Source organism: Dyadobacter sp. CY345 (assembly GCF_021502725.1).
Lineage (GTDB): Bacteria > Bacteroidota > Bacteroidia > Cytophagales > Spirosomataceae > Dyadobacter.
Window position 1 is genome coordinate 1,268,775 of record NZ_JAKFFS010000001.1, and the last position, 115,343, is coordinate 1,384,117.

At 41.2% G+C, this 115,343-nt stretch carries 100 protein-coding genes and 1 riboswitch (2 of these 101 cut by a window edge); of the genes, 64 read left to right on the top strand and 36 right to left on the bottom strand.

The annotated features are described in order from the left end of the window. The 7 genes from L0657_RS05310 to L0657_RS27860 form a co-directional block, all read left to right on the top strand. On the top strand, positions 1-490 hold the 3' portion of the coding sequence (locus L0657_RS05310; protein WP_235149374.1) for an MBL fold metallo-hydrolase. It extends 347 nt beyond the left edge of the window; 490 of the gene's 837 nt are visible here — the last part of the coding sequence; its start codon lies beyond the left edge, outside the window; the stop codon is at positions 488-490. Between the two features lie 437 nt (positions 491-927). Further along, positions 928-1,134 carry a hypothetical protein gene (locus L0657_RS05315; RefSeq protein WP_235149375.1) on the top strand — a complete coding sequence of 69 codons (207 nt, stop codon included), beginning with the start codon at positions 928-930 and terminating at the stop codon, positions 1,132-1,134. Positions 1,135-1,326: 192 nt separating this feature from the next. Then, on the top strand, positions 1,327-2,676 hold the full coding sequence (locus L0657_RS05320) for a vanadium-dependent haloperoxidase (protein ID WP_235149376.1): 1,350 nt from the start codon (positions 1,327-1,329) through the stop codon (positions 2,674-2,676). A 64-nt stretch (positions 2,677-2,740) separates the two neighbouring features. Continuing rightward, positions 2,741-3,025, top strand: a complete 285-nt coding sequence (locus L0657_RS05325) for an RNA polymerase sigma factor (RefSeq protein ID WP_235149377.1) — start codon at positions 2,741-2,743, stop codon at positions 3,023-3,025. A 27-nt stretch (positions 3,026-3,052) separates the two neighbouring features. Then, entirely contained in the window at positions 3,053-3,280 is a 228-nt protein-coding gene (locus L0657_RS27850; protein ID WP_255717744.1) for a DUF417 family protein, read from the top strand. A 143-nt stretch (positions 3,281-3,423) separates the two neighbouring features. Beyond that, positions 3,424-3,534, top strand: a complete 111-nt coding sequence (locus tag L0657_RS27855; RefSeq protein WP_255717794.1) for a DUF417 family protein — start codon at positions 3,424-3,426, stop codon at positions 3,532-3,534. Positions 3,535-3,539: 5 nt separating this feature from the next. Beyond that, a complete protein-coding gene (locus tag L0657_RS27860; protein WP_255717745.1) occupies positions 3,540-3,644 on the top strand; it encodes a hypothetical protein in 105 nt (34 codons plus the stop codon). Between the two features lie 531 nt (positions 3,645-4,175). Here the strand turns inward: L0657_RS27860 and L0657_RS05330 are convergent. Then, complete coding sequence (locus L0657_RS05330) at positions 4,176-5,213, bottom strand: hypothetical protein (RefSeq protein ID WP_235149378.1); 1,038 nt, start codon at positions 5,211-5,213, stop codon at positions 4,176-4,178. Between the two features lie 99 nt (positions 5,214-5,312). After that, complete coding sequence (locus L0657_RS05335) at positions 5,313-5,675, bottom strand: YtxH domain-containing protein (protein WP_235149379.1); 363 nt, start codon at positions 5,673-5,675, stop codon at positions 5,313-5,315. A gap of 1,018 nt (positions 5,676-6,693) precedes the next feature. Between L0657_RS05335 and L0657_RS05340 the strand changes: the two genes are divergently transcribed. The 4 genes from L0657_RS05340 to L0657_RS05350 all read left to right on the top strand — a co-directional run bounded on the left by L0657_RS05340 (position 6,694) and on the right by L0657_RS05350 (position 9,414). After that, a complete protein-coding gene (locus L0657_RS05340; protein ID WP_235149380.1) occupies positions 6,694-7,275 on the top strand; it encodes a Crp/Fnr family transcriptional regulator in 582 nt (193 codons plus the stop codon). Positions 7,276-7,408: 133 nt separating this feature from the next. Then, positions 7,409-7,810, top strand: coding sequence for an ester cyclase (locus tag L0657_RS05345; RefSeq protein WP_235149381.1), 402 nt, complete (start codon positions 7,409-7,411; stop codon positions 7,808-7,810). A gap of 128 nt (positions 7,811-7,938) precedes the next feature. Further along, positions 7,939-8,061 carry a hypothetical protein gene (locus L0657_RS27865; protein WP_255717746.1) on the top strand — a complete coding sequence of 41 codons (123 nt, stop codon included), beginning with the start codon at positions 7,939-7,941 and terminating at the stop codon, positions 8,059-8,061. Positions 8,062-8,802: 741 nt separating this feature from the next. Continuing rightward, positions 8,803-9,414: a recombinase family protein gene (locus L0657_RS05350; protein WP_235149382.1), complete on the top strand. Its 612-nt coding sequence runs from the start codon at positions 8,803-8,805 to the stop codon at positions 9,412-9,414. A gap of 168 nt (positions 9,415-9,582) precedes the next feature. On the opposite strand, the gene L0657_RS05355 is transcribed toward L0657_RS05350, so the two are convergent. From L0657_RS05355 to L0657_RS28140, 10 genes are all read right to left on the bottom strand, one after another. Then, entirely contained in the window at positions 9,583-9,879 is a 297-nt protein-coding gene (locus L0657_RS05355; RefSeq protein ID WP_235149383.1) for a T9SS type A sorting domain-containing protein, read from the bottom strand. Positions 9,880-10,183: 304 nt separating this feature from the next. Beyond that, complete coding sequence (locus tag L0657_RS28135) at positions 10,184-10,603, bottom strand: hypothetical protein (RefSeq protein WP_409015025.1); 420 nt, start codon at positions 10,601-10,603, stop codon at positions 10,184-10,186. Positions 10,604-10,726: 123 nt separating this feature from the next. Continuing rightward, positions 10,727-11,089 (bottom strand): MmcQ/YjbR family DNA-binding protein, encoded by a 363-nt coding sequence (locus L0657_RS05370; RefSeq protein WP_235149386.1) that lies wholly within the window; start codon positions 11,087-11,089, stop codon positions 10,727-10,729. A 138-nt stretch (positions 11,090-11,227) separates the two neighbouring features. Continuing rightward, positions 11,228-12,307, bottom strand: a complete 1,080-nt coding sequence (locus L0657_RS05375) for an alkene reductase (RefSeq protein WP_235149387.1) — start codon at positions 12,305-12,307, stop codon at positions 11,228-11,230. Between the two features lie 64 nt (positions 12,308-12,371). Then, positions 12,372-13,289, bottom strand: a complete 918-nt coding sequence (locus L0657_RS05380; protein WP_235149388.1) for an NAD(P)H-binding protein — start codon at positions 13,287-13,289, stop codon at positions 12,372-12,374. A gap of 28 nt (positions 13,290-13,317) precedes the next feature. Beyond that, a complete protein-coding gene (locus tag L0657_RS05385; protein WP_235149389.1) occupies positions 13,318-14,241 on the bottom strand; it encodes an NADP-dependent oxidoreductase in 924 nt (307 codons plus the stop codon). Continuing rightward, positions 14,241-15,314 (bottom strand): alkene reductase, encoded by a 1,074-nt coding sequence (locus L0657_RS05390; RefSeq protein WP_235149390.1) that lies wholly within the window; start codon positions 15,312-15,314, stop codon positions 14,241-14,243. The genes L0657_RS05385 and L0657_RS05390 overlap by 1 nt, the downstream gene beginning before the upstream one ends. A 118-nt stretch (positions 15,315-15,432) precedes the next feature. Next, on the bottom strand, positions 15,433-16,416 hold the full coding sequence (locus L0657_RS05395; RefSeq protein ID WP_235149391.1) for an AraC family transcriptional regulator: 984 nt from the start codon (positions 16,414-16,416) through the stop codon (positions 15,433-15,435). Between the two features lie 255 nt (positions 16,417-16,671). Beyond that, entirely contained in the window at positions 16,672-17,232 is a 561-nt protein-coding gene (locus L0657_RS05400) for a recombinase family protein (RefSeq protein WP_235149392.1), read from the bottom strand. A 315-nt stretch (positions 17,233-17,547) separates the two neighbouring features. Beyond that, positions 17,548-17,793 carry an integrase core domain-containing protein gene (locus L0657_RS28140; RefSeq protein ID WP_409014997.1) on the bottom strand — a complete coding sequence of 82 codons (246 nt, stop codon included), beginning with the start codon at positions 17,791-17,793 and terminating at the stop codon, positions 17,548-17,550. On the opposite strand from L0657_RS28140, the gene L0657_RS05405 reads away from it, so the two are divergent. Continuing rightward, complete coding sequence (locus tag L0657_RS05405) at positions 17,702-17,893, top strand: hypothetical protein (protein WP_235149393.1); 192 nt, start codon at positions 17,702-17,704, stop codon at positions 17,891-17,893. The genes L0657_RS28140 and L0657_RS05405 overlap by 92 nt on opposite strands. A 557-nt stretch (positions 17,894-18,450) precedes the next feature. Here the strand turns inward: L0657_RS05405 and L0657_RS05410 are convergent. Together L0657_RS05410 and L0657_RS05415 are read right to left on the bottom strand one after the other, a co-directional pair. Beyond that, on the bottom strand, positions 18,451-18,828 hold the full coding sequence (locus tag L0657_RS05410) for a transposase (RefSeq protein ID WP_235149394.1): 378 nt from the start codon (positions 18,826-18,828) through the stop codon (positions 18,451-18,453). Between the two features lie 192 nt (positions 18,829-19,020). After that, the gene (locus tag L0657_RS05415; protein WP_235149395.1) at positions 19,021-22,674 is read right to left on the bottom strand and encodes a BspA family leucine-rich repeat surface protein; all 3,654 of its coding nucleotides are present in this window, start codon (positions 22,672-22,674) and stop codon (positions 19,021-19,023) included. A 1,164-nt stretch (positions 22,675-23,838) separates the two neighbouring features. Beyond that, positions 23,839-24,026, top strand: a riboswitch (cobalamin riboswitch). A gap of 284 nt (positions 24,027-24,310) precedes the next feature. Between L0657_RS05415 and L0657_RS05420 the strand changes: the two genes are divergently transcribed. Beyond that, positions 24,311-25,090, top strand: coding sequence for a TonB-dependent receptor (locus L0657_RS05420; protein ID WP_235149396.1), 780 nt, complete (start codon positions 24,311-24,313; stop codon positions 25,088-25,090). Positions 25,091-25,292: 202 nt separating this feature from the next. Here L0657_RS05420 and L0657_RS28030 read toward each other — a convergent pair whose 3' ends face one another. Together L0657_RS28030 and L0657_RS05430 are read right to left on the bottom strand one after the other, a co-directional pair. Further along, complete coding sequence (locus tag L0657_RS28030; RefSeq protein ID WP_235149397.1) at positions 25,293-26,111, bottom strand: carboxypeptidase-like regulatory domain-containing protein; 819 nt, start codon at positions 26,109-26,111, stop codon at positions 25,293-25,295. A gap of 29 nt (positions 26,112-26,140) precedes the next feature. Then, on the bottom strand, positions 26,141-26,626 hold the full coding sequence (locus L0657_RS05430; protein WP_235149398.1) for a hypothetical protein: 486 nt from the start codon (positions 26,624-26,626) through the stop codon (positions 26,141-26,143). A gap of 466 nt (positions 26,627-27,092) precedes the next feature. Here L0657_RS05430 and L0657_RS05435 point away from each other — a divergent pair, with 466 nt between their 5' ends. The 5 genes from L0657_RS05435 (at position 27,093) to L0657_RS05455 (ending at position 35,807) form a co-directional block, all read left to right on the top strand. Further along, on the top strand, positions 27,093-27,254 hold the full coding sequence (locus L0657_RS05435; protein ID WP_235149399.1) for a hypothetical protein: 162 nt from the start codon (positions 27,093-27,095) through the stop codon (positions 27,252-27,254). Between the two features lie 905 nt (positions 27,255-28,159). Next, positions 28,160-28,537, top strand: coding sequence for a response regulator (locus tag L0657_RS05440; RefSeq protein WP_255717747.1), 378 nt, complete (start codon positions 28,160-28,162; stop codon positions 28,535-28,537). A 553-nt stretch (positions 28,538-29,090) separates the two neighbouring features. Beyond that, positions 29,091-34,721 carry a PAS domain S-box protein gene (locus tag L0657_RS05445; RefSeq protein ID WP_235149401.1) on the top strand — a complete coding sequence of 1,877 codons (5,631 nt, stop codon included), beginning with the start codon at positions 29,091-29,093 and terminating at the stop codon, positions 34,719-34,721. 566 nt (positions 34,722-35,287) lie between these two features. After that, complete coding sequence (locus tag L0657_RS05450) at positions 35,288-35,470, top strand: hypothetical protein (protein ID WP_235149402.1); 183 nt, start codon at positions 35,288-35,290, stop codon at positions 35,468-35,470. Positions 35,471-35,537: 67 nt separating this feature from the next. Next, positions 35,538-35,807 (top strand): hypothetical protein, encoded by a 270-nt coding sequence (locus L0657_RS05455; RefSeq protein WP_235149403.1) that lies wholly within the window; start codon positions 35,538-35,540, stop codon positions 35,805-35,807. Positions 35,808-36,191: 384 nt separating this feature from the next. Here the strand turns inward: L0657_RS05455 and L0657_RS05460 are convergent, their stop codons facing one another. Continuing rightward, positions 36,192-36,461: a hypothetical protein gene (locus L0657_RS05460; protein WP_235149404.1), complete on the bottom strand. Its 270-nt coding sequence runs from the start codon at positions 36,459-36,461 to the stop codon at positions 36,192-36,194. Between the two features lie 549 nt (positions 36,462-37,010). On the opposite strand from L0657_RS05460, the gene L0657_RS05465 reads away from it, so the two are divergent. From L0657_RS05465 to L0657_RS05475, 3 genes are all read left to right on the top strand, one after another. Further along, on the top strand, positions 37,011-37,406 hold the full coding sequence (locus L0657_RS05465; RefSeq protein ID WP_235149405.1) for a hypothetical protein: 396 nt from the start codon (positions 37,011-37,013) through the stop codon (positions 37,404-37,406). A gap of 46 nt (positions 37,407-37,452) precedes the next feature. After that, on the top strand, positions 37,453-37,743 hold the full coding sequence (locus L0657_RS05470; protein ID WP_235149406.1) for a hypothetical protein: 291 nt from the start codon (positions 37,453-37,455) through the stop codon (positions 37,741-37,743). 62 nt (positions 37,744-37,805) lie between these two features. Continuing rightward, positions 37,806-38,228, top strand: a complete 423-nt coding sequence (locus tag L0657_RS05475; RefSeq protein ID WP_235149407.1) for a response regulator — start codon at positions 37,806-37,808, stop codon at positions 38,226-38,228. 1,341 nt (positions 38,229-39,569) lie between these two features. Here the strand turns inward: L0657_RS05475 and L0657_RS05480 are convergent. Both L0657_RS05480 and L0657_RS05485 read right to left on the bottom strand, forming a co-directional pair. After that, complete coding sequence (locus L0657_RS05480) at positions 39,570-40,478, bottom strand: AraC family transcriptional regulator (protein WP_235149408.1); 909 nt, start codon at positions 40,476-40,478, stop codon at positions 39,570-39,572. A gap of 4 nt (positions 40,479-40,482) precedes the next feature. Continuing rightward, on the bottom strand, positions 40,483-41,448 hold the full coding sequence (locus L0657_RS05485; RefSeq protein WP_235149409.1) for an NADP-dependent oxidoreductase: 966 nt from the start codon (positions 41,446-41,448) through the stop codon (positions 40,483-40,485). Between the two features lie 524 nt (positions 41,449-41,972). On the opposite strand from L0657_RS05485, the gene L0657_RS05490 reads away from it, so the two are divergent. From L0657_RS05490 to L0657_RS05525, 8 genes are all read left to right on the top strand, one after another. Beyond that, complete coding sequence (locus L0657_RS05490; RefSeq protein WP_235149410.1) at positions 41,973-42,542, top strand: Crp/Fnr family transcriptional regulator; 570 nt, start codon at positions 41,973-41,975, stop codon at positions 42,540-42,542. Between the two features lie 79 nt (positions 42,543-42,621). Then, on the top strand, positions 42,622-43,485 hold the full coding sequence (locus L0657_RS05495; RefSeq protein ID WP_235149411.1) for an SDR family oxidoreductase: 864 nt from the start codon (positions 42,622-42,624) through the stop codon (positions 43,483-43,485). Between the two features lie 628 nt (positions 43,486-44,113). Continuing rightward, complete coding sequence (locus tag L0657_RS05500) at positions 44,114-46,873, top strand: DUF1553 domain-containing protein (RefSeq protein WP_235149412.1); 2,760 nt, start codon at positions 44,114-44,116, stop codon at positions 46,871-46,873. 28 nt (positions 46,874-46,901) lie between these two features. Further along, complete coding sequence (locus tag L0657_RS05505) at positions 46,902-48,377, top strand: DUF1501 domain-containing protein (RefSeq protein WP_235149413.1); 1,476 nt, start codon at positions 46,902-46,904, stop codon at positions 48,375-48,377. 50 nt (positions 48,378-48,427) lie between these two features. Beyond that, on the top strand, positions 48,428-49,915 hold the full coding sequence (locus L0657_RS05510) for a c-type cytochrome domain-containing protein (RefSeq protein WP_235149414.1): 1,488 nt from the start codon (positions 48,428-48,430) through the stop codon (positions 49,913-49,915). Between the two features lie 523 nt (positions 49,916-50,438). After that, a complete protein-coding gene (locus L0657_RS05515; RefSeq protein ID WP_235149415.1) occupies positions 50,439-53,504 on the top strand; it encodes a TonB-dependent receptor in 3,066 nt (1,021 codons plus the stop codon). A 44-nt stretch (positions 53,505-53,548) separates the two neighbouring features. Next, the gene (locus L0657_RS05520; RefSeq protein WP_235149416.1) at positions 53,549-55,126 is read left to right on the top strand and encodes a RagB/SusD family nutrient uptake outer membrane protein; all 1,578 of its coding nucleotides are present in this window, start codon (positions 53,549-53,551) and stop codon (positions 55,124-55,126) included. A 76-nt stretch (positions 55,127-55,202) separates the two neighbouring features. Then, positions 55,203-58,496, top strand: a complete 3,294-nt coding sequence (locus tag L0657_RS05525) for a VCBS repeat-containing protein (protein ID WP_235149417.1) — start codon at positions 55,203-55,205, stop codon at positions 58,494-58,496. Between the two features lie 24 nt (positions 58,497-58,520). Here the strand turns inward: L0657_RS05525 and L0657_RS05530 are convergent, their stop codons facing one another. After that, positions 58,521-59,558 (bottom strand): aldose epimerase family protein, encoded by a 1,038-nt coding sequence (locus tag L0657_RS05530; protein ID WP_235149418.1) that lies wholly within the window; start codon positions 59,556-59,558, stop codon positions 58,521-58,523. Positions 59,559-59,707: 149 nt separating this feature from the next. Between L0657_RS05530 and L0657_RS05535 the strand changes: the two genes are divergently transcribed. From L0657_RS05535 to L0657_RS05545, 3 genes are all read left to right on the top strand, one after another. Then, positions 59,708-60,634 (top strand): AraC family transcriptional regulator, encoded by a 927-nt coding sequence (locus tag L0657_RS05535; protein ID WP_235149419.1) that lies wholly within the window; start codon positions 59,708-59,710, stop codon positions 60,632-60,634. Between the two features lie 423 nt (positions 60,635-61,057). Continuing rightward, complete coding sequence (locus L0657_RS05540) at positions 61,058-62,419, top strand: sugar porter family MFS transporter (RefSeq protein ID WP_235149420.1); 1,362 nt, start codon at positions 61,058-61,060, stop codon at positions 62,417-62,419. 13 nt (positions 62,420-62,432) lie between these two features. Continuing rightward, positions 62,433-65,756: a DUF5107 domain-containing protein gene (locus L0657_RS05545; RefSeq protein ID WP_235149421.1), complete on the top strand. Its 3,324-nt coding sequence runs from the start codon at positions 62,433-62,435 to the stop codon at positions 65,754-65,756. 137 nt (positions 65,757-65,893) lie between these two features. Here L0657_RS05545 and L0657_RS05550 read toward each other — a convergent pair whose 3' ends face one another. The 4 genes from L0657_RS05550 to L0657_RS05565 all read right to left on the bottom strand — a co-directional run bounded on the left by L0657_RS05550 (position 65,894) and on the right by L0657_RS05565 (position 71,790). Next, complete coding sequence (locus tag L0657_RS05550; RefSeq protein ID WP_235149422.1) at positions 65,894-67,237, bottom strand: hypothetical protein; 1,344 nt, start codon at positions 67,235-67,237, stop codon at positions 65,894-65,896. Beyond that, a complete protein-coding gene (locus L0657_RS05555; protein ID WP_235149423.1) occupies positions 67,221-67,808 on the bottom strand; it encodes an RNA polymerase sigma factor in 588 nt (195 codons plus the stop codon). The genes L0657_RS05550 and L0657_RS05555 overlap by 17 nt, the downstream gene beginning before the upstream one ends. A gap of 46 nt (positions 67,809-67,854) precedes the next feature. Continuing rightward, positions 67,855-68,793, bottom strand: a complete 939-nt coding sequence (locus tag L0657_RS05560; protein WP_235149424.1) for a hypothetical protein — start codon at positions 68,791-68,793, stop codon at positions 67,855-67,857. Positions 68,794-69,039: 246 nt separating this feature from the next. After that, positions 69,040-71,790: a sugar-binding domain-containing protein gene (locus tag L0657_RS05565; protein WP_235149425.1), complete on the bottom strand. Its 2,751-nt coding sequence runs from the start codon at positions 71,788-71,790 to the stop codon at positions 69,040-69,042. A gap of 319 nt (positions 71,791-72,109) precedes the next feature. Here L0657_RS05565 and L0657_RS05570 point away from each other — a divergent pair, with 319 nt between their 5' ends. The 13 genes from L0657_RS05570 to L0657_RS05630 all read left to right on the top strand — a co-directional run bounded on the left by L0657_RS05570 (position 72,110) and on the right by L0657_RS05630 (position 87,609). Continuing rightward, positions 72,110-74,128: a TonB-dependent siderophore receptor gene (locus L0657_RS05570; protein WP_235149426.1), complete on the top strand. Its 2,019-nt coding sequence runs from the start codon at positions 72,110-72,112 to the stop codon at positions 74,126-74,128. 32 nt (positions 74,129-74,160) lie between these two features. After that, entirely contained in the window at positions 74,161-76,647 is a 2,487-nt protein-coding gene (locus tag L0657_RS05575) for a bifunctional YncE family protein/alkaline phosphatase family protein (RefSeq protein ID WP_235150429.1), read from the top strand. Positions 76,648-76,662: 15 nt separating this feature from the next. Continuing rightward, positions 76,663-79,431: an alkaline phosphatase family protein gene (locus tag L0657_RS05580; protein WP_235149427.1), complete on the top strand. Its 2,769-nt coding sequence runs from the start codon at positions 76,663-76,665 to the stop codon at positions 79,429-79,431. A 438-nt stretch (positions 79,432-79,869) separates the two neighbouring features. Next, positions 79,870-80,316 (top strand): hypothetical protein, encoded by a 447-nt coding sequence (locus L0657_RS05585; protein WP_235149428.1) that lies wholly within the window; start codon positions 79,870-79,872, stop codon positions 80,314-80,316. Positions 80,317-80,514: 198 nt separating this feature from the next. After that, the gene (locus L0657_RS05590; protein WP_235149429.1) at positions 80,515-81,201 is read left to right on the top strand and encodes a DUF3575 domain-containing protein; all 687 of its coding nucleotides are present in this window, start codon (positions 80,515-80,517) and stop codon (positions 81,199-81,201) included. A gap of 100 nt (positions 81,202-81,301) precedes the next feature. Beyond that, entirely contained in the window at positions 81,302-81,688 is a 387-nt protein-coding gene (locus L0657_RS05595) for a hypothetical protein (protein ID WP_235149430.1), read from the top strand. Between the two features lie 73 nt (positions 81,689-81,761). Next, complete coding sequence (locus L0657_RS05600; protein ID WP_235149431.1) at positions 81,762-82,343, top strand: hypothetical protein; 582 nt, start codon at positions 81,762-81,764, stop codon at positions 82,341-82,343. Further along, a complete protein-coding gene (locus L0657_RS05605; RefSeq protein WP_235149432.1) occupies positions 82,340-82,777 on the top strand; it encodes a hypothetical protein in 438 nt (145 codons plus the stop codon). Before L0657_RS05600 ends, L0657_RS05605 begins: the two co-directional genes overlap by 4 nt. A 398-nt stretch (positions 82,778-83,175) precedes the next feature. Continuing rightward, positions 83,176-83,913 carry an AraC family transcriptional regulator gene (locus tag L0657_RS05610; RefSeq protein WP_235149433.1) on the top strand — a complete coding sequence of 246 codons (738 nt, stop codon included), beginning with the start codon at positions 83,176-83,178 and terminating at the stop codon, positions 83,911-83,913. Positions 83,914-84,176: 263 nt separating this feature from the next. Next, a complete protein-coding gene (locus L0657_RS05615) occupies positions 84,177-85,121 on the top strand; it encodes an NADP-dependent oxidoreductase (RefSeq protein ID WP_235149434.1) in 945 nt (314 codons plus the stop codon). A gap of 74 nt (positions 85,122-85,195) precedes the next feature. Next, the gene (locus L0657_RS05620) at positions 85,196-85,471 is read left to right on the top strand and encodes a hypothetical protein (RefSeq protein ID WP_235149435.1); all 276 of its coding nucleotides are present in this window, start codon (positions 85,196-85,198) and stop codon (positions 85,469-85,471) included. Positions 85,472-85,608: 137 nt separating this feature from the next. After that, the gene (locus tag L0657_RS05625; RefSeq protein ID WP_235149436.1) at positions 85,609-86,502 is read left to right on the top strand and encodes an NAD(P)H-binding protein; all 894 of its coding nucleotides are present in this window, start codon (positions 85,609-85,611) and stop codon (positions 86,500-86,502) included. Positions 86,503-86,526: 24 nt separating this feature from the next. Continuing rightward, complete coding sequence (locus L0657_RS05630; protein WP_235149437.1) at positions 86,527-87,609, top strand: alkene reductase; 1,083 nt, start codon at positions 86,527-86,529, stop codon at positions 87,607-87,609. Positions 87,610-88,519: 910 nt separating this feature from the next. Here the strand turns inward: L0657_RS05630 and L0657_RS05635 are convergent. Further along, positions 88,520-88,873 (bottom strand): helix-turn-helix domain-containing protein, encoded by a 354-nt coding sequence (locus L0657_RS05635; RefSeq protein WP_235149438.1) that lies wholly within the window; start codon positions 88,871-88,873, stop codon positions 88,520-88,522. 120 nt (positions 88,874-88,993) lie between these two features. Here L0657_RS05635 and L0657_RS05640 point away from each other — a divergent pair, with 120 nt between their 5' ends. The 6 genes from L0657_RS05640 to L0657_RS05665 all read left to right on the top strand — a co-directional run bounded on the left by L0657_RS05640 (position 88,994) and on the right by L0657_RS05665 (position 93,819). Further along, a complete protein-coding gene (locus tag L0657_RS05640) occupies positions 88,994-89,746 on the top strand; it encodes an SDR family NAD(P)-dependent oxidoreductase (RefSeq protein ID WP_235149439.1) in 753 nt (250 codons plus the stop codon). 355 nt (positions 89,747-90,101) lie between these two features. Further along, on the top strand, positions 90,102-90,902 hold the full coding sequence (locus tag L0657_RS05645; protein ID WP_235149440.1) for an SDR family oxidoreductase: 801 nt from the start codon (positions 90,102-90,104) through the stop codon (positions 90,900-90,902). A 59-nt stretch (positions 90,903-90,961) separates the two neighbouring features. Next, positions 90,962-91,879, top strand: a complete 918-nt coding sequence (locus L0657_RS05650; RefSeq protein ID WP_235149441.1) for an AraC family transcriptional regulator — start codon at positions 90,962-90,964, stop codon at positions 91,877-91,879. Between the two features lie 462 nt (positions 91,880-92,341). Then, on the top strand, positions 92,342-92,914 hold the full coding sequence (locus tag L0657_RS05655; protein ID WP_235149442.1) for a dihydrofolate reductase family protein: 573 nt from the start codon (positions 92,342-92,344) through the stop codon (positions 92,912-92,914). 45 nt (positions 92,915-92,959) lie between these two features. Further along, positions 92,960-93,394, top strand: a complete 435-nt coding sequence (locus L0657_RS05660; protein WP_235149443.1) for a VOC family protein — start codon at positions 92,960-92,962, stop codon at positions 93,392-93,394. Continuing rightward, positions 93,391-93,819 (top strand): hypothetical protein, encoded by a 429-nt coding sequence (locus L0657_RS05665; RefSeq protein ID WP_235149444.1) that lies wholly within the window; start codon positions 93,391-93,393, stop codon positions 93,817-93,819. Before L0657_RS05660 ends, L0657_RS05665 begins: the two co-directional genes overlap by 4 nt. A gap of 193 nt (positions 93,820-94,012) precedes the next feature. Here the strand turns inward: L0657_RS05665 and L0657_RS05670 are convergent, their stop codons facing one another. Next, complete coding sequence (locus tag L0657_RS05670) at positions 94,013-94,846, bottom strand: alpha/beta fold hydrolase (protein WP_235149445.1); 834 nt, start codon at positions 94,844-94,846, stop codon at positions 94,013-94,015. A 408-nt stretch (positions 94,847-95,254) separates the two neighbouring features. On the opposite strand from L0657_RS05670, the gene L0657_RS05675 reads away from it, so the two are divergent. Then, a complete protein-coding gene (locus L0657_RS05675; RefSeq protein ID WP_235149446.1) occupies positions 95,255-95,680 on the top strand; it encodes a VOC family protein in 426 nt (141 codons plus the stop codon). 403 nt (positions 95,681-96,083) lie between these two features. Further along, positions 96,084-97,640, top strand: coding sequence for a carbon-nitrogen hydrolase family protein (locus L0657_RS05680; protein ID WP_235149447.1), 1,557 nt, complete (start codon positions 96,084-96,086; stop codon positions 97,638-97,640). 125 nt (positions 97,641-97,765) lie between these two features. Here the strand turns inward: L0657_RS05680 and L0657_RS05685 are convergent, their stop codons facing one another. From L0657_RS05685 to L0657_RS05705, 5 genes are all read right to left on the bottom strand, one after another. Then, positions 97,766-98,170: a response regulator gene (locus L0657_RS05685; protein WP_235149448.1), complete on the bottom strand. Its 405-nt coding sequence runs from the start codon at positions 98,168-98,170 to the stop codon at positions 97,766-97,768. Positions 98,171-98,217: 47 nt separating this feature from the next. Next, positions 98,218-99,345: a PAS domain-containing sensor histidine kinase gene (locus tag L0657_RS05690; RefSeq protein WP_235149449.1), complete on the bottom strand. Its 1,128-nt coding sequence runs from the start codon at positions 99,343-99,345 to the stop codon at positions 98,218-98,220. Between the two features lie 363 nt (positions 99,346-99,708). Next, positions 99,709-100,605 (bottom strand): NmrA family NAD(P)-binding protein, encoded by an 897-nt coding sequence (locus L0657_RS05695; RefSeq protein WP_235149450.1) that lies wholly within the window; start codon positions 100,603-100,605, stop codon positions 99,709-99,711. Positions 100,606-100,631: 26 nt separating this feature from the next. After that, entirely contained in the window at positions 100,632-101,570 is a 939-nt protein-coding gene (locus L0657_RS05700; RefSeq protein WP_235149451.1) for an alpha/beta fold hydrolase, read from the bottom strand. Between the two features lie 73 nt (positions 101,571-101,643). Continuing rightward, positions 101,644-102,207, bottom strand: coding sequence for a Crp/Fnr family transcriptional regulator (locus L0657_RS05705; protein WP_235149452.1), 564 nt, complete (start codon positions 102,205-102,207; stop codon positions 101,644-101,646). Positions 102,208-102,545: 338 nt separating this feature from the next. On the opposite strand from L0657_RS05705, the gene L0657_RS05710 reads away from it, so the two are divergent. After that, positions 102,546-102,935 carry a YidH family protein gene (locus L0657_RS05710; RefSeq protein WP_235149453.1) on the top strand — a complete coding sequence of 130 codons (390 nt, stop codon included), beginning with the start codon at positions 102,546-102,548 and terminating at the stop codon, positions 102,933-102,935. Positions 102,936-102,952: 17 nt separating this feature from the next. Here the strand turns inward: L0657_RS05710 and L0657_RS05715 are convergent, their stop codons facing one another. Beyond that, positions 102,953-103,597 carry a Crp/Fnr family transcriptional regulator gene (locus L0657_RS05715; RefSeq protein WP_235149454.1) on the bottom strand — a complete coding sequence of 215 codons (645 nt, stop codon included), beginning with the start codon at positions 103,595-103,597 and terminating at the stop codon, positions 102,953-102,955. A gap of 141 nt (positions 103,598-103,738) precedes the next feature. Between L0657_RS05715 and L0657_RS05720 the strand changes: the two genes are divergently transcribed. The 5 genes from L0657_RS05720 (at position 103,739) to L0657_RS05740 (ending at position 107,560) form a co-directional block, all read left to right on the top strand. Then, complete coding sequence (locus tag L0657_RS05720; protein WP_235149455.1) at positions 103,739-104,536, top strand: sulfite exporter TauE/SafE family protein; 798 nt, start codon at positions 103,739-103,741, stop codon at positions 104,534-104,536. 165 nt (positions 104,537-104,701) lie between these two features. Further along, complete coding sequence (locus L0657_RS05725; RefSeq protein WP_235149456.1) at positions 104,702-106,123, top strand: rhodanese-like domain-containing protein; 1,422 nt, start codon at positions 104,702-104,704, stop codon at positions 106,121-106,123. Between the two features lie 10 nt (positions 106,124-106,133). After that, entirely contained in the window at positions 106,134-106,442 is a 309-nt protein-coding gene (locus L0657_RS05730; protein ID WP_235149457.1) for a rhodanese-like domain-containing protein, read from the top strand. 12 nt (positions 106,443-106,454) lie between these two features. After that, on the top strand, positions 106,455-107,018 hold the full coding sequence (locus L0657_RS05735; protein ID WP_235149458.1) for a YeeE/YedE family protein: 564 nt from the start codon (positions 106,455-106,457) through the stop codon (positions 107,016-107,018). A gap of 32 nt (positions 107,019-107,050) precedes the next feature. Next, positions 107,051-107,560: a DUF6691 family protein gene (locus L0657_RS05740; RefSeq protein ID WP_235149459.1), complete on the top strand. Its 510-nt coding sequence runs from the start codon at positions 107,051-107,053 to the stop codon at positions 107,558-107,560. A 61-nt stretch (positions 107,561-107,621) separates the two neighbouring features. On the opposite strand, the gene L0657_RS05745 is transcribed toward L0657_RS05740, so the two are convergent. Continuing rightward, on the bottom strand, positions 107,622-108,152 hold the full coding sequence (locus L0657_RS05745) for an NAD(P)H-dependent oxidoreductase (protein WP_235149460.1): 531 nt from the start codon (positions 108,150-108,152) through the stop codon (positions 107,622-107,624). A 94-nt stretch (positions 108,153-108,246) separates the two neighbouring features. Between L0657_RS05745 and L0657_RS05750 the strand changes: the two genes are divergently transcribed. Continuing rightward, positions 108,247-108,612 carry a helix-turn-helix domain-containing protein gene (locus L0657_RS05750; RefSeq protein WP_235149461.1) on the top strand — a complete coding sequence of 122 codons (366 nt, stop codon included), beginning with the start codon at positions 108,247-108,249 and terminating at the stop codon, positions 108,610-108,612. 61 nt (positions 108,613-108,673) lie between these two features. Then, the gene (locus tag L0657_RS05755; protein WP_235149462.1) at positions 108,674-109,048 is read left to right on the top strand and encodes a hypothetical protein; all 375 of its coding nucleotides are present in this window, start codon (positions 108,674-108,676) and stop codon (positions 109,046-109,048) included. A 15-nt stretch (positions 109,049-109,063) separates the two neighbouring features. Here L0657_RS05755 and L0657_RS05760 read toward each other — a convergent pair whose 3' ends face one another. Continuing rightward, the gene (locus tag L0657_RS05760; protein ID WP_235149463.1) at positions 109,064-109,630 is read right to left on the bottom strand and encodes a dihydrofolate reductase family protein; all 567 of its coding nucleotides are present in this window, start codon (positions 109,628-109,630) and stop codon (positions 109,064-109,066) included. A 257-nt stretch (positions 109,631-109,887) separates the two neighbouring features. Between L0657_RS05760 and L0657_RS05765 the strand changes: the two genes are divergently transcribed. From L0657_RS05765 to L0657_RS05775, 3 genes are all read left to right on the top strand, one after another. Next, the gene (locus tag L0657_RS05765; RefSeq protein ID WP_235149464.1) at positions 109,888-112,287 is read left to right on the top strand and encodes a TonB-dependent receptor domain-containing protein; all 2,400 of its coding nucleotides are present in this window, start codon (positions 109,888-109,890) and stop codon (positions 112,285-112,287) included. Positions 112,288-112,474: 187 nt separating this feature from the next. Continuing rightward, complete coding sequence (locus L0657_RS05770) at positions 112,475-113,488, top strand: FAD:protein FMN transferase (RefSeq protein WP_235149465.1); 1,014 nt, start codon at positions 112,475-112,477, stop codon at positions 113,486-113,488. Between the two features lie 125 nt (positions 113,489-113,613). After that, a complete protein-coding gene (locus L0657_RS05775) occupies positions 113,614-113,985 on the top strand; it encodes a hypothetical protein (protein WP_235149466.1) in 372 nt (123 codons plus the stop codon). A gap of 155 nt (positions 113,986-114,140) precedes the next feature. Here the strand turns inward: L0657_RS05775 and L0657_RS05780 are convergent, their stop codons facing one another. Together L0657_RS05780 and L0657_RS05785 are read right to left on the bottom strand one after the other, a co-directional pair. Next, the gene (locus L0657_RS05780; RefSeq protein WP_235149467.1) at positions 114,141-115,055 is read right to left on the bottom strand and encodes an AraC family transcriptional regulator; all 915 of its coding nucleotides are present in this window, start codon (positions 115,053-115,055) and stop codon (positions 114,141-114,143) included. A gap of 18 nt (positions 115,056-115,073) precedes the next feature. Further along, on the bottom strand, positions 115,074-115,343 hold the end of the coding sequence (locus L0657_RS05785) for an NAD(P)H-binding protein (protein WP_235149468.1). The gene runs 621 nt beyond the window's last position; 270 of the gene's 891 nt are visible here — the last part of the coding sequence; the start codon falls outside the window, past its right edge; it ends in the stop codon at positions 115,074-115,076.

Here is a 115,343-nt window from a genome sequence, read left to right on the forward strand (position 1 = left end):
GGAATTTTTCACTAAGGAAGGATTCACAAAGGCCGCTATTTTAGACAGTAAGATGGATTGGAATGGTATCAGCATCCAAAGAGTAGATGCACAGCATGGCAGTGGTAAGGTTCTTGAGATGATGGGCAAAACTTCAGGTTTTCTGCTAATGGCTAAAAATCAGCCTACCATTTACATAGTCGGCGATGGGATCTTAACGGAAGATATCAATAAGAATATCAAAAGATTCAAACCTGATTATATTGTTGTCAACTCCGGCGGGGCGTTTATTCCTGGATTTGAAACAAGCCCGATACTTATGGATGAAGTACAGACCATGGCACTAATCCGGGAAAGTGGCAAAGCCAAAGTTATTGCCGTACATATGGATGCACTGGACCACTGCCGTACGACCCGGGCTAAGCTCAGTCAAATGGCAAACGAAATGAATATTGCAAAAACAAAATTGATCATTCCTCAGGATGGAGAGATTCTTAATCTTACCCTATGAGCATGTAGATTTAATCAGAGGATAAAAAGCTAAGTGAGATCATTAAGTTAGATTATTTTGAATCAAAAATGAGTCGTCTGAATCGCCAGACGGCTTCTTTTTATAAACAATGCATTTTTTATTATATATATATTCCTGATGATTTCCACAAAATATTGCATTGAAATAATTTCTTACCTAAAGGTGTGTACCCTACCTTATGGTAAGTACTTGTTTACAGGTTGGTAATATTCTAATTTTGTTTATAAATAAGTATAGATAAAAAGTATCAGATTTGGTTGTATCAAATAAAATTAAAAAATGGTATTCAACCGGCGTTTCCCCAATTTCTTTCTCTATATACTATTTGAATTGTCACAATTAGATACCAAGAGAATTTAAAAAACAAAATGGTTTTCGGTAAGAATCTCAAAAATGAAATTGTAAGCGTTACAACAATGAAATCGATACAGGTATATAAACGTATTGAGATTGAAGGGGTTCGCCTAGGAGACTTCATTATAAATTTAGGAAAGGTTTTAGAAATAGACGAATCATCAGATCTGTTTTCGATTGTTGTTTTCCGACGAAATAAAAAAGAGGTTTATGAATTCGAGAAAGATGCCATCTTACTGATTGACTGGTCAGTAGATGGAGATCAATAAATTAAAGTATACAAAGTCAGTCATTATCATTGGGTAGGCAAAGACAGTAAATTACTTCACACTTACCCTCACTGCTCTGGGCGAACGGCAAATGACAAACGACCTACTTGTTTCCGCTGTGGGCCAGCAGTCAAAATTTAAATTATTCTTATGCGTATTCATTATATACTGTGTTTCCTTGATGTCTTTAAAATGAAATTACCTTTACCTTGCCTCATGATTATGTTGTTTGTTGTCGGATGCACGAAAAGTGCCCCACCAGATGAATACAATGCCAAAGCAGCCGATCCACAAATTTTCCATGAAACGGCCACGCATCTGACAGACGTAATAATTCACGATATTTTTAAAGCACCTGTTGCCAGCCGGATTTATAGTTACTGCTTCCTGTCAGCCTATGAAGCGCTCGTACCTGGATATATCGATTATCAATCCCTTGGAGGGCAATTGGTCAAGTTTACTGCCCCGCCCAAACCTGATTCCGCACTGGCTTATTGCTATCCGCTGGCAAGTATTAAAGCTTTTACCAGTGTAGGGCGCTCACTTACTTTCTCGGGTAATATGTGGGATGAATATGAAAAAGGACTATTTGAAAAATACCGCAAAATGGGCATACCAGATGATGTTTTTGAACGCTCTACTGCCTATGGGGATTCTGTTGCTAAACATGTGCTCGCATATTCTGGAAAGGATCATTATAAAGAGATTCGAGGGTATCGCTATACCGTCACCAATGCGCCAGGAACATGGGTGCCTACGCCGCCTGCTTACGCAGACGCATGCGAGCCGATGTGGAATACCGTACGGACTTTTGCGCTGGATTCAGTCACGCAGTTCCGCTGTCCACCACCTGCAAAATACGATCTGGCTAAGCAAAGCAAGTTTATGGACCTTACCATGGAAGTTTATAATATGGGAAATACACTGACCGCTGATCAAAAAGCAACCGCTTACTTTTGGGACGATAATGCATTTGTAACTAATGTAGTGGGTCACGCCATGTTTGCCAATAAGAAAATGTCCCCAGCCGGGCATTGGCTGGCTATCATCAGAACCGTTTCGACCGATAAAAAACTCGACTTGATGCATGCATCAGAAGCCTACACCCTGGGAGCTTTGTCACTGTTTGATGCATTTTCGGCTTGCTGGGATGAGAAATACAGGACCGTAAGGGTAAGACCCGAAACGGTAATCAACAATACATTAAACCCTGATTGGCGGCCACTTCTGGAAACACCTGCTTTCCCTGAATATGTAAGTGGGCACAGCGTTATTTCAGCTGCCTGCGGAACTGTTCTCACGCATTTGCTCGGTGATAACGTAGCCTTTACTGATACTACCGAAAAGAAATATGGGCAGGGGATTAAGTCATTCAAATCATTCAGGGAAGCCTATTGGGATGCGTCTATCAGCCGCATTTATGGAGGGATACATTATCGCGACGGCGTAGAACAAGGCACTTACCTAGGTGAGAAAGTAGGCCACAATGTCTGGAAACGTGCAGTTACCAAAATAGACCGCCATGCAATCGCTTCAAAATAACTCAGTTAAATTCTAGAAAGATCACACCAATAGCCAAAGTTTGAGAGTCAATACATTCCCTGACATGAGTAAAAGTAACAAAGACCGTTATTTATTCTCTTTAATCCGGCAAGGGGATAAGGACGCATTGGCAATCCTTTTTGAAAAATATTACCGGCATCTTAACCGTATGGCTTTTTGCCTTACAAAAAACAGGAAGATGGCGGATGACATTGTTATCGATGTTTTCGCCATGCTCTGGAAAAACCGGGAAACATTAGACTGCAAGGAGTCCGTGTCGTATCATTTGTTCGTCCTGACCCATAGGAAAGGGGTTACACATATGGAAGGTAACTGTTTGCCTTCTTGATTTTACCGGCATAAAATTTCAGAAGTAATGCAAAAGGTGGTTTCATTTTTAGCAAGTAGTCAATCATATTTTATAAATCTTTCCCGTATCGCCATTTTTATTGTAATGTCATGGATTGGTGGGCTAAAAGCATTTCAATACGAGGCAGACGGCATTGTCCCCTTTGTTGCAAACAGTCCTTTAATGTCCTTTTTTTACACGAAGAATGCTCCCGAATACAAGAATTATAAGAATCCAGAAGGGAAGACAGTTTAGAAAAATATTAATTAGAATAATGAAATTGGCACCTACATTTTTGCATACGGATTGGGAACGGTGATTCTGATTATTGGAACGATGGCATTACTTGGAATCTGGTTTCAAAAATCGGCATTATAGGAGGGCTCATGACATTTGGAATGTCACTGGTGACTTTAAGCTTTTTAATAAACACACCGGAAGAGTATGTGCCCGATTTGAGCGGCGACTTTACTACACCTCAGCATGGTTTGCTTATCTGTCCGAAGTAGGGCGGTTGGTAATCAAAGATATCATTATGATGGCCGCTGGACTTATTTATGCTTCTGATATTGCAAAGTACCTTTATAAAAGTGACTATTTGAGAAAATACAAAGTATGAGCATTAACAAGGTTAAAATAAAGAAATAAGAAAAAACGTCAAAACCTGTGCAAAATTAAAAATTAAAAAAAACAGTAGGTCCGCTTCAACTTTGGTAAGCGAATGGGAGCCAATGGTATCGTGTGTTAACGGGATCGTTTGTCAAAAGATCGTGGAAAGATGACCAGTGTTTCCATTCTTATTTTATCCGAATCGGTTAATTCCAAAGATGTCGATGCTGCTTATGTGTCACTTGTCCAGGGCTTTATGTAAAAGCCCGAAACTGTCAGTGTTAACAGACCAACTCAGGGTGATACTTTAATACTGGGTTCAGGCCACTTTTTCAACAGAAAAGTCTTAGACGTCAAATAGCCATTTCGCAATTAAAAAGCGACCCGGGCACCATTACTGATAGCCCGGGTCTGCACCGCTAAGTAGAGAAATTTGATAAATCTTGCTTATTGCAAGCAATCACATTTGCTGTAAAATTGAGATAGGTCCGGTATTTATTGTATATGCTGCGTCAATATCTTGGCGCTGATCCAGTACATTTTATACAGTGCCTACCGGCTGGTCAAGGCGGTTATAGTTATCTTTTGATTCGGTACCCATTTTTGCGCCAAAACCAGCTGCAACCACGCCGATCAATAATCCGAAGAAACCAAATATGGCTGCTTTGGAAGCTGCCGATGCAGCGTCATCTGCCATTTGTCTGGCTTTAATTTCTGCCTCCTTTTTAGTTTGTTCCAATTTTGCCTGCGCTTGTTTGAAAGTGTTAATCCAGTTATCAACGATCTGCTGTGATTCTTGCTGGCTTTTCCCAGTCCTTTTCATAACCACATTTACCGCATCCTGGCGATCCACTTGCGATACGGTTGTCTGGCCTTCTTTAAATAAATTTTTGAACATACTACCAGCGATATCATCTGCATTGCCTGGATTAGCAGCAGCACTCTCCGCTGCATTTCCAGCCTGATCTGCTGCATGATCTGCTTTTTGTTCAAGTTTGTCCGGATTCAATGCCGGGTTACCGGTTTGGCGCAGCAGCTTGTTGGCTTCGTTTTTTAAATCGGGCAAATCAATATTGCCCATGTCGACACCATTTGCTTTTAACTGATCCTGAACGGCATTACCGATTCCAGGAGCTGCTGCGGCAACACCTGCACCAGCAGTTTTAACTAATCCACCTACCAGACGACCCGTTCCGCCGATAATGCTGCCTATTGTTGTTGTCAAAAAATATATCGTCAAAAGTGTCACTAGGCACCAGGTCAATACTCCGTGCAAGATCCCATCGAATAAACGCGGGGCGCTTGCCAACCGTCCGGCAACCCAGCTTCCTGAGAATAAAGAGATCAGACTGGTAAGAATGTACCAGACCGCACTGCCTATTCCCAATCCTGCCGTCGGATTTTTTTCTTCCACTGCGTCAATGGTACCAAGGCCAATACCAACTCCTAAAAGAGAAAGTAGCATTTGAACGATAATGGCCACAAGTATGCCCGCAAAAATTGCACTCCACGAAATTCGCTTCTGATTAATAAGCCCGCTGTTATATGCTGGCTGCGCGTAAAGTTTACTTTGTTCCATAAGTTAAAAGCTTATTGATTTTATATTTCGATAAATTAAATGATGAAAGACGGATATCAGTATTGCGGATTATCCGTCTTCAAAAGAATGTAGGTTGCCTCAGTATCTTTTCTGAAATTTGTCGATAACCGTTTCTACGCCGTCGGTAACTTCATTTTCAGCTTTATCTGCAAATTGGTTAAGTTTGGATTCTGCCTTGGTGCTTGCCGATTCCACAGCATCCTTCGCATTACTTGCTGCGTCAGCTGCCTTGTCCTTTGCATTCTCCCATTGGTTATCAAGATCGGAAGCTTTTTTACCTACTGCGTCTTTAATTTTTTCACGGATAGCCTTACCAGATTTGGGGGCGAACAAGATTGCTCCGCATGCGCCAATAGCAAGGCCTAGTAGCAAACCTGTAATTAATCCATCGGTGTGCTCGCTGCGATTTGTAAAGTCAACATTACCATACTTTGTTTTCATAGTTTGAATTTTAATTTGGATAATAAATTTACAAATAGAAAAAGCATGCCATTTATCCACAAGACATACTCCTAATTGGAGTATAACTCGTTGATAATGATGTAACTAGTGGAGACTCTTTCGTGGGTTTTTTATCTGTACGATTTGATAAATAGCATGTTAGTGTAGAGATTATACGTGAAACATTCATCAGTCTGCAGTGAAAGATTTTTCTTAAAAAATTTTAAAAACTAATTTTGATAAGCACTAACTGGGCAAACTTGACTTAGGTGAACATAAGAAAGACTTGTGGTAGGGATGTGGGGAAAACGCATTACCCATTGCAGCAGCCGTCCCCATTTTTGATTGTAGGAAAACAATATGATCAGCTTTGGAAATGGATATAGAGGCTTCTCGTCTTGCGGTATACTCCATTGGATGGCGAAATGGTCTGAAATGTAGTTCAGAGGAGAAGTAATGCTTCAATCTCAGGCTTGGTCTGATCGGAGCTTACGTTTGGCCAAGCCGCCTTCCTGGCTTTATCTCAGAAGTTTCTTGGTCGCTAACGACTCCTTTGCGCGATTACAGTTCAGGTTCCTTTTAATCACTGCTGCTATGGTCAAAGGATGGGTCAACCTTCTTTAATACCTAATGTGTATTTTTGATGTCGAGAAATGCAATGAAACAGATTACTGAATTCACATTGTAGGGGTTTGATCATAGACGCCACCTATAACGCATGGCCTGAAATTTAATCAGTCGTATTTATGAAAACTATTCAGGAAGATAAAATATTAAAAAAATCAGTGTTTAGGGGCTTTTAACAGTTTTGAATAGGACAAAAAATAAAGATTACAAGATGTTTCGCAAGTATCTTTTAAGCATAACAAGAGGGAGTGATACGGAATGAGAGCAGATAGATAAGATGTCAATGAGCTATTAATGACGATAATCTAATGCTGTTTTGTAACTTTGAGAACCTTCCACCAGCCTTATAAATTTATATTTCCCGGGGCTGAAATTACAATTGTATATATTAATGGATACTTCACTGCTGATCAGCAAACTTTTAGAGATACAAGATTTCTCCAATTCTGATTTACAAAAATTAATTCCGCATTTTGAAGAAAAAGTTGTCAGAAAAAATGAGTTTATATTTCAGGCAGGAGATGTAGTTCAAGATACTTTTTTTGTTCACAAAGGTATACTCCGTCAATATTACGTGACACCGGAAAACAAAGAACGGACTGTATACTTTGCCGAAGAGGGCAGGTTTGCCGGAGAAGTCATGAGTTTTCTTTATCAATTACCTTCGGAATTTTACTTTCAGGCTTTGGAAGATTCAGTAGTACTTTGCCTGAACCGTCAAAAATGGGAGGTTGCCTTCACCACAATTCCGGCATTGGCCTTACACCAGTTGAAATTACATGCACGGTTCATATTTGATCTGAAACAGGAAATTTCAAAATCAGGTAAGGAAACGCCAGATCAAAAATACAGGAGGTTGTTGCAGGAAAACCCTGCCCTTTTTCAAAGAATTCCGCTCTTCCATATCGCGATGTACCTGGGGATAACGCCGGAAACGGTCAGTCGGATCAGAAAAAGAAATATGAATCTCTGAGATTTATTGATTTGAATCAAGTAATGTTTCTAATCACTATCGTTTTCTTTACGGATAAAACCGTTTATTAGATATCAATCATTTCACCCAACCTCAGTTAAGTACTATGACCTTGGAAGAAAACAAAAAATTTATGAGCTTCTTTATAGAAGAAGTTATAAATAAGAAAAATCTGGATGCAGCCAATGATTTGGTATGGGAAGATTTTATTGAGCATCTGCCATTTCCTGGACAAGGACCCGGCAGAGAGGGGTTAAAATATGCACTAAACTCCATGTTTACCGGATTTCCGGATATGTACTGGACAGTAGACGAACAAATTGTAGAAGGTGAAAAGGTGGTAACCAGATTTACCTGGACCGGAACACATCAGGGGGATTTTATGGGAATACCTGCCACCGGTAAAAAAGTTGAAGTCTGGGGCGTAGTAATTGATGTTGTACGAAACGGATTGTTTTCTGAAAGCAGGATCATCATGGATACCGTTGGGTTATTGCAGCAATTGGGAGTGATGCCTGGACCAGCTGAGCAATAGTTACGTATGCTACTAAGTTATGTTGACTGTCAGTCTTTATTCTGATCCTTACTGAACAATTCTAAATGGATTTTTGATTAGGGGTTTATTTTGAATAATACCAGTCATCCTCTTATCAAACTGGCAGAATGGCGGATATTGCATGGGGGCAAGTTAACCCGCAAAACGAAGGCCTTGGGAATGGAAGTTTATTCACCGTTTACCTACCGACAGTGACGGTATTGACCGGCCGAGCCGCTACTTCCATGTAGCAAAATCTGATTCCTGGCTTTACGACGCATTCTGGTTATTGATGATAATGCTGATGCGGCTATGACCCTGAGCATGCTTCTCACACTGAAAGGTTACGAAGCCCATACCCGGACCAGTGGCCGGGAAGTTACTACCAGCAGCTATCCTACTGGGTATTGGTATGCCAGAGTAATATGGGTATGCCACTTGCCGACTCAACAGTGAGCAGCCCGAGGAAGGGAGAGCGATTGCCTTGCCGGGTTACGGGCATCAGCCAGACCGGATTCGAACGAAAGAAGCAGGTTTTAACGAACATCTGGTCAAGCCGGTCGATTTCCAGCCGTTGATCAACTTGCTGAAGAATCTTTTATTTAAGGATGATTGAACCGCTCAGCGAATCGAGTAGTTACTTTTGTGCTAATCTGAAATATTGTACGTGCCAACTTATGCAATATTAATTATTAGATGACGAGCAGCTTAGCCAAGGCTCCTATTAAATCAATCGGTAACTTACATTCACAGTATGTATTGGAATTGATCCGCAATTATGCCAACATCCGCAATTATGCCAACAAGAGTTATTCCCGACCAAATATGTAACCGATAGAGGTTAACAAATTATTCGGTGGTATTTGTGTACTCTCAGGCCTAAATCCTTTTCCCCCCATTTAGTTGTTAAAATGCCACTTTTAAATTACAGATTAGTGGTACTCCAAAACAAATTTCATAATATTGCAAAATAGTGGGTTAAACTGTAATATATGATAATAGGATACGTACGGGTTTCAAAAAATGAACAAAATCAGGATTTACAATTTGATGCTCTAAAAAAGGCGGGTTGCGAGAAAGTGTTTCATGAAAAAGTTTCCGGGGCTTCTAAGCAAAGACCTGAATATATGAAGATGGTTGCCGAGTTAAGAAAAGGAGATATTATTGTAGTCTGGAGAGTAGACCGGTTAGGAAGGACAACTTATGAGCTGATCAAATTAATGGTGGAGTGGAAAGAACTGGGAGTGGAGTTCCGGAGTATTTCTGAAGGCATTGATACCTCTACCAAAATGGGTCGGCTATGGTATATGCTCAGTTCCGTTTTTGCCGAAAATGAAAGAGAGATTTTGATGGAGCGGACCCTGGCCGGAATGGAAGCTGCCAGGGCAAGGGGTAGGGTAGGAGGCAGGCCCAAAGGGTTAACCAAAAAATCAAAGGAGCTTGCCGGCCTGGCTGCAACTTTGTACTTAAGTAAAAAATACACAACTAATCAAATTTGTGAACAGTTAAAGATTGGAAGCAAGGCTACGCTTTATAATTATTTAAGACATGAGGGGATTGAGGTTGAAGGATGGGTAAGAATAAAAAAACTTAAAACTTTATAGCTTTTTGTAACGGTCAAAACAAATTCGTGATTTTAAATTTAATGAATTCGTGAAAAGACATTACGGTATTATCAAAGATCCAACATGCCTGAATACTAAAATGGCCCTTGAAATTAATTTTCAAGAGCCATTATACTGTTAAGTAACGTTTGTTTCACAAACCAATCCTTACCTAATCAACAGGCGGGAAGAGAACATTTGTCCGTTTTGAAGAATTGCTTTAACGATGTAAAGTCCTTTTGACACTCCCTCAATATTGATTCCCTGTGAACTCGGTTTTTCGATGCTGTAAGTCACAATACCTGCAATAGAGACAAGTTCTATTTTCTGGAGTTGAGAAGGGAGATTATTGAATTGCAGTTTTTGCCCGGATGATGATATAGGATTTGGAAAAAGCGCCAGCTTGTCAGCAGATTCTGATCCTGTAAGACTACGGATTTGGCTGTATGCAAAACTACCGTCCATATCAACCATTTTAAGGCGATAATAGGGCTTATCTACTCAATGGTACATTTTTCTCCGCGCCTCTCATAAAGTTGATTTAATGAATTTGTTTTTTAGCAGATAGATAATTCCTAGCTTTGAAAAATCAGTTTTACTCATTATCGCAATTTATATCGCTTTTACTATGAAATTTTTTATAGTAATGCCAGCTCGATATGTAAGATTACAGACCTAAGTAGGGCAAATCAAATAAATCTGGTTCACCATTTTAAGGCGCACCAGATTATTTAATAGAGTAGATTATTTGCGGCCATCATTAACGGCTCTAAAGGGCGAAGGCAATTGTAAGTTTATGTACTGATACAACACTTTTTTCGTCACCAAATTTCTTATCCATTGGCCGGATAAATGACCATGTAGAATGAATTACTCGCCACTTTTCATCCGTTTCTTTTTGATATACTTCGATACAGTTATATTCCATGTCTATAAGGGTAGTTTTTGCAAAAACCTGAAAAGTCAGCACGGCCATGTCCTGACCTATTTGTACACGGGGACTACGAAAATCATAGGAGTCAGCAAACAACTTGCCTTCTATCGTTTCTAAAAATTTAGCAATAGTAGCGTGGTCGTCTACCCGCTGGGTAACGACTGCATCAAAATATGTGAAGCTGCGCTTTGACCAAAGTTGCTCGTAACCAGAAGTGTCACCATTGAACCATTTGTCAAGTGCAGATTTTTCCAGCCGATAATGTGCTCAGCAAGTTTACGCTCTTCCTCTGTATAATTTTGCTCGTAAGCAGGTTCCTCTTTTGTTATCATAATCTTTTTTATTCACATTAAAAATTGTCGTATTATTCAATGTTATTTAACTGCTCACGCTGCTTTTGGTCAGTCCACTTACGATCAGATCATAGGATTTGGTGACGAGTTCTAAAATTTTGGAATCCGGAACATCCTGGTTAAAATAGACACTGATCCAATGCTTTTTGTTCATATGGTAGCCAGGCTTTACACCTTCATACTGGTCCTGAAGTTGCTGCGATTCTTCCGGGCTGCACTTAATGTCGCAAAAATCAAATGCATCAACATTAAAGAAGCAGAACCATTTGTCAAACACAGAGAACACCAGCAAGTTTTTGTCATAGTCTGCTTTCGATTTGTCAAATGGCATTTTTTCATTGGCTTGGTTCAATGAAAGGCAATGAGTTCTAAAAGCTTCTGAGTTCATAAGTAAAAGTTATAATTTTTCGAACACACTTAAATACTAAAGAACTCATGCCATGCATGACGTAAATCCTTAGTATCCGCTGATTTTCACTTTCAATATATTTTTAAAATTTACACTTCTTGAAAGCTGATCTCAAAATCACTCTTCTAAAAACGGATAATCGGTGTATCCGTGCTCACCTCCCCCATACATGGTAGCCTGGTCTGGTTGGTTTAACTCCACATCCAGTTCAAACCGTTTTGGCAGATCAGGGTTGGACAGCAACAATGCACCATAAGAAATTATTTTGGCAATCCCCTTTTCGAGTTCCGCCTCTCCGCTTTCTTTATTGAAACCGCCATTGGCGATAACCAGGTGCTTACTTATAGTGCCAAATGTTTCAATAGCGTTTTTAGGATAATTTGGGAAACTGTCCAAGGGGAACAAGCCATTCATTAGATGTATATAAGCTAATGGTAATTCATTTAAGTCTTCGATCAAGGGTGAGAATTGTGCAACAGGATTACTGTTTGTTATATTGTTGTAATAGACAGTAGGAGATAGCTTAATGCCAACTTTATCACTACCTGCCGCATCAACGAGTTCCTGCATAACTTCCAGAACGAAGCGGTTTCTGTTTTCAATGCTGCCACCATACTCATCCGTCCGAAGGTTTGCACTTTCTGATAAAAATTGGTTAGGTAAATACCCGAATGCTGCATGCAGTTCAATGCCGTCAAAACCTACCTGAATGGCATTCCTCGCAGCCTGACCATAATCCTTTACAATCTGTTTGATCTCCTGCAGGGTTAATTCCTGTGGTGTTTCATATTCTTTCATTCCCTGGGAGGTGAAATGCTGCTGCCCAGTTATGCCTATCGCTGATGGAGCTACCGGAAGATTTCCTTTTCTGTCTACCGAATGCCCAACACGACCGGTATGCCAAAGCTGTGCATAGATCACGCCTCCCTGGTCATGCACAGATTTTGTTACTTTCTTCCAGGCATCAATTTGCTCATCGCTGTAAAGGCCTGGTGTCAGCGGACTACCCAGCGCCTGCTCTGAAATATTTATCGCCTCTGTTATGAGAAGTCCTGCGCTTGCCCGCTGTGTATAATATAAAGTCGTCAGATCTGACACAACACCTTCAATGTTTGCACGGCTGCGTGTCATGGGTGCCATAGCAATTGCGTTTTTTAATGTTTCCTTTCCCAGTGTTACCTTTTCTAGTAATTTCATTGTTTCTTAATTTGTTTAGTGATATCTGTAAATTGTATTTTTTGAATCAGGATAATACGTTTTCCTAGATCAGCCCGCGGTCAAGGCAATATTGTCTCACACTTTCTTCGGCCGTTGGCAGCTCTCCGAACAGTTCTTTTTGCCTTTGTGTATTTTTACTGATGTACACACCCGTATCGATCCATTTGATCATTTGATACATGTCATCAATGCTGGCATTAAATTTCGCTATGGCCGGCAGGATGTAATTCAATACGAAAGCAGGAATAACCGGCTTAACCTGAATGGGCTTTTTAAGGACACTGGCAAATGCCGCTGAAAGCGTTTTGTGGTTCACTGGTTTGTTCCAGCCCACATCTACGGAAGTGTTCAACTCCTTATCCGGTAAAACAACTGCTGCCATGGCAGCATATTTGGCAAGTTGTGATGTGTAAATAACTCCGTAAGTTCCTGTCAAAAATGTTGGGAGCACACCTTTCGTAATTTTTTTGATGATGTAATCCGGTGTCTGATCCAGAAATGCACCAGGCCGAAGGGCAATGTATGGCTGTTTTTTCTCAGTTAGATACTTCTCGATCAGGTATTTATTGTAAAAATGAGGCACCACTTTGGCCTTGTCCGATTCGAGAATGGAGATCAGCACAAAACGAGGAATTGCTGCTGCTTTGGTTGCATCCACCAAGTTTTGATACCCGATCGTATCGGTTACCGGACTGTCGCCCTTTGTTCTTTTAGTATAACCCGCTGCACTTGCCACGATTGCATCAAATCCGTATGCGGGCGATATGGCTTCATGCAAAGAAGCTGCATTCATCATATCACCTATGACAAAATTTTTGACACCCATTTCCACAAGCTTACTTCTATCGCTGCTTGCCCTGACCATTGCAGTGACATCTGCGCCGATTTTAAGTAGTTCAAAGGCAATTTTATTTCCAAGGTAACCGGTCGCACCAGCCACCAGAACTTTCTTATTGTTCATTTTTTTAATTTTTAAATGATGATATTACTTAATCAACTGTAAGGATAACCTTGCCATTTACACCACCGGCCGTTAAAAAGTCCTGGGCCTTGGCTGCTTCTTCAAGCTTAAATGTTTTGGAAACAACTGGTTTGAATTTTCCGAATTTTATCAGTTCTAAACCATTTTGCAAGGTTTTAGCTGAGATGTCGGAAGCTACAAAACCGGCTTTTACCTTGTATTGTTCTGCCAATTGCTGTGATGGTGGTACGACAATACTCAATAGTTTTCCACCAGGTTTTAAAACTTCAAAAAGCTTTTCCTGAGCTTGGCCACCTGCGGTGTCCGCTACGAGATCAACACCCCTAATCATACTGGCCACATCCTGTGATTTATAGTCAATAACAAGGTCTGCACCAAAACTTTTTGCCAGTTCCAGACCTTTTCCCGATGCTGTGGCAATTACGTACGCGCCGGCGGCTTTGGCCAGTTGCACCATCGCGCCCCCGGCTGCACCGGCTCCGCCTTGAATCAATACTTTTTGCCCCTTTTCAAGTTGACCGGCAGTAAAGAGCACTGATTGTGCAGTCCCAATATTGACACCAATGGATGCTGCTTCTCCAAAAGAAAGCCCCTCTGGCATGGGCAGCACAAAGTCTTCTTTTACTGTCACATACTCCGCATAACCGTTTGTCTTGGTAAGTGCAATGACCTGATCACCAACTTTAAACGAGGATACACCGTCCCCCACCGCGACAATTATTCCTGCGGCCTCACCGCCTGGTGTAAAGGGCATTTGAACGGGGCGGGCCGATTTCATAAACCCCATGCGGATTTTCATGTCAATCGGATTTACACCTATTGACTTCACTTGGATCAAGACATCTTTTTCACTCTGGATTGATGGCATTGAAACTTCTACTTCTTCGATCACATCTGAACTTCCATAAGTTCTGTATTGAATTGCTTTCATTATTTTAAAGTACTAAGTGAATAATTAGTGGAGCATTGCTGCTGTAAAGAATACGATGGGCAACAGTCAAGGTCATTGAATGGGACGTTTCTTCCCATCCGGGCAACAAAATCAGGATTAGCAAGAAATCCTCGCCCAAAGGCAACCAGATCTGCCAGGCCCTCTTGCAGCGTTTGCTCTGCTGTTTGCCGGGTTAAGCCATTACACAATATAATGGTGTTGTTGAATACCGAACGAATTGCCTTATACGTCTTTTCAGGAATTTCCGGGTTGGTTGAAAGATGAATGTAAGCAATCCTGGATTTGTCCAGTTTACTGGCTAAATAGATGTAGGTTTGATTTACTTCATTTGTATTGTAAGATCCTTGGTCACAGAGTTGGGAAAACGGAGAAAGGCGAACCCCAATTTTTTCCGGACCAATAGCTGCTGCAATGGCTTGGGTAATCTCTACAATCAGGCGGCATCTTTTTATCAGATTTCCTCCGTATTGGTCCGTTCTGTCATTTACATTCGGGTTTAAAAATTGTTCCAGCAGATACCCATTGGCGCCATGAAGTTCTACACCATCAAAACCAGCAAGAACTGCATTTTGTGAAGCCTTTACAAAATCTGTAATAACGCGGGTTATACCTTCCAGACTCAGGACTACTGGAACAGAATGCTGCTGCATACCATGTGAATCAGTAAAAATTTCGCCGGCTGCCTTAATATTTGAAGGACCTACCGGCTGTATACCGCCAGGTATGTTGGACACGTGAGCGATGCGTCCGGTGTGCATCAGCTGCAAGAAAATTTTGGATCCCTTTTGATGAACAGCATCTGTAACCTTCTTCCATTCTTCAACCTGCTTATCACAAAAAATTCCGGGAATGCGTGGATAACCCAGCCCCTCAGGACTTGGCGAGGTTCCTTCTGTAATAATCAATCCTGCTCCGGTGCGCTGGGCATAATAATTTGCCATCAGCGCATTAGGAAGATTGCCAATAGCCCTGCTACGGGTCATTGGCGCGATCACCAGATGATTTTTTAACTTTAAGAAGCCCTTCTCATAAGGCGTGAATAACTTCTTCATTTTGCTCCTGCTTAATTACAGAACAAATGTAGAAGTTGCCTAATGAGTAAAATAACCGAAAAAGGCACAATAATAGTCCTATCCGGCAAGCATCGTTTAAATCGAAGATAAAGAAAGCTTATGAAGTGTAAGAGAATTTTTTGGGTGTGATGCCATACTGTTTTTCAAACAATCTGCTAAAGTGGCTTAGGTTTGAGAATCCAAGCTCGTATCCGACCTCAGAAACGGACTGTTTAGCTTGTTTTAACAGAAATGCAGCTTCTTCCATTCTGGCCTTCTGGTAATAATTATAGATTGAATCTCCAAAAGTTTGCTTAAAGAGCTGTTTAAGTTTCGTTTCACTCATGGAAGCGATCATAGCCAATTCACTTAAAACGGGCGGACTGCTAAGATCACTCAATATTTCATTTCGAATGATCAAGAGCTTTTCCGCATCGTTGCTATTGATATTCTTGAAAGTTGCATTTTCCCTGAGCGAGAGCTTATTAAACAGCAGGTACATCAATTCCTGCACTTTGATTTGTACATAGAAATTATTCAGGGAGTTGTTCATATCGACGGATACAATATTGTTAAGCAGCAGTTGCATTTCAGGATCCAGACTTTCAAAAAAAAGAAAGGAAGCATTTTCCGCTGTGATGGTTTTTAATGTACCGTTCGGTTTCTCGATCGATAGTACTGAGCGTAACCTGTCGGCAGTTATCCCAACTACTACGTATTGAATGGTGCTGCCAGCAGGAAAACGAATTTCTGTACGCAAGTCATTGGTAGACAATAGAATCGAAGAATCATTTTTTTGGGAGAATGGTATGTTGTCCTCGTTGTTATATTTAACTTCAAAATCTTCCTTATTGTTATAAAAGAAAATCGTGCGGACGTTATTGGATGTGGCAGCCGGATTGCGCTTGATAATCAGGTCTTCTTTCAATAGATACCGGTGGATCGTTAATTTGAAATCGTCTCCGAACGCAACTTTACGTACGTAACCCTCTCCCATTTCCTTTGGGATCTCCAGAAAATTATCTCTGACAGGAACATTAATTTTTTCTGAAAATCGGGTTATAAAATCAAAACCCGGGGCTGCCGTAAATTCTAAAATCATAACAAGAAGTAACTGGTTAATGCATGTAAGATTATAAAATTGCGTAAAACATATGTCACTTTTTTCAATATCATCTCGTTTTACTAATTACATATAGTATAAATAATTGGAAAAGCCTTATCAAAAGAGTCCCTCTTAGGAATTAAGTACTCAATAGTACAGTTTTCCCTGCTTATTTTATAAAATCAATTTCTAAAAATGCTTTCAAATCAAATAGTTCTTAACTTTTACCACAACTTCAAAATAAATGAGAGCTTACGGCTTATCATTTGCTCTTATATATGAATAAAGTGTTGGTTTACTGATTTCAAGCATCTCACATATTTTCTTGACTGATGTCTTTTTAGCTTCATAAAGTTGAACGGCCAACTGTTGTTTATCAGCATTCAGCACTTTTGGCCTTCCACCCAATCGGCCACGAACCCGGGCTGCTGACAAACCTGTCATTGTCCGCTCTTGGATCAGGTTCCGTTCGAACTCTGCAAGTGCACCAAAAAGATGAAACACTAATTTTCCAGTCGATGTCGATGTATCAATTGACTCGTGTAGACTTCGCAATGCAACTCCTTTATTTTCCAGATAGGCCACCCAGTCGATTAAATCTTTCAGTGAACGGCCAAGCCGATCCAAGCGCCAGACGACCAATGTATCTCCACAGCGAAGAAACTTTTTGATTTCAGTTAATCCTGATCTTTCTTTTATAGTGCCACTAATTTTATCTGTTATTATTTTTTCACATCCGGCAGCCCGAAGCAAATCTTCCTGAGCGTCTAACTTCTGATCAAGGGTCGATACCCTGGCGTAACCTATAAGCATGATTGGTAAAAAAACTCGTTAAAGCATCAATATAATTTACTTGATTTATTAACCAAGTTTATTTACTAATTTAAAAGGAATGTATAATCTTTTTCTTGCTAAAAATCATTAGTAAAATAAACCCTTGTTTTCTTTACTCTGCTTATTGATTGGTCCGTCCTAGAATGTGTTGACTGGCTTGTTTGATTCAGAATATAAGCTGTCACTTTTAGGATGGTTAATAATAGGTTAAAATTAATCCTAAAATCATGTTGACAGTTGCTAAAAAAATGCTTGTTCTATCTGAATTTATCCTTGACTTAAAGATTACTTAAACTATTTATAAACCTTGGGTTTCCAATGCTTCTTTAAAGGCTGGTCTGAATGATGAGCAACCGAAGGTGTCAAGTAATCACAGTACATATGAGGTCGTAGATGGTTGTAGTTGTAAATACTTTTGTCAACGGCATTTGCTGCTTCTTCAAATGTAGTGAACACTCGATTTAAACGAAAATCTGTTTTTAGTATCCCGTTTATCCTTTCGGCGATTGCAATTTCAGAAGGATCGCCGCTCTGGGTCATGCTGATGGATATTCCTGCTTTTTTAAGACGGCGTACCTATTCAAATCTGCAATATTGGCTGCCTCGATCTGACCGGGTCGCCGGTGCGATGATGGATTAGTCCATTTCCTTTTTCCCAATCGGTTAATAAGGCCATTTCCAAAGCCTTTAAGCTACCTTCTGCTGTTAAAAATGGATACAGGCAGTATCCAACAATCAGTTTTTAATAGGCATCAGTGATCAACGACAGATAGCCGAACCCCATACCAATACAAATGTAAGTAATATCATTTACCCACACTTGCCTGGGTTGCAATATGACCCTGTCTATAAGCAGATTAGGATACTCCCTTAATCTTTGGTTAGAATTTTTTGTTTGTGGAACTTGTCGACGTTAACAAAGAATCAGATCGTGGTTTTTCAGAAGTTTATGCAACTTATCACGACCTAATTTTATTCCGCTTATAGCTAATGGTTTATTTAATAAAAAATGCAGCTTTCGAGTACCCAAACCAGGTATCTCTCTTCTCAATGCCGATACCATATCTAATATAAGCATGGAATGGCTGAAATACTGTTGTGAACGTTCATCTCTTCCGTAAAATGCTTGTCGACTCACACCAAACAGACGGCAAAGGCTTCCGACCCTTACCTTTGCTATTTCGTTATTACGAAGCTTTAAGACCGTTTGGTGACAGACTTTTTTCGTATGGGCACATTTAACTCGTTTTCGGCAACCTCGATCATCGTGTTCAGAGCTAAAATCAGCAAATTAGCCTGATTTAGGGCATTTTCCAATTCCTCAATCCGTTGTTTCAGGTCTGTAATGTCCTGTGTCCGTGCTTTTTTTATAGCAGGTAAAGTTATCAAACCGGTTTGAATCTTTCGTTGATACAAAAGTACCCAGTTACGAAGCGTATGGCTATTATGAAAATCCAAATCAGCCATAACCTGGCTAGGATCTTCCCCTCCAAAAAGGATTCGAAAAACGGCACTCTCTTTTAGTTGCTCGCTATACTGAAAGCGATTAAGCAGGTCGCGAATGTGGTCTTGCAAAGATGTAAATTTTAAGGTAAAATTGGCAATCTATTTCAAGCTAAGACACCTGCAAATGACACCTTTTATATGACTATCATAACATTGTGATTTCTTTTATTGGGAAGTTGACGTATCTAAAATTCTTTTGGATAGATAATTATGCTCACTATGAAACTATAAACTAATGTGCTTGTAGTATCAAATTATCAGCTACTCTCTGGCTAGTTTTCTGACTTCGGAGAACGCTCCATGTTCAAAACGCACCAGGTTAATTCCCGGAGACAACGGGCTCAGGCTGATTTTGTTCATACCCTTTTGCAGACTGTGTATCTGTGTGACTATGGTTTTTCCTCCTATGTCCGAGATAGTCAAGTTCCAGCTACCACCTTCTAAGGTGTACACATCGACAAAAACCTTTCCATTTGACGGATTAGGATAAAAACTTCCAACAACAGCCTGTTCCACTGAGTTTTCTATGGATATGATACGAGAATATTGAAAAGAACCATCCCGATCCACCATCTTCAAACGATAGTAATTGGCAGCAACAGGAGATATGTCGGTGAAAGTGTATGCATTGAGCATTTGTCCAGAATGCGATCCGTCGGACGGCGCCCCCGCTTGCCCGGATACCGCCCCGATATGCTCGAATACTTTCGCATCCGACGAACGCTGTACTTCAAAGCGGTCAAAATTCTTCTCGTCGGAAGTAATCCATTTGAGCAGGTTCTGGTTTTCGGCAGTTTTTTTACCGGAAAAGGAGATCAGCGTGACTGGGAGCGGGTTTGAACAATCGACACCTGATGGCTGGTCACCGTCGATTTGCCAGCCTTTGCTCGTAATGAGGTCGGTGCGTGCCGCCACAGCATTGGTTCCGTAAGATCTGTCAAGAGAGCCAAGCGAAAGATCGTTTGGAGTGAGCGGATTGGCGCTCCAGCCGATCAGCGTGGCGCTATAATTATAACAGCTCAGGGCAGTGCTGGTAAGAATGTTTTCCAAATAGACGGAGGCATTTAAAGTCCATGTTCCGATAGACTGATTAAACGACGTGGCGCCACTAAACATCTCACTCATATCGGTCACTTTGCCAGTGTCCCAGTTGCCAACGGGCTGATTAAAGGCAATGGCCCCATAGAACATCCCATACATATACTCCACATTAGCCGTATTCCAAATGCCACCGGGCTGGGTGGCAACAGGTTGATTGAAAGCAACGGCTTCGTAAAACATGTAGCTCATATCGATCACTTTACCGGTGTTCCAACTGCCAACGGGCTGGTTGAAAGCAGTGGCATAATAAAACATACCGTCCATATAGGTTACATTAGCCGTATTCCAATTATCAATTGGCTGATTGAAAGCGCTGGATTCCCCAAACATGTAGCTCATATTGTTCACTTTACCGATGTTCCAACTGCCAACGGGCTGGTTAAAATCAATGGCAGAATAAAACATGCTGCTCATACTAGTAACCTGCGCCGTATTCCAGCTGCCAATGGGCTGGTTGAAAGCAGGGGCATAAGCATACATGCTACTCATATTGGTGACCTGCGCCGTATTCCAGTTGCCGATGGGCTGGTTGAAAGCAAGGGCACTTCTAAACATGCTGCTCATATCGGTGACCTGGGCCGTATTCCAGTTGCCGATGGGCTGGTTGAAGACATTGGCAGAATTAAACATGTTATTCATGGAAATGACTTTGCCGGTGTCCCAGTTGCCAATAATCCCGTCGAAAGCAATGGCACCTCTAAACATGTTGCTCATGCTGGTGACGTTACCCGTGTTCCAAATGCCGCCGGGCTGGGTGTCAATAGGCTGGTTGAACGCCCTTGCACGGTTAAACATCGCAGACATATTGGTGACCTGCGCCGTATTCCAGTTGCCAATAGGCTGGTTGAAAGCATTGGCATAAGCAAACATCGAAGACATATCGGTGACCTGGGCTGTATTCCAGTTGCCGACGGGCTGGTTGAAAGCATTGGCAAAATAAAACATGTTACTCATGGAAATGACTTTGCCAGTGTTCCAGTTGCCCACCGGCCCGTTGAAAGCAGTGGCATAACTAAACATGCTACTCATATTCGTCACGTTAGCCGTATTCCAACTATCAATAGGCTGGTTGAAAATAGAGGAACCATTAAACATGTTGCTCATATTTGTGACGTTACCGGTGTTCCAAATATCACCGGGCTGGGCGGCTAGAGGCTGGTTGAAACCATAGGTATAAGCAAACATCCAAGACATATCAGTGACCTGCGCCGTATTCCAGTTGCCGATGGGCTGGTTGAAAGTAATGGCAGAATAAAACATGTTAACCATGGAAATGACTTTGCCGGTGTCCCAGTTACCTATAATCCCGTCGAAAGCTATGGCACCGTTAAACATGTAGCTCATATTCGTGACGTTACCCGTGTTCCAAATGCCACCGGGCTGGGTGTCAATAGGCTGGTTGAACGCCCCTGCACCGTTAAACATCGAAGACATATTGGTGACCTGCGCCGTATTCCAGTTGCCAATAGGCTGGTTGAAAGCACCGGCCTGGCTAAACATGCTGCTCATATCGGTGACCTGCGCCGTATTCCAGTTACCGATGGGCTGGTTGAAAGCATTGGCAGAATAAAACATGTTATTCATGAAAATGACGTTGCCGGTGTCCCAGTTACCCACAAGCCCGTTGAAAGCAGTGGCCCCGTTAAACATGTAGTTCATATCAGTGACATTACCCGTGTTCCAAATGCCATCTGGCTGGGTGTCAATAGGCTGGTTGAATGCCCTTGCACCGTTAAACATCGATAACATATATTTCACCTGCGCCGTGTTCCAGTTGCCGATGGGCTGATTGAAAGCACCGGCCTCGTAAAACATACCGCCCATATCAATCACATTAGCCGTATTCCAGATATTGATGGGCTGGTTGAAAGTAGTAGCAATAGCGAACATACCATTCATATTAGTCACTTTGCCGGTGTCCCAGTTGTCGATGGGCTGATTGAAAGCAACGGCACCTCTAAACATCCAACCCATATTGGTCACGTTACCGGTGTCCCAAATGCCACCTGGCTGGGTAGCAATAGGCTGGTTGAACGCTCTTGCCTCGGAAAACATCCCATACATACCGGTGACCTGCGCTGTATTCCAGCTGCCGATAGGCTGATTGAAAGCAACAGCCTGGAAAAACAGGAAGCTCATATTGGTAACATTAGCGGTATTCCAGCTATCAACGGGCTGGTTAAAGGCAGTAGCAAAATTAAACATGCTACTCATATCGGTCACTTTACCGGTGTCCCATGCACCAATAGGCTGGTTGAAAGCAGTCGCACCGCTAAACATCAAACTCATATTGGTAACACCAGATGTTTCCCAGGATCCTATATTGACAGGACCGTTTAGTACAGTACAACCGCTGAACATTTCGTACATAGATGTAACCCCGCTCAGATTGGGCAGGTCGGAAGCACTAATTTGCAGGTTGGAGCAGCCCTTAAAGGCGAAGTTCATCGTTTTCCAGGCTGTTGTTCCCCACTGGCTTACGTCTGTCAGCCGGTCCTTATCAGTACCGCCGTTGATAATAATCTGACTGAAATCTATGGGTGTGATTTTGAGTTCTATGCGTGCATCATCAGGCAGGCCGGTGATGGTGGTAATGCTTACCGTACTACTTGCCGTAAAAGTCCCGGAACCAGAAGCCGTCCCTGGCGACACTTCCGCCCAGGTATATTCAACTGTTCCGGTACCGCTTACTCCAAAACTAAGCTCAGTATCTCCTGAGCCAGCAGTCGCAAGGTTCCAGTGGGTAATAAACTCGGTCTGTGCATGGGCAAGCTGGCTGAACAGCAACAGGAAAAGAATGTAAAATGTTTTCATGTTTTGAAAATTTTCGACGGTGAGAAATTAGGGAAATAACGTGGTGGCTAAAAATGTGAAATCTTTAAAATAAGGTTGATTTGTTTGCGAACTAAATGGCCTTTTGATGAGATATTTACGTAAACCATCTAGCTGCTACTATATTATTTAATCGACTTGGCGGAACAGGCTATTGTAATGTTCACCAAAAGTCAATAGGAAAGCGGGATTACGAATTATAAATCTTACAAAACCGAAACTGAGATTGTTTTAATAAAGCGTATGTCCTGACAGATTTGAAAAAACCAATATTTTTTGAAAACTAAATAAAGATGTGGCAATAGAGGACAGCAGAATGGCATGCTGGCGAAGGAGTAAAGAACGTATCATGAGGTGAGAATATTTAGGGAAAATAAATTCTGATACCTGTTTAAGTATCCGTTGGTAAATTTAGAGTTGAATAGAATTAATTCTACCATTTAGTGGTAATTAATTTCAGACTTGTCAAATAAATTTATTTAACGGTCGGTAAATATTGTTTTAAAATTTTTGACAGATTAATAGGGTTAATTTCTTTCTTTTAAACGTGATGATTTTATCGGTATCTGGTATTCAAAAGATTTAAGGGCTGGGAGACGTAACTTCCAAAAAAAACATTTTTTAAAGGTCGAAGTTGTCAACGCAACATGCTATCATACTGAATGCAAGTAAAGTGGTAACAATTCACAATTTCGAAATCTCAAATAAATCGTGAGAATTATGCTCATAAGGAGATCAGTGCCTCATAATGGAGAATCCCATGCAATACTTTGTAGATTCAATGTAGGATAATGAGGAAAATTTATCAGTGTAGGAAACAGAAGTATCCTACCGGTTTAAAACGGATAAATTATCAGATACAGAAACTTACATTTTTTGATAGGTAGTTTTAGTGAGACTTTGTTTTTCTGCAGAGCAAGCAATCTGTTAATTGGCAAATCTTGGCATGTTCAGTCCTGACACCTTCCCGGACTATTTTGATGAGCTTACAACTATGTATATACTCCGCATTTTCAAAGGGATCCATACTTACAATCTAATAAAAGGGTATGTGCAAATAATTCGTGTGAAGGATATAAATTCTTATAGTTGTTTATATTAAGTAGTATTAGAGATACATTTGCGCTTCAATAAGTTCTTTTCTATATTTTTCCAACAGAAAAAGGTTTTACTATCAGTAAATTAATAGGGAATCGTGTGCAAATCACGAACTGTCGCGCACCTGTAAGTAACATCAAAAGTTTATATCAATTATGTCCACTGGAATTCGTATCCGGTAAGGACGCATATAAATGTTACAAGTCAGGAGACTTGCCTTTTTCTTTGTTGACAATGCTTCCGCGGAATGAGGCTTGGTCAGGTTTGGTGTTTATCCTAGTAACTTTACCCTGGATCTTTGTACGCCTGGCGTATGATTTGAAACGTTTGTTCCTGTCTACTTTTTTTTCAGGCTGCATTTTTAGAAATCCTGTAAAGAGCTTTTGACACATCTAAATAATCAGTTAAAAGTATGCAAAAGCCAAAAAACTGTTTCCCGCGGATTGGAAACGTTAATCCAATTACACAAAAACAAAAGCCTGGTATTTTATTCAAATGTATTGTCCTGATTCAACTTCTAATGATCGGTACAATTGGTATTGCCCAGCATTTTGGAACAATAAAGGGCTCTATTCAAAACGAATTATCAGAACCCACCATTGGCATTCATGTTAAGCTGGAAGGTACTTCTTTCGCAACGATCACCGATGAATCCGGTCATTTTGAGATCAGGAATGTTCCTGCTGGTAGTTATACGTTTTTGGCAAGCGGAATCGGTTATGAAGCAAACAAAGAAAACATTGATATCAAAAGAAATGAGATAACACTTTTACTATACAAGTTAAATAGCAGGACTAACCAGTTATACGAGGTGGTGATCAGTTCCGGTGCTAACCGATCTTTTACTTACGTCAACAAAATTGACGTGGCTATGCGAGATATGCCCATTACTACGGCAAGAGTCTCCATAAAAACCATTGAACAGCGAGGCGCAGATGATTTGGGAGAAGCGATAAAAAACACAACTGGTGTTCGTGCAAACAATACCTACGGTGGTTTTCAGCACTTTACCATCCGTGGGTTTTCAAATTTCGTTTTATTGATTGATGGTATCCGCGATGAAAGGCATAATATTTCGACCAGCGCGCCGAATACAAACCTAGCCAATATTGAAAGCATTGAAGTTTTAAAAGGCCCTGCATCGGTACTTTTCGGCCACTCGGCTTTAGGTGGCATTATCAATATTGCCAGAAAAAGACCAACTGCTAATTTTAAAGCTGATTTTTCTGCTACTTATGGAAGTTTTAATACCAGGCGGATGCGTGCAGGCGCTGGCGGTGCTATCAGCGACAAATTATGATACCGTGTAGATTTTGGAATTTCAGATACAGACGCCTACCGTAAGTCAGGTTCAAATACAAATAATGGATATCTGGCTTTGGAATACACGCCGACGGATAAGGATTTATTCAATCTGACCGTTGGTGCAAATAAGGATATTTATGATACGGACGCTGGAATTCCAATGCTTGAAGGAAGCAAAACTATTCCAGGTTTGGATGTTAATACACGTTACAACGATCCTGCCGATTTTTTGAAAAATACGCTATTAAGAAGGAAGACTTATTTTTAACAAGGGGACCTTCCGGCGTTAACCGGCTTGATAACAATCCAATCCCCCCTTCACCATGAATCTTCTGCTTGTTTCCTTCTTTCATCTGCAGGTCAATGACCGATGAAAGCCTTCCGCCATAGCGCGCAGGAAATCTGCCTTTCCAAAAAGACACATTCTTAATGGCATCCCCGTTGAAAGTAGAAAAAAGACCAAAAACGTGGTTGGCATTGTAGACCTGGGCTTCATCGAGCAGGATCAAGTTTTGGTCGGGACCTCCACCTCGTACATATAAAGCTGTAAATCCTTCTGTGCCTTTTTGCACGCCAGGTAACAGCTGCAATGCTTTTATGACATCCTTTTCACCCAGCAGTGTCGGGACCTGTTTTATTTGAGCTATGGGTAAGCGAATGACGCTCATTTCGGCAGCTTGCGGTTCTGTCTTTACTACAACCTCATCCAATTGTCTTATTTTCTGGTTCAATTCAATGGACAGATCAATGTCAGTAGCGGAATTAATATTTCGCTCAATACCCTGATAGCCTACCGAAGAATAATAAAGGGTGAAGCTTTGATTGGATGGAATTTGCAATGAATAAAAACCGTACGCATTACTGACGACGCCCCAGGAATGATCCCGTACGCTGACAGTAACGCCTGGTAAGCTTTCAAGGCTGCCCTTCTCACGGATGTAACCGTTAACGGTTATTGATTGAGCAAAAAGAGAGGTAGATAAAAGACTAAATAGACAAATTAATGTTATTCTCACCGTGCAGGTAAAATTTAGGTATCACTGGACTACTTTTTAGCCATAAAGGATATTTTCAAACCTGGGCTGCGATCATTTTGAAGTTGAGTGGCCATCAAAATATTATCTCCCAGAACTTCCAGTGTCCATTCTCCTCCAATTATTTTCTTATAAGTATCTAACTGCTCACTCCAATTCAAATCAGTACCTACACCTAATCTGAGCCGGTATGTTTTTTTCTCCAAATCGTATAAGTAGCTTAAAGAACCATTTACATTGTTTAAAGAAAAATCACCAGCACAGAGCTCACTGCCTCTACCCTGGTCGGTATACTTGCAGGAATTCCATTTTATGTGACCAGAATTAAAAGAAAAATCAAGCGTATCTGAACCTGGTCCTTCCAGTTTAAATGAAGTTAGTGTCCAGTTAGCTTGTATCTTTTCAAACAGTGCATTAACCATTTTTTCGTCTGCACTGTCCTTTTGGCATGAAACTGTACTGATTAGTATGGAAACAAAAAGAATAAATTTAATCATAATTGGAAATTAAGGTTCGGGTTCTGTTCAGACTTTTGCTTATTGAGTAAGGTATAATACAGTTTTCAAAAAGTTAAAGACGGTATTTTAACGAAAATTATCTGGGGTAAATAACTTAAAAAAGTAACCGGAATTAAAGTTAAATTCCTATTATTTGTGGATAATATATTATTATATTAGCGGTATTCACTTGAGGTAGTACCTGGGGGTAAACTAAATAAAGGGAGAAAATACGTCACGATTTTTGCGTAGGTTTTTTTTTCTAATATGATACTGCATGTTCAATTCTCGGAAGAGATATCACTCCAATATCAGTCAAATTAAACTTCAAAGTACCAATATTTTAAAATTATTTAACCTAAGCAATAGAGGTACCTTGTAATCAAGTTGTTATTAGTATATCAAGATTCATTTTTAGAGTTAAATGGCAAATTTAGGTTCTAATGTATAAATTAAGACGAATGAAGTGAGTGAATCGGAACAAATCATCCTGCTGAACAAAGGTGACCATCCTAGTTTTGATTCGGTTTACAGGTCGCATTATACCGGTATGTACCGTTATGCATTTTTGTTTGTAAAAGATGAAGTTTTAGCCGATGTAAGTGTCCCTAAAAATCAGACAGTTTGAAAGTTGAGAAAAACACTTAATTTTACCAAGCGTTTGGTATCTTTGTACATAATATTTATCATGTAAATTACTTTGTTAAGCGCCTTATTAAGCTTCTATTTTAGTAGAATGTTTTTGATTACAAACATAAATAAACATTATCACGAATTCTTTTGGGGGTTATCAGTGATTAGCAGTCGGCTTTCAAATTAACTCATTGACTATTTTTAAGCTGAATGCCATTAACAAAAATTGCCTTAAGTTTAAATTCATGATAACTTCTTGACTACGAAATGTACATCTTGTATATTCAGCGAATATTTCTCACTTCAAAGAGTAACTGCATTTCTTAACGGTGATTATTTCCGATTAAGAATGCAGTTTTCGGCTTGCATAGAATTAATGATTATTGACTAGAAATAATAATCCATAACCACTAGATAATGTATTAAATTATCTTATAAAGGTCGGATCGAGAGTTCTTGGAAGAGAATTACAAAAGAGAATTGAGGACTTTAATAATGGTGTGGATACTGTTGGTTTGTTCAAGCAATTAGGAATGATGCCGGTACCGACCGGCGAGTAATTGATTGTAAATGAACTTATAAGGAATATTTACTGGATTTCATTTTAACCACCGAATCAAAAGTCTGTGACACTGGATAGATTTTATTTATAATTATCAAACTTCGGTGCCCTTATCAGACATTTAGGGAGGCTTCTCAAAACACACCCAATTTATAATCTATGTCGACTACGCAAAACAAATTATTGCCAAATATTAAAATACCGCTCAGTCTGATAAATGTTGAATATAACAGAACAGGTTCTCTTGATTAAGTTTCATTCGAATATAGAATAATATTGGAAGTTAAAGAAAGAATACTTAGCATTGTTATAGCAATTGGTTGTAAGGGGTGACAGGTATGGATAAGGAGCTAGCGGGACGAATTTTAATAGTAGATGATAACAAAAGCTTTGCAGAGATAACGGCAAAGCTCTTTAGAATGATCGGCTACGAGGTAGTTGTGCGTTACACTGGAGCAGAAGGTTATGCAGCTGCCCGCGATTTACAGCCTGATGTCATACTTTTAGATCTGGGCATTCCATATATTGATGGTTATGAAGTTTGTCGAAAAATTCGCCGGCACTTCTGGGGAAAGAAGATCCATATTATTGCCCTGACAGGTTATAGCGCTGACAGTACAAAGAAATATACAGTAAGAGCTGGATTTGATAAGCATGTGACAAAAACAACTTCATTCACCGATCTCGAGCTGGCAACCAGACAAGGTATACCGTAATAACTATATTTACATAGGCTTTTGCAATCATATAAGATGTTCTTTCTAAACAGTTTAAGAATTGTTTAGTTAGGAAATTTTATAGACCTCTATTCTAATCCTGCCACGCGTTGTCACTTTTTACATAATGCAATACAGAACCAAAGATGGGGACCTTGCATTTCATTCATATATTCGAAATCTACAAAATTATCTTGCTCCATTTTATCCCTGAGGCTAAAGATGCCCCCCTCCTTGCATTCAGGGTTAACAAGGCCTCAGGAATTCCCAACGCTTTTTGAGGCTGAAATCCAACGATATAGCGATGGCACTGTTTTATTATTAGTTAGTCATTCTTCCAATTCCTGCTGGAATTTAAATCTAACCATCAATAGCATCTGATCAAGGCCTGTACTGCGTGTTAAATTATCAGTCACTCCTTTGATGATTTTGCTACAAAAACATTTAAATCAACGGTATGACATCTTTTTCATCGCCTGATGGCCTGGGCCAACAACAGGCTGACAATCTTAAAACTGCCGGGAATCTTCTCAAGGCAACTCTGGACTCTTCCATGGACATGATTCAGGTGTTTGAAACAGTGTGGAACGATCAGGGTGAGATTATTGATTTTAAATGGATACTAAATAATTATGCTGCCGAGAAAGTTTACGGGAATGTGATCGGCCTGAGCCTGCTGCAACAACAACCCGGTGTAGTTCAGGAAGGTATTTTTGAAGCCTTCAGACAAGTTGTCGAAACAGGTGAGCCCCAGCAATATGAAAAGCATTATCTGCATGAACAGTTCAATGGTTGGTTCCGTCAGTCGGTAGTGAAGCTCAATGGAGGCGTGGCAATCACAACATCAGATATTACAAGCCTGAAAAATACGGAGCAGCAGCTACGGGAAAGTAGGACCATACTGCAAAGCGTTATTGATGCGTCAAAAACAGGCGTGGCAGTATATAAAGCAGTCCGGAATGATGTAGGTGAGATTACTGACTTTGTGCATGAATACATCAACCGGGCCAGCATCGACATGCTTGGTGAAGACTTTACAGGAAAAAGGTTCTCTGATCTTGGCGAAAATGCATTAGTCCAAATGCCGCAGTTCAGACAGGTGATTGAAGCCGGAAAGAGCAGTGCATATGTGCGGCAAACAGATTTTCAGGGTAGTAAAGTCTGGTTCTCCATCACCGACAATCCGTTAGACGGTGACCGGCTGGTACATACATGGGAGGACATTACGAAGGAAAAAAAAGCGGAAGCGGAAATGCTGCTTTTAAAAGACAAAATAGCGAAGATAGCAACCGATAAATTCGAATCTATTTTCAATGCTATCGATGACGGATTCTGCATCTATAAACTGATATACAATGACCAGGAAAAGCTGGTTGATCTGGAATGGGTTGAAGTTAATCCCGCTTATGAAGAGCAAACGGGATTAAGAGATGTTATCGGTAAACGTCACAGTGATTTTTCATTTAACACAGAAGATTATTGGTATGAAACCTACGAGAAAGTGTCCGAAACAGGCGAACCAACCCGCTTCGAACAATGGCACCAGCCAACTGGACGTTGGTACCTGACTAATACGACAAGAATTGGAGGGACGGGTAGCAGGCAGGTTGCCGTCGTGTTTAGCGATATTACGGAAAGCAAGCAACTGGCACAGCAGCAAATTTTTCTTTTAAAACTGACTGATGCTTTAAGATCTATTAAAGATCCTGTCCGAATACAGCAGGGAGCTGTAAAGCTGATAGCGAAAGAGCTCGATGTGATACAAGCGTTTTATTTTGAGATGCTGACTGACGGGGACACATTTGAGCTCACAGCGCGTTATGAGGTAAATGGATCGCCGGTGCCTGATCGCGTGCGCATTTCAGATCTTCCGGCTAATCAGGCTGCGGACTATCGAAACAGACGAACCTTCATACTTTGCGACAGTGAATTGGAAGAACACCGGGAAAGCTACCGGGCGCTCGGTATTCGTGCCGTTTTAGGTGTACCGCTTGTTAAAAACGGACAACTTATGGCACTTGTGGCTGTTTATTCAGAATTGCCGCGCAATTGGACAAAATTTGAAATCGAGCTTGTGGAAGAGTCTGCCCGGCGGACCTGGGCAGCGGTGGAAGGTGGGAAGGCCGAAGAAGCCGTAAAGGATTCGAAAGAGCGCTTTCAATCGATTGCCAATCTAGTTCCGGACTTGCTTTGGGACAGCGAACCGGATGGATCAACCAACTGGTACAATATGCGCTGGCTTGAATATACCGGGCAAACGCTGGAAGAGGCTATTGGCTGGGGTTGGGTCGATGCGATTCATCCTGAAGACCGGGAAGGTTCGGCCCAACGCTACGGAAAGGCAGTTGAAACCGGCCAGCCTTTGCAGCAGGAGCACCGAATACAGCGTCACGACGGCGTATACCGCTGGTTTGTTGTCAGCTCATCGCCGGTTAAGGACGAAAGTGGAAAGGTTGTTAAAATGTATGGTGCTGCTACCGATATCCACGATCGTAGACAGGCCGAAGATTCCCTGCGCGAATCGGAAGAAAAATTCCGCACGCTGTTCGAGACTATCGATGAAGGCTTCTGCATTCAGGAGCTTTTACTTGACAAAGACGGTAGGGTTGTCGACATGATTTATCGCGAAGCGAACGAAGCTTTTGAGCAACATACAGGTCTTACCGAAGCAAGCGGCAAGCAGGCAAGCGAAGTTTTTCCCAATATTGAACATTCTTGGTTTGATGCTTTGACGCGGGTATACCAGACTGGTATTTCCGAACGGATAGAAGGATATAATGAAGACACCGGACGCTGGCTTACCGCACAGTATTCCCGCTTTGGCGGTGCAGGCAGCCCTTTCGTTGTGGCGGTGTTCAACGATTTTACTGAGCGCAAGCAGCGGGAGATAAACCGGGAATTTCAAATCAATATGGCCGAAGACCTGAGCCACATTACAGATGAAGACGAAATTGTAAAAATTGTGGGAGCCAAGCTGGCTGCTCATCTGGCGTTGACAAGCTACCATTATGTAGACATCGATGAGGACCACAGCGAGGTTACCTTCTCTCATGCATGGAGCGCGCTAGATGTGCTTGATGTTCGAGGAACTTATCCGCTCTATGCAATAATTGCGCCGGATGCAATGGATGGCTGGCGAGCGGCGGCGGTAGCTGTCATTAACGATATTGAACATGACTTATCAGGCCACACAACGCAATCAACCGTGCTCAAGGAAGGCGCATGGGCACAGAAAGTCGCAGCTTATATAGCTGTGCCGTTTAGTCAGGGTGGTCAATGGAAGGCATATTTCTCGGTATCAGATAGCCGGGCTAGAAAGTGGACTGCCCTTGAAATCGAGCTGGTTCAGGCCGTTGCAGGCCAGCTATTGCTGAGTGTTGAACGTGCGCGGGCGGAAGCGTCGCTTCGCGATTCAGAAGAAAAACTTCGTACGGTGTTCGATTCAATGGATCAGGGCTTTTGTATTATTGAAATCGTGCACGACCATTCGATAAATGATGGGCAGGCTATATCCGCCCCTGGGGTAGATTATCGTCTTCTCGAAGCGAATGGCGTATTCGAGCGGCAGACAGGAGTTGATAATGCAAGGGGTAAACTCGCCAGTGAATATGTCCCGGCAGAGGAACCCTTCTGGCTCGAAAATTTTGACCAAGTTGCGAGGACCGGCGAGCCTGTCCGCCTTGAACATTACCATCAGGTCACCAGCCACTGGTACTCTGCGTTGGTTGTCCGCATAGGCGATCAGGGCAGCAACCGCGTCGCCATTGTTTTTGATGACATTACCGGGCGTAAACATCAGGAGCAACGTCAAGCCTATATGCTGGAACTGAGCGATGCATTTCGCACGCTTTCGAATCCGCTTGCCATTGAAGACAAAAGCCTTCGCCTGTTGCGAAACCAGTTGAACGTGCCCAGAGCTGTTTATGCAGAAGCACTTGACCAGGAAGGAAAAATGCAGATCACAGCCGAAAGCCTTGAAGAAGGTTTGCTGCCGACAAAGGGAGCCATAATGCATTTCTCTGATTTTACACCCGAAGCATTCGCGGAAGCATTGCAGGGACGCCCGCTTTGGCAGGAAGATGTGCAGGAAGACGATTATTCGGCTGAACATTGTGCGGGCTACGCCGAGCTCAACACCCGCTCCTGGCTGATGGTGCCGTTTGTTCAGGAAGGAAGACTTGTAGCCGGAATTACTATACATCACTCAGAGCCGCGGATGTGGAAACCTGATGAAATTCAGCTCGTCCAAGAAGTGATTGAGCGGACCTGGCTCGCAGTGGACCGGGCGAATACAGAGCAGCAGGTGCATAATTCGGAAAAAAGGCTACGCATCGCAACAAAAGCCGCGGATATGGCAACCTGGGAATGGGATCTGGTACAAAATCAGGTCATTTGGAATGAACGTCACTTCGAAATTTTTGGCCTGGAGCCAAGAAATGAGCCTGTGCAGCCACAAGTATTTTTCGAACATATTCATCCGGCTGACAGAGAAAGGGTCGATGGCTTGCTGCGTGAATCGCTGGCCAGTGATGTGGAATTCGATACCGAATTTCGTGCGGTACTGGAAGACGGCTCCGAACGCTGGATGAGCGGTTTTGGTCGTGTAATGGAAAGATCAGGAACAGAACCTGTTTCCATGAGTGGTGTGATGTTTGACATTACGGCGCGGCGGCAGGCCCAACAGGATCTGCATCGAAGTGAAGAGCGCCAGAGTGCCATACTTGAAAGTGCAAAAGATTACGCCATATTAACACTGGACATGGACTTGCGGGTGCGGGACTGGAATGCAGGGGCTCAGAATATGATGGGTTATCTGGAAGAGGAAATTGTAGGGCAGCCCGGAGAAATTTTTTTTGTTCCGGAAGATAGGGCAAAAGGTGCTCCACAGCTTGAAAAGGAGAGGGCGGTTAACGAAGGGCGGGCGACCAATGAGCGTTGGCATCTTCGAAAAGACGGTTCGCGTTTCTATGGATCAGGCGTTACCACGCCGCTTCTTGACGATGCAGACAATATCATCGGGCTTCTAAAAGTGATGCGTGATCTTACTCTCGAGAAACGTAGTGAAGATGCCTTGAAGGAAGGCAGCAAACGAAAGGATGAGTTTCTGGCCATGCTAGCTCACGAGCTACGGAACCCCGTATCCACCGTCCGGAATGGGATATCACTTTTGAAATTTATGCAGCAGGCAGATCCGCAAGTTTTTGAAATTGTTAACATGATGGACAATCAGGCTACGCACCTGGTCCGCATGATAGATGACCTGTTAGATGTTAGCCGGGTTACCCAAGGCAAAATCGAGCTAAAGTCAGAGCGAATGGAAATTGGTACGCTGATCCAAAACACGGTGAAAGCAATCCAGCCGCAATATGAAAGCCGTGGCAAAACGCTTCGTTTGGATGAAGTCCCCACTGATTTATTTATTCAGGGAGATCCGACCAGGCTGTCTCAGGTCATGACCAATCTTTTAACCAATAGCCTTCGCTATACCGGTGATGACGGAAAGGTGTGGGTCAGCCTTGCAGCTGAAAACAATGAGGCTGTAATACGTGTAAAAGACAATGGGATAGGACTTTCGACTGAGCAGCAGACATCGGTATTTGAGCTGTTTGTACAAGCCGATAACTCTCTTGCACGCACGCAAGGCGGATTAGGGATTGGCCTGACGCTGGTCAGGCAATTGGTTGAAATGCATAATGGACGGGTACAGGCCATAAGTCCGGGGATTGGCCAGGGTAGTCAGTTCACTGTATATCTGCCTCTAATGAATGCACCTCAGCAAACGATAAGGGAGAGGTCTGATGATTCCACCAATCATTCCACCTTACAAATTCTTATAATTGATGACATTGAAGATTTGGCTAAAATGACATCAATGCTTTTAAAACTGAAAGGCTATAAAGTTGATATCCGTTTCAATGGCAAGGCCGGAGCGGAAGCTGTTGAAACTTTGGAACCTGCGGTGGTGCTTTGCGACATCGGTATGCCCGATCTGGACGGATATAAGACAGCCAGACTGATCCGGCAGGGTAATTGGGGACGCAATGTTACCCTTATCGCATTATCAGGATATGGGCAGCAGGAAGATAAACAACGGAGCAAGGAAGCTGGTTTTGACGGGCATTTGATAAAGCCTGTCAACATGGAAGAGCTGCAAAAATTAATAAATAACTTAATGACTAAATAAACAGATTGATAATGGACTAGTTAAGTCAGCACTCCAAATAATCGCGATTCATAACAATTTATCCCTTAAACGATGATCAGTTCGAATAAACCACAGACGCTACCACCTGATATACTTAGGTCGGTAAATACCAAAGCATTCGCCAAAATGGATCAGGGATTCAGTTTGTAGAGCGAATCAACGACCGTGGCGATGGGCCTCTTGATTTCTGTTACATCTTGGTTAACAAAGCTTTTGAGACGCAAACGGGATTGTTTAATGTAATCGGTAAAACAATTCTGGAAGTGCTTCCAGAAGTTGAGCCAGACATCATGGAGATCTATGAACATGTAGCGTTGACGGGGGACCTGCCCAATTCAAGGCTCACATCGGTACACTATATTTGTGGATGGAGGCTGATGTTTTTCGTATTAGCCAGAAACCGTTGCACATAGGTGTACTGTTAGCCAATGTTACTGACCTCAAAGAACGCGAACAAAAACCGGAGTTCTTTTTGAAGCTGAGCGATGCAATACATCCTCTGGCCGATGCAGAGCAAATCCAGTCGGTGGTATTGGTAATCTTGGGTGAGCACTTCAGGGGTGAACCGGGTGTTGTATGCCGAAGTTGAACCTGACGATAAGTATTTTGTCCTTGAAACCAATTATGTGAACAATAATTTCCCCCAGATGACTGGACGTTTTCGGCTGAGCGATTTTGGAAATGCGCAAAACTCGCAACGCTTGGGTGAAACACTTGTATTACCTTAGATCACTCATGAACATGAATAGAATGAACATTTAAGGTGTTTTCTGGCAATTGGGGTGGTTCTAATTATTGGTATCCCTTTGCTGCATAAGAGGGTCATTGGGTGGCCAGCCTTACGATACATCACAGCCAGCCACACGCTTGGACGGACCAGGAAGTGGAAATGGCCGAATAAACCGCAGAGCGTATCTTAGCAGTCTTGCAACGCGCCAGAGGCGAAATGCCTTAAGTGACGCAAACTGGCAGAAAGATCAATTCATGGCCATGCTGGTTGGTTTTAAGGCGGCGGTTTTACAAAATTCCAAAGCATGCGTAACATTCCGGTTTAAAAATTCGTAATCTTTACCAGCTTTTTCAATCTGCCTTAATTGTATAAATTCGGCTTTTGTCACTCTTGGACCGTTGTAGTAGCACATGATTACTAGGTTTTAGTGTTTTTGAAATGTTCAACAATTTTCTCGCCAATTGGAATTGCTTCTGATTGTCTTCCTTCCGGAATTGACATCCAAACCTTATGACCGTCAAAAACTTTGGATCTGCTGATGATCAATGGCTTTCGTCCGTCGGAAAAGCTAGCTAAAAAACAGTCCTACCATCCGAATCCATGACTTTAATGGCAACCTTCATACCTTCAAATTCTACCTCAAAGTCGTCAGCTTGAAATAACATAACGGATTGATTTAGGACTAAATTAATTAATTATCAAATTAGATATCTAATATTTCACGGTGCGCGCTGATGAGTTTTAAGAATGTTACTGATATTATCTTTTAGGCTTATTCCAAAATCCACGCCTACGTTGTGTAGTAAGGTAATTGTAACAATTATGCTGATTACAATTATAATGGCTGTTTTTCTGAGAGATTTCATTACTTCCAGAACTCCGGTCTGAGAAATTTTGGTTGCCTTAACTGAAAAACCTGCCTTGCTTAGAGAAACTTCAAAATTTTCGATATCTGTTTCTTTGCTTTTATTCTCTGTAATTGTTGTCATATTTATTTTTTCAAATAAGTGATTTACTGATCTGGGAAAGAAGGAAAGTTGCTGTGAGCAAGATCATTCATAGCTTCTGAGCTTCGTTCAATTGACTTCCACAAACCAAATACATCGAGTTCAAATAAAGTAGGACAGAATTTCACATTTAATAATTTATGTGGGACATAAATTATTAAAGAATTGATATATTGTCATTTACGATATATTTGCCTTTACGTACTAATAATTGGTTACCAAGGGACTAGCTAGCTTCAAAAACCCTTATGGATCCGAGGGAATGAATGTAAATTTTGAGTAGGTAAATAATTTATTGTCTTCCAAAACAGTTGGCAAGCTGTCAAGACTTATTAGGGAAAAAGGTGGAAGTGAAATTCCAAATCTTTCTGACAAATACAATTGTTTGTTGTTTGATTTGTCGCTTATAAATTGTTGTTTTTGATCCATTGTTCCGGTTATTTCTGATGCAAAACACGGCTTAGGAACTAAAAAAACAAAGGACAAGTTATTAATTAATGTGGGACATAAATTATAACTAATTCATTACTAATGAATATTAAAGGAGCAGGCCGAAAACCATTGGAAAGTGAAAATCGCAGGGAAAAAAACATTAGGGTAAGGCTGACTGATGCTGAATTATTACAGATTCAGAAGCTGTTTAGAAGGACACGAAAACAGACAATTTCTAATATGGTGAGAACGGTGATTTTTCGAGAAAAGCTGCCTGTTCAGATTGAAAACCGGGAGTTTCAGATTGCGATGCGGGAAATTTCAAGTCTTATTGATCAGAGCGGTAAAATAGTTCGGTCGAAAGCACCAAAATTTGACGATTTTAAAGAAATTGTAGAGCGCCTGGAAATTTCTCTGAAAGATGCATCTGCCAAATTTGGGAATCAGGTGTTGGTGCTTTCAGATTTGCAAGAGATCAATATGTTAGATAAATGACATAAGCATTATAATATTTTTGAATATTGATTTTAAGGAAGCGACAATGAATAAACAGGATCAATACTTTAAAAAATTGCAAAGGAATGGCATTTACCATTATGCCCATTTGATGGCTACTTTAAATCCGCCAGTTTGCGAAGTCATAAATTCTCTTAATGAGAATCCAATCCTAGAACACCGTGAATACGACCTTTCTAAACCTGGCGATTGGGTTGATTTAAGAGCTTTTAGTGAAGATTGGGACGAAATTTCAAGTGTTGAGTATAAGATGGCTTTTAATCTTGCTACTTCTGGTGATTTTAAGGTTTATATTAACGGAAAGTTGCAGGTTTAAGGTCAGTTTAAATAAGATTATTAAATGGTTCGCATTATTGTGACGATAATTAAAAAGCTATTATGGACAAAAACGGTACAATTATTATTATTGAAGACGATGAAGATGACCAGTTTTTACTTGAAGACGTATTCAACCAACTGGGATATCCAAATCAAAGGATGTACTTTTTGGATGGATTATCGGCACTAGAATATCTTTATAATTCTTCAGACCTTCCTTTCATTATTATTTCTGATATAAATCTGCCTAAATTAAATGGGTTGGAGCTTAGGCGGAAGATCCAGGAAGATGCTGAGCTTAATCTAAAGTGTATCCCTTATGTGTATTTTACCACGGCACTAAATCAGCAGGCGGTTATCGATGCTTACAGCTCTTCTGCACAAGGATTCTTTGTAAAGCCGAATGGAGTTGATGAAATTATGGAAACGATAAAAGCAATAATAGAATATTGGAAAAAATGTGCATCTCCAAACAATTTTTGAATAGGTTTCCCATGCAACAAACAGAGAAAATTTTATAACGACTATTATTTATTCATTTTCAGTAATATACATGGTTTGCGTATGACTATTTCAGTGTATTTACTGTTGTATAACTACATGTTATGTTAAATATCTTATACAGGTGTTTCTCAAAACGATTCAGTGACTGGCAAATTTAATTCCTAACAACCAGTTAAAACTGCCAAATCAGTTATCTATTTATAACATTATAGTTGTATGAATTGCTGCTGGTTTCCAATTGCCAACTCTGTTAGTACGTTTCGAATTCGGCTTTTACCAAAATTTGCATGCGAAGTACAAGGATAAAATTCTCAAAAATTGTTCGCTTTGGAATTTAATAATCATTCTAAGTCAAAGACCAACTGGTAATGTAAGTTGCTATTCGCCAGTATTGAGGATATTAAGTTCAAGGCATACCGAAAGTATTAACAGATTGGCTATGCATGGGATTCAAAGATTTATTAACTTTGTCTCAATAGAGAATTGTGTGTAAGAAAATCAAGCATGTTTAAGCAGAAGTTTTTTATACGTATAATAGCGTGAATCGTGAAGGTTGGTGATTATTTATTTTTAATTGCCTTATTATGAGTGTATTATGGGGCAGGTTCGAATCCCTCCGCTTCCACGAGAATAATTTTCAAGGTAGAAAATTATTCAGCGCGTAAATCATAGAGTTTAAGGTTTTGAGCTTTGTAAGTATTTGAAAATTAATCACTTACAAGTAAGGTTCGAATCCCTCCGTCTCCACTGATTGAAAAATCAAAATTACTTAATAGCCCGTAAATCAACGATTTACGGGCTATTTCTTTTTTTTTAACAGCCAAAATATTCCATTATTATCAACTTTCAAGGTACCAATTCGGTGCACCTGAGTTATTGCTTGACTGTCTGTAATTCAGTAAGATGTGTGCTGAATGAATATCTTAAAATGTACTTTAAAACAACCTATGTTTAATCTAAAAAAAGAAAAAATAAGTTTTTTATTGTAAAAGTTTAGGTGTCAATTTACGTTCATTTGGAAAAACACCTAATACTTTGTATTCGTTGGAATTGAATCATAATAAAGTCCTTCTTATGTTCAAGGGCATTACTGAATTAAATGTTATATGCTCGTGGATCATACCCGGCAGAAAGAGCAGAAATGGGGCTTTTAGCTTGTTATGCTGAATTATTTTGCCTTAGATTCAATTGAATAATCGTAAAAACGGTAGTATATATGAGATTCAGGCTAGTAGGAAGCTAATTTCCTTCAATACAAATTTTTTAAATTAATGCTGGTTAAATGAATTCTGTCGGTAAAAAGTGCATGAATCATTATTGTCAGTTAAAAGATTGTCTAAATTCAAGGGGTGATAGTTTGGTTTTTATCTTAAATAGTCTGCTGAATGACTGTAAGTGTTCAAACCCAAGCTCATAAGCAATTTCACTGACAGACAGGTTTGTAGTAGATAGCTTTTCTTTGGCTTTTTCAATCAGCTTTTCGTGAATGTGCTGCTGGGTACTCTGTCCGGTGAGCACTTTAAGCATACTGCTTAAATACTTAGAGGATATATTTAACGCTCCCGCCAGATACATCACCGTGGGCAAACCTTTCGAGATCAAATCGTCACTGTTGAAATAGTCTGTCAATAAATTTTCCAAACGTTCCAGGACCTGGTGGTTAGCTTTCTCCCGTGTAATAAATTGACGATGATAAAAGCGGTCTGCATAATTAAGTAACGTTTCCAGGTGGGAAATAATGATACTTTTGCTAAATCTATCAATATTCGAATGATATTCATGTTCAATGTTCTGAATGACGGCTGTTATGATCACTTCTTCTTTCTCAGAGAGAAACAATCCTTCGTGTAATGAATAACCCCAAAAATCATACTGCTTTATAATTTTTGCCAAACCGGTGTTCCATAAAAAATCAGGATGGATGTATAACACCCAACCTGATTTTTCTACACTTTTGCCCTTGTCATCCACGTCAATGCTAAATATCTGATTTGGAGACATGAAAGACATAATACCTCCATTAAAGTCAAATGGGTGCTGTCCATATTTTACCTTAACGTTAAGCATTCTTTTTATTGAAATAGAATAGAAATCAAATGCCATAGGTACAGCCTCTTCGCTTTGTGAATGCGGAACGGTCGCTACATCCACTATACTTATCAGTGGATGTAGCGGCGCAGCCAAATGCACATACTGGTGAAATTCGCTTATGGTTTTAAAATGCTTCATACAATTAAATTTCTTTTCTTACTTCGAGTACTAGTCTGCCTCTCACGTGCCAGGTTTCGCTTTCAATGTGTGCTTCAGCTACATCTTCCAAAGCAAATACTTGGCTGATCAAAACCGTCACTTTCCCTTCATCAATTAACTGTGCAATTTCAGATAACCATTGCTGACGGGGTTGGTTAGCGGAAAGTTCTGCGGTTATTTTCTTATCAGCTGCGACTTGCGTCAATTGATCATTAAACGGGAAATCAGTATTCACACTTACAAATATTCCTCCTTCATTCAATACGCCAAATGCTTTGATCCGCTCATCATTATTACGGGTCGGCGAAGCCTCCAGAACAACATCTATATTCTGCACCAGTTCTTCAAAGTTTTGGGTTGTATAATCGATTACCTCATCTGCACCGAGATTCTTTACATGCTCCAGGTTATCTGTTGAAGCTGTTCCGATTACATAGGCACCCCTTGCTTTGGCAAACTGCAAAGCGAAACCTCCAACGCCACCTGAGGCCCCCTGAATGAAAATGCGCTGGCCGGTCATTAATTTTCCGTACTCAAATATAGCCGTCCAGGCAGTAAGTGCTGCCAAAGGGACACCTGCTGCTTCATTGAAGCTAAGACTTTTTGGTTTAAGGGCAAATTGGGTTGCTTTTGCAACACAGTATTCCGCATAACTGCCGTCGCCAGGAAAATTGGGTACACCGTAAACAGCATCTCCTGTTTTAAGGATATTCACATCACTTCCGGTCGCCTCAACTATTCCAGCCGCATCCCAGCCCAAGGTCATGGGTAAGGTCAGGAACGATTTCAAACTTTCATTGTTGCCTTTCCGAATTGCCCAGTCAACAGGGTTGACACCGCTAGCATATACTTTAACCAAAATTTCATCAGAAGCTGGAACTGGAATCTCAATATCTTCTATTTTCATGACCTCCGGACCGCCGAACTCGTTTATTCTTACTGCTTTCATAATATTTAGTTTATTTGCCAGCAAAAATGAGGATGATTCAGAAGATTAATTTAACCAAATTCCGCTTTATGTTAGCCTAATTACGAATTGGCAGGTTCCGTCTTCAATTTTCCCTTGTTATTGTTTTTCAGTGATTGCCAATTCCAAGATTATAACTTATCCGGAAAATAAATCATCAATTGTATGTGGCTCTTCCTGACCAAAAAGTTAGCAATATTTGTTTTACAGGAACTTGCTTAACGTATTGCCGGACCAGTTATAGCAACGGTTTTGTTTAAGGATTTTAAGACCTCCTGCGTTGAAATAAAACGTTTTTTAGAAGAGATAACATTGGTCGGAAGCTCCGAAGTTTTTCAAAGTAATAACATTTATCTACCTTCTTGTTCTTTACTGTAGTTCACAAAAACGGTGGTTTGTTGAGACTTCAAGTATCTATTTCTAATTTTGCAAGTCTTAACTGACACGTAGTTGACTTTTTACCAAATGATAAATGAACTGATGAGAAGGGGTACTAACTTTCGCCTATGAAAGAATTTATTGATCATATTCTACGGTTTGCCAATTTGAACAAACAACAGACTGACCTTCTTGTGAGCAAGGCAACAAGTCTGGAGCTTCGTAAAGGGGAATATTTTTCTGAAGCCGGAAAAATCCCCAGGCATTTGGGTTTCGTACTGGAAGGTGTTTTTCGTTTTTGTTATTACAACAACAAAGGCGAAGAAATTACAAATGGCTTTGCTGATGAAAATAATTTTATAACCGACTATCCAAAGTTTGAATCGAGTGTGACGGCTTCCGAATATGTACAGGCAGTTACAGACTGTAAGCTCATCGTTTTTTCAAAGAAAGATTGGGACGAAATTTCGAATACAATTCTTGATTGGGATAGGGTTGTTGCCAAAGTGTATCAAAAATGTCTGGTAGAAACCATAGATAAAAGAAGTTCATTAGTTTCAGAAGATGCCACCACCCGTTACTTATCATTTATTGAAAAATCCCCCATGCTTTCTAACCGCATTCCGCTTTCCTATATCGCTTCTTACCTGGGAATTACACAGCAATCTTTAAGCAGAATAAGGAAAAATATTCGTTGAAATTCCTTTTTACCAAATGGTAAAGGGTTCGCTTTTTTAAATATAAAACTTTGCATCATTAACTTAAATCAATAAAATAATGAGCAAAAAAGTTGTATTAATTACAGGAACAAATAGCGGATTTGGATGGCTTGCCGCGAATAGCGTAGCTGGTTTGGGTCACAAAGTATATGCTACCATGAGGGATATCGATGGGAAAAATGCTGATAAAGCAAAAGCATTATCGGAGGTAGAAAATATAACCGTTTTAGATGTTTCCCTAACGGATGACGCCAGTGTGAAAAATGCAATTGACACTATTCTAACCAAAGAAGGAAGAATAGATGTATTGGTAAACAATGCAGGTTATACAATGACAGGTGTGACTGAAAGCTTTACAACGGGTGATGTACAGGACATGTTTGATGTGAACGTTTTTGCACCCTGGAGATTAATGAAACTGGTATTGCCCGCCATGCGTAAACAATCGGAAGGCTTAATTATTAATATTTCAAGTGGTTTTGGAAGATTCTCTGCACCTTTTTCAGCAGTGTATGGCGCTTCAAAGTTCGGTCTGGAAGGATTGAGCGAGGGTTTGCATTATGAGACAAGGCCTTTAGGTATTGATGTGGCCATTGTTCAGCCAGGCGCTTTCCCCACCGAAATATATATGAAAAACCAATTTGGTTCAGATACTTCTGTTGTTGGTGGGTATGAAGTAATAGCTGATATTCCGGGTAAAATGGGAGCGGCTATTGGCCAGATTTTTGAAACTTTAAAACCAAACCCGCAAGACGTTGCAGATGCAATAGTTGATCTGATCAATTTACCAACCGGGCAGAGACCACTAAGAACAGTTGTAGATCCTGCAACGGGTGATATGGTAAGAGCTGCTAATGATGCTGTAAAAGTCGAGTATGCAAGAGGGATAACTGCATTGGGAATGAAAGATTTACTGGCCTGACCTTTATCAAATACCCAAAAATTCTGCAACAAAACGCAACTCAAATCTCACATTCAAATGTGATTTTTACAACAAGAAGTACTCCGGTAAGATGAACCGTACCAGTGCGGAAAGAAAGCTCAATAGATATATTTTATTGAGCTTTCTTTCTTTTTAGAGGATACGTATTTTAAATGCCGCCATTATCTTGTGTGTCTTCTAATTGCAAAGCGTGGGATTTGCAATCCGTTCAGGAATTCATGTTAGTTTAGTTTATAAAAACTTCTTTTTAGCACATAGAATTAATGCTTACTACTTTATTCTTGATCAGGTACATGAAGATTAAATATTGATTTAGAGAACTTTAAAATTATCGGTGGAATGTTAGACATTTAGACACTTTGGTTGTCAGCAGAAACGGAGTTAATTGTTTTTAGGTTTTAGATTTGTTGACGGAGGAGTAAATTGATGCCGCCTCACGGCTAAATTACATTTTACTGAACTTCGACATCATATAATAATCCATTCTTTTCCCAATATCACCCATGGTTTGACCGGATATGTTAATAGACATTTGCAGGAGCAGTTTTCTTATCTGAGGCTTAGTTGTTAAGCCTGATGACGTTTACCAGATTCTTGCTTTGTCAATATGAAAAAATATATTTTTATAGGTCTTATCGGTATAACCGTTTCGCTTTCAGCCTTTTCATGGAAGGAAAGTTTGTTTGGTCGTAAGGTAGATTATAATACAGAGGTCAAGCCAATTTTAAATAAAAACTGCATGGGATGCCATGGCGGTGTGAAAAAGGCAGGGGATGTCAGTTTCCTTTTTGAGCATGAGATGCTGGAGCCTGGCAAATCTGGTAAGATTCCGGTTGTTCGTGGCGACGCAGATGCCAGTGAGATGATACGGCGGATTTTGAGCGAAGATGCGGACGAAAAGATGCCTCAAAAAGGAAATCCGTTGACGGAAGAAGAAGTCAAAACACTGAAAGATTGGATTAACGAAGGTGCAGAATGGGAAAAGCACTGGTCGTACAGAAGGATTGAAAAACCGGATGTTCCATCGTTAAATAATCTATGGAATTTGTACGGACTCATTGAGACGGATGAGAAAAAGTTTGCGAAAAATGAAATAGACAATTTCGTTATAAAAAAACTGAAAAAGGAAGGTCTCAATGTTTCTCCTGAGGCAGACCGGATCACATTAATTCGCAGGGTAAGCCTGGATCTTTCCGGCTTGCCTCCGATGGAAAAAGAAGTTAATGATTTTGTCAATGATAAATCTTCCGATGCCTACGAAAAGGTTGTTGACCGGTTGTTGAAATCCTCCGCCTATGGTGAAAGGTGGGCCTCAATGTGGATGGACCTGGCGCGTTATGCAGATACGAAAGGGTATGAAAGTGATGGTGCCAGAACGATGTGGCGTTACCGTGACTACGTTGTTAAAGCTTTTAACCAAGACAAACCTTTTGACAAATTCACGATAGAGCAGCTTGGCGGAGATTTATTACCGGGAGGCAAGGATGGTTTTCCTGATAAAAATAACCTGATCGCTACGGGTTTTCACCGTAACACGATGACCAACAATGAAGGCGGTACCGAGGATGAGGAATTCCGTACTTCTGCCCAGATAGACCGGGTGAACACGACCTGGGAAGTGTGGCAGGGGACAACATTTGCCTGTATTCAATGTCACAGCCATCCTTATGATCCGATTCCGCATGAAGATTATTACAAATACATGGCGTATTTTAATAATTCAAGAGATGAGGATCTGGCTGACGAATCACCAAAATTAAGGTTTTACAAGGGCAATGATTCAGCGCGCGTGGAACGTGTTAAAAGCTGGATTGAAAAGTATAATCCCTCGCAAACCAAGGAAGTTACCCAGTTTCTGAATGTGATGGAACCCAAGATTAATTCCCACAGCTTCGCGAAGGGGGATCAGTCTACTGTTCTTGGCGTTTCTTATTTCGGTGTTAAAAATAAAGGAAATGCCAGGATTCCAAAGGTAAACCTGGAAAGGGCTGGTAGTATATTGATGAGTGTTTCTACGAAAGCAGAAAACGCCGTTCTTACGCTTCACCTGGACAAAATAGATGGAGCTGTTTTATCCCAAATTAAAATACCAGAAAAAGGCAAGGATACGGTGATTATTGCACCCATTTCAAAAATGGCTGGTAAACATGATATTTATCTATCGCTTAACAGTCCGAAATCACCGGAAGAGTGGGTTAAGATCTCATGGATTTCCTTTCAGCCGGAACTCCCTGGTAGTAATCAACCAGAATATAAAAATATTGTTACGGACTATGCAACTGCATTGACAAAATCTACTGAAAGCATTCCGGTGATCTGGGAGGGAAGGGGTGATTTTGCTAGAAAAACGCACGTGTTTGTCAGAGGAAATTGGATGGTGAAAGGAGCAGAGGTAAAACCAGATGTGCCTAAGTTACTGGCACCTATGCCAAAGGAATTTTCGCGCGACCGTCTCGGCCTGGCGAAATGGATCGTGAACAGAGAAAACCCGTTGACCGGACGAGTTATTGTTAACCGATTCTGGGAGCAATTGTTTGGAAAAGGGATTGTAGAAACGGTTGAAGATTTTGGTTCGCAGGGAAGTGAGCCCACCCATCCGGAGCTGCTGGATTGGCTGGCTGTCAGGTTTATGGAAGATGACCAATGGAGCGTAAAAAAACTTTTGAAGACAATAGTGATGTCGGGTACATATCGACAAAGTTCTAAAACCAATAAGGAAAAACTTGAAAAAGATCCGTACAATATCTGGCTGTCCCGTGGGCCGCGAGTTCGGTTAAGTGCAGAGCAAGTCCGTGATCAGGCGCTGGCATGCAGCGGATTAATTTCCAGAAAAATGTATGGACCCGGCGTAATGCCTCCGCAACCTGATAAAATCTGGCAGTCGCCATACAGTGGCGAAAAATGGGTGCTTAGCGAAGGCGAGGATAAGTACAGGAGAGGCATTTATACCTATTGGAAACGAACAGCGCCTTACCCTTCAATGGTTACTTTCGACGCGCCGAGCCGTGAATTATGTCAATCCCGAAGGATGCTGACCAATACACCTTTACAGGCACTGGTTACATTAAATGATCCTGTATATCTGGAAGCTGCTGAAAAATTAGCTTCCAGAATGAAGAAAAGAGGCAAGACACCCGAGCAGCAATTAACCGAGGGTTATAGGATGCTCACCTTTCAATCTATTGAAAAAGAAAACTTGAATGTCCTGTTGAGAATATACAAAGAGGCATTGGAAATTTATAAAAGAAAGCCCGCGGATGCGGATAGTATCCTTATTTATGGAAACGAACATTCTCCGGAATTGGCAGCATTAACGATTTCGGCTAACGTGATGCTGAATCTGGATAATGTAGTTACGAAAGAGTAGACGGACAGACGAGCTAAAATCTTATATTATGGAAAAGCTTTTAAAAGAATTACAACATGCTAATTTGGAAAGCCAGACCCGGCGCCACTTTTTGCAGTCATGTGGATTTGGGCTTGGTGCGCTTGGACTAGGATCGCTGCTCGGCTCCTGTGGTAATTCAAATGCCGAAACGGATACCGCTGCGAAGCTGGCATCATCTAAAATTCCACAATTTGCTCCAAAGGCCAAAAGGGTTATTTACATACATATGGCCGGAGCTCCGTCACAGCTCGAACTCTTTGACTATAAGCCTGAGCTATTGAAATACCATGGGAAGGATTGTCCGGCTGAGTTTTTGGAAGGAAAGAAATTTGCGTTCATCCAGGGCGTGCCAAAAATGCTTGGTCCGCAAGGGAAATTTAATCAATATGGAAATTCAGGAGCCTGGATATCCGATTACATGCCGCATTTGCAATCAGTCGCTGATGAAATCACGTTTATAAAATCCATGCATACCGACCAGTTTAACCATGCACCCGCCCAGTTGCTCATGCACACAGGCAGTGCCAGGCTGGGCCGTCCAAGTCTGGGTGCCTGGTCGGTTTACGGGTTGGGATCAGAGAATCAGAACTTACCCGGATTTATCGTTTTAGCCTCTGGTGGACAGCAGCCGGATGCCGGGAAAAGCGTTTATGGAAGTGGTTTTCTTCCATCCGTTTACCAGGGCGTGCAATGCAGAACAGGTGGTGATCCCGTTCTTTACGTGAGCGATCCGACCGGAATGAACCGTAGTATGCGAAAACAGACAATTGATGCGATTAATGACATTAACCGGAAAACCTATGAAGATGTCCAAGACCCTGAAATCCTGACGCGCATCAGCCAGTATGAAATGGCATTCCGTATGCAAATGTCTGTGCCTGAGGTTATGGATGTTTCCAAAGAACCGCAATTTATTTTGGATATGTATGGTGTGAAGCCCGGAGAAGGGACTTTTGCTATGAACTGTCTGCTGGCCAGGAAATTAGTTGAAAACGATGTGCGCTTTGTCCAGCTTTTTGATTGGGGATGGGACGCCCATGGAACTTCCAGTACATCAAATGTAGAAGGAGGTTTAAGGGAGAAATGTCAGGAGTCGGACCGGCCGGTTGCAGCTTTGTTACAGGATTTAAAAATGCGTGGTCTGCTGGAAGAAACCTTGGTGATCTGGGGTGGAGAATTTGGCCGCACACCAATGCAGGAAAATAGAAATGGGTTGGTGATGCCTTATATGGGTCGCGACCATCATCTGGAAGCATTTACGATGTGGATGGCTGGTGGCGGGGTGAAGAAAGGATATTCGCATGGCGAGACGGACGAACTTGGATATTACGGTGTAAAAGATAAAGTCCATGTTCATGATCTTCAAGCCACGATATTACACTTAATGGGTTTTGATCATGAAAAGTTTACCTATCCTTTTCAAGGACGAAATTTCCGCCTGACTGATACAATGGGAAAAGTTGTCAGCCAGGTTATTGCCTGATCATGATTCAACTAATCCGGAATTTTTAGACTGAGTATATATTTAATTACATGACACTAACAGTTATCGTTGCTTCGGATTTCACTAATTTCATTGGACGGTTCCACCCTGTTCTCGTGCATGCGCCTATTGGTTTTTTGTTGATTGCTGCTTTGCTGGAAGCCGGACGACGTATGGGTAAAATTAGTGTATCTGAATCAACTGTCACCTTCATATTATTCTGGTCTGCTGTCAGTGCAACTTTTGCTTGTTTTGCCGGGTATATGCTTTCTCTGGGAGGCGGTTACGATGAAAAACTCTTGAGCGATCACATGTGGCAGGGGATTGGTGTGGCTGCATTTGCGTGGATAGCTTGGTTGTTAAAATCCGAATTTTTCCAAAATAGTAAGACATTGCTGGCCAAATTTTACTTTCCGGCCTTTTGTCTCGCCACGATTTTAACAATGACGGCTGGCCATGACGGCGGGTCTCTGACGCACGGAGAGGGTTACCTGACTCAGTATACACCGGAACCATTTCGAAGCCTGGCGGGTATGGATCCGATAAAAAAAGAAATATCTGGCATTCAGCCTATTGCTGATATTCAACAGGCGCTTGTTTATCAGGATATTGTACAGCCAATTCTTGAAATGAAATGTGTCCAGTGTCACAACGAAAAAAAGCAGAAAGGAGATCTCAGAGTTGACCAGTTTGTATCTCTGCAAAAAGGTGGAAAGGAAGGGCCGGTATTTATACCAGGAAAAGGTGCCGAAAGTAGCATGATCACGAGGTGTTTACTACCGGAAGACGACGATGATCACATGCCGCCAAAAGGAAAACCGCAGCTATCCACAGATCAGATCACCCTTATTTCCTGGTGGATCGATCAGGGCGCACCAGTTGACAAAAAAGTCTCTGATATAAAAGTTACAGAACAGATCAAAACTGCTCTGGCTGGGTTAGGTTCATCAGGTGGTGCTTCAAAATCTGAATTGCCCAAAAGTGCTGAGTCGGCAATCGCGAAATTAACTGTAAGTGAACCGAGCGAAAAAGATATCGAAGCACTCCGCAAAGCAGGTTTGCTCGTGAATCGGCTGTCTCAGGATCAAAATTTGATAGAGGTAAGCGCTGTGAATGCGGCAAATTTTGGCGATGCACAGATCAGTTTGTTATTACCTCTCGCCGAACAGATCACATGGCTTAAACTTGGAAAAACAAAAATTACAGATGCTGGTTTAAAAGAAGTTTCAAAGCTCAAAAATCTGACCAGACTACATTTGGAGCACACCGCCGTAGGTGACGCAGGTTTGGCAAACCTTAAATCATTAAAATATCTTGAATATTTAAATCTGGTTGATACGAAAGTTTCTGATCGAGGGTTAAAAAACGTAGCTGATAACAAAAGTGTGAAATCGGTTTACGTATGGGGCTCAGCGGTATCTGACAGCGCCATAGCAGTCGTGACTTCGAAATATCCGGGATTAGTGATCACGAATGGTTTGAATAAAGAGCTAATGGCCAGGTTTGCCCAGAAAAATGATACGCTGACTTCCAAATAGTTTCCGCTAAGTATCTGGACAGAAATAATATATATTTTTCACGCTGCAACATGTCAGTTGTGGGAATTATAGACTGAAAATCAAGCCGTTGAAGGAATTGACTGACAGGTATTTTCCTTTGGTTCCTCCTCCAAATAGATAAACTCGGCAACAAAGAAATAATCAAATATCTTCTCTCCTGAACTAATAGCATAACCATGAAAGTACATCCTATCTTCCTCAAAGGAAGTATGGTAGTTTATATTTCGACAGAATTTTTGTATTCGAGAGTTACTATTTAATCGCCGTTGACCGTCAATGTTTTGCATGGCATAAAGTGCCTCTGTTATTGAAAAAACAAAAGCTTTAAAGTGATGTATATTTCTAGTTTTTCATAGTATTGTCCATCATTTTGCATATAGCGTCCATTTGCTATCACCTTTTTAACGCAGAAATTTGTGGAAAAATAAATTGTACATTATTAATTTATTTTTCCACTTTAAATAGTTGATGTCGTCCAGTTCTAAATTTTAACCTATTTGTTATGAAACAATTAATACTTCTACCTAGAAGATTGATTTTAATGATGCTTCTATTTTATTCGATGACGGTGAGCGCGCAAGCTAATCTCACAGGTAAAGTTACCGGAGATAATAACGAGGCACTTCCCGGTGTGAGCATTACTGTGAAGGGGACCAGCAGAGGAACTACAACGGACTCAGAAGGAAATTTTAACATCGAGGCACAGGCCGGGACGAAACTGGTTTTTAGCTTTATCGGATTTGAAACTCAGGAATTAACAACCGGCAATGCCAGTACATTGCTAGTAAAGATGGCTTCCAATTCCAAAGCACTTGAAGAACTGGTCGTGGTTGGTTATGGTCAGGTGAAAAAAAGTGATCTTACTGCGTCTGTTTCCAGTGTAAAAGGTGCGGCAATTAAAGAATTTCCAGTTACGTCTCTTGATCAGGCCTTACAGGGACGTGTTTCAGGAGTCCAGATTTCACAATCTTCTGCGGCGCCTGGTGGTGGTCTTTCGGTGAGAGTTCGTGGCCCGAATTCTATTCTTAGTGGATCTGAACCGCTTTATGTGGTAGACGGATTGCCGATTTACCCTGATAACAATGCCGTTGGAACAGGTGGTAATCGACAGCCTTCCAACGCATTAGCTATGCTTAATCCAAATGATATTGAATCGATTGAGGTGTTGAAAGATGCATCAGGAACTGCGATTTACGGTTCACGGGGTGCCAATGGGGTGGTTATGATCACCACCAAAAGAGGTAAGGATGGAAGCGGCAGATTGACATACGACGGATCATATTCATTTCAGAATATGGCCAGAAAAATTGATATGCTTCGCGCCGACGATTATATGCGGTATATCAATAAACTGGAAATCAGCCAGGGGGGAGCCGGGAGATATACCAACGACCAGATATCAGCAGCAGGAGAAGGAACAAACTGGGTTGACGCGGTAACCCGCCAGGGTAGTATTCAAAGTCACCAACTGACGTTTTCAGGTGGTAATCCAAATATGAAATATGCTTTTAGCGCCAATATGCTTGACAATCAGGGTATCATTGTCAACACAGATTTCAAACGGTATGGTTTCCGTTTTAATCTGGATAATGACTTTTTGGGAGGTAAGGCTACTTTGAGCAATAGCTGGTCATACAGCCGGCTGATTTCAAACAACGTTCCAACGGATCGGGGAGGCCCGGGAGGAATTATGATAACGTCGCTGGGTCTTGACCCTACCGTTGCAGTTTATGACCAGAACGGTGGATACAATTATCCAAGTTATGATGGAAGATTCAGTATTAATCCGGTTGCAGAGGCCAAAGAAGGATATGACCGTGACGCTACCAACCGTCTGTTTGGAACTACTGCCGTTACTTTTAATTTATTCAGCGGCCTAAAATTTAAAACCAGCATTGGTGCCGATGTCGTGAGTGCAGGCCGGACCTCATTTTTTAACAGCTTTACGCGACTGGGCCGCCAGAATGCCCGTCAGTTAGATAAGTTTAACAGGAACGTAACCAATCTTTTGAACGAAAATTTATTGTTCTATCACAAAGAACTGAATCCAAATCACATTATTGATGCCACAGCCGGTTATACATTTCAGCATGAAGTAAATCAGTACGCCTCAGCATCTACTTTTGGGTTGCCTTCAGATGATGTAAACTCAATGAATCTGCAAAATGGTTCGAAAATTCAGACACCCTATTCCGGCAGACAGGAATGGAATCTGCAATCTTTAATCGGGCGTTTTAATTATTCAGCTTATGATAAATACCTATTGACAGTAACGGTCAGACGTGATGGTTCATCAAAATTTGGCCCGAATAACAAACATGCTACATTTCCTTCGGCAGCCCTGGGCTGGAAAATTGCAAACGAAAAATTCTTTACAGATTCACGACTTAGTAATGTTTTTGACGACTTAAAACTTCGGGTGAGTTATGGTGTTACCGGTAATTCCAATATTCCACCATACCAGTCTGTTTCTGGCCTTGTTCCCTACAACTATGTTTTTGGCGGTCAGTTAACGGCAGGATATGGTGCCAATAACATTGCCAATCCGGATCTTAAATGGGAATCGACGCGGATGTTGAATGTTGGTTTAAATACCAGATTGCTCAAAAATCGTCTTGATTTGTCCATAGACTGGTACAATACCAAAACTTCTGATTTACTTTTATATGTTTCGATTGCGCAAAGTACGGGTTTTAGAACTGTTCTGTTAAATTCAGGAACACTGACCAACAAGGGGATGGATTTCGAAGCTAATTTCAAAGCCATTGATGGAGAAAGGCTGAAATGGGATATCGGCGGAAACATTTCCTATGTGCGAAACAAACTGACTGATCTTGGTGAAAGTACGCCTTATTTTTCAGGAAGTCCAAGCGGCCATTTGGGTATCGACGGAAGCTGGGTCGAGGCGGGCAATCCGATCGGTGTTTGGAGAGGGTATGAATACGCTGGTTTATTTACTTCCGATGGCGAAGCTGCAACTTATTCAGCGAGAGTGGGATATCCAAAATATACAGATGTTAACCAGGACGGAAAATATACTTCTGATGATTATAAGGTCATAGGAGACCCAAACCCCAAATTCACCTGGGGGTTAAATAGTTCGCTGAAATACCGCGGTTTTGATCTGGGCATTTTCTTCAGAGGTGTTCAGGGAAATAAGGTGAGAAATTTACAACAGGCTGAAATTGGAGATGGGGTGCAGAAAATAAATCAACTTTCTAACATCCTGACAGACTCTTACAGCGCAGAAAATCCGAATGGCAACCGGCCGATTATTGATGGACGAAGAGATTTTATTTCATTCCGTAAATCTTCATTTTTTATTCAGGACGGTTCTTTTGTAAGGTTGCAAAATGTATCGCTTGGTTATAATATTCCATTTTCCAGCAACTTTATACGTTCTGCAAGATTATCCGTAAGCGGCCAGAATTTATTACTGATTACCAAATACAAAGGTTTTGATCCGGAGGTAAATAACAGTGGACAAAGTAATTTGAATCGTGGTGATGATTACGATGCTTATCCCCGCGCACGTACGGTCACAGTAGGTGTTAATCTGGGATTCTAGTGGAAGGTTGAGTATAGTTTAAAGGCATTAAATTTTTTTAACAAATGAAAAATAAATTTATACAACAGGCCAGGCTCGCAGTAGCGGTAGGTATGCTGATCACAGCTGGCTGTTCCGATCTGAAAGAAAAACCTGATTTCATAAATCCGGATAGTTTCTATAAATCAGCAACCGAGCTCGAACTGGGTGTGAATGCTGTTTATGACGACCTTGGTATGGGAAACGGCGATTGGTCTAATCACTTTTACAACCGTTATGTTTTTGAATGTCTGGTAGGTTACCAGGTAGGGTGGGAGAAGGGGCCATTGCAATTCAATCTTGGAAATGTCAGTGCGTCAGATGACTACATCAATGCATATTGGCAGCAATGTTACCGTTCTATTGACCGCGCCAATAAACTTATTGAAGTGGCCGATGCAATGAATGACGTTGCGAATGCTGATAAAGTAAAAAGAGTCAAAGCGGAAGCTGAATTTCTAAGAGGATTTTATTTTTACGAACTTCTGAGATACTTCGACAATCCGCCGATTAAAATAACTTCAACCAAAAGTTACAGCGATTTACCTGACAATGCAGGTGGTAAACGTAAAGTGATTGATCAGATCTATGCAGACGCAACGGCTGCTGCCTCGGTTTTGCCGGCAAGTTATACCGGAACAGATGCAGGACGGGCTACTAAATGGGCCGCAAAAACACTTCTGATGAAAGCGCAGTTATGGGACGAAAAATGGGTTGAAGCAAAAGCCACGGCCGAAGACATCATCGCAAACAGTGGTATGACTTTATTTCCTGATTTTGTAAATAATTTCGATGTTGATCATGAAAATCAGGGAGAAAGAATCTTCGAAGCCCAGATTTCGGCAAAAGCGAATTCAGCGGAATATAATAATCATTCGGCGCATTTTAATCCGGAGGATTTTCCAAGTGATCTGGGAGGCGCTGGGTGGAGCTGGCTGAGCGCAACGAAAGATTTCAGAATGTCTTACCAGGAAAATGACAAACGTATCGGTGGAACATTCGTTGAATCTTACCAAACCGGCAGAACTGCTAAAACCTCGGATGGGAAATTTCCAACGGTTAAATGGTCAGCGAAAGCGGATTATAACCTATCCAGATTTGGTGGCCTGGTAGACCCCAACGCAAATCCAAATAAACCAGATGACTTGATTTTTAGCAAGGCATGGTCTTCTAAACTGGTTGAGCTGGATAAAAATAATACGACAACGGAGAAAAATACGGTCTATATGCGTTACGCCGAGGTACTTCTGGGACATTCAGAAGCTTGCAACGAAAGTGGTCAGGGTGATCCGTACGATGGGATTAATAAAGTCAGGGCAAGAGCCGGACTGACTCCATTGGCTGGGTTGTCAAAGGCTGGATTGCAGAGCGCCATTATGAATGAGATCATGCATGAATTTGCTTTTGAACAAGTGACATATCCGGAGCTGCGTAGAAAAAGTAAATTTGGCGGAACGCCGGATTATCTGGGAGATTATATCAAACACTATTCTTCTACGTATAATGTGGGTCGTGCACCAAAAGCGCGGGATTATGTACTTCCTATTCCTTTGATCGAGCTTCAGGGAAATCCAAATGTGGTACAGAATCCGGAGTGGAAATAAATGTCTGATAAATAATAAACGCGGAGGGTCGTCAAGGCTCTCCGTTTTTGTGTTGAAATTAATAGTATTTTAAAAAATGAAAACAAGGTTCATCGTTTGTCTGTTATGGGTTCTGGCCGTTTCTTGTAAACAGAAATCAGATACACTTTTTACAGCGCTCCCCTCGTCTCAAACGGGCGTGAAGTTTGTAAATACTGTAAAAGAGAACGAAGATTTCAATCTGATCGATTACTACTATGTCTATAATGGAGGCGGCGTATCGGTAGGCGATATAAATAATGACGGATTGCCGGATCTTTATTTCAGCGGAAATCAGGTAGCAGATAAATTATATCTGAATAAGGGGAAATCTGAAAGCGGCCTTCATTTTGAAGATATTACAAAAACTGCCGGAATTAAAACGGGTGGATGGAGTACTGGCGTAACCATGGCAGATGTCAATGGGGATGGGCTTATGGATATTTATGTCTGTAAATCAGGAAATTATCCTGCCGAGAAAAGAAAGAATCAGTTTTATCTCAACAAAGGAAATATGCAGTTCGAAGATTGTGCGGAGAAATTCGGAATAGCCGATACCACATTCACAAATCAAGCTGCATTTTTCGATTATGATAAAGACGGTGACCTGGATCTTTTCCTGATCACTAGTACAAACCTGATCAGAAACCCCAACAAACTGGTTGCACCTGTGAGTGACGGAAAAGGCCTTTCACCAGACAAACTTTACCGCAATGACGGCGTTAAATTTACGGATGTCTCAATCCAGGCAGGAATTGTCGATGACGGAATGAGCCTCGGTTTATCCATTACCGATTTCAATGGTGATGGCTGGGAAGATATCCTGGTGGGAAATGATTTTTTATCCAACGATTTACTGTATCTAAATAATCAGGATGGCACCTTCAAAGAATCTGCGAAGGAGGCGTTCGGGCATCACAGCCAGTTTACCATGGGAACTGACGCTGCGGATTTTAATAACGATGGGAAGGTTGATCTGATGACAGTTGATATGCTTCCTGCCGACAATGCGCAACGAAAAATAATGGCGGGGCCGGCTAATTTTCAACAGTTTCAGATGGCTACGCAGTTGGGTTATCATCCGCAGTATATGCGGAATATGCTTCATTTGAATGCCGGATCGGTGAAAGACGATAAGGGAAATAAGCAGGTTCATTTTTCCGAAATTGGGCAGTTTTCCGGCGTGTATAGCACGGATTGGAGCTGGTCGCCGCTTTTTGCAGATTTTGATAATGACGGGCTAAAAGATCTTTGTATCACGAACGGATACCTGCGCGACGTGACCGACCTGGATTTTGTAGCCTACAATGCCGAAATGGCGCAGGGAGGTGAGTCCGTGGAGGTCATCAATAACAGGATGAAAACGGAAGCGGTAAAAATGAAGACGCTTAAAAAAAATAATTTTATCTATCAAAACAATGGCGATCTGACTTTTACCAACCGGACAAAAGACTGGTTTGGCGAGTCGCCTTCCTTGTCGAATGGATCTGCCTATGCGGACCTGGACCAGGACGGAGATCTGGATCTGGTAGTGAACAATATAAACCAGGAGGCTTTTATTCTCGAAAATAATTCAACTGGGAAAAACTATTTGAATTTTAATCTGAAAGGGAATAAGGGAAATACGGGTGGCTTAGGTGCATATATAACCTTATACCATAACGGTGCATTCCAGAAAATCCATCATGCTGTGACCAGAGGATATCAGTCTTCAAGTGATCATCAGGTTCATTTTGGTTTGGGAAATACAAAACTTGCCGATTCAGTTCTCGTTGTCTGGCCTGACGGAAAAAGTCAAACGCTTAGAAAACTGGCGGTCAACCAGATACTGACGATTGACTATCAGAATGCAAAATTTTCCATACCTGAAAAATCGGTTTTAGCCCCGATGATGAACGACGTTTCGGCACAATCCGGAATCAACCATCTGCATCAGGAAGAACCTTATATGGATTACAGCCAGGAGCCTATGTTGCCACATCTGCTTTCAAAACAAGGACCTAAAATGACCGTTGGTGATGTTAATGGTGATGGATTACAGGACTTTTTTGTTGGTGGATCGTATCATCATCAGGGCCAACTTTACATTCAGAATACCCTTGGTAAGTTTGATCAAAAAATGATTACCGGGGTGATTGATCAAAAAGATGAAGAAGATACGGGTGTTTTGCTCGCCGATCTGGATGGTGATAAGGATCTGGATCTGTACATTGTGAGCGGCTCCAATGAGTATTTTGATGGTTCCGAATATTACCAGGACAGGGTTTATCTTAACGACGGGAAGGGGAATTTCACATTTGCGCCAAACGTATTACCTGCTATACGGCATAGTGGTTCCTGCGTCGTGGGAGCAGATTTTGATCATGATGGCGATCTTGATTTATTTCGCGGGGGCCGGCTAACACCGCTTGGATATCCCAAGGCAGGAGAAAGCTGTATTTTACGTAATGACAACGGATGGTTTACCGACGTAACCGATCAGGTGGCTCCGACTTTAAGAAATATAGGAATGGTTACGGATGCAGTCTGGGTGGATATTGACAACGATTCCTGGCCGGACCTTATGCTGACAGGCGAACTTATGCCATTAACATTGTTTCAAAATACAAAGGGAAAACTGGCAGACAGCAATGCTTTTCCTTCTTCCAATGGTTTCTGGAACTGTGTCAAAGCTGCGGATTTTGATCATGACGGCGATCTGGATTTTGTCGCTGGGAATCTTGGCTTGAATACTCGTTACCGTTTTTCAAAATCACAACCTATGTCCATTTACAGTGGCGATCTGGATAATAATGGTCGTTATGATGCCATCCCGGCCTACTTTTTGGGTGGCGTTGAATATCCGGTTCCATCAAGGGATGAGTTGGTTCGGCAGGTTCCCATGTTTAAGAAACGCTTCCAATCTTATGCTTTGTATTCCAACGTCAAAATGGACGAACTACTGACCGGAGCGCAGCGAAAATCTGTGATTGTCAGTCAGGCATTTGAGCAGCAAAGCCTGTACATCGAAAACAGAGGTTCTGGTAAATTTGTAATCAAACCATTACCACAAGCCGCTCAACTCTCAGTTATACAAGATATCTCGATTGATGATGTTGATCGGGACGGGAATCCGGATATACTTTTGGTCGGTAATGATTTTACCATAGAACCCATGGCAGGGCAGTACGATGCTTTTTATGGTTTATTGTTGAAGGGAAATGGAAAAGGAGATTTCAAATCTATACTAACGGAAGTTTCCGGATTTTTTGCAGGTGGAGATTGCAGGAGTATTAAAAAATTAACGGGCAAAAGAGACCTTTTTATTGTTTCGAGAAATAGTGGATATGTTTCAGTATTTGCCAAAAAATAGGAATGTAGTAATTGTAAGAGATTGTTATTCAGTATTTTGATCTATATTTTCAAAAGAATATATAGTTCTTGAATTAAAAAACTCACCCGGTAGAAGTAAAGTAGACGGGAAAGTTGAATGATTTGGAGAGTCAGCAAAATGCTGGGTTTCAAGACAAATCCCGGCGTATTGCGGAAAGTTTGATGCTGTCATTTTCCAATTTTCTTTACCAAAATAATTCGCGCAATACACATGAATTCCTGGTTCAGTTGTATAGGTTTTCATAGCGATTCCGCTGGCTGGGGAAAACAGCCCGGCAGCCAGTTGAAGGTCAGGTGAATTTTTTGTTTTTAACAAAAAGCTGTGATTAATTCCCAAATCCAGACGCATTTGAGCGTCGGTGCTTTGGAGTGCCTCACTTATTTGTTGAGGCTCAATAAATGAAAACGGTGTTTGCTGAACAGATTCAAAATGTCCCTTCGGAACAGACTGCTCGTTGTTGGGAAGATATTGATTGCTGAATATTTGAAGAAAATGGTTTTCTATCGTTTTATCCCGGCGGCCCGAAAGATTGAAATAGCTGTGTTGTGTAAAATTTACATGGGTCGGCAGATCAGTAACAGCCTGATAGTCAATTTTTAATTCATTTTTCTCGGTTAAAGTGTATGATACCATTATTGTTAAATTTCCCGGAAATCCTTCCTCCATATCTTGACTGACATACTGCAAGGTCAGTGAATTGGCAGTATGATTGATTGTCTCCCAAATTTTCTTATTAAATCCGTTAAATCCACCATGAAGGCATGTTTGGTCATTATTCCTCGAAAGTTGGAATCGTTTTCCTTCCAGCTCAAAACTTCCGTTTGAAATCCGGTTGGCATATCGGCCTATTACCGATCCGATATAATATTGATCAGTCAGGTAATCTTCCGGAGTCTGGTAGCCAAGAACAACATTCGTTGTTTCTCCCGTTTTGTCCGGTACTTTCAATGATTTTATAATCGCCCCGTAATCCAGAATTTCTGCAATAATTCCCTGATTATTTTTTAATGTAAAAAGCGATATTCTTTTCTGATTTTGCACCGTTCCTGATCTTTAATTTTCTACCTGTTCTGGCATTTCTCCACAGTACAAACTTAGTATGGTTTACACATGAAAAATTTGGACAAAATTTTCTTTGTGATAGACAATATTATTATTTTTTGCTTAGGTTTGCTGGAAAAGAGATTGTTATGAGTGATACTGCTATTTCCAGGAAAAGAGACGGCTTTGCTGGTCAGCAGGCCATTGTGCTTCCCAAAAGTGTAATTGAAATTTGCTCGGAAACGCCTCCTGTTAGTTCGATGTATATAACGGATATGGGATTTTATCCCAAGGCACAATTTCATTACAGACAGCGCCTTGACGGAGTACCTGAAAATATTCTCATATACTGTGTGGACGGAAAAGGATGGGCTCAAATGCCCGATAAGGGGATAGTGCCGGTTAAAACCGGTGAGTTTTTAATCATCCCGACCGGAACTCCTCACCGATATGGTGCAGACGAAACACATCCATGGAGTATTTTCTGGCTGCATATCAAAGGAGAGCAAGCAACGACAATTGCCAGGCTCATGATGGATTCCGGCAAAAGTCACATCAACGCCGTGCCTTTCGACGAGGAGCGTGTACGGCTTTTTGATGAAATGTATTATGCGCTGGAAAAAGGGTATGGGCTGGACAATCTTATTTATGTCAATATGACGCTCTGGCGATTTCTGGTGTCGTTTATTCAAAGCGATAAATTTACTTTGGCGAAGAAAACAACTGACAAGGATGCCATCAGTAAAACGATTGATTACATGCAGGAGAGTATTGACGCTTCCTTAAAACTGGATGACTTTGCAGCTTATGTCAACATCTCGCCTTCGCATTATTCCGCTCTCTTTAAAAAGAAAACTGGTTATGCACCCATTGAATATTTCAACCATCTGAAAATACAGAAAGCTTGTCAATATCTTCAATTTACAGATCTTCGTATTGGTGAAATTGCGCAAAAGGTGGGTATCAGCGATCAATATTATTTTTCCAGATTATTCCGCAATATCATGGAATGCCCGCCTGTGGACTACCGAAAAAAGAGATTATTTGTTGAGGATAACCCTCCGGAACATTTCTGAATTTTAGGATTTTTCTTTCGCCAGACCTTTTGACGAAAGTCTGATTGTCTTACCCCGCCGATATGAGCGAACCTTATACGAAAAATATAAGAATACCGTAGTATAGTTCATCATTTTGATAAGTTAGTCCATTCTATAAAACAAATCAAAAAATCACTTTTGCATAGGGATATGCTGAAAGTTTCAGCCAACTAATTTTTTCCCGAAATTCACTTTTATCAGTAAATCAACTCGGCCAATGCCAATCTTGACGATTATGCCGTCATTTTTGGTATGAAAGCTAAATGACTTTTCTGATCTACAAGATTTTGAGGTATTTAACGATTTCTATTTCTAGATATTAAGTAAGCTGTTGAGAGGTTCATACTTGATTGAACCAGTAATAATTTATCAGGAATGGCAATGCAATTAAATTTATAATGAATGATCACGACGGGACTCAAATCAGAAACGATACAGTATAATGGCAATTACATTTTTGGAATATCGCTGATTTCGGCGTTGGGAGGATACCTTTTTGGGTTTGACTTTGCAGTAATTTCCGGAGCACTTCCATTTTTAAGAAACGAGTTCCAGCTCGATGTCTGGTGGGAAGGTTTTCTGACTGGTTCGCTTGCTTTGGGATGTATGGTTGGCTGTATGTTTGCCGGTAAGCTGGCCGATTCTTATGGTCGGAAGCCAGGGCTTATCGTCGCCGCTGTGATTTTTGCATTATCTTCCATTGGTATGGCATTCTCAGGTAATCTGGCAGTTTTCGTTATGATGCGGTTTGCAGCCGGAATCGGTGTTGGTATGGCTTCGATGCTAAGCCCGATGTATATTGCAGAAGTTTCTCCGGCAGAAATGCGGGGGAGAAATGTTTCCATTAATCAATTAACGATCGTATTTGGTATTCTGATTACGAACATGGTCAATTACCTGCTCGCCGATCAGGGGCCCGATGCCTGGCGCTGGATGTTTGGTTTAGGTGCTGTTCCGGCTGTATTGTTTCTGATCGGTGTTTTATGGCTTCCTGAAAGCCCACGCTGGCTTATCAAAGATGGTCAGGTTGATAAAGCGCAAAAAGTATTGTCTAAAATCGGTAACGAACACTTTGTGAAAATTACGCAGGAGGCCATCGGAAAGACTTTATTAGCTGCACCAAAGGCTTCATTTTCAGAAGTTTTTCAAAAAGCGGTACGTCCAGCGTTGTTAGTGGGGATTACTCTGGCGGTGTTTCAGCAGCTTTGCGGAATCAATGTGGTTTTTAATTATACGTCCACCATTTTTGAATCCATCGGTGCCGACCTTGATCGCCAGCTTTTGGAAACAGTAGCAATTGGCGCAGTAAACCTGGTTTTCACCCTCGTTGCGATGTGGCAGGTTGACAAACTGGGCAGGAGACCCCTGATGCTCATAGGTTCGCTGGGACTTGCGGTCACTTACATTGCGCTGGCCTATGTGCTTCAAAACGGTGCACCAGCTCTTGTTGTTTCGATGCTTGTTTTGTGCGCAATAGCCTTGTATGCAACTTCTCTGGCGCCTGTCACCTGGGTTTTGATCACAGAAATTTTTCCTAATCATATCAGGGGTATGGGCATTTCCACCGCTACGGTATCGCTTTGGGGAGCCTATTTTATTCTGGTTTTTACTTTTCCTGTTCTGGCAAAAACACTTGGGACTTACGGGCCATTTTACCTCTATGCGGCCATTTGTTTTCTGGGATTTGTTTTTATCAGAACCAGCGTGACCGAGACCAAAGGACAAACATTAGAAAATCTGGAAGAGAGTTATTTCAAACATTAATTATAACACAGACATGGATCACGTTGAGATCTGGGAGTCAAAAGTTACCATTCCTACTTATGAAGTAGGTGAGAAGGAAAGAAATCCCATGTTTTTTGAAAAAAGGGTATATCAGGGAAGCAGCGGCGTAGTTTATCCCAATCCAGTTATTGAGAAAATATTCGACACCAGGCTTGATAAGGAATATACAGGACTTTTTCTTGAAAACAAATATTTGAAAATCATGATCCTGGCGGAAATTGGCGGCAGGGTGCAATTGGCATATGACAAGCTCAAACAAAGACATTTTGTCTATTACAATCAGGTAATTAAGCCAGCCCTGGTAGGTCTTACGGGACCGTGGATATCGGGTGGTATCGAATTCAACTGGCCTCAGCACCATCGCCCCTCCACTTTTGAAAATGTTGATTACAGAATCGAAGAAAATACAGATGGCAGCAAAACGGTTTGGGTCAACGAAATCGAAAAGATGTTCCGAACCAAAGGTATGGCCGGTTTTACACTTTATCCTAACAAAGCTTATCTTGAAATAAAAGCGCAGCTATATAACCGAAGTACCTTGCCCCAAACATTTTTGTGGTGGGCAAATCCTGCCGTAAAGGTTAACGACGATTATCAGTCTGTCTTTCCTTCGGATGTTAACGCTGTTTTCGATCATGGAAAAAGGGATGTCTCCACTTTCCCTATCGCGACCGGCACTTATTATAAGACAGATTATTCTCCCGGGACGGACATATCGCGCTACAAAAATATTCCTGTACCCACATCCTACATGGCCATCAATTCAAATTATGATTTTGTAGGAGGATACGAGCACGATTCGAAAGGAGGATTATTACATGTCGCTAATCATCATGTATCACCGGGAAAAAAGCAATGGACCTGGGGCCATGGCGATTTCGGCCAGGCCTGGGATCGTAATCTTACAGACGAAGACGGCCCCTATATTGAATTAATGACTGGCGTATTCACAGACAATCAGCCTGATTTTACCTGGCTGATGCCAAATGAAGAAAAATCGTTTACGCAGTATTTTCTTCCTTATCATGATTTGGGTGTTGTCAAAAATGCGACAAAGGATATTTTGATCAATCTGGAAGTTGAGTCCGGATCGGCAAAAATACAGGTTCTGGTTACTTCGGTTCAGCTTAATACAAGAATCACGCTGGCGCAGGGCGAGGAGCAGTTTGTGGATACCTCAGCTGACATTTTCCCTGAGAAAATTTTTGAAACTACGTTTGTTTTGCCTGTTTATGCAGAACCGGATAAACTGGTTTTGATTATTTCTGATAGTAATGGAAAGGAATTGTTACGCTTTGAGCCTTCTGCCAATCAGATTAACGAAATCCCGAGCCCTGCTCTGGCACCCGGTCTTCCGCAGGAAATCGAAAACAACGAACAGCTTTTTCTGATCGGACAGCATCTGGAGCAATACCGGCATGCCACGTATAGTCCCGTTCCATATTACGAAGAAGCACTTCGCCGTGATCCAAAAGATATCCGAAATAACAATGCACTTGGTGCCTGGTATTTGCGGAGAGGTCAGTTTTTGAAAAGCGAGTTTTATTTCAAAGCTGCAATCGAGAGAGCAACGAGCCGGAACCCGAATCCTTATGATGGTGAGCCTTACTACAACCTGGGATTGAGTCAGTTGTTTCTGGAAAAAACAGATGAGGCTTATAAATCATTTTACAAAGCTGCTTGGTCTGCGGCCTGGCAGGATGCGGCATATCTTTCGCTTGCACAAATTGATTTGAAAAGAGGAGATTACAACTCAGCGCTTGAACATATCAATTTTTCTCTGGACCGCAATGCCCGCAGCAGCAAAGCGTATGTAGTGAAATCTGCCGGTTTGAGAAAACTGGGACGTTATCCGGAAGCGATAGAAGTTTGTAAGGAAGCAATACGCCGGGATAGTTTCAATCTGGCTGCGAGGTTTGAGTTGGTTAAAATAGGCCAAATGATGAAAGCCGGTGAAGCAGATTTAGCTGCAATACAAACCTTAGCAAGAAATGATGATAACAGTTATCTGGAATATGCACTGGATTTTAAGTGGGCCGGACTGTACGAAGAAGCATCCGAGTTTTTAATGTTTGCAGAAAAAGCCGGTTCTACCAATCCCATGATTTATTACCACCTGGCTGACGTCAGCAGAAGTTTGGGGGATGAAACATTGGCAACACGATATCTTCAGAAGGCGGCAGCCCAGAAGCCTGATTACTGCTTTCCAAATAAACTGGAAGACGTAAAGGTTTTGTATGCGGCAATGGAATTTAACGCGTCGGACAGCTATGCGCCGTATTATCTGGGAAATCTTTTTTATGACAAGCGGCAATACAATGAAGCGATAGATTTGTGGAAAAGCTCGGCCTCAATTAACGCAAATTTCCCGACCGTCCTTCGAAACCTGGGTATCGCAGTTTTTAACAAAGAAAACAAGGCAGAATTGGCACTCGATTATTATGAAAGGGCATTTGCGCTCAATGAATCAGATGCTCGTATACTTATGGAACTCGATCAGTTGTATCTGCGCCTGAACAGACCCGTAGCGGAACGGCTCGCATTTTTGAATCATCACAAACAAACCGTAGAGAAAAGAGATGATTTGTATCTCCAACTGGCTGCGTTATACAACCTGAACGGAGAGCCCGAAAAGGCACTGGAGTTGATTGAAAACCGTCAGTTTCATCCCTGGGAAGGAGGGGAGGGCAAGGTTTCGGGACAATACCAGTTTGCTCTGGCAGGAATGGCCTTGGAAAGTCTGGCCAATGAAAATTATCAGGAAGCAACGGCGCAATTGAAAAAATCGCTGACGTTACCGTATAATCTTGGAGAAGGAAAACTACCGGATGCACCTGAAAATGATATACTTTATTGGCTGGGGTGTGCCAGTGAAGGTTTGAATGAAAGTGATCAGGCAGCTGACTATTTTGAAAAAGCTACAAAAGGAAATAGTGAGCCCTCCGCGGCAATTTTCTACAATGATCAGCAACCTGATAAAATATTCTATCAGGGGCTTGCCTGGAAAAAATTGGGAGGAAACGAAAAGGCAAATGAGATTTTTGAGAAGCTCATTTCGTATGGAGAATCACATCAAAACGATCAGGTTACGCTGGATTATTTTGCGGTATCCCTTCCTGATCTTTTAATATTCGACTCCGATCTCGGTTTGCTTAATAAAATTCACTGTATCTACATTACAGCTCTTGGCCATCAGGGAATGGAAAATTATCAATTGGCAGAAGTCCTGTTTAAGAAAGTACTCGAAGAAGATCGTTCCCATCAGGGAGCTATTCTGCACCTTGAACTGATTAAGAAGTCTTATTCGAAGATATAATTTTATTGCTCTGCTAATTACGGATGGAGTTTTTTGAATGCCGAATTGTTCTTTGGCATTCAAAAAACTCCATAAAATCAGGATATAGATTCGATCCGTTTAATGGTAATAGTCATATTGAAGTCAGGAGATAGTTTTCAGTTCAAAAATCGGAATCCAAGCGACAGGCCAATCTGATAGGGCTGAACTTGAAATTTTGTATCCGGGTTTATCATTTTTGTGAAACTGTACTCCACGTATGGCCCTATATTAAGTTTAGAATTTTTACTGATTAAGATTTCTTTGCCGATCGCTACATTTCCCCATAATACATTTGTTTTCGTTGAAAGTTCCCTTGAAAACTCCAGACCTACGTCTCCAAAATAATTTTGAAAAATAGAGCTATTTGTTATCACCCCATGCCGTTTCAAGCCAAGGCCGACAAATTTTAGCTTATTATTTTGTTGGTGTTGAATACCTTTTGTTACCAAATAATATTCCTCGTCAGTCTTTTGAAGTTCAAATTTGTCAGATTTGATTTCATACCGAAATGACTGATTCAATTGGCCATAGCTAAAAAGTAATTGAAATGCTCCTTGTGTAATACCACCTGAAAATTTGTAACTCAACTGGTCAGGATAAATTTCTGATGGGACGCTTACATTCTGATAAACCACGCCTGGCGAGGCTTTGACAGTTAAAATCTGAATGGTGTTCAGCGCAACAGTGTTGAAAACGAAGCCAAACTTCTTCTTGGTCCTATCTGAAATTTTATTCTCCTCTTCTCCGGCTGTTGCGGGTAATTCAATGCTCAGCCTTGGATCAAAACTGTACTGCTCAAAAGGCCTTTTACCGATTATATCCAAATCAAATGTTATTGGTATTACCCTGTCTTTTAAATCAGGATTATCATCTTGCTTGCCAGGATTTAATGAATTTATAGATACTTCCGGTTCTATGACATAATCCCCGATCTGTTTTTGTCCTGACTGAGGCAATACCGCAGAAATGTTTATATTGTTTTCGTAGGTTTCGTCAATTTCGATTGGTTTGGAACCTCCACTCGACATACCAGCCGAAGCTGCGCGCTTAGGCCCTTTTGTATTGATTTTTAGAGTTTTGGGATTATTTATTTGATTGTTTAGACCGATTAATTTATTTCCAATTGGAGCGTCCGGCACTTTATTTTGGGACACACCAGAATCATGCGTCACCTTCGGCGATTTTCTCCGGCTTTGGGAATTGCTTTCTGTGTTGATGTTAACCGAGGCTGTTTCTTTCTCCGTAAAGATGGAAAAATATAATAATGAAGAGAAAAATAAAACAGTTACCAGTCCAGCAAACACCACACTTTTCGATCCTGCGGATTGCCAATAAGAGCGGTTTGAGCTGGTCAAAATAATATCTTCCGATGATCTTTCCACTTCCGCTTCAAAGTCATCAAATTTTCGTTTCAGCGCCGCTTTAAGAGCTCTGTCAATATTGTTATCCGGGGATTTCATAGCGACTTATACCTATTTCCTGTAATTTTTTCATTAGAATATTTCGTGCCCGATGATACTGCGATCGCGCTGTCCCATCGGCTATCGATAACATCTCTGCGATCTCTGCGTGTGTAAATCCATCGATTAAATGCAGGTTTACAATCATTCTATACCCATCTGGAAGTTGAGATATAATGTTAAGTACAACCTCAATATCCAATTTGTCGATCAAAGATTCGTACTCCTCCGAGTAAAAATTTTGGTCAGCATTATCCAAATTTACGTGAAGAAGTTGTTGTCGTGTTGTTCTGTTATAATAATTGATTGCGGTATTTATCACAATTGATTTAACCCAACGGTCAATCGATTCAATTTCCCTGACCTCCGTAATTTTTTTGAAGACCTTTATAAATGCCTCCTGAAAAATATCTTCGCCCTCAGCCTGAGTTTTTGCATAACGAATACAAACACCCATCAGTTTTGTCTTGTATTTTTTATAAAACTCAGTTTGCGCACTGGCTTCAAGCTTTTGACAGCCTATAACAAGCTCGTTCAAACTTTCGTATTTTTTGCTGCGAAAAAGCTTCATCGATTAGGGGTAGTGGGGAAACGCTATCACATAAGTATCACCACTTTCACTTGCGGTTACCTACAATTGCTATATTAAGTCGGGATGTAATAACATTTCCTTCCAAATCAAAATCTAATGCGTAGCGATATCCCCTGATTCCTGTAATGCCCAATAGAAAAACATGATAGCCGGATACGCCATTCTCTGCGAACTTGTAGTTCTGGTCACTTAGTTGAAGGCCGGTATTTTTGATAAAATTTTGTATGTTTTCAGGAAGAGCAGCTAGGGTAGAAATAGCTTCAACTTTTCTGAAAGAAACAATTAATTTCTTTTGATCATCAAAAACCATATCTCCGGTTTCTCCATTTACGTGATTGGTCCAGGTAGTATATTGTTTTTTGTTATCGGCAAGAACTATCACCCTGGCGAAAACATTTGCATAATTTTTGTCTAAAAGGTAGTTGGATATTTGGTCATTAAGTTCGTAATAACTGAACTTATAATAACTTGTTACCGTAACGTCATAGTTATCTGCTGGTTGATTATAGGTTCTGAATGTTAACAAATAATCTTTTTGGTCAACTGTAAACTTGGCTGTATAATTGCGATCGCTGGCACTAGGATTCAAAATTTCTCTAAAATCGGAAAGGACTCCTTTGTTAGGTGACAGAATAGGAATTACCTCAAAAAATTTTTTAATAGAATCCGGAACAGTTTCGCTTATCAGTCTGTGGGTAGCCAGGATTTTTGACGGATTTAGCGTCACATAATACTGAACTTCTCCTTGTGAAAACCTTGCTTCCCATTCTTTATCTTTTTCAATAGTTTCTAATGAAATTTCCTTAGCGTTGGGATATGCATCCGCCAGAACTCTCGCCACAGCATCAGGAACAGGCTCTTCAATTGGCCCAGGCTGTTCGTCCTTAACTTTGCTGCAAGAAGAAATTGTGGCAGTTAAAATCAAAAATAGGTATACAATTGAATTCAGAATGATTGTTTTCATCGCTTATCTTTAAGTTTAATCATCGCTATAATCTCCGCAAAGTAATCTGGGAAATTATAACTTTGAGCTTAAACTTATGACACCAATAATTCGCCGAACCGTTGCATTTGTGGTGAAAATAAACAAAAGTTTATTCTGGCTATGAAGAAAAATTACGCGTGTGAAATGTGGATTGAAAACTTCTTCAATTACCATTGCAGGCCTGATTCTTTCTCTTCATAAAAATTTATAAAAAGCTTAGGCCATTTACTTACCCGTTAAGTTAACTATTGATAGCAGTTTATCAGCAGACATGCTATCCTTAGGACTGAAAGTCGCTGAATTCATGTATTTCAGTAAGCTATGACGAAACTGCCGCGCCACGGGCCGGCCTTCCAGATTTGTGCTTATATCGAAACTACAAACCAGTAAACGCCCGTCTCCGACAGCGGCTTCAAATACATTAGCCAGTTGCCGGTTGTTCGCAAAATTATCAATTTGTCTGACAATTGGCGAAAGGGAACTGTCTGGTAAAATTATTGCTGTTGATTGCGTACACAAATCCCACCATTGCCAGTCAGCGTGAAAATCGGTTGGAAATTCTTTCAGGGCCGGATGTTTCGGATCGCATAACAAACCCGTTGCGCCCGCCTGTTCTGGAAAATGTACAGGGCTCCAGAACAACGGAATGAATTTCCCCGGCAGTCCATTCAATTTTTTATAATCGGGATTAAGCAATACTTTTTTCCCATTTGCCAATGCCAGAATCGCTTCCTCTGGTGACTGTGTAATAACTACATCTGAGTGCATATCCGGCAAATCTTTTGGATATACCCAAATGTGCCAGGTATTTGCGTAAGGTGTATTTTTCAAGGCTAATTTCAAGGTCAGTTTTTTAGCTGTTTTGATAGAGCCTAAATTAACTTCAATCGCACCTAGACTAATTCCATTTCCAACATCAACAGTTTTTCCAGGAAGCCGACCGGAGAATAATAGCTTGCCTGAATCATCCGATAATGTCCATTCAGGAATAATATTATGCAACGATGCGCCGCCAAAATTTGCTAACTCAGCGGTCGCGCGGAATGTTTCCTGATTTGTATATGTGGCCTTCTCAAACCGAAGTAAAGGTACCACCGGAGAGCAAAACGCCCTGAACTCGGTTGGTGAAATAATTCCTTTGCTATCCCAGAACGCGTCCAGCAGACCTATGTCTGCGGTGCCTTGTCCCGGGAAATCGTGCAGGTCAAGCAGCTGGATCCCGCTGGCTCCTTTTGTTCGCAAAATCCGCTCCATTTCCTCCTTGTAAAGAAGCGCAGCCAGTTTGCCACTTGCTTTCAGATATGCGTCAGCCAGTGGGATCATACCTTTCTTTTTCAGGTCATCACGGATCGCTATCAGATTCACCGGAGCCATTACACCGGTATACTTGCTGATTTCTGCGATGTTAGGAAAAACGGCATATTGCCCAACTTCATGCGTAACGACCGGAACTGTTAATCCTATTAATGAGCTGGCATAATCCTCGATGAATGAAGGTGATTTTTGGTTAAAAATACCCTGTCCGCGTACCCATCCAAGTTTTGTTTCCTGTGTTACAAAATAATCGTCTGCCGGTTCCGGCCATTTGCCGTGAGGTGGCTGAAAACTATAAGTCGTTGTGGTATATAGGTGGCGCGGATCAGCTTTTTTGAGCTTGGTAACCAGATTGTTTAAAAAGTCGAAATTACCTTCCAGCTCATTTCCCATTGACCAAAAGCAGAAAGATGGATGATTTCCATACTCTTCACCGATGCGCGTGGCCTCGTCAGATATAAATTTATCGGCCTTTGGATCTTCTCCCACCTGCAAACTCCACATGGGCAATTCCACCTGTAGATAAAATCCGAGGGAATCAGCTACATCAAATGCTGCTTTTGGCGGACACCAGGAATGGAAGCGAAGATGGTTTAGACCGTAAAGTTTTGCAGTATTAAAAACCTTCAACCATCCTGATTTATCCGTTGGCGGATGGCCGGTCAGTGGGAAAATTGCACTTTCCAGCGTGCCGCGCAAAAATATCCGGCGTCCGTTGACATGCAAAACACTATTTTCATTCGATAACTGTCTTACGCCAAAAGTTGTTTGATAGCTACTTATCTTCTCATTATCATAAATGAACGAAGCGTCCAGTTGATAAACCGATGGCGAAAATTCATCCCAGTTTTGAAAATTTGTTTGTAGATCATATTTGACTTCATATACAAAAACACCGGTATCAACCTGAACGATCTGCTCGTTTACGGGCAAGTTCTTTCCATTTAATTTTGCAGCCAGGTTTAATTTTCCTTTGATTGCATGGCCGGTCTTGTTCTGAAATTTAATCCTTGCAGTCACCAACTTGTCTTTACTATTGGGAAATGTCTGGATATGTTGAATGTTCACGGGCGTTTTCACGGCTAAGTCAATTTTCCCGATAACCCCATTCCAGATTGTTTGTGTGCCATCTGTATACGCATGTGCAAGATTTTGGTAACTGATATCATATTGCCGGGTATTGTTGATCCGCATCAAAATGGTATGGCTGCCGGGGGTGAGCATATCCGTCAGGTTATAGCGGTGTGGTGTTGTGAGGCTTTCCTGCTGGGCATGAGCTTCTTTCCCGTCAATAAATATTCGGCTTTGCCACAGGACGCGTTCCAGGTATAGTTCAATTTCCTGACCTTCCCATGCAGTAGGAATTTCGATTGTGCGCTTGTACCACGCAGTTCCAACAAACCGGTGGCGTCTGGCAAGCTGGTAAAGTGATTCCCTGGTAAGTGAAGGTTTAAATTTAATTGTATCACCCATAGAAGCTTCATCCGTTGTTCCCGGTAAATTAATTTTACCGGAAAACTTACGCTTCAAAAAACGATGCGATCCGGCATCGTCGCTATCAAAAGCGACCTCCCATTCACCGGCAAGTGAAATGCTTTTTTGACCATAGGATAATAATGGAAGAAGAAAAATAAATAGCAGAATTCTAAAAGTTTGCAGCATAGTAAATTAGTATAAACAGCAAAACTATTATTCAATAGGGCAATTTCAAATGGCTGTTGTTCTGATATTGCTGGACAAAATCCTTGTTTTAACTTTCAGCGAGGAATATATAAAGCATTTTTCTTAGAAAAAGCCATCACAGCATAGCTTCTAACGTTACGCTCACAAATGAGTCTATTCTTCCTGGAATATGAAATATTTACCAACTGCTTCATTACCAAGACATTTAATCTTAACAAATTGGTAATCTTGGTGCCCGCTTTTCGCTAAATAGAAGACTTAGATTTACAACTTATATTTCTAATTTATGCTGGTCTTTATGAGGGTATTTTACAGTTTTCTTTTCATGCTATCGTCTGCGCTTTCTGTTTTCGCCCAGGAAGGAGATTCTCTGCGTACTGAATTGCTCAATCAGCTCAATGTTACGGCAAATCGCATCAAGGAAAAAACGTTTCAAACTGCTGGCTCTGTATCCGTTATTTCATCCAGAACTTTACAGGCGTATCAGCCACGAACAACACCCGAAGCGTTAATGGGATCTAATGGCGTTTTTGTTCAAAAAACAACCCACGGAGCCGGGTCGCCGTTCTTACGTGGATTGACTGGGAACCAAACGCTTATTCTGATCGATGGTATCCGGTTGAACAACAGCACATTCCGCTATGGCCCAAATCAATACCTGAACACGATCGACCCATTCACAATAGACAAAATAGAAGTCCTCCGGGGCGGCGGTTCTGTCGGTTACGGCTCCGATGCGTTGGGTGGTACGCTTCAAATACTAACTTCAAATCCTGAATTTTCAGAAAAACCTGCGGTTCATGGCAATGCAATAGCTCGCTATGCAACCGGCGATATGGAAAAGACACTACGGGCGGGCGTAAAGCTGTCAGGATCACGTATCGCATTTTCCGGTGGCGTAAGTATTCGAAATTTTGGAGATCTGATAGGAGGGGATACGACCGGCAAACAATCCCCCAGTGGTTATAAAGACCGGAATTTTGATGCAAAGCTGCTTTTAGGTTTAACCGACTCGTGGACCCTAACGCTGGCACATCAATCGGTTTCGCAAAAACACGTGCCGCTTTATTACCGCTACAAGCTTGAAAATTTTGCCTTAAATGAATTTAATCCGCAAAAGCGTTCTTTAAGTTATTTTAAATTGAACGGAGTAACAACTAGTAAATGGGCTTCTGAAATCTCTCTTACCGGTTCCTGGCAAGCGACTAATGAGGGGCGGCTGAGCCGCAGAAATGGCAGTAATAGTCTTCGGACGGAAACAGATAAAGTGCAGACTGCCGGCCTGATCTTCAACATACAATCCGAAATTTCCGAATTCTGGAAGGCAAGTTCTGGCGTCGAAATATACAATGATCAGGTAAACAGCGACAAAGTAGATCAGGTTGACGGTGCCCGCCCGGTTGCCAGCCGCGGACTGTATCCCGACGATAGTAAATACCTGAATTATGCAATTTATTCTCTTCACCAGTTAAAGCTCGACGCCTGGCAGTTTACATTTGGTGGCCGGTTTAATGGCTTTCAGATCAAAGTCGCCGACGAAGCGCTAGGGAACATAACTGTGAAGCCAAGGGCATTGGTTGGAAATGCTTCGATCTCCTATTTACTTCAGGAACATTCCAACTTCTATACATCTTTTCATTCAGCCTTCAGGGCGCCAAATATCGACGATATGGGAACGCTGGGGATCGTTGATTTTCGTTACGAGCTTCCAGCTTATGATCTGAAACCTGAAACATCTTACAACTTTGAAGCAGGTTATAAATTCCGGTCAGAAGGGTTCGCAATGAGCGCAGCATTGTTTCAAAACAACCTGCGAAACCTGATTACGCGCGTGCAGGTTGCCGGACAGAAAATCGATGGCATTGATGTTTATCAGAAAGAAAACGTAGAGCGGGCCTACATCCGTGGCGCAGAACTGGAAGCAGAATATGCGTTGAGCGACAGTTGGAAAATATATGGATCGGGAGCTTATAATTTTGGCAAAAATGTTACCAAAAATGAGCCGGTCCGCCGTATTCCGCCGCTCAATGGAAGATTTGGATTGGCATATCACAGAAGCCAATGGAATTTACGTCCGGAGGTTTGGTTTGCAGAAAAACAAACACGACTGGCAGCTGGGGATGCGGGAGATAATCGTATTCCAAAAGGAGGCACTCCGGGTTGGGTAGTTATCAATCTGATGGCAGGTTTTGATGCAAAACATTTTTCGGTAAATGCTGTTGCCCAGAATCTTACTAACAAAGATTATCGTACGCACGGGTCTGGAATTAATGGCGTGGGCCGTAGTCTCTGGCTGACACTGACAGGTAAGTTTTAAAAATGCAATCATTAATAACATCCATATTCACCATGACAAAATACTTAAAGTTTGGACTGTGCTTGCTGCTTGCCGGCATTGTCGCTTACGGCTGTACGAAAAATACTGGCTCTTCCGGAACAGGCGAGGAATTGGCTATATATAAAGAGCTTTCGTCAAAACGCATTGGTCTACCCAATGGATGGTCGCTTACGCCAGTCGGCAGAAGTTTGGATCTGGACGATCTGCCTTTGAATCTGGTTGTTTCTCCATCAAAAAAGTACCTGGCAGTAACCAATAATGGACAGAGTACACAAAGCATAACCTTAATCGATGCGGCTTCTGAAAAAGTGCTGGATTCAGCCGGAGTAGCAAAATCTTACCTAGGTTTGGCGTTCAGCGACGACGAGAAAACACTGTATGCATCTGGTGGAAACGATAATAAGATTTTGGTATACAAAATTGAAAACCAGCAGCTGGTTCCATCTGAGCCAATCGTCTTGGGTAAACCCTGGCCTGTTAAAATTTCGCCAACGGGAATATCAGTTGACGATGCACAGAAAAGGATTTATGTAGTCACCAAGGAAGACAGTTCGCTATACATTTGTGATTCTCAAACAAAAAAGACAATTAGTAAACTAAATCTGGGAGCGGCAGCATATACTTCTTTGCTTTCCAATGACAAAAAAGAACTCTATATCTCGCTATGGGGCGGCTCGCGGGTTGTAATCGTAAATACAGAAACGCAGAAAATTGCAGCAGAAATTGCGACTAATAAAAACCCAAATGATTTGCTTTTGACCAAAGACGGCAAATTTTTATATGTAGCCAATGGAAATGACAACACGGTCGGGCTTATTGATCTTACGAAACGCCAGATATCAGAAACTCTAACAACGTCTCTTTTTCCAAACGCGCCTGTTGGCACCACTCCAAATGGACTCGCACTGAGTGAAGATGAGAAGGTTCTGTATATAGCCAATGCAGACAACAACTGTCTTGCAGTGTTTGACGTGGAAACAAAAGGACGAAGCCATTCCATCGGATTTATACCAACTGGCTGGTATCCAACTGCTGTGAAAACAATCGGTTCTAAGATATTTGTTACTAATGGAAAAGGGTTTTCTTCCAAAGCCAACCCCAAAGGTCCTAACCCGAATTTATCAAAAGTACCGCAACAAGTAGGACCAAACCCACAGGCTTACACGGGAAGAGAGCAGTATATTGGCGGATTGTTTAAAGGCACCTTGTCGATTATTGATACACCCTCTCCACAGACGCTTTCTGCCTATTCAAGGTTGGTTTACGCAAATACTCCCTATACTAAAAACAAAGAATTAAATGCAGAAGGAGAATCGGGAAACCCGATCCCGATGAAAGTAGGGGACAAGTCACCAATAAAATATGTTTTTTACATAATCAAAGAGAATCGGACTTATGACCAGGTACTTGGAGATATGAAGGAAGGAAATGGCGATGCTTCACTCTGCCTATTTCCCGAAAAAATTACGCCAAACCAGCATGCACTGGCTCGCCAGTTTGTGATGCTCGACAACTTTTATGTGGATGCAGAAGTAAGCGCGGATGGACATAACTGGTCGTCTGCTGCGTACGCCAATGACTATGTGGAAAAAAACTGGGTGACCAGCTACGGCGGTCGTGGTGGAACATACGATTATGAAGGCAGTAAAGATATCGCACATCCAAGAGATGGATTTATCTGGGACCATGCAAAGCGTGCAGGCGTGACTTTCCGGAGTTACGGCTGGTTTGCAGACGAGGGAAAAGCGAATATCAAAACACTTGAAGGTAATTATTGTCCCACTTTTAAAGGTTACAATCTTGGGTATCTGGACATCGACCGCGAAGACGCCTGGGAAAAGGATTTCGACGCATTGGTAGCTGCCGACAAACTTCCAAGGCTAAATACGCTTCGGTTTGGAAATGACCATACCTCAGGTGCCAGCCTTGGAAAACCAACTCCTTTTGCGGCAGTGGCAGACAACGACCTGGCAGTGGGTCGGTTTGTTGAACATCTTTCCAAAAGTAAGGTTTGGAATGAGTCGGTCGTGTTTATTTTGGAAGACGACGCGCAGAACGGTCCGGATCACGTAGATGCCCATCGTTCCACTGCATTTGTCGCAGGAGGTTTTGTGAAAAGAGGCCTTGCGGACCATACCATGTATTCGACCTCGGGAATGCTTCGTACGATGGAGCTGATCCTGGGCATAAAGCCGATGAGTCAATATGATGCAGCCGCTACGCCAATGTGGAGATGTTTCAATAAAACGGCTAATCCGGAAGGTTTTACATCCAAAGAAGCGGGCGTTGACCTTAATCAGAAAAATGTCGCAGTGAATTCAAACTCCCGCCGTTCCGATCAGTTCGATCTTTCAGTGCCTGATGCTATTGATGACTTAATTTTTAGCGAAATTGTATGGCAAACGGTGCGCGGTGAAAAAAGCATTATGCCCGCTCCGCGCCGTGGAGCTTTTGTAAGGCTTGAAAAAGGAGATGAGGACGAAGAGGACGAAGATTAATTAAAAATCAAAACAATGAAAAAGGTACTGCTTCCGATTATTTTGTCTCTGTCATTAACGTTTAGTGCTACGGCTCAGAAATGGGTCGCAAACGCGCCTTCGGGCAAGGAATATCTGCGCCAAAACGATAAAGGGAAAACTATTATTCCCAACGGACGTTATTTGACGCCGACTGGCAAGCAGCTAACTGTGGCGCCTCATCCTTATGGTCTTGCATTGAGCTCGGACGGTAAAATTGCAGTAACAGCCAATTCGGGGATCAATCCTTTTTCAATCAGTGTATTAAATAACATTCTGACCGCCAACCCGTCCGTAAGGCAAATTCCCGAGGGGCCAAAAACGGATAAAGGAATTTTGGAAGCCTGTTTTATGGGGTTAGCCATTACACCGGATAACAAAACGGTTTATGTTGCGGGTGGACAAACCAATAAGATTTTCCTTTTTGATCTTCAAACAGGTAAAAATAAGTTGACCATCAATTGTAACGCTTCTGAGAATGGCAATAAGTACAGTCATGGCTACATCGGCGATATGGTCCTGAACAAGGATGGGTCTACCCTTTATGCCGTGGATCAGATTGGATTCCGTCTGATGGTGATTGATACCAAAATCAATAAGATCATAAGTAACATTCCCACCGGCCGGTATCCGTTCGGGATTTGCCTTTCACCAGATGAAAAGCACATTTACGTGGCTAACGTGGGTGTTTTTGAGTACAAACCTTTTACAGACCTTGATAAAAACAATCTGAAAGGAACCGCACACAAATGGCCGTCAACCAAATATGGTTCCGATGAAATGAAAAATGGCGTTCCTGAAAAGGGTGTTCCTGCGCTGGGTGACCCGAATGCGCTGGAAGCATTTTCTGTTTGGAGCTACGATCTGAAGAATGCCAAACCTGTTGTAAAAGCCAAGATAAAGACTGGGATTTTGGTTGGTCAGATGGTGGAAGATTTTCCGGCAGTGGGAGGTAGCAGCCCTAATTCACTTGTCGCAACTGATCAGTTTGTATTTGTCAGCAACGGAAATAATGACTGTGTTTCTGTTATTGACATTGCAAAAGATACCGTCGTCAATACCTTGCATCTCAATCCCGAACCGCGGCTTGGCTCGCTTCGAGGGCTCATTCCTTTTGGTGTCGCCATTTCGCCTGATCAGAAAAGACTATTTGTGGCGGAAGCGGGAATTAATGCGGTGGCAGTTGTTGATATCCCAACAATGAAAGTAATCGGGCATATCCCGACAGGCTGGTTTCCAAGCAAATTGAAAGTGAGCCCTGATGGTAAAAAACTGATTGTGACCAACGCAAAAGGTCTAGGCAGCGGCCCAAATGGCGGTAAGGATTACAAACTGGGAAGTGCTGGAAGTTACATTGGCAGCCTCATGAAAGGAACCGTTTCTGTGATCGATATTCCGGATGATAAAGAGCTGGCTGGCTTGACAAAAAAGGTGCTTGACAATAATTACATATTCACGAAGGTTTCGCCAAACCAAAAAAATCCTATTCCGGTTTATCCCGGTGCGACTGAGTCTCCCATTAAACACATTGTTTTTATTTCAAAAGAAAACAGAACTTATGATGAGGTTTTTGGCCAGCTTACTTCCGGGAACGGTGATTCGACCATCGCCAGATTTGGCTTAAAAAAGAATATTGAAAACAGAAAAAAGACGTCCGCATTAAAAGGTGTGGATGTAATGCCAAACCATTTAGCTTTGGCCAAACAATTTGCAATTTCTGATAACTACTATTGCGATTCCGATGTATCTGCTGACGGGCACCGATGGCTGGTCAATACCTATCCGAACGAATGGGTTGAAACCGGAACTGCGGCTGCGTATGGCGGCGGCCGCAATATGCTGGACACTTCGTCAGCTCCCGGGAATTTGTCGTTTTACGGCTCAGCCGGAAGTATTTATCCGGAAGATTATAACGAAGCCGGATCACTTTGGGATCATTTGCAGCGCAACAAAAAGGATTTTTTCAACTTCGGTTTTGGAGTAGAAATGGCCGCTAATTATTCAGACAGTACCATGAAACACATTGGCGAACTGTACACGGTCAACTACCCGTTGCCCGAGCCGCTTTATGACAAATCTTCAAAGCTGTTTCCAACCTATAACATGGCGATTCCTGACCAGTTCCGGGCGGATGTTTTTATGAAAGAATTCAACGAGAAATGGACAGGTGAAGGTAAAACGCTTCCTTCCATGCTGACATTAATGCTGCCAAATGATCACGGAACAAACGAACGGCCGGGTGCAGGGTTTCCGTTTGGTGAAAGTTATATGGCCGATAACGACCTCGCTCTTGGTCGCACGATTGAGTTTTTATCGCATACACCTTACTGGAAAAATATGCTGATTGTGGTAACTGAGGACGATCCTCAGGGAGGAGTTGACCATGTGGATGCCCACAGGAGCATTTTAATGACCATTTCACCCTATATCAAGCATAATTATGTTGGAAAGCAGCATTATAGCTTTGGAAGTATTTTTAAAACTTTCTGGCATATCCTGGGTATTCCTTACTTAAACCAATATGACGCAACAGCGACAGATATGAGTGATCTGTTTACTGATAAGCCTGACTTTACGCCTTACAATGCGGTACCAATTGATCCGCGTTTATTTGATCCGCAAAAAGCCCTTGATCCGTTTGATGAAAAGTTCGATTGGAAAGCATTTTCGGAATCAGAAGAAATGGACCGTACAGAAACCATGCAGAAGCGACGGATGGAAGATGATGAGCAATTGCGAAAGAATAAAAAGATGCACAAACCGTAAATTAATTTTTACTTTGATGCTTGCAAATGTTGTTAATACCCGAATATGGATTTGTAACGCAATTTGTATTTTGCAGTATAAGAAGTATTGATTTTAATATTTTATCCAGGTTGATTTAGCTAGGAGATTAAATTGAATTAGTTTTCCTAAGCTTAAATAGATTGATATTATATTGGATTTTCCGGAAAGAAATCTTTTGGAGAGCTACGACGTAACTTTGTAATGGAGTTAAGATGATCCGTGTTGTACTTGGCCCTGAGTTCTGGATTTTCGATTTGTCCAGTAATCTTCGGAATAGCTCACGAGCAAGCTGATGTGATCATGAATATCACCGGAGACATTATCAGCGGACAGGTAACTGGTGGTGATAATGAGAAGCAACTTTCAGAGTGTTTTGGTAAGATTATGCAGGACAGGACTAGCTTTTCTATTACCTGAATGGATACTGTAAAACAAGACAACGTCATATTCACGGATTCGAAAGTGACACTTTGGAGATGGCGAGATGATTTTCAAAACGACTTTGCTGCACGTATGGACTGGTGTAACAATGCCTACGAGTCAGCCAACCATCCGCCGGTTCCAGTCTTGTCACATCCTGAAAAAATCAATGTAAAGTCAGGTGATAACTTTACGCTGGATGCTTTTCAGTCGCATGACCCTGATGGTGATAATATTAGCTTTCTGTGGTTTAATTATCCCGAGGCTGGCAATTACAAAAAGCTGATAAATGTCAATGGTGCCGCGAATGTATATAAAGCACATTTTACAGCGCCAAAGGTGGACAAAGAGGCAACTGCACATTTTATTTTAAAAGTTACCGATAAAGGTGAACCGAGTTTGTCTGGGTATAAGCGGGTTATTGTAACAATAGAACCTAAATAACCGGTCATCCGGGCATTTGTCAAAATGGTTGAATCTTGAAAATGATCCTATGAGCCTAGTGAACTCCTGCTTTGAATTTAGATTTTCTTACAGACACAGCGACCGTAGTGATTGAAGGTTGCGGAATTTGGTTATCTAAATTTAATACGAAATATGATTTATTTAACCGATAAGTTACTTATTTTGCCCTAAAAAATCATGAAGTCTATTTTTACGGCTCTTTTAATAATTGTGATTTCCTCGTCATCCTATTCTCAGGGTGTGGATCTTTTTAGAAGAAATCTGGATGTTCACGTTGATTTGGTGCCTGTAATATTTCCGGATCCGGCAATTCGGTTTGGCTCCGAAATGATGCTGGGCAAACGGTGGTCAGCCGGGCTGAATCTTGGTGTTGGTACCTATATTTTAGGTAACAGAGCGATCTTGTTTTCCGAACCTTCTTGGAATCGGGGGTATCAATTGTTCGAAATACGTCCCGAGATCAAATTTTATTGGTTCAAGCGAGAAAAAATGGGCTGGTACATTGCAGCAGAAGGTTTATTATCAAGCATGAAAGCCTCTACCGGAAAAGGCTATCATTTCGCAAATGATAGCGATTCGCTGGAAGTAGTATTTGACCGGGCTGATTTTCAAAAAACCAAGATCGGACTAATTGGAAAAATGGGAGGACGGTTTTTGTTTAACGATCGCATCACGCTGGATTTTTTTACTGGCTTGGGTTTATCCAATACCAACTCCTCTTACAGCAATTATGTAAACCTTGGATCTCGCAGATCAGATCCTTTTTTCGAAGGTGAGAATTACACGGTTGGGGAGAGAATAACCGCCCATTTGTCATTCGGCCTTAGGATTGGGATGTTGGTTTGGACTAAAAAAGAGGAGTAGCTTTTGTCCTTTTAATTCACACTGAATGCTGTTCAGGGACTCGTTATATATACTTTCAATTCACCCAAACGCAAAATTACTAATTTTCAATTGCCTGTTTATGAAATCATTCATCCTATCAGCTATTCTTGTTTTTTTATCGACATTATCCTTTGGTCAGATTTTCGTCGGAGATGTGGATATTAACCGTGTAGATAGTATTAAGATTGTAGAAGTGTATGTAAACCGACGTGCATTTAAAAATATCGTACACGTATTTGTGGATTATGGTCAAAAAGACAATTTGAATGCAATCAGTATTGGAAATCGAAGTGATGATCTGCTAATATTAGAACCCGGAACAAAACGAAAAAAAGTGTTTCTATCCACCGGCGGGGTCCTGAATTTTTTTGAACGAAACGGCTGGGAATATATTAATGGTTTTGCTGAAAATGGACCTGATATTGGAGGTAACTATTACCATTTCAGGAAACGGTTAACAAAATAAAGTCCGGCAGTAGCGTAACCGGCCATCTCGGATAAACATTATCAGAACGTCTATGTTAACCAGTTAATTTTCTTTGAATAAGTCAGTTATATTTCAAGTGGCTTTCTACTTTTTGTTGATTCCTTTGAAAGGCCATTGTCAGACAGATTTTCGATCCGATTCGTTACATACTTTTACACAAAGCAAAATCAGTGCTGAAATTATTGGTTTGTCTTTTCAAAGAGAGAAGGCAGTGTCTAAAAGAAGTACGATCGTGTTTGCAGCCGCTCTGAATTATTCATTTTATCTTACAAGTGGGAACATTTTTGCAAGATTCGGACAGTCCCTGGATTTTACCGTATCAACCGGGCGACGATACTATTACCGATTGTTTCCTTCTTCTATGATACGAGAGCAAAATGTGGGGAACTTTATTGGCGCCGATCTGGCTTTCTCCACGGGCTCGCTCATTTCAAAAGCGCTTTTTCACGAACCGGTCATTTATATCAATCCTTACTGGGGGATACAACGAAATTTTGCAAAAAGTGGAAGTTTCGAGCTTGGCGTGGGTCTTGCCGGAAATTATGAAGTGAACAGGTCCGCGGGTCAATTTTCTATTTCTCCGACCATACGGTTTCAAATGGGGTGGATCATAAATAGAAAAATAACTAAATGAAAAGAATTCTGTTCAATCTGGTTTGTCTGAGTATGTTTAGTATATTACTCTTGTCCTGTTATGAGCGGCTTGGCGCGCAGTTTCCGCCGTTGAACACCCGAAAATTGAAGAGGAAAGTTGCTCCGCCGCCTGAATTCAATTCATCGGTTCTGGAATACAAAAGGAACTACGGTTACTGGCCAAAATCTGAGACAGATCTTGTTTCATATAACAGATCTGCCGTGAACAAATTGTATGATGCCGGTTTTAATTCCTGGTCACTTGGCTGGTTTTCAACTGATACTTTATACATTCATTTCGTACACGATCCGGTTTTTGAAAATGCTCATTTTGGAGGTATACCCATTCCGGGTAAAGAAGTAAGGATCAGAACTCGTTATGTTTCATCAAACGGGATTATAAAAACTGATTTTGATAAAAAAGCAGATCAATGAGTCGGTTTTTGATGGTTATCGTTCCAGATTACTTTCTTGCGGATCGAGGGTTGACTTAGCAATTCAAAGGTTTCAATTTCCCTTGTCATATATTTTTCTATTTTTTTTCCAAGATTTCCTATAATCAAACTATGATGCAGGTAGATCTTTGGAAGTGTAGAAGCCATCGGCCTTATTATTTTTTATGATAAACCTCCATATCCAACAGTACAGTTAGTGGAGATTTTATCAGATAAAAATCGATGCCGATACTTTTCGTGTCTTAAGGCAATGTACTAGTTTGAAGATGCCCACCTTAGGCAGCCCCAATATCTAACAATATTTGCAAATCTGGATAATGGAGGATGGCATAAAATTAGTAAATTCCCGGAAAATGAAATCGCTGTAATTTAGGTTCTATGACAAAACAGTCCAATAACCCGTTCGTTCTTGCTCTTAGCGCCCGCAATCTTACCGTAGAAATTCATCATCATGCTGCATATCAAATCGCCCTGTCAAATGATACCCCATTTAATTCAACGATTAGCGGCGTACAATATGAAAAAATTCACGGTTTTCTGATAAAGCCTCACGTACCACATTTTTGCGTTGCAGAAAAAGGAACACTGAATGTTTTGAATATAGAACCCTACTCGAATATCGGTCTGGAACTGGCAAGCAGATTAAAAGAGAATCAAGATTACATCATTTTTGAATCGCTTCCCGAAACAAATTCTTTTTTTCAGACACCAAATGACAGCTTAGATGTTAATACGATAGTTGATGCCATGCTTTCTAAATTACCTTCCATCGATTATGATGAAAGGGTTGTACAAATCGTTGAATATATAAAAGCTAATTATTTTGAGCAAAACATAACGCCTCAAACATTTGCCGATATCGTTTTTCTTTCCCCATCTCGATTAGCCTCACTTTTCAAGAAACAAACCGGAAGCAGTTTATCCAAATACTTATTATGGACACGGTTGCGCCAGGCAATCTACCTTACCCTTTCCGACAAAGACAGAAGCCTTACCGACATTGCCTACGACACCGGCTTTTACGACCTTCCACAATTCAATAAGTATATGTACCAGATGTTTGGAATGCCTCCAAAAGCCTTGAAGCACAATAGTGATCTGATTGACATCTATTAGATTTGCCTTATTAATAACATTTTTTTACGACAATATATTTCCATAAGTGCCTGCATCCGGCGAGTACCTCAATCTTCTAAAAATCTTCGCATATTCAAAAATTAACACTGTTATAGAACTGGAGATGTTCGACATTTTTATTACTAATTTGTTGTAAGCTAATAACGGCACCTTCGCTTTAAGCAGAACAGTGATTTGATACAAGTTTGATCCTGTGCTTGCGTGCAACTTTGTGATATCATTTTAACATATAAAATAATATCATGAAAGCTATTGTTTATCAAAAGTTCGGGACCGCAGACGTTTTGCACATCATAGAACAGCCGAAACCTTCTATTAAAGCAGATCACATACTTGTCAAAGTCAAAGTGTTCTCAATCAATCCAATGGATTGGAAAATCAGAAAAGGAGAAATGACGCTGATGTCTGGCTCTAAATTTCCTAAGCGAACAGGTGCTGACTTCGCCGGAATCGTTGAAGAAATCGGCACCTCTGTAAGCGGCTTTGAAATAGGTGACGAGGTCTTTGGCGTCGTGAAAAATATGATGAAAGAAGGTGTTTCAGCCGAATATATCGCAGTGCCGTCTTCCTTGATTTGGAGAAAACCTTCTGATATCAGCTTTGACAAGGCCGCTTCAATTCCGGTAGTTGGTACCGCAGCGGTGAGCGCATTAGAAAAGATGGGTAACATCAACGCGCAAACCAGCATCCTGGTGAATGGAGCTACCGGTGGTTTTGGCATGTTTTTACTTCAATTATTAAAGCAAAAGGGCGCCAATGTCACAGCCGTTACAAGCAGCAGGGGAGTTGAATCTGCCAAAAAATGGGGAGCTGCTACCGTGTTAGACTATGCAAAGCAAGATGTGCTTTCCAACTCGGCTACCTTTGACGTTGTCATTGATTTATCCGGCAAAATGGGGTATAAAAATGCCAGACAAATCATGAAACCCAAGGCAATCTTTTTGAACCCGACGCCAAAGCCAATCGAAATTCCTGTATCGTTTTTCAAGAATTTGTTTACGGCCAAAAAGCACATTGTCATACTTTCCAGCCCATCTGCTCAATACACAGAGATCTTACTAGATGCCGTGAAGGATGGGCTAGATATCGAAGTCAATAAAGTTTTTTCATTCGCTCAATACAAAGAAGCCTATCAATATGCTGAGCAAGGTGGCTACATCGGAAAAGTTGTTGTAGAAATAGAGTAAGAGCCTGCAAACTAATGCATGGGCTTGCCTGGCTTGGTTGCAGACTCCTCAAATTACAATCAATTTTTAACGTAATGTTAACAAAAATAGATAATACCATAAAATACGGAAAACAGCATGGCGGCTTTGGAATACAGATTTTATATCCTGGGCTCATTTGTCCAGTGTTAGCCCATACTGGTTATTATACGATTGTAAGGAATGATCATGCCCGCATGACACCAGGTCTGGACTCGGAAGGACATAGCGGCATTATTTCAAATCGAAAATTAATGATGATGAATTCAGGAGCAGGCTTTTATCATCAGGAAAAGGTGTCGGAGGAAGGTGGGATTTCAGAGGGGCTATAAATTTTGATCAGGCCGTAATCTACATAGATGAGCTGCTAACAATCAAAAATTAGAAGAGTGATTTGATACAAGTTTTATTTTTTTGATCACAACATCTTTGCATAATAATCTATCAAACACATTTAAAAAAAAATAACATGAAAACTAAAGTAGTGGTGCTCGGAGCAACTGGGACAGTCGGGAGTAAGATTTCAGACATCCTTTTAAACCAAGGGCATCAGGTAACATTGATCGCAAGGCACACTGAAAAACTGGAAAAATACCGCAGTATGGGAGCCCAAATCATTGCCGGGGATATCACCGATGTTCAGACGTTGACCAATGCTTTTGAAAATGCGGATAGTGCATTCGTGATATTACCTGACAATGTAAAGGCTGAAAATACAAGAGCTTACCAGAGGCAGGTCACAGGCATCTTAATTGAGGCCATTGAAAAGTCAGGCATTAAATATATAGTCAATATGAGCAGTGTCGGCTCACATATGCACGAAGGGAATGGTATGATGGCAGGGACTGGCGAACAGGAAGTTAGACTAAATCAGCTGAACGATGTAAACGTGTTGCACATCCGTTCTGCCTATTTCATGGAAAACTTTTTGAGGACTATCGGTTTGATTAAAAAAATGGGGTTTAATGGCTCAGTAGCAGATGGAAATCATTCCATACCGATGGTAGCAACCAAAGATGTCGCAATAATTGCAGCTGGGCATTTGGCTAGCCTTGACTTTGAAGGTAAAAGTGTTCGTGCCGTGATGGGTCCGAAAGACTATACTTATAATGAGTTCACAACTATTATCGGTAAAGCAATTGGCAATCCTGAGCTAACGTATGTGCAACTACCGGTAGAGCAGGTGAAGCAAGCTTTTTTAGGCAACGGTTTCTCCGAAGATTTTACCAGTAATCTGATTGAAATGGGAACCGCCATTAAAACTGGGTTTATGAATTATCAAAAACGAGATGATTCGACTACAACGCCGACAACTGCTGAGGATTTTGTCAATGAGGTTTATCTGCCTGTATACAATAAATAATCGTGTCAATTAAAATTAGAAATCATGAATTTATTTGAAGAAACACAGTTAGGGAATCTAACTTTAAAGAACAAGATGGCCATGTCTGCCATGACAAGAAGTCGCGCGGATCATAACGGAATAGTGGGCGATTTGACAGCGCAGTACTACACGCAGAGAGTAAGTGCCGGGCTGATATTCACAGAAGCCATCCGCATAAGTGAGCAAGCAACCGGTAGCCCGGTTACACCTGGCATTTACGCCACCAATCAGATCGAAGCCTGGAAAAAAGTAACAAAATCAGTCCACGATCACGGCGGCGTTATCATGGCCCAGCTGTGGCATACAGGCCGTGTGGGGCATTCGATTGACAGGGACGGTAAATTACCACTTGCACCTTCCGCACTACCTATACGAGGAATGCAGCATTTCACTTCGCAGGGTTTAAAAGATTACGAAACACCCCAGGAAATCACTATTGATGAAATCAGACAAACAATAAAGGATTACGGACAGGCAGCTAGGAATGCAATAGCAGCCGGTTTTGATGGTGTCGAACTTCATGCTGCAAATGGTTATTTACCCAGTCAGTTTCTTGCAGAAAGTGCAAACCAGCGAACAGACGAATATGGTGGTACCATTCCCAAAAAAGCCCGTTTCGTGCTGGAAGTAATGCAGGAATTAATCACCGCAGTTGGAAGCGATAAGGTAGGAATAAAAATATCACCTTTTCATCCGTACGGAGATATGATATTGGATAATCCCGCTGGTACATACACCTACCTGATTGAGCAGCTCAACGAGTTGAATTTTGCCTATGTTGAATTAATGAAGCGCAGCCCGCACTTTCCATCGCCTGCTCACTATCCGGCCGATGATGAAATTGAATTGTTTGGCAGCATGATACGGCAAACGGTAATTGCAAATGCTGGCTATGAAAAAACTTCCGCAGAGGCAGAACTAGAAAAAGGTATAGCGCGGCTAATTTCGTTTGGAACTCTGTTTTTAGCTAATCCAGATTTGCCCCAACGATTCAAAAAAGATGCACCACTTAAACAGCCGGACAGGGAAACGATGTTTGGCGGTGGAGAGCAGGGTTATATTGATTATCCGTTTTTGAAAGAATAAACGGTATTTTGATAGGCAATCGTTTAAATGTTAAGAAACTTCAAACGAACACGATATTCGGATTATGCGTTTTATTGAAGGCCTTCCGCATGGCCATTACATCTTTTAATGCGCATAGCCCTATTGCAGATAGCACTATGATCAATAACAACAGAAAGGCACCCTAGGGGCTCCCTGGTAAAATTTGCCAGGAAGGTAACTACGATACTGTCAGAAAGAAGATCATTTCAGGGTTAAATGCTTTGGCTTTACCTAATGTCTTATAAGCCATAAACATATGATCATTTTCTGTGTGATGACGTCTATACGTTAAGTTGTTAAATTCCAGCTGCCAAAGATAGACCATCGAAGTCTTTAAAATGTGTAAAATCGTAAAAGCATATATCTGGATATTTGTGAAAATCAGAATATAACCTCAACTTCAAAGCCATTTTGAATTGGGGTTATATTTTGAACTAGCAATGATTGACATTTTAATATATCCAACGGCGTCTAATGCAAAAGAGATCAACTGTTGATATCCAACATAATTAGTATCACTAAGCTGAGTTTCTTACAGTCTAACAAAATTTTAACAATGCAAGGGGAATATTTAGAGTTAAATCCGAATCACTGCAAATGGCGAAAGTTATTGAAGGAAGCTAAACGATAAACCCTGTCTTAATCGGTATCCAGAGACCGTTCCTGTCGAAAGAACCATTAGTTGCTTAAATAATTTTCAATATTTTCTGTTTAAATAGCTTGTGGGAATATCCTATTTCAGCCAAGCTGAACGTGAGATTTTCACTTTCCGCATAGAATACAGAATCTTTTTGAAGATTAGGTAAGGTTTTGTCGTCTTTAATAATTCGACGTGACCCAGCTATTTTAGGTTAAATGGACCATTCCTGACGTAGTTTTTGTGCAAATCTCACGCGGTTTTCAATGCTTCCTTTTTTATCTGCTTTTCTCCCCATTGCCTGAGATGTTCAATGAAGGGAATTAGCTCCTTACCAATCTCGGTCAGTGTATATTCCACTTTCGGCGGTACTTCCAGATATACTTTTCGGCTGATCAGGTTGTCCGCTTCCAATTCCCTAAGTGTTTGTGTTAGCATTTTTGTTGTGGCATCTGGCATTGTCCTGCCCAGTTCTCCATAACGCAGGATCTTATGTTCGTGTAAGTACCACAAAATCCTTCCTTTGTATTTTCCACCTATGCGCCTGAAAGCATAATCAACCGAGCAAGTTGGCATTTCTGGACACTCCTGTCTAATTTTTTTCATATTAACTAATTGATAATCAATCATAGATACTTTTTCGTATGTAATATACAAAAAAGTACATACTAGTTGCAAGTATATGAATAACCTAGTTTTGTAACTTAATCAAATAAATAATTAGAGATGAGCTTAAAACTGAGAAATAAAGTTGCAGTAGTAACTGGTGCGTCGAAAGGGATTGGCGCAGGTATTGCAAAATCTTTTGCCGCGGCAGGAGCAAGAGTTGTAGTAAACTATGCGTCAAGCAAGAAAAGTGCCGACAAGGTGGTTAGTGAAATTACAGAAAATGGGGGTATTGCCGTTGCAGTTCAGGCAGATATTTCAAAATTTGCTGATATCAAAAGACTCTTTGATGAAACCATGAACACCTTTGGTCAGCTCGATATTTTGGTGAACAACGCCGGTGTATTTAAAATTGAACTGCTGGATGGCATTTCGGAGGAAAGTTTCCATTTACAGGTGAACACACATTTGATGGGGCCAATTCTGAGCATTCAACAAGCTGTTAAATTTTTTGGAGAAAATGGCGGAAGCATCATTAACATCAGTTCGACCGTTAGTCAAAATCCTATTCCCGGTGTTATGGTATATTCCGCTGCCAAAGCTGGTATCGACAATGTGACTAAAACATTGGCCAAAGAACTTGGGCCTAAAAAGATACGTGTTAATACAATAGCCCCGGGCGTCACAGATACTGAAGGAAACCATGAAATGGGAATAATCGGAGGGGATATCGAAAAACAAATGTTACCTCTTACGCCATTGGGTCGCATTGGTCAGCCGGAAGATATTTCGAAAGTTGCTGTCTTTCTAGCCTCCGACGACGCTGGTTGGGTAACTGGTGAGAGAATAACGGTTTCTGGTGGTCTTTTGTAACCCATGAAAAGTTAGAAGTGGCATTTGTTAAGGGTGGAGTTTATTTAGCCACTACATTTTAACCGTAGCCGCGGACGCCTCCTGACAAGTTTGTGATGAAGGTAAAATGAGGAAGGAAATAATGGGCAATAAAGAAAGGTTTAGAGATACGATTCTCCATTTAATCCCATTCTTTCCTGCTCGAAGTGCCGCCTGACCTGCATCACAATCAGACCTAAGACGCGAAAAAGGGCTGACACTGTCTAGTGAGAAGTAAAGTTAGCAAACCATTTTGGCTACAATAATCTCCACTTCCGCTACAAGCGCTAGTCGTGCGCCGCATAAATTTGTCTCTGGAAAATAACAAATATGACAAATGACAAAGACGATTTTTATTACTGGTGCTTCAACAGGTATCGGAAGGGCTACGGCCAAATTGTTTTCGGCCAAAGGCTGGAAGGTGATCGCAACCATGCGCAAGCCTGAAAATGAATCAGAACTCAATGCGCTTGATAATGTAACCGTCCTGCCTCTCGATGTAACCAACCCGGCTCAAATCCGTGAGATCACGCAGCAAGTGTTGGCTTTGGGCGATATTGATGTGGTATTTAACAATGCGGGTTATGGATTGTTCGGCGCACTGGAAGCGATCACCGACGAGCAGCTGGTACATCAAATGGAAACAAATTTTTTCGGTGTCGTCAGGGTGACAAAGGCCTTTATTCCATATTTCCGTGAGCGAAAAGCGGGACTTTTTATCACTACCGGCTCATCGGCAGGGCTGATGGCTTTTCCGGTAAGCTCGATGTACGATGCAAGCAAATTTGCGCTGGAAGGCTGGGCGGAAAGCTTGTCTTACGAGCTGGATGAGTTTGGAATTAGGATTAAAACCATTGAACCCGGATTGGTGGCCACGGAAATTGGTGCGAAGTCGGTGTTTGCCACGCACCCGGCTTATGAAGCATTGACGAACAAATTCAAGGCGATGATGGAACCTGGCAAAGCTGCGACGACTTCCGAACAAATCGCCGAAGTTGTGTATGGCGCGGCTAACGATGGTACCAACACATTGAGATACATCTGTGGCGAGGATGCGAAAGAACTCTATGCCAAGCGCCTGGCTGCGGGCGACGAAGCTTTTAGGGGTGGAATCAAACAATTAATAGCCGCTGTTTAAAACTAACGGTCTGTCGGCGCAGGATGGAACGATTTGTGCCGGCAGACAATTATGTGATTATGAAAAGGGAACATCTCAAACCGCGCGTTTACCGATCCATTGCTGAAATGCAGCTTTCATTCGGCCTGCCGCAACCTTTGCACCCGCTGATCAGCTTGCTTGATTTCAATAAGGTGCAGATCACGGCTGAAATGCTGGCTGATACTTTTTCCATGGATTTTTATAACATCACTTACAACGAATCGGCAGGCTGCCGGATGCGATATGGGCAAACAACCTACGATTTTCAGAAAGCCGGAATGTTTTTCACCTCGCCGGGTCAGCCGCTGACGGGAATTGAAATGGCCGAATCGACCCTGGGATTTACGTTGCTTGTGCACCCTGATTTTCTGCGAAACTATCCACTGGACGCCAAAATCAAACATTATGGCTTTTTCTCCTACTCTGTGACCGAATCGTTGCATTTGTCGGATAAAGAACAGTTGATCATCGAGGGCATTGCCGGGAACATCGGCGACGAGCTCGAAACGGCAATCGACGACCTGAGCCAGGATGTGCTGATTTCGCAGTTGGAGTTGATGCTGAATTACAGTCAGCGGTTTTACAAACGCCAGTTTATTACCCGCAACCCGACCCACAACGCATTGCTGGAAAAGCTTAACCAATTACTGAACAATTATTTCGACGACGAAACCGCCCTGCAGAAAGGGCTGCCGAGCGTTCAATACTTTTCGGACGAACTACATGTATCGCCCCGCTATCTTGGCGATATGCTCCGGGCACTGACCGGCCAGAATACGCAGCAGCACATTCACAATAAGCTTATCGAAAAAGCAAAGGAAGTGTTGACATTTAGTGATCTGACAATAGGGGAAATCGCCTACCAGCTCGGTTTTGAGCATCCGCAGTCTTTTAGTAAGTTATTTAAATCAAAGACAAACTTTTCCCCCCTGGAATTTAGAGAGAGCTTTAATTAAGAAGGCAGGCTATAAATTTTGAAGGTGAAACGTATAGGGACCTATCGCAAGAAGTGAGATAAAATTTATGCAGTACCTCCGTTGTTGTTTTGGGGCCGTCCAGTTTTAAAAATAATTGACACGTCCCGGATTAGTTTGGATTTATTTTTAGCGATGACCACTTTGTTATTCACTTTTTCAGACAGGTTATGTTTGAAAAATCCGCTGAAATGTGGCCTCAGACACTTCCAAGGGTTCAGAGATCATGTTTACAATCGGCGCTGAGAGTCACGCTGCGGTGGACAGTTTCAAGGAGATAGTCATAAAAGCTTGACTCATCAGCAAAGCTTGACTCATCAGCGCCAGTCTTTCCCAATGTATATGAATGGGAGCGAAAAATCAGCCAATAATTTATAGCCTTAGGCATCCTTTTTTTTGTTTGAAAGCTTTCAAGCCGAATTCGTTAGTTTAATTGATATAAAAATGAGAAAGGTAATTCTTCAAGAATGGATCAGCCTGGATGGATATGCGGCAGACCAAAACGGTACGACAGACTTCTTTTCCAGCCCAAAATACAACGAAGGATCTGATGGCGATCTACTCTCGTTCATGGACAGGATAGATACGATACTTCTAGGAGCGAACACTTACAAGATGTTTGCTGAATACTGGCCCGATGTCGATCCCAACGTGGAATTGATCTCAACTAGGCTTAACGAAACACAAAAGCTGGTGTTTTCTAAAACGCTTGCAGACGCGCCTTGGGGAAAATGGGACGAGTGTCTGCTAATCAAGAATGATCTGGAAAATACGGTTCTCACCCTTAAAGAGAAGGAGGGAAAAGACATGGTAGTTTGGGGAAGTTTATCTATTGCCCAGTCATTAATTAACGCTGGATTAATCGACGAGTATCAGTTAAGGATCGTACCAATACTGTTAAGATCAGGAAGACCAATGTTTTCAACATCGGAAGGCAAGGAACTCGGCTTGCAGCTGACGGCAAGCAAAAGTTATTCTTCGGGCATTACCTTATTAACATACAAACCGGTACAATGATTTAGCAATAACCCAATCGTCTAATTAAGTTCAATTTCGACAATCATGGAAAACAAACAAAAATCTGTTTTAAGGGGGCTCGCTACAATAAGCATATTTGCAGACAATTTGCAAGAGGCGAAAAAATGGTATTCTGATTTTTTGGAAATAGAACCATATTACTTGTTTCCAGACGCTGAGAATCCTGCTTATATCGAATTTCGTTTGGGAGATTTCGAGCATGAGTTAGGTATTATCGACAAGAAATTCCAGCCAGCCTCTCCTAATTCACAGCCAGGCGGCGTTGTTGCATTTTGGCATGTGGATGATGTGGAGTCTGTTTTTGCTAAGCTGCTTGCGCATGGTGCGATGGAATATGAAAAAATCACAGAAAGAGAAGATGGGTTCATCACAGCCTCCGTGGTTGACCCATTTGGGAACATTCTTGGGATTATGTATAACCCCCACTATTTAGAGATCTTAAACTCACTGAATAAATGAGAACGGTAGCAGATAAAATGGGGATAAAGGCGCATTCAAAAACACATTTTGTGAATGCCCCAAATGAGGTGATACAGGCGCTTAACTTGCCGGAGGTTGAATTGACTGAGCAACTATTCGGCGACTTCGATTACATCCATTTGTTTGTAAAACACCAGAGTGAGCAGGAAAACATCTTTCCCAAACTGAAAGCGAAACTTAAATCGGAGGGAATGCTTTGGGTGTCGTGGCCCAAAGGTGGGCAACTGGATACAGACCTGTCGCTGCCCAAAGTAATCAGAATTGGCTATGAATTCGGGCTTGTGGAAAGTACTTGTTTGAGCATTAATTCGGTATGGTCCGCCTTAAAGTTTACCCATCCCAAAAAAGGAAAGACCTACAAGAATAGTCATGCGCAATTGAAGTCACGGACTACGGAACGGTAACTCATTGCCATAAAAATGAATAAATTCTTAAGATCATTAATATCTTGGCAACGTTGTAATAGTCTTTACCGGCCAGAGGTGGTATTTAGATTTCGTGAGAGTCGTTAGTTGGCAGAAAACGTAAAAGTAGAATTTTGCAATAGAAGCATGGCGCTCGATACAATGCAGATTGCCTTTCTATAATGGTAAAATCCTAAAAAGTTGGCGGAGCTGTATTCAAGTCTGAATCCAGGAAGCTGCTAACCATGGGAATTAGTATGTCTGGTCGGGAGATCATACCTATATGGGTGGTGCCAGGCAAGATGGCTAGTTGCGATTCTGGTGTTCCGGAAATATCCCCCATTTTTCCGCCGCCTTTCGACCGGAACAATTCTAGTGCATGTTCGTAACGTACACCATCGGCATCGCCTATTGCCATGAAGATTGGAACTTTTATATTTTTAACTTCCTTCGACCAATCATATGTTTTCCGGTCAATACTGATTACTTTGTCAATGAAGGCTGAAAACTTGGCCGGATCATTTCCCAGGCTACCATATTGTTTTTGAATGGGGCTACCAACGAACATCTCCGCATTCATGGTTTCGAAGCTTTTTTCAACCTCGGGCCACCATCCATCACTTTTATAGACACCTGATAAAATAACCAGTCGCCGCACTTGCTCAGGATGCCGGATGCTCATCTGGAAACCGACGCCAGCACCCATGCTGTAGCCCAAAACGTCAATGCTATCCAGCTTTAAATGTGTTATTAAGCCGGACAAGTCATCGGCCATATTTTCGTATGTAAACTCGCGGGGAATATCTTTAGTCCGTCCGTGCGCCTGCATCTCTGCCACAATTACTTTCCGGTCCTTTGCCAGCATTGGGATAATTCGTGCCCAATTCATGGGAATGGTCATAAACGAATCGTGTACCATGATCAGCGGCATGCCTTCTCCGTAGACTTCGTAGTACATTTTGAGCCCGTTCACGTCGGCATAACCACTTTCGTGAGGCTTTGGAAGTTGGCTGTCGGTTGAATCCACTTTTTTCTTTTTTGTATGGTTAACTTCTTAAGTGTTCCGTTCACAAGAATTGATCGCAACTCAAAATTTGGGATTGATTAGCTACAAAAACAAAGCACGCCGGAAGCAATTGCAGCTGAGGTCAGTTCATTATTATCAAAAGCCTCATTTACCGAATTAATCAATTCTTTGTTTTGCATAATGGTATTTTAAATATAACAACTTCACCTTGCAACTACATACATAAAATATTTAAAGTCAAAATGCCAGCTCCTTTTAAAGACAGCTCCAAACAACGACCTCTCAGAAAACCTACAATATCATAACACACTTGTTCAGTCATGAGTATTGTGAAATGAAGGTTTATCTATACATTTATTAAATGACATACTTGTTTATAAAATATTTCAAAACAAAAATGGATCAGCTATGTTAAGAACCAGCCCTTTTCTTTTGTTTGACGGTAATTGTGCCGAAGCAATGCGTTTTTACCATAAGTGTTTAGGAGGAGAACTGACACTTACAAAGACAAGCGATACGCCTATGAAGGATCAATTTCCAATAGAGAAACATGAAAGAATTATTTATGCTCAATTGAAGGGCGATACCATTAATATTTCTGCTACTGATTGGATGGCTTCACCAGTTTTTGTGCCGGAACAAGGGAATACAACAGCTATATACCTTACCGGCAGTTCCTATAATGAACTAAAACCAGTATTCGATAGTCTTTCGGATGGAGCAGATAAAGATGAGCGCACCTTTATGGAATTAAGAGAAGTACCCTTCGGTGTCTTTGGCCAATTCACTGACAAGTACGGTGTATCTTGGGTTTTTAGAGGAGAAACCGCCTGATTCGTCATACTCAACTGGAATTGATGCCATAAACCAGGTTCAGTTTGAGCAGCGATTCTTCAAAATAGATGACATCTTTAGCCTGCTGACAGGCCCCAAACTTCACAGCTACTTCCTATGGCAAATTTCAAAATCCGCCCACCTGACAGGCTATCTTAAACAGTTTTACCATTGGGGGTTCCTTCTTTTTCAAGAAAACTTCCCCGCAGTTTCTTTGCTACTTCTTTTTATTATGCGCAATTTTAACCTAGCCTATGGTTTTGGAGATCCGGGAAAAGTGGACAATAACCAAACGTCATGCAAAAAATCAACCAATAAATCATTATAAATCAATCTGCTACAAAAAGCAAAAAAACAATCTGCGAAATTACCTGTTGAATCAGGTAAAACGGAGTGAATGCATATGGAACCAAACAAAGACACAAAATCAATTGAGAATATTGAGCTGGTTTTTCTAAAACCGGAAGATTACGAGGAGATTAAGGAAATGATGATTGAGACTTATTCCAGTATGCCGGATGCTTATTGGAAAGAACATCATATCAGAACTCTTACCACTATTTTTCATGAAGGACAGGTGGGTATCCGGGTTGATAATGAACTGGCTGGATGTGCGTTATCAATTATTGTCGATTACGAGAAAGTTGATACAAAACATACCTACCGTCAAATAACCGGAAATTACAGTTTTAATACTCATACTAAAAAGGGTGATGTTCTATACGGAATTGATGTTTTTATAAGCCCTAAATTTCGCGGTCTGCGACTGGGTCGTCGTTTGTACGACTACAGAAAAGAGCTTTGTGAGAAACTAAATCTGAAGGGAATTATTTTTGGGGGCCGTATTCCTAATTATCATCAATATGCTGATACGATCTCGCCGAAAGAGTATATTGAAAAAGTACGGAATAAGGACATACACGATCCTGTTCTGAATTTTCAATTGTCTAACGACTTTCACCCGGCCAGAATATTACAAGGCTACCTTGAAGGCGATAAAGACTCGAATGAATATGCCGTATTACTTGAATGGGATAATGTGTATTATGAGAAAAGCTCTGATCAGGCAGCCTTCACAAAGTCAATTATCAGGTTAGGATTGATACAATGGCAGATGCGGTTGTATAATGATTTCGATGAATTGATGCAGCAGGTTGAATATTTTGTGGATGCAGTGTCGGGTTACAGATGTGACTTTGCCCTGTTTCCTGAATTTTTCAATGCGCCTTTGATGTCGGACTATAACCATCTTGCAGAAGCGGATGCAATAAGAAAGTTGGCAGAATATACAGAAAGAATTGTTGCCCGCTTTTCCGAGCTTGCCATCTCCTATAATATTAATATCATTACCGGGAGTATGCCTGAGGTGGTTGATAACAGTCTCTACAACGTAGGTTATTTATGCAAAAGAGATGGAGGAATTGAACGGTTCGAAAAGTTGCACGTAACGCCGGATGAGGCAAAGGTATGGGGTATGCAAGGCGGTAGTGCCTTGAAAACATTCAATACTGATTGCGGAAAAATTGGTATCCTTATTTGTTATGACGTGGAATTTCCGGAATTGAGCCGCATTTTAGCTGACGAAGGAATGAATATATTATTTGTGCCGTTTTTGACGGATACCCAAAATGGTTATTCAAGGGTAAGAAACTGTGCACAGGCAAGGGCCATAGAAAACGAATGTTATGTTGCCATCGCAGGCAGTGTCGGTAATTTGCCGAAAGTCCATAACATGGATATTCAATATGCACAATCCATGGTTTTTACTCCATGTGATTTTTCGTTTCCTACTAACGGTATAAAAGCCGAAGCAACACCAAACACGGAGATGATCTTAATTGCCGACGTTGATATTGATATGTTACGGGAGTTAAATCAGTTTGGGAGTGTTCGAAATTTAAAAGACAGAAGGACGGATATTTATTCGATAACACGTAGAAGTGAGAACAGCGGCAAATAATGTCGGCTTATGAACACGCCAAACAATTAATAAGGGGAGTTATAATTTTAACTCCCTTTATTATCTTGGATAAAAAGGATAAGATAGAAGTCCAGAGTAGTCAAAAAACAATTTTATTACCACTATCAAATTTTGTTGAGGTGTTCAAAAGTTAAAGGTTTTGAAAAAAAACCGCTTACCAGGGCGTGGTCCTGGGCTCTTTTAATATCAGACGGATCAATCGAAGATGATGTTATAAAAATCGTAAACTGTTTGGTACGGGATAAATTGGTTTGACCAAGTGCTTCTAAAAACTCCCACCCGCTTATTCGGGGCATGTTAATATCTAAAAAAACCAATGTATTTAACTGATCCAGAGAATCATTATTTATTTCCTGAATGTAACTTAGTGCAGCCTCCGGATCGGTGTAAATATGTAGATCTGCATCTTTACAATATTTCAAAACCACGAATTTCGAAACAATATTATTTATTCTATCATCATCAATAATGATGAATCTCTGGTATGCACATACTGCGGTTTGGGACATTATAGAAGAGGGTTATGATATTATCGAATTGGTGTTTCTTAGAAATCTCATGTAAATTTCTGGTTGAAATAAAGTTTAAAAGTCGTGCCTACGTTTACGCCGCTTTCTACCTCGATTTTTCCATGCATTGCCTCAATCTGCGTTTTGGTAATGTACAAGCCAAGTCCTCGTGAATCATTATTTTTATGGAACGTCTTGTACATGCCAAAAAGTTGATCTTTGTATTTTTCAATATCAATTCCTAATCCATTATCCTGGAAAGTCAGGACTTTGTAATGCTCGTGCTCATGAAAAGTTATAACAATTCTCGGGGCTCTGTCAGGTGATTTGTATTTAACCGCATTTGTAATCAGATTTAGAATAATACTTTCAAAATACGCGGGGTTTGTATTTAGAACCTCTGTTTCATCAAAATTGTAATCCAACGTAACATCTGCATTACTGATTATCACCTGTACACTTTGAATCACCCTATTAATTTCTTCGAAAACATTCACTTCTATCATCGGCAGGCTCGTATGCGCTTGTATAGAAATGATTTCGTTTAAGTTATTTAAGGTTTCATTCAGGCTGGTAGTGCTTTCCTGAATCAAATCCAATGCCATTTGATAATCTCCCAACTCCTGACTAATATTTAATATCCCAAGGATATTAGCCACATGAGAGCGAATATTATGCGAAGTAATGTATGTAAAATTTAATAGACGCTTGTTCTGTTCAGCTGCAATGTCTACCAGGCTGCGTAGCTCTTCCTGTTTAAGAATCAAAGGTGTAATGTCGTGACCTATACAGAGAAATTCAAACGGATTGCCATTGTCGTCTTTTAGAATTTTAAACTCCCACTGCGTAAAGAGTGCCCCATTGGGAATTGGTTTTCTAAGCATTACCCAGCGAGGCGTATCCGGGTCTGAAAAACACAATTGCACCGTCTCAACACAAATATCATGGTCCTCCTGCATAACGAGACTAAGTGAATTTTTTCCGAGCCATTCTTCGGATTTCACGTTTAACTTTTTGCAAAAGAATGGGTTTAAGTATGTGTAGTTGCCGTCGAGGTCTGTTTTTATAATGTAAAACGAATTATTTTCAATTATTGATCTAAAATAAGCGTCGTCCGTTTGTGCCTGTTTGCCTAGGCTCGTGTTTTGATCAGTTAAAATTTCTTTCTTAATCATCTTTTTCAAAAAAATAAATAATGAAGGGACGTGTTAACGTTTTGAGTGAAAAAATATCATGTACCTGCTCCAAAACTGCGTGGAAGGCTACTATGATTCTTTTTAGCACCAAAAATCAGGCCAGCGAAACCGTGATCTTTCCAATGTGATACTGCCTGCTTGGAATCTCGAAATTTTCTTTGTCAAAAGGATTTTTTTTACACAAATTTTGTATGAAATATAATACGGGAGCCGTTTGTAAAACAAAAAAAGGTAATCCTTTTGAGAATTACCTTTAATAACGAGTCAATGCTTTCAAGAATGCTGAATTTCTGTAAATCTTGTTTTGGAGAGCCTATCTGCCTCCTGGGTCTCCTGGCTATTTTACTTTACAAATGACCTGATATAGTCCAAACTGGTTGTCCACTTTAAATTTTCATAACGCTCATTTTCCAATTGTTTGTGATGCGTCGTAAACATCGAATACATGTACTGAGCTTGTTGCCATTTTGCATAAAGTTCATTTTCGCCAGCGGGATTATCAGATCTTTGCTTCTTGATAAACCCGGCAAATTCTTCGAGGCCGGATAGTTGCTGGATTCTAAATTCCTGACCTGAAACTTCTTTCACATCGGCCCATAAACTATTTGGACTGACCTGGAAACTTGCAATTTGTAAATCCCGGGGTGCGCTTTCGTCCAAAGCTACCTCAGCAGTAAAAGCTGCTGTATCATCCATAGTAGTAAAATCCAGTTTCCAGTCTGCTTTTTCGCCCCAATAACCGATGCTCTTGTCTTTTAGATTTAAAACAGGAGTATTGTATTTTAAAATGTCAGCAAAAGCGCCGTTGAAAACCGAAGAAGCCTTGATAGAAGTGCTGTCCAGATAGTGCTTAAATTGTCTTCTCAAATCAAAATTTCTGTTTTCTCCGGGTACCAGATCATTATAATCTGTGCAGAAATCGGATGGGATAAATCTTGGAACGCTTGCCTGCAACGCACCATCCAGAATTATTTTTTGTAAATCCACAATTACATCACCAAGTCCGGCTAAGGCGGAAACTACGCAATGTATACCCGCACATGCCTTTGCAATTTCGTCAATGCTGTTCAGATCTGTCTCGATCACCGTGACGCCCATTTTTTTAAGACTGTCTATTTTTTCAGGATCGGTGGAAATCCGGACGATAGCGTTAACGGCTGCATCTCTTTTAATCAATTCCCGACAAATACGGTTTCCTAAATTACCGGTCGCGCCGGCTACTAAAATTGCTTTTTTCATTATTATACTTTTATAATATGTTAAATTCAGGATGCCAGAAAGTTTAAAACTGCTTCGGTTACCGCTTCCGGTTTTTCTTCAAACAGGTAATGCCCGCTGTTTAAAATCCCGGTCACGATCACATCTTTTGCTACATAAGGTAATCCCATTTTCATATAATTGTAGCTGACGTAACTACCAATGCCAAGTACGGGCATCGTCAGTGGCTGATAGTTTTTTGCGTCCTCGATATCCTGCGTAAAAGATTGATACCAGGCATTTGCGGCGCGGATGCTCTCGGTATCATTATAGGCGGCAGCATACAATGCTCTTTCAAACGCGCTCATCTTATTTTCATCAATCATAACGTACGCAAAGAGCCAGTCCAGAAGATATTGAAAGCGACCTTCCAATATCCTTTCCGGTAATTCTTTCACCTGATTAAATCCCATCCACCAGGCGTAGGGCATATTTGCGTCCATTTTTTCGCCAAAAGTTCCTTTCGCCGGAATCAACGGCATTTGCATCATACCTTCACTTGGGTGCGAGCCGTCCAGCACAATCAGTTTTTCTGTAAATTCCGGAAAATTAAAAGCGAAACTCATGGCGATCATGCCACCAATGTCGTGGCCCATGATATGCACTTTCTTCAGTCCGAGTTGCTGAACGAGTTCGAGAATATCGGTTGCCATTGTCTTCTTGTCATAACCTGTCGCCGGTTTTTCCGAACTGCCCATACCTCTGATATCTACAATAATTACCCGATATGTTTTCGCAAGTTTTGTGGCAACCGGAAGGTAAGAATACCAGGTTTGCGGCCAGCCTGGCAGGCAAATCAGCGGTGCTCCGCTGCCACCCTCGACGTAATGCAGCTTTACCCCGTTTACAGTCGCATAATGGTTGGTAAAACCTGGGAAATTTTTGATTAATTCATCATCAGAATATGGATTCTGATCATTTGCTGATTCGTTTGTTGTCTGAGTCATCGCTTTATATTTTGAGACTCAAAGGTAGATTGATGATGCCGCGGGGAAACTACCAAGTGGTAGATTAGGTAAATCAACGGATATTTTTTCTGATCCTGCTTAATGCGTTTGGTGTGATGCCAAGTACCGCGGCCAGTTGCTTTATGGGTACTTTCTGTAAAAATTCCGGATTATTCATAAATTCCAGATATCGCTCCTCGGCAGATAAAGTTTGGAAATTCAGAATCTGGTCTATCATTCGTACCGACATCGCCTCCCAGATTTTTCTTCCAAATTCCTCCCAAACGGCCACGTGACCATACAGAAAATCCATATCCTTTTTTTCGATCACGATCAGTTTCGTATCTTCTATGGCTTCAATATTGAAGCGGGTAGGTTTTTGTGGATTCAAACTTGAAATTTCGGTGAAGAATTCATTTTTAAACGTCACCCAGGTTGTATTCTCCTGATCATTCAGGTAATAAAAAAAACGCACCCCTCCGGAAACGATAAAAAAGTACTGGTTTGCAATTTGCCCTTTTCTCAGAATGACTTTCCCTTTTGATACCTGCCGTTCGGAGCACCTGGAAAGTACCAGTTCCAGGTCGAGATCGTCTATCCAGATGATGGTTTTGATAAATGTTATAAATTCTTCCATTGAAATTCTTAAAACGCAATGTCTGCTGTTGATATGTTACGGGAGTTTGTCATAATTCTCATGATTTCTTTAAATTGCAAATGATGTACGGTTCCCGAAAGCAATGAAAAATTGATCGAAGTAGTAACTTAATTTCTGTTTAGTACTTTTCTGCCAGTGAAATTGAATACTAAATGGGATTTAAATCGACCGTTAACAAGTTTTTTTAAGTCTTTAAAAAAGCTTGCAAGTTGTTTGGGGGCACACTTATTGTCTCGTCTAATAAAGTAAGGGTAAAACGGTTAAAATTAGTTTACGCTGATGTAAACTGAAAATTATATTTAAGAAACGTTTAATTAATGGAACAAAAAGATAATAATTCCGGCTCAAAACCTAATGATTTTTTGGCAAATGAAAGAACTTATCTGGCCTGGATCAGGACCGGAATCGGTATAATGGCATTTGGTTTTGTGGTGGTTAAATTCTCTTTGTTTGTCAAACAGATCGGTCTGGCTCTGGGAACTACCATCAGTGTTCCATCAAGAGGCTATTCCGCTTCAATCGGAATTGTCCTGGTTGTTATCGGCGTGCTGTCCATTGTTTTATCGTTTTTACAGTATCGTAAAACAGATAATCAGCTTAAAAGTGGCACCTATCAGCCATCCACTTTACTGACAACAATCTTAACCGGAATCATTGTTTTGATCAGCGTTGTACTAATTGTTTATCTTATGCAAAGCGTTAGTTGAGTGTTTTTGGTTGAGAATTACAAAGCCAGACGCTCAATGGCATTTCTTTGCAGCTTGATTTTTTTATTTTGTTCCATCTTTTTTAGCAGTCGCGAAATAACTTCCCTTGACGTATTCAGGTCATGAGCAATTTCCTGGTGGGTTATTGATATCAGGCTCGTTTTTTCGGTTTCAAATTGGTTTTTCAAAAAGAATTCCAGCCTTTCATCCATACTCTTGAAAACAACGCTGTCGAGCACAACTAAAAGTTCTTCAAAACGTGCGCGGTAGTTGGCAATGACAAAATAATACCAGCTCTTGTACTTTTGCATCAGCTCATCCATGAGCTGTATCGGAATCATAATCGCGACCGTGTCTTCCACTGTCTTCGCCATAATTTCGCTGGCTTCTTGTCTGGTATTGCAGATCATTGAAAGTGCACAGGCTGTTCCCGGTTCCAGATAATATATAAAGGCTTCCTCCCCGTCATCACCCTGGCGGTAAAGTTTTACCCTGCCGCTTCCAATCAGCAGTGTATGTTTAATATATTGTCCGGTCCGCATAATTACTTCGCCGGCAGGTATTTCTTTCAGGATACATTCATTGATGAGCTGCTTTTTCAGCTCGGTTTCGAAATCTGGAAAAACAGTGTCAAGATAATAGGAAATGCTTTCGCGCGTCATTTCAAAATCAATTAGGTGTGGTACAATGATAGACATTAAAAGGCCAATAAAAGATTCCGGACATATTATTTTCCGTATGTGATAATTATCACTGTCAACACAGGGCAGACTTCGGATTTTTGTATTTTAATAATTACAAAAATGGAAATTGCAGCGTATTTAGCCTCTGTGTTTATCGGTGTTTCACTCGGTCTGATTGGCGGCGGCGGGTCAATTCTGACTGTACCGGTTTTGGTATACATGTTTGGTATCAGTCCAATGGTTTCAACTTCCTACTCGCTTTTTATTGTTGGTTCAACAAGCCTTATAGGTGCGTTCGGAAATTACCGGAAAGGCGCAGTCAGGATAAAAACGGCGTTGCTCTTCGGGAGCACTTCCATTACCACGGTATATCTGACCCGCAAATTGATAATTCCGCTCATTCCTGAAAATCTGTTCAAGATCGGCGAATTTTATGTAACAGAGTCTTTGCTTACCATGCTTCTTTTTGCAGTGCTGATGGTTGCAGCTTCGGTGGGGATGATCCGGAGCAAAGAAAGAAAACCGGGCTGCCTGGAATGTGATCTTAAAGGAAATATGATCAGGATGTTACTGAGCGGAATAGGAATCGGATTAACAACCGGCATCCTTGGCGCAGGTGGCGGATTTCTTTTGATCCCCACGCTTGTGCTGGTTCTTGGTATGCCAATGAAAGAAGCAGTTGGCACATCACTGCTGATTATCGCCCTTAATTCACTGATCGGTTTCGCCGGAGATATCGGACACTTTGCTATCGACTGGGTTTTTCTGTTAAAAATTACAGCCATTGCTATTTCAGGTATTTTAATTGGCGGTCTTATCGGCAGACGGATTGATGCGTCCTTACTGAAGAGAGGTTTTGGCTGGTTTGTGCTGGTGATGGGAATTTATATTATTTCAAAAGAGCTGCTTCATGTGTGATGTGCTTTTCACGAAATGGAAAGATGAGATATCCAGGCCGGTTTTATTCCAATAAAAAAAAGACACATTTTTTTGCTAAGTGATAAATATCACTGACCATCTACCCAGAGTAACCGAAATTTGTATTGTGAATTTAAAAGAGATTAAAACTAACAAAATAAGGACATGAAACTGGAACAAATTTATACGGGTTGCCTTTCTCAAGGTGCCTATTATATTGAAAGTAATGGAGAGGCAGTAGTGATTGACCCGCTTCGTGAGGTCGACTCGTACATAGAGCGTGCTGAAAAGGATGGAGCAAAAATCAAATATGTACTGGAAACTCACTTTCATGCGGATTTTGTGTCTGGCCATATTGACCTTGCAAAAAAAACAGGAGCACAAATTGTGTTTGGCCCAACAGCAAAACCAGGCTTTGAGGCGCATGTAGCTACCGATGGCGAAATACTCCGGGTAGGAGATATCAGCTTCAAGGTGTTGCACACGCCAGGGCATACCATGGAAAGTACCTGTTATCTCTTATCAGATGAACACGGAAAGCAGATCGGGATTTTTACAGGTGATACTCTTTTTATTGGCGATGTAGGCCGTCCTGATCTGGCGCAGAAGGTATCCGCTGATCTGACACAGCAGAAACTTGCCGAGCATCTTTTTGATTCTCTTCGAAACAAAATCATGCCCTTGGCTGATGACATCATCGTGTACCCTGCACATGGAGCCGGCAGTGCCTGCGGTAAAAATATGAGCAAAGAAACAACCGATACGTTGGGTAACCAAAAGATGTTCAATTATGCCTTACGGCGTGATATGAGTAAAGCGGAGTTTGTGAAAGAAGTTACCAACGGCCTGATGCCGCCTCCGGCCTATTTCCCTGAAAACGTGATGATGAACATCAGAGGGTATGAAAGTATTGATACCGTGCTTGAAAGGGGAAGTCGTGCGCTTGACACGCGCGCCTTTGAGGCAGCTGCCAACGAAACGGATGCCGTGATGCTCGACACCCGCGATGTCGAAATCTTTGCTCAGGGATTCATTCCAAATTCAATCAATATCGGAATTAATGGCGGTTTCGCACCCTGGGTTGGCACGCTGATCCCTGATATCAAACAGAAAATTTTGTTAATCACCGAGAAGGGGCGTGAAGAGGAGGTGGTCACCCGTCTGGCGCGTGTAGGTTATGATTATACCATCGGGTATTTGAATGGAGGAATCGAGGCGTGGATAAAAGCCGGTAAGGAGATCGATCAGATTGAGTCTATCAGTGCTGATCAGGTAGCTGAACGGTTGGAGCAAGATGCTTCGGCAGTAGTGCTGGATGTGCGTAAGGCCAGTGAGTATTATGCTGAGCATGTCATTGGAGCGGAGAATGTGCCTCTGGATTACATCAACGATCATCTGTCGCAGATTGATAAAGATAAAACGTATCTGGTACATTGTGCGGGCGGGTATCGTTCCATGATCTTTAATTCCATTTTGAAAGCAAGAGGCTATGATAATCTGATCGATGTGCGGGGCGGGTTTAAGGCAATTAAGGAATCGGGCAAGGTGGAAGTCAGCAATTATGTTTGTCCAAGCACCATGTTATAACAATAAAATTATGGGAATTTTATCGGTATTATTCGGCAATAATAAAACAGACTTCAGGAAGCTGATTGATCAGGGAGCACTTATCGTGGATGTGCGAAGTCCGCAGGAATTTGCCTCAGGGCATATAGAAGGAAGCATAAATATTCCTCTAAATACCATTGCCTCTAAAACAGATTTTTTATTAAATAATCAGAAAACTGTAAGTACTGTCTGCCTTAGCGGCGGCAGGAGCAGTGTGGCGAAAGCAATATTGAAAGCCGCCGGAATTGAAACTTTCAATGGCGGCGCATGGAACGTTCTTAACCAAAAAATACAATAACAATCTTCGAAAATGTTTGAAATTATAAAACAACCCTGGCCATGGTATGTGGCCGGACCGGTGATCGGGCTAACGGTGCCCGCCCTTTTAATTCTGGGAAATAAATCTTTTGGTATATCCTCTTCACTGCGACATGTTTGCGCGATGTGCCTGCCAGGTAATATTTCCTTTTTTAAATATGATTGGAAAAAGGAACTATGGAATATGTTTTTTGTTCTCGGCATTTTTTTCGGTGGCGTGATTGCTGTGAACTTTTTTGCTAATCCTGGTCCTGTTCAGGTAAACCAGGAGCTGATCCGTGAGCTTCATCAATATGGTATTACTGATTTTTCGTCGCTGCTACCGGTAGATATGGTGAGCTGGGAGAAACTTTTGACGTGGCCAGGGTTTATTATGATGGTCGGGGGAGGTTTTCTTGTAGGTTTTGGAGCCAGATATGCAGGTGGATGTACCAGCGGACATGCGATCATGGGGCTTTCCACCCTGCAATGGCCGTCGCTGGTGGCCACGGTATGTTTTATGATTGGTGGGTTTGTGATGGCAAACTGGATACTTCCATGGATTTTGATGCTTTAAAATTCATTTTATTTAACTAAAATTAAAAAACCATGCAAAATTGGCCGGCAAATTCTATGCTGCAAAATGAACACGAAATCCGTGCAACGGATGCGATCTGTATCAATGAAAGTGAAAAGCAACATCAATGGTACTACAATCTGAAATATCTTTTGGTCGGACTGGTTTTTGGTATTCTCTTTGTAAAAGCCGAAGTGATCAGTTGGTTTCGCATCCAGGAGATGTTCCGGCTGCAATCTTTTCACATGTACGGGATAATCGGCAGCGCCGTTGTGGTCGGTATGGTCTCGGTTTGGCTCATCAAGCGATTTCAGATTAAAACCATTCATGGCGAGAGGATAACTTTTACAGATAAAAAATTCAACAAAGGCCAGATTTACGGTGGATTGTTATTTGGTCTTGGCTGGGGATTGACTGGCGCCTGTCCTGGTCCATTGTTTGCGCAGATCGGTATCGGTGCCACTGTTGTGTTGGTAACATTACTGAGCGCCATAGCCGGAACCTGGGTTTATGGCCGGTTCAGAGAAAACCTCCCGCATTGAAACGATCAGTTTAAGGAGATTTCATTCATTGGTCAATATCCCGGCGCATTAACCCAGCGTCTTACAATGAATCGAGAAAGTCAATATACAGTGGGACGCTCTTTTCAACAAAATCCACAGAAGTATTGAATTCCATGCCATAGTATGCAAATAACGGCCTGTAATCAGCTTTTACATATTCGAAGGAAAGTTGGAACGGGCGGGTTAATTCTCCCAACGGATATTTATATACTCCTGACGGCCCAAGTTCTTGTTCATCCACACCTAATGAGATGGCGAGGGCAACTTTCTTTCCACCAACTTTATAACCACTTTTACTGCCATAAGCCCATCCATGCGTCAATACTTCATCAAGCCATTTTTTGAAAAGCGATGGACAATTGAACCAGTAATACGGAAATTGAAATACGATCCGTTCATATTGTTCAATCAGTTTTTGTTCAGCTAACACATCAATCCGCTCGTCTGGATAAATTTCATGTAATGAGTGAACAGTGAACTTATCGGGAAATTTATTCAACTCCTCAATCCACCTTTTATTTACGACCGAGTTTTTGATATCCGGGTGGATAACGATTACTAATGTTTTCATTTTTTAAACTTTAATTATGAAACAAAAGTAGAGTGCTTACTGTAATTTTTGTAGGTTAGCGTCCCATTGTGAGGTACTATAAAAAATGTAAGTAATGACAAAGATCAAAGAATCGTCAACCAATTTTGCCAATAAAACAGCGTTGGAGGAAGAGTGTCCGGAGGTATATGCAACCAACCTTATTGGCGGCCAATGGTCCCTGGTGATCTGTTCCTGGTTGCTTAACGGAAAATTGAGATTTGGAGAATTGAAAAGGCATTTGCCGAACATAACGGAACGAATGCTGACCCTTCAATTGCGAAAACTGGAAGCAAATTATATAGTGAAACGGACCGTTTTTGCTGAGGTTCCGCCAAGAGTAGAGTACGAGCTGACTTCCATCGGATATGAATTAGGTCCCATTATTAAACAGCTGGAAAGTTGGGGAGAAAAACATAAAATGACCTATGGCGAAGCGTGAAAAGTCTACTTGGAATTAAATTATCTAAAATAAAATACCCTCCATTATTTGCGGCTTAATCATGAAATATTTTTTTCTCCTATTGAACCTGATGCTTCTAACTGCATGTCAGAAAAAGGATTATACCGCAGGGTCGGTTGTGAAGCAGGGAGAAACTTATGAAATTGGTGCTGTGTTACCGGAACTTCGGTTTATTAAAAACGATACCGCTCATGTCGCGCTATATCCAAGTGCAAGAGTATTTTATCTTGACTTGAAGATCAAAAATAGTGAGCACTATATCCGTATGATCCGCTCGGCTCAGAAAGGTAATCTCCCGGTGAGAGCCCGGATTTTTACGCGGCCATATTCGCTTGCCGGTGAGGAGATTTCTGAGATATATCCGCCCACGGCCCAAGACATCAGCAACTTTAAGACTGCAATGCGTCCTGAATAAATTATCTCAAAGCACTTATAATTCATTATGCAGTTTATAGTGAAGCACAGTTACTCCACACTCATAAGGTGTTGCACTGATCAAAATTAGTTTTTGACGCTCGTTGAGCAAATCAAAAATCCTCATTCCTTTATTGATCATCACTGGATTGACAAACAAATAAAACTCGTCAATATGTCCGCCGGCGATCAGGGAAGATACAAATCCTGCGCCGCCGTATACCAAAATATCTTTGCCATTCTGATTTTTCAGGCTCGCAATTTCTTCGGCCAGGTTTCCTTTGGCAAGCGAGGTATTGGTTCCAAATGGCTGATCCAGTGTTCTGGAAAATATGACTTTTGGGATGTTCACCATTTTCCGGGCAAAGGTAATTTTATCGCTGTCGGCTTTATATCCTTCGAAATGGGGAATGAATTTCTCTGCCATTTTTCTGCCGATAATTAAAGTGTCCGAGTTATCCGGCAACGCGTCGATAAGCTCCCAAAGTTTTTCATCAGCACCGACGACCCAGTCTTCCTCACCATTAATTCCTGCAACATATCCGTCAACGGTTATCTGCATCTGCAATCTCAGTTTTCGCACGGCTTGTCAATTATTTTGAAAAATAATTTCAAGTTATTAATTTTTTTCTTTGGAATACACAGATATCAATTGCCATGCTGCTGAACGTATTATTCACCATAAGATACGCTCTTAACGGTTTTGATAATTACTAAAATATTGTGGTACAGATTTTTAATTAGATAAATTTTAGCCGAGATTAAAAAGTGATTAAACTTTGCTGTTATTTCTTTGTCTAAAAACTAACGTTCCCTTTCGGCCAAAAATCTCATCCCGACATGAAAACTTTTTTGATTTATTTTTTACTGATCATCTTTTTTGTCCATTATGCAAACGCTCAGCAGCCGTCCGGAGGTTTTTCAATCAAAGGTAAACTGGAAGACACGGATAAAAATCCCGTACTCTTTGCCAGTGTTGCGTTATATAGTGTCGCTGATTCTGCGCTGGTTGGTGGTGTGACATCGGATGAAACGGGAAATTTTAATTTGCCAGCCGGACCTGGGAATTACTTTCTCAAAATTACATTTTTGACCCTTGATGAGAAAATTGTTCCCGATGTGAAGGTTGCAGGAAAAAATGTGAATCTAGGAACAATTAAAATGACCGCGAATGCAAAAGTATTGCGTGAAGTGGTTGTGCGGGGTGAGAAAAGCCAGATGGAGCTGCAACTGGATAAAAGAGTGTTTAATGTCGGAAAAGACATGAGCAATGTGGGAAGTAACGCATCAGATATTTTGAATAATATGCCGTCTGTAACAGTTGATGTGGATGGAAACGTGGCGCTTCGCGGAAGTGGAAATGTTCGGATTCTTATCGATGGAAAACAGTCGGGTATGGTAGGGATGAATCCTGCTGAGGCACTCAAACAGATACCAGGCGACCTGATTGAAAGTATCGAAATTATTACAAATCCATCTTCACGTTATGATGCGGAAGGAGAAGTTGGGATCCTTAATATTGTGATGAAGAAAAATATCCGGTATGGATTAAACGGTTCTTTTACCGGAACTGCCGGTTATCCCTCTAATTTTGGCGGTTCTTTCAATGTCAATTATCGGAAGAAGAAGGTAAATCTGATCGCAAGTTACGGGCATTTGTATAGGGAGGGACCCGGGCGGGGATTTTCCAGGCAAGCTTATACTGGTGCCGACACGAGCTTCGTATATGAACAGAAAACGAACAGAACGCGGGGCGGTTATTCCAACAGTTTTATGGTTGGAATGGATTATTTTCTAAATAAATACAACACACTGAATGCAACGCTATCTTTCCGAAAATCCAGAAATAAAAACAAATCTCTTCTTGAATACAGGGATTTCGACTTAAATAATAATCCTACGCGGACAGTTCTCCGCAGCGAAAACGAAACAGAGCCGAGGGCAAACTTTGAGGCGGCTTTGAACTACAACAAAACCTTTGAAACGAAAGGCAAGAGTCTGAGTTTTGTAGGTAAATACATTTTAAGTGATGAGACGGAAGCTGCGTTATTCAACGAAAGTACGCAAGGCGAAGCGACCAGCATTGTGCAACGCTCGTTCAATACCGAGGATGAAAAAAATATTCTTTTTCAACTGGATTTTATCCAGCCTTTTGGTAAGAACGGGAAAATTGAATCGGGATTAAAAAGCTCTATTCGCTTGCTGGATAACGATTTTTCAGTGCACCAGCAGAATCCGCAAATGAATTGGGTTATCCTGCCAGATTTTGATAACCGGTTTGCCTATGACGAGAAAATCCATGCAGCTTATCTGATGGCGAGTAATCAGTTGGGGAAGGTTTTTATCCAGGCCGGACTTCGTGGTGAATATTCCGATATTAATACAGAGCTGAAAAAAACCAATGTAAAAAATCGTCGCAAATACTTCAATTTGTTTCCAAGCGTGCATTTGTCATATAAATTAAAAGAAAGTCAAACACTACAACTGAGTTATAGTTACCGGTTAAGCCGGCCTGATTTTAGAAGCTTGCTGCCTTTTTCTAATTTTAGCGATTCCCGTGTTTTCAGAGCCGGAAACCCTCTTTTAAATCCTGAATATACCCATTCTTTTGAAGCCGGGCATTTAATGAATTTTGAAAAGGGGACGCTTCTTTCCAGTGTTTACTATCGCCATAGATTAGGTGTTGTAGAAGATATCACTTCTGTCGACTCATCTGGTTTTACGACGGTAACTCCGGTAAATTTATCAACAGGTGATTCCTATGGTTTCGAGTTTAATCTCACCTACGATCCTTTTGACTGGTGGAAATGGGCTGCAAACGCCAATGTTTTCCGGGCTCAGAATCAAGGCGTTTATAATGATATTATCCTTAAAAGTGACACATACAGCTGGACGAGCAGAATTTCATCCCGATTAACACTTTTTAAAAACATCGATTTTCAGTCTTCTCTGAATTACCGTGCACCCAGAAGAACGACGCAGGGTAGAGAGCTTTCCCAATATGCCATCGATCTGGGACTTTCCCGTGACATTCTAAAAGGCAGAGGAACGGTTACCGCCAGCGTCCGCGATTTATTTAATAGTAGAAAACGTAGAAGTATTACTGAAAACGCAGGATATTATTCAGAATCAGAGTTTCAATGGCGGGCAAGGCAGTTTATTGTAACTTTTTCTTACCGCCTGAATCGTACAAAAGAGAATGAGCGAGGCGCTGACAACGTCGATAATGAAGACAGCTGAGATCATTTTTGACTAAGCGGCTCTAAGTTTTGTTTCTACTTAGTTGCATGGCAATTCCTTGTTGTCCTATTTTTATCCTGAAAGTTATTCTTTCAATTAATTCAGAAAATGGTTTGTTTTCAATATTGTCCTAATTTCGCTGAAAATATGGAGCGTATAATGGTTAGTGTTGTTAATAATCACCTGAATGAATAAGTTTTTAAGTTGGTTCATCGTATCAATAATATTTGCATTATTATTATGCAGTTTGCAAATGGCAAACGCGCAGGTGATTCGGAAGAGGACAACATTGCTGATGGGCAGCCGGTTTGACATTACCATCGTTGCGCAAGATTCGCTTTCGGCTGAAGATAATATTGATACTGTTATTGCGGAAATATCAAGAATTGAAAACCTTATCTCCGATTGGAAGGAAACTTCACAGGTATCCGAAGTGAACAGAAATGCCGGAATCAAGCCCGTAAAAATAGATAAGGAAGTTTTTGAATTAACTAAAAGAGCGATTCGTTTTTCGGAAATCACAAATGGCGCTTTCGATATCAGTTTCGGGTCTATGGAAAAGGTCTGGAAATTTGATGGATCGATGAAAGAAATCCCGTCTGCTGAAACTGTTCAGCGATCAGTTGCGAAAGTGGGGTATAAAAACATTATACTTGATAGCACGAACTCGACCATTTTTTTGAAACTGGAAGGAATGAAAATAGGTTTCGGATCCATAGGAAAAGGCTATGCTGCGGATAGGGGGAGGAATATTATGATGGCACGCGGCATTAAGGCCGGCATCGTAAATGCTTCCGGGGATATGAGTACATGGGGCAAACAACCTAATGGGAAAGACTGGATTGTCGGCATTACAAACCCTTTTGATACTGAGAAATTATTGGGAAAAATTGCTTTGAAACAAGCTGCGGTTGCTACTTCCGGTAATTATGAAAAATTCGTTGAAATCGAAGGTAAGCGGTTTTCTCACATAATAAATCCATTAACCGGATATCCTGCAACGGGTGTTGCCAGCGTCACTGTCGTCGGACCGGAAGCAGAAATGGCAAACGGTTTCAGTACGTCGCTAGTCGTATTGGGAGTGCAAAAAGGAATGGAAGTTATTCGTCAATATTCTGATTATCAATGTATTTTTGTTTCTGATAACGGTGAGATAACCACTTCCAGCCAATTAAATAAAAAAAACTACCGTTTGAAATAGAAAGTATCGCTTACACTATTTTGGTATTTGACTTTGATGAAATATAATTGTTTGGTAATTAAATTTGTATAAATTTGAAAATAAACAATTCAAGTCCTTCTGAAACAATCTAATTTTATTTACAAATGATGAAGACAAAGTACTTCCTGATGATGATTATGGCTGTCAGTTTATTTTCAATTGCTGCCAGACAAACAGAATTAGCCGATGAAATAATTGGTACGTGGAAATATTCAATTTCCAATGTTCCGCCCGAATATGAGTCGGGATATATGACTTTTGAGCAAAAAGATAACAAAACTGTGGGCTACATGGGTGAAGATAAGCAGCCTATGCAGGAACTTTCTATCGATCAGGGAAAAGTTAGTTTCCAGACAAGTTTCGACGGTGGTTTGATTAAATATACGCTGACGCAAAAGGGCGATTCACTTAAAGGTGCGGTATCAACGCCTTATGGAGAATTTCCGGTCGTTGCTGTGAAAGAAGCGAAAAAATAAGTTTTAAGAAATTAGCGCTTTTGGTAAGAGAGGATATTTTTAAATATCCTCTCTTTTTTTATGTGACGTTTTGATAGCGATTCGAAGTAAGTGGGAATAAAGGTGCTTCAACAGATGAAAATTGATTGAAAATGCATCTAAACCAATACAGCCGGTCAGTTAAATGACTGCCTGAATTCCAAAGGCGAAAGGTCGGTTTTTGATTTAAACAACTTGCTGAATGACTGAGGGTGCTCAAAGCCAAGGCTGTAAGCAATTTCGCTTACCGACAAAGCCGTGACAGATAATTGTTCTTTTGCCTTTTCAATGAGTTTATCATGGATGTGCTGCTGAGTACTTTGCCCTGTCAAAACTTTAAGCAGACCGCTTAGATAACTTGGAGATAAATTCAATGAATCGGCAATATATTGAACCGTAGGTAAACCTTGTTTGGATATAACATCGCTGTTAAAATAGTTAGCCAAAAGTTTTTCCAATCGGTTCAATACCTGATGATTGGTTATTTTTCTGGTAATAAACTGACGTTGATAAAACCGTTCGGAATAGGTAAACAATAATTCAAGCTGCGCAATAATAACGTCCTGACTGAATTTATCAATGTTGGAATGATATTCCTGTTCTATATTCTGTAATATTCCTGCAATCATCGTTTCTTCTTTTGGAGATAAATGCAGCGCTTCGTGCACAGCGTAACTAAAATACTCGTATTGTTTTATTTTTTGAGCCAAAGGAGTGTTCCACAAAAAGTCAGGATGGAGAAGTAGTGACCATCCTTTATGTTGTATCGCTGTGTCCGCCTCAATGGAAAAAACCTGGCCGGGAGAAATGAAAAACATGACGCCTTCATCAAAATCGTATTCCTGCTGCCCATACTTCATTTTTGCATTAAAACTGCGTTTCAGAGCAATAGAGTAAAAATTATTTACAATGCTTTTAGGCTCGTCATCGCGCAACCTGGTGACATTTTCAAAATTAATTACGCTGATCAGCGGATGTTCCGGCTTAGGCAAATATCTGAACTGATGCCATTCTGCGATTGATTTGATCCGATAAGGTTCTGTTTTCGTCATTATCCAAATTAGCAAATTTTACTTAAAAGCCAACGCAAATTCGCGGGCAAAATCCTCCATTTTAACATTACCTAAAATAGCAGGTTTATTTCTGTGGTAATCTGCCGCCAGCAACCCGCTTTGCAAAGCACCGTACATTTCTACCAGACCCGCTGCAATTTCAGGATTCATCCCGGCGCCTTCCAGTCCTTGCTGTACCTGTTCATCTGAAACAATTTTCCATTGTAAATCAGGTTTACCAATTACTGCTCCCAGTATTCGTGCAGTTTCTGGCCCGGTAAGTTCTTC

Bases quoted from the DNA above. Each gene is read 5' to 3' on its own strand.
- L0657_RS05315 (WP_235149375.1), top strand. From the start codon at position 928: ATGAAATCGATACAGGTATATAAACGTATTGAGATTGAAGGGGTTCGC.
- L0657_RS05320 (WP_235149376.1), top strand. From the start codon at position 1,327: ATGAAATTACCTTTACCTTGCCTCATGATTATGTTGTTTGTTGTCGGA.
- L0657_RS05325 (WP_235149377.1), top strand. From the start codon at position 2,741: ATGAGTAAAAGTAACAAAGACCGTTATTTATTCTCTTTAATCCGGCAA.
- L0657_RS27850 (WP_255717744.1), top strand. From the start codon at position 3,053: ATGCAAAAGGTGGTTTCATTTTTAGCAAGTAGTCAATCATATTTTATA.
- L0657_RS27855 (WP_255717794.1), top strand. From the start codon at position 3,424: ATGTCACTGGTGACTTTAAGCTTTTTAATAAACACACCGGAAGAGTAT.
- L0657_RS05330 (WP_235149378.1), bottom strand. From the start codon at position 5,213: ATGGAACAAAGTAAACTTTACGCGCAGCCAGCATATAACAGCGGGCTT.
- L0657_RS05335 (WP_235149379.1), bottom strand. From the start codon at position 5,675: ATGAAAACAAAGTATGGTAATGTTGACTTTACAAATCGCAGCGAGCAC.
- L0657_RS05340 (WP_235149380.1), top strand. From the start codon at position 6,694: ATGGATACTTCACTGCTGATCAGCAAACTTTTAGAGATACAAGATTTC.
- L0657_RS05345 (WP_235149381.1), top strand. From the start codon at position 7,409: ATGAGCTTCTTTATAGAAGAAGTTATAAATAAGAAAAATCTGGATGCA.
- L0657_RS27865 (WP_255717746.1), top strand. From the start codon at position 7,939: ATGGCGGATATTGCATGGGGGCAAGTTAACCCGCAAAACGAAGGCCTT.
- L0657_RS05350 (WP_235149382.1), top strand. From the start codon at position 8,803: ATGATAATAGGATACGTACGGGTTTCAAAAAATGAACAAAATCAGGAT.
- L0657_RS05355 (WP_235149383.1), bottom strand. From the start codon at position 9,879: ATGGACGGTAGTTTTGCATACAGCCAAATCCGTAGTCTTACAGGATCA.
- L0657_RS05370 (WP_235149386.1), bottom strand. From the start codon at position 11,089: ATGAACTCAGAAGCTTTTAGAACTCATTGCCTTTCATTGAACCAAGCC.
- L0657_RS05375 (WP_235149387.1), bottom strand. From the start codon at position 12,307: ATGAAATTACTAGAAAAGGTAACACTGGGAAAGGAAACATTAAAAAAC.
- L0657_RS05380 (WP_235149388.1), bottom strand. From the start codon at position 13,289: ATGAACAATAAGAAAGTTCTGGTGGCTGGTGCGACCGGTTACCTTGGA.
- L0657_RS05385 (WP_235149389.1), bottom strand. From the start codon at position 14,241: ATGAAAGCAATTCAATACAGAACTTATGGAAGTTCAGATGTGATCGAA.
- L0657_RS05390 (WP_235149390.1), bottom strand. From the start codon at position 15,314: ATGAAGAAGTTATTCACGCCTTATGAGAAGGGCTTCTTAAAGTTAAAA.
- L0657_RS05395 (WP_235149391.1), bottom strand. From the start codon at position 16,416: ATGATTTTAGAATTTACGGCAGCCCCGGGTTTTGATTTTATAACCCGA.
- L0657_RS05400 (WP_235149392.1), bottom strand. From the start codon at position 17,232: ATGCTTATAGGTTACGCCAGGGTATCGACCCTTGATCAGAAGTTAGAC.
- L0657_RS28140 (WP_409014997.1), bottom strand. From the start codon at position 17,793: ATGACCCAGAGCGGCGATCCTTCTGAAATTGCAATCGCCGAAAGGATA.
- L0657_RS05415 (WP_235149395.1), bottom strand. From the start codon at position 22,674: ATGAAAACATTTTACATTCTTTTCCTGTTGCTGTTCAGCCAGCTTGCC.
- L0657_RS05420 (WP_235149396.1), top strand. From the start codon at position 24,311: ATGATCGGTACAATTGGTATTGCCCAGCATTTTGGAACAATAAAGGGC.
- L0657_RS05430 (WP_235149398.1), bottom strand. From the start codon at position 26,626: ATGATTAAATTTATTCTTTTTGTTTCCATACTAATCAGTACAGTTTCA.
- L0657_RS05440 (WP_255717747.1), top strand. From the start codon at position 28,160: ATGGATAAGGAGCTAGCGGGACGAATTTTAATAGTAGATGATAACAAA.
- L0657_RS05445 (WP_235149401.1), top strand. From the start codon at position 29,091: ATGGACATGATTCAGGTGTTTGAAACAGTGTGGAACGATCAGGGTGAG.
- L0657_RS05460 (WP_235149404.1), bottom strand. From the start codon at position 36,461: ATGACAACAATTACAGAGAATAAAAGCAAAGAAACAGATATCGAAAAT.
- L0657_RS05465 (WP_235149405.1), top strand. From the start codon at position 37,011: ATGAATATTAAAGGAGCAGGCCGAAAACCATTGGAAAGTGAAAATCGC.
- L0657_RS05470 (WP_235149406.1), top strand. From the start codon at position 37,453: ATGAATAAACAGGATCAATACTTTAAAAAATTGCAAAGGAATGGCATT.
- L0657_RS05475 (WP_235149407.1), top strand. From the start codon at position 37,806: ATGGACAAAAACGGTACAATTATTATTATTGAAGACGATGAAGATGAC.
- L0657_RS05480 (WP_235149408.1), bottom strand. From the start codon at position 40,478: ATGAAGCATTTTAAAACCATAAGCGAATTTCACCAGTATGTGCATTTG.
- L0657_RS05485 (WP_235149409.1), bottom strand. From the start codon at position 41,448: ATGAAAGCAGTAAGAATAAACGAGTTCGGCGGTCCGGAGGTCATGAAA.
- L0657_RS05490 (WP_235149410.1), top strand. From the start codon at position 41,973: ATGAAAGAATTTATTGATCATATTCTACGGTTTGCCAATTTGAACAAA.
- L0657_RS05495 (WP_235149411.1), top strand. From the start codon at position 42,622: ATGAGCAAAAAAGTTGTATTAATTACAGGAACAAATAGCGGATTTGGA.
- L0657_RS05500 (WP_235149412.1), top strand. From the start codon at position 44,114: ATGAAAAAATATATTTTTATAGGTCTTATCGGTATAACCGTTTCGCTT.
- L0657_RS05505 (WP_235149413.1), top strand. From the start codon at position 46,902: ATGGAAAAGCTTTTAAAAGAATTACAACATGCTAATTTGGAAAGCCAG.
- L0657_RS05510 (WP_235149414.1), top strand. From the start codon at position 48,428: ATGACACTAACAGTTATCGTTGCTTCGGATTTCACTAATTTCATTGGA.
- L0657_RS05515 (WP_235149415.1), top strand. From the start codon at position 50,439: ATGAAACAATTAATACTTCTACCTAGAAGATTGATTTTAATGATGCTT.
- L0657_RS05520 (WP_235149416.1), top strand. From the start codon at position 53,549: ATGAAAAATAAATTTATACAACAGGCCAGGCTCGCAGTAGCGGTAGGT.
- L0657_RS05525 (WP_235149417.1), top strand. From the start codon at position 55,203: ATGAAAACAAGGTTCATCGTTTGTCTGTTATGGGTTCTGGCCGTTTCT.
- L0657_RS05535 (WP_235149419.1), top strand. From the start codon at position 59,708: ATGAGTGATACTGCTATTTCCAGGAAAAGAGACGGCTTTGCTGGTCAG.
- L0657_RS05540 (WP_235149420.1), top strand. From the start codon at position 61,058: ATGATCACGACGGGACTCAAATCAGAAACGATACAGTATAATGGCAAT.
- L0657_RS05545 (WP_235149421.1), top strand. From the start codon at position 62,433: ATGGATCACGTTGAGATCTGGGAGTCAAAAGTTACCATTCCTACTTAT.
- L0657_RS05550 (WP_235149422.1), bottom strand. From the start codon at position 67,237: ATGAAATCCCCGGATAACAATATTGACAGAGCTCTTAAAGCGGCGCTG.
- L0657_RS05555 (WP_235149423.1), bottom strand. From the start codon at position 67,808: ATGAAGCTTTTTCGCAGCAAAAAATACGAAAGTTTGAACGAGCTTGTT.
- L0657_RS05560 (WP_235149424.1), bottom strand. From the start codon at position 68,793: ATGAAAACAATCATTCTGAATTCAATTGTATACCTATTTTTGATTTTA.
- L0657_RS05565 (WP_235149425.1), bottom strand. From the start codon at position 71,790: ATGCTGCAAACTTTTAGAATTCTGCTATTTATTTTTCTTCTTCCATTA.
- L0657_RS05570 (WP_235149426.1), top strand. From the start codon at position 72,110: ATGAGGGTATTTTACAGTTTTCTTTTCATGCTATCGTCTGCGCTTTCT.
- L0657_RS05575 (WP_235150429.1), top strand. From the start codon at position 74,161: ATGACAAAATACTTAAAGTTTGGACTGTGCTTGCTGCTTGCCGGCATT.
- L0657_RS05580 (WP_235149427.1), top strand. From the start codon at position 76,663: ATGAAAAAGGTACTGCTTCCGATTATTTTGTCTCTGTCATTAACGTTT.
- L0657_RS05585 (WP_235149428.1), top strand. From the start codon at position 79,870: ATGGATACTGTAAAACAAGACAACGTCATATTCACGGATTCGAAAGTG.
- L0657_RS05590 (WP_235149429.1), top strand. From the start codon at position 80,515: ATGAAGTCTATTTTTACGGCTCTTTTAATAATTGTGATTTCCTCGTCA.
- L0657_RS05595 (WP_235149430.1), top strand. From the start codon at position 81,302: ATGAAATCATTCATCCTATCAGCTATTCTTGTTTTTTTATCGACATTA.
- L0657_RS05605 (WP_235149432.1), top strand. From the start codon at position 82,340: ATGAAAAGAATTCTGTTCAATCTGGTTTGTCTGAGTATGTTTAGTATA.
- L0657_RS05610 (WP_235149433.1), top strand. From the start codon at position 83,176: ATGACAAAACAGTCCAATAACCCGTTCGTTCTTGCTCTTAGCGCCCGC.
- L0657_RS05615 (WP_235149434.1), top strand. From the start codon at position 84,177: ATGAAAGCTATTGTTTATCAAAAGTTCGGGACCGCAGACGTTTTGCAC.
- L0657_RS05620 (WP_235149435.1), top strand. From the start codon at position 85,196: ATGTTAACAAAAATAGATAATACCATAAAATACGGAAAACAGCATGGC.
- L0657_RS05625 (WP_235149436.1), top strand. From the start codon at position 85,609: ATGAAAACTAAAGTAGTGGTGCTCGGAGCAACTGGGACAGTCGGGAGT.
- L0657_RS05630 (WP_235149437.1), top strand. From the start codon at position 86,527: ATGAATTTATTTGAAGAAACACAGTTAGGGAATCTAACTTTAAAGAAC.
- L0657_RS05635 (WP_235149438.1), bottom strand. From the start codon at position 88,873: ATGAAAAAAATTAGACAGGAGTGTCCAGAAATGCCAACTTGCTCGGTT.
- L0657_RS05640 (WP_235149439.1), top strand. From the start codon at position 88,994: ATGAGCTTAAAACTGAGAAATAAAGTTGCAGTAGTAACTGGTGCGTCG.
- L0657_RS05645 (WP_235149440.1), top strand. From the start codon at position 90,102: ATGACAAAGACGATTTTTATTACTGGTGCTTCAACAGGTATCGGAAGG.
- L0657_RS05650 (WP_235149441.1), top strand. From the start codon at position 90,962: ATGAAAAGGGAACATCTCAAACCGCGCGTTTACCGATCCATTGCTGAA.
- L0657_RS05655 (WP_235149442.1), top strand. From the start codon at position 92,342: ATGAGAAAGGTAATTCTTCAAGAATGGATCAGCCTGGATGGATATGCG.
- L0657_RS05660 (WP_235149443.1), top strand. From the start codon at position 92,960: ATGGAAAACAAACAAAAATCTGTTTTAAGGGGGCTCGCTACAATAAGC.
- L0657_RS05665 (WP_235149444.1), top strand. From the start codon at position 93,391: ATGAGAACGGTAGCAGATAAAATGGGGATAAAGGCGCATTCAAAAACA.
- L0657_RS05675 (WP_235149446.1), top strand. From the start codon at position 95,255: ATGTTAAGAACCAGCCCTTTTCTTTTGTTTGACGGTAATTGTGCCGAA.
- L0657_RS05680 (WP_235149447.1), top strand. From the start codon at position 96,084: ATGGAACCAAACAAAGACACAAAATCAATTGAGAATATTGAGCTGGTT.
- L0657_RS05685 (WP_235149448.1), bottom strand. From the start codon at position 98,170: ATGTCCCAAACCGCAGTATGTGCATACCAGAGATTCATCATTATTGAT.
- L0657_RS05690 (WP_235149449.1), bottom strand. From the start codon at position 99,345: ATGATTAAGAAAGAAATTTTAACTGATCAAAACACGAGCCTAGGCAAA.
- L0657_RS05695 (WP_235149450.1), bottom strand. From the start codon at position 100,605: ATGAAAAAAGCAATTTTAGTAGCCGGCGCGACCGGTAATTTAGGAAAC.
- L0657_RS05700 (WP_235149451.1), bottom strand. From the start codon at position 101,570: ATGACTCAGACAACAAACGAATCAGCAAATGATCAGAATCCATATTCT.
- L0657_RS05705 (WP_235149452.1), bottom strand. From the start codon at position 102,207: ATGGAAGAATTTATAACATTTATCAAAACCATCATCTGGATAGACGAT.
- L0657_RS05710 (WP_235149453.1), top strand. From the start codon at position 102,546: ATGGAACAAAAAGATAATAATTCCGGCTCAAAACCTAATGATTTTTTG.
- L0657_RS05715 (WP_235149454.1), bottom strand. From the start codon at position 103,597: ATGACGCGCGAAAGCATTTCCTATTATCTTGACACTGTTTTTCCAGAT.
- L0657_RS05720 (WP_235149455.1), top strand. From the start codon at position 103,739: ATGGAAATTGCAGCGTATTTAGCCTCTGTGTTTATCGGTGTTTCACTC.
- L0657_RS05725 (WP_235149456.1), top strand. From the start codon at position 104,702: ATGAAACTGGAACAAATTTATACGGGTTGCCTTTCTCAAGGTGCCTAT.
- L0657_RS05730 (WP_235149457.1), top strand. From the start codon at position 106,134: ATGGGAATTTTATCGGTATTATTCGGCAATAATAAAACAGACTTCAGG.
- L0657_RS05735 (WP_235149458.1), top strand. From the start codon at position 106,455: ATGTTTGAAATTATAAAACAACCCTGGCCATGGTATGTGGCCGGACCG.
- L0657_RS05740 (WP_235149459.1), top strand. From the start codon at position 107,051: ATGCAAAATTGGCCGGCAAATTCTATGCTGCAAAATGAACACGAAATC.
- L0657_RS05745 (WP_235149460.1), bottom strand. From the start codon at position 108,152: ATGAAAACATTAGTAATCGTTATCCACCCGGATATCAAAAACTCGGTC.
- L0657_RS05750 (WP_235149461.1), top strand. From the start codon at position 108,247: ATGACAAAGATCAAAGAATCGTCAACCAATTTTGCCAATAAAACAGCG.
- L0657_RS05755 (WP_235149462.1), top strand. From the start codon at position 108,674: ATGAAATATTTTTTTCTCCTATTGAACCTGATGCTTCTAACTGCATGT.
- L0657_RS05765 (WP_235149464.1), top strand. From the start codon at position 109,888: ATGAAAACTTTTTTGATTTATTTTTTACTGATCATCTTTTTTGTCCAT.
- L0657_RS05770 (WP_235149465.1), top strand. From the start codon at position 112,475: ATGAATAAGTTTTTAAGTTGGTTCATCGTATCAATAATATTTGCATTA.
- L0657_RS05775 (WP_235149466.1), top strand. From the start codon at position 113,614: ATGATGAAGACAAAGTACTTCCTGATGATGATTATGGCTGTCAGTTTA.
- L0657_RS05780 (WP_235149467.1), bottom strand. From the start codon at position 115,055: ATGACGAAAACAGAACCTTATCGGATCAAATCAATCGCAGAATGGCAT.